At 72.7% G+C, this 112,387-nt stretch carries 105 protein-coding genes, 1 pseudogene and 1 riboswitch (1 of these 107 cut by a window edge); of the genes and pseudogenes, 43 read left to right on the top strand and 63 right to left on the bottom strand.

The features are described from left to right. From ABZ128_RS17820 to ABZ128_RS17810, 3 genes are all read right to left on the bottom strand, one after another. A protein-coding gene (locus ABZ128_RS17820) for a zinc-dependent alcohol dehydrogenase family protein (RefSeq protein ID WP_356849342.1) crosses the window boundary here: on the bottom strand, positions 1–405 show its 5' portion. The gene continues 639 nt to the left of window position 1, outside the view; only the first 405 of its 1,044 coding nucleotides appear in the window; its start codon is at positions 403–405; the stop codon falls past the left edge of the window. Between the two features lie 25 nt (positions 406–430). After that, complete coding sequence (locus ABZ128_RS17815; RefSeq protein ID WP_356849366.1) at positions 431–1,087, bottom strand: lysoplasmalogenase; 657 nt, start codon at positions 1,085–1,087, stop codon at positions 431–433. Positions 1,088–1,155: 68 nt separating this feature from the next. After that, positions 1,156–2,034: a sterol desaturase family protein gene (locus ABZ128_RS17810; RefSeq protein ID WP_356849341.1), complete on the bottom strand. Its 879-nt coding sequence runs from the start codon at positions 2,032–2,034 to the stop codon at positions 1,156–1,158. 91 nt (positions 2,035–2,125) lie between these two features. Here ABZ128_RS17810 and ABZ128_RS17805 point away from each other — a divergent pair, with 91 nt between their 5' ends. After that, entirely contained in the window at positions 2,126–5,200 is a 3,075-nt protein-coding gene (locus ABZ128_RS17805) for an NACHT domain-containing protein (protein WP_356849339.1), read from the top strand. A gap of 23 nt (positions 5,201–5,223) precedes the next feature. Here the strand turns inward: ABZ128_RS17805 and ABZ128_RS17800 are convergent, their stop codons facing one another. Genes ABZ128_RS17800 through ABZ128_RS17785 form a run of 4 tightly spaced genes read right to left on the bottom strand, consistent with a single transcriptional unit; the run spans position 5,224 to position 9,453 of the window. Beyond that, on the bottom strand, positions 5,224–6,444 hold the full coding sequence (locus ABZ128_RS17800) for an amidohydrolase family protein (RefSeq protein ID WP_356849338.1): 1,221 nt from the start codon (positions 6,442–6,444) through the stop codon (positions 5,224–5,226). After that, the gene (locus tag ABZ128_RS17795; RefSeq protein ID WP_356849336.1) at positions 6,441–7,757 is read right to left on the bottom strand and encodes an amidohydrolase family protein; all 1,317 of its coding nucleotides are present in this window, start codon (positions 7,755–7,757) and stop codon (positions 6,441–6,443) included. The genes ABZ128_RS17800 and ABZ128_RS17795 overlap by 4 nt, the downstream gene beginning before the upstream one ends. Before the next feature lie 12 nt (positions 7,758–7,769). Further along, a complete protein-coding gene (locus ABZ128_RS17790) occupies positions 7,770–8,654 on the bottom strand; it encodes an SDR family NAD(P)-dependent oxidoreductase (protein WP_356849335.1) in 885 nt (294 codons plus the stop codon). A gap of 1 nt (position 8,655) precedes the next feature. Further along, complete coding sequence (locus tag ABZ128_RS17785; RefSeq protein WP_356849334.1) at positions 8,656–9,453, bottom strand: acetoacetate decarboxylase family protein; 798 nt, start codon at positions 9,451–9,453, stop codon at positions 8,656–8,658. 114 nt (positions 9,454–9,567) lie between these two features. Here ABZ128_RS17785 and ABZ128_RS17780 point away from each other — a divergent pair, with 114 nt between their 5' ends. The 5 genes from ABZ128_RS17780 (at position 9,568) to ABZ128_RS17760 (ending at position 13,177) form a co-directional block, all read left to right on the top strand. Further along, complete coding sequence (locus ABZ128_RS17780) at positions 9,568–10,200, top strand: TetR family transcriptional regulator (RefSeq protein WP_356849333.1); 633 nt, start codon at positions 9,568–9,570, stop codon at positions 10,198–10,200. A 58-nt stretch (positions 10,201–10,258) separates the two neighbouring features. Continuing rightward, complete coding sequence (locus tag ABZ128_RS17775; RefSeq protein WP_356849332.1) at positions 10,259–11,236, top strand: DEDDh family exonuclease; 978 nt, start codon at positions 10,259–10,261, stop codon at positions 11,234–11,236. Positions 11,237–11,299: 63 nt separating this feature from the next. Next, positions 11,300–11,533 (top strand): hypothetical protein, encoded by a 234-nt coding sequence (locus tag ABZ128_RS17770; RefSeq protein ID WP_150210515.1) that lies wholly within the window; start codon positions 11,300–11,302, stop codon positions 11,531–11,533. Positions 11,534–11,617: 84 nt separating this feature from the next. Continuing rightward, the gene (locus tag ABZ128_RS17765; protein ID WP_356849330.1) at positions 11,618–12,412 is read left to right on the top strand and encodes an SURF1 family protein; all 795 of its coding nucleotides are present in this window, start codon (positions 11,618–11,620) and stop codon (positions 12,410–12,412) included. 9 nt (positions 12,413–12,421) lie between these two features. After that, complete coding sequence (locus tag ABZ128_RS17760; RefSeq protein ID WP_356849329.1) at positions 12,422–13,177, top strand: SDR family oxidoreductase; 756 nt, start codon at positions 12,422–12,424, stop codon at positions 13,175–13,177. Positions 13,178–13,213: 36 nt separating this feature from the next. Here ABZ128_RS17760 and amaP read toward each other — a convergent pair whose 3' ends face one another. From amaP to ABZ128_RS17720, 8 genes are all read right to left on the bottom strand, one after another. Then, positions 13,214–13,771: an alkaline shock response membrane anchor protein AmaP gene (gene amaP, locus ABZ128_RS17755; protein ID WP_356849328.1), complete on the bottom strand. Its 558-nt coding sequence runs from the start codon at positions 13,769–13,771 to the stop codon at positions 13,214–13,216. A gap of 4 nt (positions 13,772–13,775) precedes the next feature. Beyond that, positions 13,776–14,366, bottom strand: coding sequence for a DUF6286 domain-containing protein (locus ABZ128_RS17750; protein ID WP_356849327.1), 591 nt, complete (start codon positions 14,364–14,366; stop codon positions 13,776–13,778). Then, positions 14,363–14,755: a hypothetical protein gene (locus tag ABZ128_RS17745; RefSeq protein WP_356849325.1), complete on the bottom strand. Its 393-nt coding sequence runs from the start codon at positions 14,753–14,755 to the stop codon at positions 14,363–14,365. The genes ABZ128_RS17750 and ABZ128_RS17745 overlap by 4 nt, the downstream gene beginning before the upstream one ends. A 7-nt stretch (positions 14,756–14,762) precedes the next feature. Further along, a complete protein-coding gene (locus tag ABZ128_RS17740) occupies positions 14,763–14,945 on the bottom strand; it encodes a hypothetical protein (protein ID WP_356849324.1) in 183 nt (60 codons plus the stop codon). 11 nt (positions 14,946–14,956) lie between these two features. Continuing rightward, positions 14,957–15,388, bottom strand: coding sequence for an Asp23/Gls24 family envelope stress response protein (locus ABZ128_RS17735; protein ID WP_356849323.1), 432 nt, complete (start codon positions 15,386–15,388; stop codon positions 14,957–14,959). Positions 15,389–15,529: 141 nt separating this feature from the next. Further along, positions 15,530–16,309, bottom strand: a complete 780-nt coding sequence (locus tag ABZ128_RS17730; protein ID WP_356849321.1) for an enoyl-CoA hydratase/isomerase family protein — start codon at positions 16,307–16,309, stop codon at positions 15,530–15,532. 170 nt (positions 16,310–16,479) lie between these two features. Then, complete coding sequence (locus ABZ128_RS17725) at positions 16,480–16,701, bottom strand: helix-turn-helix domain-containing protein (protein ID WP_054222696.1); 222 nt, start codon at positions 16,699–16,701, stop codon at positions 16,480–16,482. A 364-nt stretch (positions 16,702–17,065) separates the two neighbouring features. Beyond that, positions 17,066–18,664 carry an ABC-F family ATP-binding cassette domain-containing protein gene (locus ABZ128_RS17720; RefSeq protein WP_356849319.1) on the bottom strand — a complete coding sequence of 533 codons (1,599 nt, stop codon included), beginning with the start codon at positions 18,662–18,664 and terminating at the stop codon, positions 17,066–17,068. A gap of 275 nt (positions 18,665–18,939) precedes the next feature. On the opposite strand from ABZ128_RS17720, the gene ABZ128_RS17715 reads away from it, so the two are divergent. Next, a complete protein-coding gene (locus ABZ128_RS17715) occupies positions 18,940–19,830 on the top strand; it encodes a neutral zinc metallopeptidase (protein WP_356849318.1) in 891 nt (296 codons plus the stop codon). A gap of 81 nt (positions 19,831–19,911) precedes the next feature. Further along, complete coding sequence (locus ABZ128_RS17710) at positions 19,912–20,307, top strand: VOC family protein (RefSeq protein WP_356849316.1); 396 nt, start codon at positions 19,912–19,914, stop codon at positions 20,305–20,307. 15 nt (positions 20,308–20,322) lie between these two features. Here ABZ128_RS17710 and ABZ128_RS17705 read toward each other — a convergent pair whose 3' ends face one another. Further along, complete coding sequence (locus ABZ128_RS17705; RefSeq protein WP_356849365.1) at positions 20,323–21,657, bottom strand: hypothetical protein; 1,335 nt, start codon at positions 21,655–21,657, stop codon at positions 20,323–20,325. Positions 21,658–21,864: 207 nt separating this feature from the next. Beyond that, positions 21,865–22,995 (bottom strand): alpha/beta fold hydrolase, encoded by a 1,131-nt coding sequence (locus ABZ128_RS17700; protein ID WP_356849315.1) that lies wholly within the window; start codon positions 22,993–22,995, stop codon positions 21,865–21,867. A 354-nt stretch (positions 22,996–23,349) separates the two neighbouring features. Here ABZ128_RS17700 and ABZ128_RS17695 point away from each other — a divergent pair, with 354 nt between their 5' ends. The 7 genes from ABZ128_RS17695 to ABZ128_RS17665 all read left to right on the top strand — a co-directional run bounded on the left by ABZ128_RS17695 (position 23,350) and on the right by ABZ128_RS17665 (position 32,085). Further along, complete coding sequence (locus tag ABZ128_RS17695; protein WP_356849313.1) at positions 23,350–24,618, top strand: inorganic phosphate transporter; 1,269 nt, start codon at positions 23,350–23,352, stop codon at positions 24,616–24,618. A gap of 28 nt (positions 24,619–24,646) precedes the next feature. Then, positions 24,647–24,868 (top strand): hypothetical protein, encoded by a 222-nt coding sequence (locus ABZ128_RS17690; RefSeq protein WP_356849312.1) that lies wholly within the window; start codon positions 24,647–24,649, stop codon positions 24,866–24,868. Positions 24,869–25,036: 168 nt separating this feature from the next. After that, positions 25,037–25,126, top strand: a riboswitch (cobalamin riboswitch). 58 nt (positions 25,127–25,184) lie between these two features. After that, positions 25,185–26,144, top strand: coding sequence for a cobalamin biosynthesis protein (locus tag ABZ128_RS17685; RefSeq protein ID WP_356849311.1), 960 nt, complete (start codon positions 25,185–25,187; stop codon positions 26,142–26,144). Continuing rightward, positions 26,141–27,661, top strand: coding sequence for a cobyric acid synthase (locus tag ABZ128_RS17680; protein WP_356849310.1), 1,521 nt, complete (start codon positions 26,141–26,143; stop codon positions 27,659–27,661). The genes ABZ128_RS17685 and ABZ128_RS17680 overlap by 4 nt, the downstream gene beginning before the upstream one ends. Positions 27,662–27,998: 337 nt before the next feature. Then, positions 27,999–30,092, top strand: coding sequence for a putative cobaltochelatase (locus tag ABZ128_RS17675; protein WP_356849309.1), 2,094 nt, complete (start codon positions 27,999–28,001; stop codon positions 30,090–30,092). Next, the gene (cobO, locus tag ABZ128_RS17670; protein ID WP_356849307.1) at positions 30,092–30,691 is read left to right on the top strand and encodes a cob(I)yrinic acid a,c-diamide adenosyltransferase; all 600 of its coding nucleotides are present in this window, start codon (positions 30,092–30,094) and stop codon (positions 30,689–30,691) included. Before ABZ128_RS17675 ends, cobO begins: the two co-directional genes overlap by 1 nt. Beyond that, entirely contained in the window at positions 30,688–32,085 is a 1,398-nt protein-coding gene (locus tag ABZ128_RS17665; RefSeq protein ID WP_356849305.1) for a cobyrinate a,c-diamide synthase, read from the top strand. Before cobO ends, ABZ128_RS17665 begins: the two co-directional genes overlap by 4 nt. A 2-nt stretch (positions 32,086–32,087) precedes the next feature. Here the strand turns inward: ABZ128_RS17665 and ABZ128_RS17660 are convergent, their stop codons facing one another. Beyond that, positions 32,088–32,831, bottom strand: coding sequence for a ZIP family metal transporter (locus tag ABZ128_RS17660; RefSeq protein ID WP_356849303.1), 744 nt, complete (start codon positions 32,829–32,831; stop codon positions 32,088–32,090). A gap of 95 nt (positions 32,832–32,926) precedes the next feature. On the opposite strand from ABZ128_RS17660, the gene cobC reads away from it, so the two are divergent. Further along, a complete protein-coding gene (cobC, locus tag ABZ128_RS17655) occupies positions 32,927–34,348 on the top strand; it encodes an Rv2231c family pyridoxal phosphate-dependent protein CobC (RefSeq protein ID WP_356849364.1) in 1,422 nt (473 codons plus the stop codon). Positions 34,349–34,826: 478 nt separating this feature from the next. Then, positions 34,827–36,047 (top strand): CapA family protein, encoded by a 1,221-nt coding sequence (locus ABZ128_RS17650; RefSeq protein WP_356849302.1) that lies wholly within the window; start codon positions 34,827–34,829, stop codon positions 36,045–36,047. 42 nt (positions 36,048–36,089) lie between these two features. On the opposite strand, the gene ABZ128_RS17645 is transcribed toward ABZ128_RS17650, so the two are convergent. Together ABZ128_RS17645 and ABZ128_RS17640 are read right to left on the bottom strand one after the other, a co-directional pair. Beyond that, positions 36,090–37,016, bottom strand: a complete 927-nt coding sequence (locus ABZ128_RS17645; protein WP_356849300.1) for an SCO1860 family LAETG-anchored protein — start codon at positions 37,014–37,016, stop codon at positions 36,090–36,092. Between the two features lie 308 nt (positions 37,017–37,324). Next, complete coding sequence (locus ABZ128_RS17640; protein ID WP_356849299.1) at positions 37,325–38,413, bottom strand: amidohydrolase family protein; 1,089 nt, start codon at positions 38,411–38,413, stop codon at positions 37,325–37,327. An 86-nt stretch (positions 38,414–38,499) separates the two neighbouring features. On the opposite strand from ABZ128_RS17640, the gene ABZ128_RS17635 reads away from it, so the two are divergent. Continuing rightward, positions 38,500–39,585 carry an aminotransferase class V-fold PLP-dependent enzyme gene (locus ABZ128_RS17635; protein WP_356849298.1) on the top strand — a complete coding sequence of 362 codons (1,086 nt, stop codon included), beginning with the start codon at positions 38,500–38,502 and terminating at the stop codon, positions 39,583–39,585. Positions 39,586–39,661: 76 nt separating this feature from the next. On the opposite strand, the gene ABZ128_RS17630 is transcribed toward ABZ128_RS17635, so the two are convergent. Continuing rightward, entirely contained in the window at positions 39,662–40,369 is a 708-nt protein-coding gene (locus ABZ128_RS17630; protein WP_356849297.1) for a DsbA family oxidoreductase, read from the bottom strand. Positions 40,370–40,529: 160 nt separating this feature from the next. Between ABZ128_RS17630 and ABZ128_RS17625 the strand changes: the two genes are divergently transcribed. Together ABZ128_RS17625 and ABZ128_RS17620 are read left to right on the top strand one after the other, a co-directional pair. Then, positions 40,530–40,949, top strand: a complete 420-nt coding sequence (locus ABZ128_RS17625) for a helix-turn-helix transcriptional regulator (RefSeq protein WP_356849296.1) — start codon at positions 40,530–40,532, stop codon at positions 40,947–40,949. A gap of 10 nt (positions 40,950–40,959) precedes the next feature. Then, positions 40,960–41,376 (top strand): VOC family protein, encoded by a 417-nt coding sequence (locus ABZ128_RS17620; protein WP_356849294.1) that lies wholly within the window; start codon positions 40,960–40,962, stop codon positions 41,374–41,376. On the opposite strand, the gene ABZ128_RS17615 is transcribed toward ABZ128_RS17620, so the two are convergent. From ABZ128_RS17615 to ABZ128_RS17590, 6 genes are all read right to left on the bottom strand, one after another. Beyond that, positions 41,354–41,866 (bottom strand): GNAT family N-acetyltransferase, encoded by a 513-nt coding sequence (locus ABZ128_RS17615; RefSeq protein ID WP_356849293.1) that lies wholly within the window; start codon positions 41,864–41,866, stop codon positions 41,354–41,356. The genes ABZ128_RS17620 and ABZ128_RS17615 overlap by 23 nt on opposite strands. A 63-nt stretch (positions 41,867–41,929) precedes the next feature. Then, positions 41,930–43,378: a penicillin-binding protein 2 gene (locus ABZ128_RS17610; RefSeq protein ID WP_356849292.1), complete on the bottom strand. Its 1,449-nt coding sequence runs from the start codon at positions 43,376–43,378 to the stop codon at positions 41,930–41,932. Between the two features lie 62 nt (positions 43,379–43,440). Further along, positions 43,441–44,115 (bottom strand): response regulator transcription factor, encoded by a 675-nt coding sequence (locus tag ABZ128_RS17605; RefSeq protein WP_356849291.1) that lies wholly within the window; start codon positions 44,113–44,115, stop codon positions 43,441–43,443. Beyond that, on the bottom strand, positions 44,112–45,434 hold the full coding sequence (locus tag ABZ128_RS17600; protein ID WP_356849290.1) for a histidine kinase: 1,323 nt from the start codon (positions 45,432–45,434) through the stop codon (positions 44,112–44,114). The genes ABZ128_RS17605 and ABZ128_RS17600 overlap by 4 nt, the downstream gene beginning before the upstream one ends. A 75-nt stretch (positions 45,435–45,509) precedes the next feature. Beyond that, positions 45,510–46,505 (bottom strand): hypothetical protein, encoded by a 996-nt coding sequence (locus tag ABZ128_RS17595; protein WP_356849289.1) that lies wholly within the window; start codon positions 46,503–46,505, stop codon positions 45,510–45,512. Between the two features lie 84 nt (positions 46,506–46,589). Then, complete coding sequence (locus ABZ128_RS17590; protein ID WP_356849363.1) at positions 46,590–47,375, bottom strand: IclR family transcriptional regulator; 786 nt, start codon at positions 47,373–47,375, stop codon at positions 46,590–46,592. A 195-nt stretch (positions 47,376–47,570) separates the two neighbouring features. Here ABZ128_RS17590 and ABZ128_RS17585 point away from each other — a divergent pair, with 195 nt between their 5' ends. The 4 genes from ABZ128_RS17585 to ABZ128_RS17570 all read left to right on the top strand — a co-directional run bounded on the left by ABZ128_RS17585 (position 47,571) and on the right by ABZ128_RS17570 (position 50,991). Continuing rightward, positions 47,571–49,094 (top strand): aldehyde dehydrogenase (NADP(+)), encoded by a 1,524-nt coding sequence (locus ABZ128_RS17585; RefSeq protein ID WP_356849287.1) that lies wholly within the window; start codon positions 47,571–47,573, stop codon positions 49,092–49,094. A 47-nt stretch (positions 49,095–49,141) separates the two neighbouring features. Further along, positions 49,142–49,363: a hypothetical protein gene (locus tag ABZ128_RS17580; protein ID WP_356849286.1), complete on the top strand. Its 222-nt coding sequence runs from the start codon at positions 49,142–49,144 to the stop codon at positions 49,361–49,363. Between the two features lie 96 nt (positions 49,364–49,459). After that, positions 49,460–50,692 (top strand): TerD family protein, encoded by a 1,233-nt coding sequence (locus ABZ128_RS17575; RefSeq protein ID WP_356849284.1) that lies wholly within the window; start codon positions 49,460–49,462, stop codon positions 50,690–50,692. Between the two features lie 113 nt (positions 50,693–50,805). Beyond that, positions 50,806–50,991 (top strand): hypothetical protein, encoded by a 186-nt coding sequence (locus ABZ128_RS17570; RefSeq protein ID WP_356849283.1) that lies wholly within the window; start codon positions 50,806–50,808, stop codon positions 50,989–50,991. Positions 50,992–51,018: 27 nt separating this feature from the next. Here ABZ128_RS17570 and ABZ128_RS17565 read toward each other — a convergent pair whose 3' ends face one another. Further along, complete coding sequence (locus ABZ128_RS17565; RefSeq protein WP_356849282.1) at positions 51,019–52,461, bottom strand: alkaline phosphatase PhoX; 1,443 nt, start codon at positions 52,459–52,461, stop codon at positions 51,019–51,021. Between the two features lie 276 nt (positions 52,462–52,737). Further along, positions 52,738–54,222 (bottom strand): hypothetical protein, encoded by a 1,485-nt coding sequence (locus tag ABZ128_RS17560; protein WP_356849280.1) that lies wholly within the window; start codon positions 54,220–54,222, stop codon positions 52,738–52,740. Between the two features lie 312 nt (positions 54,223–54,534). Between ABZ128_RS17560 and ABZ128_RS17555 the strand changes: the two genes are divergently transcribed. The 3 genes from ABZ128_RS17555 (at position 54,535) to ABZ128_RS17545 (ending at position 57,247) form a co-directional block, all read left to right on the top strand. After that, a complete protein-coding gene (locus ABZ128_RS17555; RefSeq protein WP_356849278.1) occupies positions 54,535–56,376 on the top strand; it encodes an endonuclease/exonuclease/phosphatase family protein in 1,842 nt (613 codons plus the stop codon). 68 nt (positions 56,377–56,444) lie between these two features. Next, a complete protein-coding gene (locus ABZ128_RS17550; RefSeq protein ID WP_356849277.1) occupies positions 56,445–56,876 on the top strand; it encodes a GNAT family N-acetyltransferase in 432 nt (143 codons plus the stop codon). 116 nt (positions 56,877–56,992) lie between these two features. Next, complete coding sequence (locus ABZ128_RS17545; RefSeq protein ID WP_356849275.1) at positions 56,993–57,247, top strand: hypothetical protein; 255 nt, start codon at positions 56,993–56,995, stop codon at positions 57,245–57,247. A 49-nt stretch (positions 57,248–57,296) separates the two neighbouring features. On the opposite strand, the gene dapD is transcribed toward ABZ128_RS17545, so the two are convergent. Both dapD and ABZ128_RS17535 read right to left on the bottom strand, forming a co-directional pair. Beyond that, entirely contained in the window at positions 57,297–58,277 is a 981-nt protein-coding gene (dapD, locus tag ABZ128_RS17540; protein WP_356849274.1) for a 2,3,4,5-tetrahydropyridine-2,6-dicarboxylate N-succinyltransferase, read from the bottom strand. A gap of 9 nt (positions 58,278–58,286) precedes the next feature. Then, a complete protein-coding gene (locus tag ABZ128_RS17535; RefSeq protein ID WP_356849362.1) occupies positions 58,287–59,516 on the bottom strand; it encodes an MFS transporter in 1,230 nt (409 codons plus the stop codon). Between the two features lie 83 nt (positions 59,517–59,599). Between ABZ128_RS17535 and ABZ128_RS17530 the strand changes: the two genes are divergently transcribed. After that, a complete protein-coding gene (locus ABZ128_RS17530; RefSeq protein WP_356849272.1) occupies positions 59,600–60,475 on the top strand; it encodes a winged helix-turn-helix transcriptional regulator in 876 nt (291 codons plus the stop codon). Between the two features lie 65 nt (positions 60,476–60,540). Here ABZ128_RS17530 and ABZ128_RS17525 read toward each other — a convergent pair whose 3' ends face one another. The 11 genes from ABZ128_RS17525 to ABZ128_RS17475 all read right to left on the bottom strand — a co-directional run bounded on the left by ABZ128_RS17525 (position 60,541) and on the right by ABZ128_RS17475 (position 69,584). Continuing rightward, positions 60,541–61,068 carry a TetR family transcriptional regulator gene (locus ABZ128_RS17525; protein ID WP_356849271.1) on the bottom strand — a complete coding sequence of 176 codons (528 nt, stop codon included), beginning with the start codon at positions 61,066–61,068 and terminating at the stop codon, positions 60,541–60,543. Further along, positions 61,068–61,388, bottom strand: coding sequence for a multidrug efflux SMR transporter (locus tag ABZ128_RS17520; RefSeq protein ID WP_356849270.1), 321 nt, complete (start codon positions 61,386–61,388; stop codon positions 61,068–61,070). Before ABZ128_RS17520 ends, ABZ128_RS17525 begins: the two co-directional genes overlap by 1 nt. Before the next feature lie 83 nt (positions 61,389–61,471). Beyond that, complete coding sequence (locus ABZ128_RS17515; RefSeq protein ID WP_356849269.1) at positions 61,472–62,836, bottom strand: hypothetical protein; 1,365 nt, start codon at positions 62,834–62,836, stop codon at positions 61,472–61,474. A 177-nt stretch (positions 62,837–63,013) separates the two neighbouring features. Further along, positions 63,014–63,358, bottom strand: coding sequence for a metal-sulfur cluster assembly factor (locus ABZ128_RS17510; protein WP_030388904.1), 345 nt, complete (start codon positions 63,356–63,358; stop codon positions 63,014–63,016). After that, positions 63,355–63,816: a Fe-S cluster assembly sulfur transfer protein SufU gene (sufU, locus tag ABZ128_RS17505; RefSeq protein WP_356849267.1), complete on the bottom strand. Its 462-nt coding sequence runs from the start codon at positions 63,814–63,816 to the stop codon at positions 63,355–63,357. The genes ABZ128_RS17510 and sufU overlap by 4 nt, the downstream gene beginning before the upstream one ends. Before the next feature lie 22 nt (positions 63,817–63,838). Next, complete coding sequence (locus tag ABZ128_RS17500; RefSeq protein WP_356849265.1) at positions 63,839–65,095, bottom strand: cysteine desulfurase; 1,257 nt, start codon at positions 65,093–65,095, stop codon at positions 63,839–63,841. Further along, entirely contained in the window at positions 65,092–65,856 is a 765-nt protein-coding gene (sufC, locus tag ABZ128_RS17495) for a Fe-S cluster assembly ATPase SufC (RefSeq protein ID WP_053785807.1), read from the bottom strand. The genes ABZ128_RS17500 and sufC overlap by 4 nt, the downstream gene beginning before the upstream one ends. 7 nt (positions 65,857–65,863) lie before the next feature. Next, positions 65,864–66,181: a bifunctional 3-phenylpropionate/cinnamic acid dioxygenase ferredoxin subunit gene (locus ABZ128_RS17490; protein ID WP_356849263.1), complete on the bottom strand. Its 318-nt coding sequence runs from the start codon at positions 66,179–66,181 to the stop codon at positions 65,864–65,866. Further along, positions 66,181–67,359: a Fe-S cluster assembly protein SufD gene (gene sufD / locus ABZ128_RS17485; RefSeq protein ID WP_356849261.1), complete on the bottom strand. Its 1,179-nt coding sequence runs from the start codon at positions 67,357–67,359 to the stop codon at positions 66,181–66,183. Before sufD ends, ABZ128_RS17490 begins: the two co-directional genes overlap by 1 nt. A gap of 72 nt (positions 67,360–67,431) precedes the next feature. After that, complete coding sequence (gene sufB / locus ABZ128_RS17480) at positions 67,432–68,847, bottom strand: Fe-S cluster assembly protein SufB (RefSeq protein ID WP_356849260.1); 1,416 nt, start codon at positions 68,845–68,847, stop codon at positions 67,432–67,434. Then, entirely contained in the window at positions 68,844–69,584 is a 741-nt protein-coding gene (locus ABZ128_RS17475; RefSeq protein WP_356849361.1) for an ArsR family transcriptional regulator, read from the bottom strand. Before ABZ128_RS17475 ends, sufB begins: the two co-directional genes overlap by 4 nt. A gap of 231 nt (positions 69,585–69,815) precedes the next feature. Between ABZ128_RS17475 and ABZ128_RS17470 the strand changes: the two genes are divergently transcribed. From ABZ128_RS17470 to ABZ128_RS17455, 4 genes are all read left to right on the top strand, one after another. Further along, positions 69,816–70,742 (top strand): ABC transporter ATP-binding protein, encoded by a 927-nt coding sequence (locus ABZ128_RS17470; protein WP_356849258.1) that lies wholly within the window; start codon positions 69,816–69,818, stop codon positions 70,740–70,742. Further along, positions 70,739–71,515 (top strand): ABC transporter permease, encoded by a 777-nt coding sequence (locus ABZ128_RS17465; protein WP_356849256.1) that lies wholly within the window; start codon positions 70,739–70,741, stop codon positions 71,513–71,515. The genes ABZ128_RS17470 and ABZ128_RS17465 overlap by 4 nt, the downstream gene beginning before the upstream one ends. 104 nt (positions 71,516–71,619) lie before the next feature. Continuing rightward, entirely contained in the window at positions 71,620–72,765 is a 1,146-nt protein-coding gene (locus tag ABZ128_RS17460; RefSeq protein ID WP_356849254.1) for a hypothetical protein, read from the top strand. A gap of 4 nt (positions 72,766–72,769) precedes the next feature. After that, entirely contained in the window at positions 72,770–73,759 is a 990-nt protein-coding gene (locus ABZ128_RS17455; protein ID WP_356849253.1) for a COX15/CtaA family protein, read from the top strand. Between the two features lie 75 nt (positions 73,760–73,834). On the opposite strand, the gene ABZ128_RS17450 is transcribed toward ABZ128_RS17455, so the two are convergent. The 3 genes from ABZ128_RS17450 to ABZ128_RS17440 all read right to left on the bottom strand — a co-directional run bounded on the left by ABZ128_RS17450 (position 73,835) and on the right by ABZ128_RS17440 (position 76,424). Beyond that, a complete protein-coding gene (locus tag ABZ128_RS17450) occupies positions 73,835–74,956 on the bottom strand; it encodes an amidohydrolase family protein (protein ID WP_356849251.1) in 1,122 nt (373 codons plus the stop codon). A 151-nt stretch (positions 74,957–75,107) separates the two neighbouring features. Beyond that, positions 75,108–75,461 carry a hypothetical protein gene (locus ABZ128_RS17445; protein ID WP_356849250.1) on the bottom strand — a complete coding sequence of 118 codons (354 nt, stop codon included), beginning with the start codon at positions 75,459–75,461 and terminating at the stop codon, positions 75,108–75,110. A gap of 15 nt (positions 75,462–75,476) precedes the next feature. Beyond that, a complete protein-coding gene (locus ABZ128_RS17440) occupies positions 75,477–76,424 on the bottom strand; it encodes a heme o synthase (protein WP_356849248.1) in 948 nt (315 codons plus the stop codon). A gap of 265 nt (positions 76,425–76,689) precedes the next feature. Here ABZ128_RS17440 and tkt point away from each other — a divergent pair, with 265 nt between their 5' ends. From tkt to pgl, 5 genes are all read left to right on the top strand, one after another. Then, the gene (gene tkt / locus ABZ128_RS17435) at positions 76,690–78,777 is read left to right on the top strand and encodes a transketolase (RefSeq protein WP_356849247.1); all 2,088 of its coding nucleotides are present in this window, start codon (positions 76,690–76,692) and stop codon (positions 78,775–78,777) included. Between the two features lie 30 nt (positions 78,778–78,807). Beyond that, positions 78,808–79,926: a transaldolase gene (gene tal / locus ABZ128_RS17430; RefSeq protein ID WP_356849245.1), complete on the top strand. Its 1,119-nt coding sequence runs from the start codon at positions 78,808–78,810 to the stop codon at positions 79,924–79,926. Between the two features lie 5 nt (positions 79,927–79,931). Beyond that, on the top strand, positions 79,932–81,458 hold the full coding sequence (zwf, locus tag ABZ128_RS17425) for a glucose-6-phosphate dehydrogenase (RefSeq protein WP_356849243.1): 1,527 nt from the start codon (positions 79,932–79,934) through the stop codon (positions 81,456–81,458). After that, on the top strand, positions 81,455–82,501 hold the full coding sequence (gene opcA, locus ABZ128_RS17420) for a glucose-6-phosphate dehydrogenase assembly protein OpcA (protein WP_356849242.1): 1,047 nt from the start codon (positions 81,455–81,457) through the stop codon (positions 82,499–82,501). Before zwf ends, opcA begins: the two co-directional genes overlap by 4 nt. Positions 82,502–82,613: 112 nt before the next feature. Next, positions 82,614–83,396, top strand: a complete 783-nt coding sequence (gene pgl / locus ABZ128_RS17415) for a 6-phosphogluconolactonase (RefSeq protein WP_356849240.1) — start codon at positions 82,614–82,616, stop codon at positions 83,394–83,396. A gap of 62 nt (positions 83,397–83,458) precedes the next feature. Here the strand turns inward: pgl and pgi are convergent, their stop codons facing one another. From pgi to ABZ128_RS17350, 13 genes are all read right to left on the bottom strand, one after another. Beyond that, a complete protein-coding gene (gene pgi / locus ABZ128_RS17410) occupies positions 83,459–85,114 on the bottom strand; it encodes a glucose-6-phosphate isomerase (protein WP_356849360.1) in 1,656 nt (551 codons plus the stop codon). Positions 85,115–85,253: 139 nt separating this feature from the next. Continuing rightward, positions 85,254–85,589: an RNA polymerase-binding protein RbpA gene (locus tag ABZ128_RS17405; RefSeq protein WP_007263454.1), complete on the bottom strand. Its 336-nt coding sequence runs from the start codon at positions 85,587–85,589 to the stop codon at positions 85,254–85,256. 187 nt (positions 85,590–85,776) lie between these two features. Next, on the bottom strand, positions 85,777–85,998 hold the full coding sequence (gene secG / locus ABZ128_RS17400) for a preprotein translocase subunit SecG (RefSeq protein WP_356849359.1): 222 nt from the start codon (positions 85,996–85,998) through the stop codon (positions 85,777–85,779). 161 nt (positions 85,999–86,159) lie between these two features. Then, positions 86,160–86,936, bottom strand: coding sequence for a triose-phosphate isomerase (gene tpiA / locus ABZ128_RS17395; protein ID WP_356849239.1), 777 nt, complete (start codon positions 86,934–86,936; stop codon positions 86,160–86,162). 6 nt (positions 86,937–86,942) lie between these two features. Further along, positions 86,943–88,154 carry a phosphoglycerate kinase gene (locus ABZ128_RS17390; RefSeq protein WP_356849237.1) on the bottom strand — a complete coding sequence of 404 codons (1,212 nt, stop codon included), beginning with the start codon at positions 88,152–88,154 and terminating at the stop codon, positions 86,943–86,945. A gap of 124 nt (positions 88,155–88,278) precedes the next feature. Then, on the bottom strand, positions 88,279–89,283 hold the full coding sequence (gap, locus tag ABZ128_RS17385) for a type I glyceraldehyde-3-phosphate dehydrogenase (RefSeq protein WP_030659979.1): 1,005 nt from the start codon (positions 89,281–89,283) through the stop codon (positions 88,279–88,281). Positions 89,284–89,513: 230 nt separating this feature from the next. After that, positions 89,514–92,474 carry a M14 family zinc carboxypeptidase gene (locus ABZ128_RS17380; protein WP_356849236.1) on the bottom strand — a complete coding sequence of 987 codons (2,961 nt, stop codon included), beginning with the start codon at positions 92,472–92,474 and terminating at the stop codon, positions 89,514–89,516. A 161-nt stretch (positions 92,475–92,635) separates the two neighbouring features. Then, on the bottom strand, positions 92,636–93,625 hold the full coding sequence (whiA, locus tag ABZ128_RS17375) for a DNA-binding protein WhiA (protein ID WP_356849235.1): 990 nt from the start codon (positions 93,623–93,625) through the stop codon (positions 92,636–92,638). Continuing rightward, positions 93,616–94,686, bottom strand: coding sequence for a uridine diphosphate-N-acetylglucosamine-binding protein YvcK (gene yvcK, locus ABZ128_RS17370; protein WP_356849234.1), 1,071 nt, complete (start codon positions 94,684–94,686; stop codon positions 93,616–93,618). Before yvcK ends, whiA begins: the two co-directional genes overlap by 10 nt. Then, positions 94,683–95,678 carry an RNase adapter RapZ gene (gene rapZ, locus ABZ128_RS17365; RefSeq protein WP_356849232.1) on the bottom strand — a complete coding sequence of 332 codons (996 nt, stop codon included), beginning with the start codon at positions 95,676–95,678 and terminating at the stop codon, positions 94,683–94,685. Before rapZ ends, yvcK begins: the two co-directional genes overlap by 4 nt. After that, entirely contained in the window at positions 95,675–97,711 is a 2,037-nt protein-coding gene (gene uvrC, locus ABZ128_RS17360; protein ID WP_356849231.1) for an excinuclease ABC subunit UvrC, read from the bottom strand. Before uvrC ends, rapZ begins: the two co-directional genes overlap by 4 nt. A 583-nt stretch (positions 97,712–98,294) precedes the next feature. Continuing rightward, positions 98,295–99,080 (bottom strand): hypothetical protein, encoded by a 786-nt coding sequence (locus tag ABZ128_RS17355; RefSeq protein WP_356849358.1) that lies wholly within the window; start codon positions 99,078–99,080, stop codon positions 98,295–98,297. Positions 99,081–99,085: 5 nt separating this feature from the next. Further along, positions 99,086–99,676 (bottom strand): papain-like cysteine protease family protein, encoded by a 591-nt coding sequence (locus ABZ128_RS17350; protein WP_356849229.1) that lies wholly within the window; start codon positions 99,674–99,676, stop codon positions 99,086–99,088. A gap of 228 nt (positions 99,677–99,904) precedes the next feature. Between ABZ128_RS17350 and ABZ128_RS17345 the strand changes: the two genes are divergently transcribed. After that, entirely contained in the window at positions 99,905–100,855 is a 951-nt protein-coding gene (locus ABZ128_RS17345) for a hypothetical protein (RefSeq protein WP_356849228.1), read from the top strand. Positions 100,856–100,875: 20 nt separating this feature from the next. Here ABZ128_RS17345 and ABZ128_RS17340 read toward each other — a convergent pair whose 3' ends face one another. Continuing rightward, the gene (locus ABZ128_RS17340) at positions 100,876–101,334 is read right to left on the bottom strand and encodes a Rieske (2Fe-2S) protein (RefSeq protein ID WP_356849226.1); all 459 of its coding nucleotides are present in this window, start codon (positions 101,332–101,334) and stop codon (positions 100,876–100,878) included. 91 nt (positions 101,335–101,425) lie between these two features. Here ABZ128_RS17340 and ABZ128_RS17335 point away from each other — a divergent pair, with 91 nt between their 5' ends. Further along, entirely contained in the window at positions 101,426–102,307 is an 882-nt protein-coding gene (locus ABZ128_RS17335) for a carbohydrate kinase (protein WP_356849224.1), read from the top strand. A 21-nt stretch (positions 102,308–102,328) separates the two neighbouring features. Here ABZ128_RS17335 and ABZ128_RS17330 read toward each other — a convergent pair whose 3' ends face one another. After that, on the bottom strand, positions 102,329–102,934 hold the full coding sequence (locus ABZ128_RS17330) for a helix-turn-helix domain-containing protein (protein WP_356849222.1): 606 nt from the start codon (positions 102,932–102,934) through the stop codon (positions 102,329–102,331). Between the two features lie 69 nt (positions 102,935–103,003). Between ABZ128_RS17330 and ABZ128_RS17325 the strand changes: the two genes are divergently transcribed. Further along, a complete protein-coding gene (locus tag ABZ128_RS17325) occupies positions 103,004–103,654 on the top strand; it encodes an NAD(P)H-binding protein (protein ID WP_356849220.1) in 651 nt (216 codons plus the stop codon). A 186-nt stretch (positions 103,655–103,840) separates the two neighbouring features. Here ABZ128_RS17325 and uvrA read toward each other — a convergent pair whose 3' ends face one another. Continuing rightward, on the bottom strand, positions 103,841–106,792 hold the full coding sequence (gene uvrA, locus ABZ128_RS17320; RefSeq protein ID WP_356849219.1) for an excinuclease ABC subunit UvrA: 2,952 nt from the start codon (positions 106,790–106,792) through the stop codon (positions 103,841–103,843). Between the two features lie 185 nt (positions 106,793–106,977). On the opposite strand from uvrA, the gene ABZ128_RS17315 reads away from it, so the two are divergent. The 3 genes from ABZ128_RS17315 to ABZ128_RS17305 all read left to right on the top strand — a co-directional run bounded on the left by ABZ128_RS17315 (position 106,978) and on the right by ABZ128_RS17305 (position 109,859). Further along, positions 106,978–107,667 (top strand): maleylpyruvate isomerase family mycothiol-dependent enzyme, encoded by a 690-nt coding sequence (locus ABZ128_RS17315; RefSeq protein ID WP_356849218.1) that lies wholly within the window; start codon positions 106,978–106,980, stop codon positions 107,665–107,667. 9 nt (positions 107,668–107,676) lie between these two features. After that, on the top strand, positions 107,677–108,333 hold the full coding sequence (locus ABZ128_RS17310) for an MBL fold metallo-hydrolase (RefSeq protein ID WP_356849216.1): 657 nt from the start codon (positions 107,677–107,679) through the stop codon (positions 108,331–108,333). 209 nt (positions 108,334–108,542) lie between these two features. Beyond that, positions 108,543–109,859, top strand: a complete 1,317-nt coding sequence (locus ABZ128_RS17305) for an MFS transporter (RefSeq protein WP_356849214.1) — start codon at positions 108,543–108,545, stop codon at positions 109,857–109,859. 26 nt (positions 109,860–109,885) lie between these two features. Here ABZ128_RS17305 and ABZ128_RS17300 read toward each other — a convergent pair whose 3' ends face one another. Together ABZ128_RS17300 and ABZ128_RS17295 are read right to left on the bottom strand one after the other, a co-directional pair. Continuing rightward, positions 109,886–110,869: a TerC/Alx family metal homeostasis membrane protein gene (locus ABZ128_RS17300; protein ID WP_356849212.1), complete on the bottom strand. Its 984-nt coding sequence runs from the start codon at positions 110,867–110,869 to the stop codon at positions 109,886–109,888. A 233-nt stretch (positions 110,870–111,102) separates the two neighbouring features. After that, a pseudogene (locus ABZ128_RS17295) lies at positions 111,103–112,387 on the bottom strand (export associated protein); the annotation flags it as partial.

The following is a 112,387-nucleotide window of genomic DNA, read 5'->3' as shown; positions in this document are numbered from 1 at the left end:
GGGCAGCTTCACGAGGGTGCCGTCGGCGTGCGGGACGCGGACGGCCTCGCCCTGGCCGCCGTCGTGGCCGACCGAGCCCCAGAAGCCGCCGTGCACGCAGGAGGTGTAGAGGCCCTCGGAGCAGTAGTCGCAGGTGCCGTCGGACCACATGAAGGGCGCGACGACCAGGTCGCCGGCGCGCAGCCCGGACACCGCGGAGCCGGTCTCCTCGACCACGCCGAGGAACTCGTGGCCGATGCGCTGGCCGGGCTGCCGCTCGGCCTCGCCGCGGTAGGCCCACAGGTCGCTGCCGCAGATGCAGGCACGCAGGACGCGGACGACGGCGTCCTCGGGTCGCTGGATCGCAGCGTCGGGCACCTCCTCCACGCGGATGTCGTGCGGGGCGTGGATGACGGTGGCGCGCATGGTGGTGCAGCCCTCCGGTAATGGTTCAGTCTTGTAGGACTGTCCTACCGTACGCCTGTCCGGAGGCCGGTCCGTACGCCTGCCCGGACGCCGGTGCTGCGGCCACCGCTCCCGTGGCCAGCAGGTACTGGGCCGCCGCATAGGTCGCCATGATCCAGAAGTCGGGCCGGGGCAGCTGCGGCCACTGCGCGACCCCGGTGGCGATGAGGGTGTCGGAGAGCAGGAACAGCGCCCCGCCAAGGCCCGCGCGCAGCCCGAGGGCGCTGGACCGGTAGGCCATGGCGGTCAGCAGCAGGCTGTAGCAGGCGACCGGGATGCGCAGGTCGGCCGGCAGGTCGCCCCAGAGCAGCCCGACCGTCCCGAGCAGGGCGACGGCGTACGCGCCCCCGAGCGCGGGATGCGTCCCGCGCCGGCCGAAGAGCACGAGGTAGCAGACGTGCCCCGCGGCGAAGGAACCCATGCCGACCAGGAAGGCGGCGTCGGCGTCGAAGAGCAGCGCCAGGTCCCCGCCCCAGCCGCACAGCAGGGCGGCGACGAGGAGGCGGGGGGCCCGCAGCGTGAGCACGTGGGCGATGAGCAGCGGCATCAGCAGCGGCTTCGCGAGGACGTGCCCGAGGTGCCAGTCGGCGAGCAGGGCGCCGAGGTCGGCGGCGGTGGCGAGCGCGAAGGCGCCGAGCAGGATCCGGCCGGCGGTCCCGCGGGCGGCGGGTGCGGGGTGCGCCCAGGAGGGCGTACGGGATCCGGCGGCGCTCACGCGGCCGGCTCCGGGGCCTTCTTCGCCTCGGGCTGCCCGGCCGGGGCGGCGGGCTGCCAGCCGGGGCCGCGGAAGACCCGCCCGGCGCGCTCGCGCCAGCTGCGGGCGGCGCGGAGGTCGCGCGCGATGGCGGCGTACTCGTGGGTCGCCACGCGCAGCGGGTTGTAGGTGTTGATGTTCTTGGTCAGTCCGAAGACGGGCTTCTCTTCCTCGCCCACCCAGGAGCCGAAGATCCGGTCCCAGATGATCAGGATCCCGCCGAAGTTGCGGTCCAGGTACCCGCCTTGGGAGGCGTGGTGGACGCGGTGGTGGGAGGGGGTGTTGAAGACGTACTCGACCGGGCGGGGCAGCTTGTCGATGCGCTCGGTGTGGATCCAGAACTGGTAGACGAGGTTGACCGAGTAGCAGAAGGCGATGGCGGCCGGGTGCACGCCGAGGGCGATCATCGGCAGGTAGAAGGGCCAGGAGGTGGCACTCGTCCACGGCTGGCGCAGCGCGGTGGTGAGGTTGAACTTCCGGCTGCTGTGGTGGACGACGTGGCAGGCCCACAGGATGCGGATGACGTGGTGCTCGCGGTGCTGCCAGTAGTAGCAGAAGTCCTGCGCGAGCAGCATGAGCGGGACGGTCCACCAGAGCACCGGCACCCGCAGCGGGGTCAGCTCGTAGACCGCGGTGTAGACCGCCACGATCGGGATCTTCCAGAGGAAGTCGAAGACCAGGCTGCCGAGTCCCATGCCGATACTGGTGACGGCGTCTTTGGTCTCGTACCCGGCGGCGTCCTCGTCGGGATGGATGCGGTAGCTCACCAACTCGACGACGGTGAGCAGAACGAAGGCAGGTATGGACCACAGCACGACATCGGGCAGGTTCGGCATGCCCGCACCATAGATGCGGCTTCCGAGCTGCGCCAGGGGTTGTTACCGATCGGTATCCGGCGAAGTTACCGCTGGTACAAGGGGAGGGTCAGTGACGGGGTTCGAGACGGTTCTCTTACGGGCGGCCGGCACGGCCGCGGCGGCGCTCGGGCGCTCGCGCCTGGGGCAGGTTCCCGGAGCCGGGCTCACGCAGAAGCCGGTGCGCCCGGCGGCGCGGTGGCGCCGCCCGGCGCGGCTGGGCGAGCCCGAGCTCCGCAGGCTGGCCGCGGGGCTGGCGGACCGGCTGGGCGAGGCCACGGCCCGGCTGCCGGAGCACGAGCGCCTGGCGGCGCTGGACGCGGTGGCCGACGCCTTCACCGCGCTGGGGGCGGCCGACGCCGACGCCCTGTTCGCGGCCGACCTGGACCCGGCGGCCCTGGCGGCCCGGCTGCCCGTCCCGCACGCCGCCGCCCTGAGCCCCCGGGCCGAGGCGGCCTGCCGGGACCTGATCCGGCTGTGCTGCGTCCACGCGGTGGAGTACCTGACCACCCTGCCCGCGTTCGGGGCCCGGGCCGATGTCGAACTGGTACGGCGCACGGGCGCGTTGCAGCGCTCGGTGGACCGGCTGGCGGACCGCGCCGACGGGGCGGCGTACGCCTTCGAGGAGCGCTACGCCCGCTACGTCGCCGAGACGCACGGCCGGCTCCAGCTGTTCGGGCTCACCCTCAGCCGCTTTCGCCGGGAATGGCCGCTGGACGTGGCGTACATCAGCCTCACGGTGAGCGGCGAGCAGCAGCCGGTGCCCGGCGAACCGGGCGTCCACCCGACCACCGTCAAGGCCGAACAGGCCCTCGGCGCGGCCGACCGGGTGCTGCTGCGCGGCCCGGCCGGCGCGGGCAAGAGCACGCTGGTGCAGTGGCTGGCGGTGAACGCCGCCCGGCAGGCCGAGGGTCCGTGGACCACGCGGGTGCCGTTCGTCCTGCGGCTGCGGGAGTTCACCTCGGCGCAGGGCCTGCCCCTGCCGGAGGAGTTCCTCCGCACCTCGGGCGTCCCGCTGGCGGCCCCGCCCGGCTGGACCGAGGAACTCATGACCTCGGGACGGGCGTTGGTCCTGGTGGACGGAGTGGACGAGGTCCCGCAGCGGCTGCGCAGCCGCACGGAGACCTGGCTGCGCTCGCTGGTCTCGGCCTTCCCGAAGGCGCGGTACGTGGTGACCACGCGCCCGTCGGCGGTCCCGGAGGACTGGCTCGCGGGCCTGGGCTTCGCGCCGCACTCGCTGCTGCCGATGGAGCGGGAGGACATCCGGTCCTTCATCGGCCACTGGCACGCGGCGGCCCGGGTGGAGGCCGACCCCTGCGGGGAGGACCTCGACGCGTACGAGGCCTCCCTGCTGGAGGCGGTGGCCTCGCGGCGTGACCTGGGCCGGCTGGCCACCAACCCCCTGATGTGCGCGCTGCTCTGCGCCCTGAACCGGGACCGCCGGATGCAGCTGCCCCGGGCCCGCAAGGAGCTGTACGACGCGGCACTGGAGATGCTGCTGGTCCGGCGGGACACGGAGCGGGAGATCAGCGGGGTCGAGGGGGTCCACCTGACCCGCGACGAACAGATCGCCCTGCTCCAGCGCTTCGCGTACTGGCTGATCAGGAACGGCCAGGTGCAGGCGGCCCGGGACGAGGCCGTCGAGATGGTGGACGAGTGGCTGGACGCCATGCCGCAGGTGCGCGAGCAGGGTGACGCCGAGCAGGTGTTCTCGCACCTGCTGATCCGCAGCGGACTGCTGCGCGAACCGGTGAAGGGCTCCGTGGACTTCGTCCACCGGACCTTCCAGGACTACCTGGGGGCCAAGGCGGCGGTGGAGTCCAGGGACTTCGGCGTGCTGGTGAAGAACGCCCAGGACGACACCTGGGACGACGTGGTCCGCATGGCGGTGGGCCACGCCCGGCCGGACGAGCGGACCCGGATCCTGCGGGGGCTGCTGAAGCGTGCGGACAAGGTCAAGACGGCCCGCAGCCGGCTGGTCCTGCTGGCCGCGGCCTGCCTGGAACACGCCCCTGAACTGGACCCGGCCCTCCGCCACGAGATCGCGTCCCGCACGGCCGGACTGCTGCCGCCGCGGACGCCCGAACAGGCGCAGGAGCTGGCGAAGGCCGGGGAGCTGGTGCTGGAGCTGCTGCCGGGGCCGGGGGCGCTGTCCGAGGCGGAGGCTGCGGCCACGATCCGCACGGCGGCCCTGGTGGGAGGGGAGCGGGCGCTGGCGGTGATCCGCCGGTTCCGCGAGGAGGACCGACCCAAGGCCGTCGTGGAACTCGACGAGGCATGGGGCCAGTTCGAAGCGGCCGAGTACGCCGAGGACGTACTCACCGGCGCCTCCCTCGGCAACGCGGTGCTGACGCTGCGGACACAGTCACAGCTGGACTGCCTGGCAGCACTCCCCCACTTCGACCGCCTGCGGCTGTACGGGGTGCGGCGGGTTCCGCCCGAGGTCGCCTCCCGGCGCGGCCTGCGGATGCTGTACGTACTCGATTCGCCCGATCTGACCGATCTCGGGCCGCTGGCCGGACATCGGGAGCTGGAGCACATCGGCCTGACCAACTGCACAGCGCTGTCGGACCTGGGCCCGCTGGGAGAGCTGCCGCTGAAGAATCTGTACACGGTCGGGAGCAGTCGAGTCCGCCTGGGAGTCCTGGAGCAGCTGTCGGGGCTCGTCTCGCTCGGCCTGGCCACCACGGGCGGCCACCGGTCGGTGGGCGAGCTGCCTGGACGGCAGCACCTCACCAGTCTGTGGCTCTACGAAGGGGCGGAGGGCCTGTCCCTGGACGGCCTGGAGCGCTGGCCCGACCTCTCGTCCCTGAGCCTGGTGGGGAGCCGGCAGGCCGAGGAGCTGCGTGCGATGGTCCGGCCCCCGGACCTCACCTCGTTCCAGCTCCTCCACCACCACGCCTACGACCCGGGAGATCTGCTGCGATTCCCCCGGATGGACAACCTCTTCTTCGCCGACTGCCGGTTCACCGGCGGCCTCGGGGCCCTGACGGAGCTGAAGAGGCTGACCACCCTCTCCTTCAGCGCGTGCGACACGGTGGACCTCACCCCCCTCGCCCAGCTGCCGGAGCTGACCGTCCACCTGTACCGGGACACGAACGTGCGCGGCGCCGAGCTGTTCCCGCCGGAGCGGCTCCTGGTCCACTGAACCACCCCGGCGGGAGCCGTACGTCACCAGACCCGGACCGCGCCCCCGCGGGCGAAGGCCGGGCTGGTGGCCTCCGGGGGGACCCGGGTCAGCGGTTCGGCGATCTCCGAGACCAGCGGGCCGTGCTTCGCCGCGAGGGCGTCCAGCCGGTCCAGGTCGAAGCCGTAGACCCGGGCCGCGTTGCCGCCGGCCATCGCCGCCACCTCCTCCCTCGGCAGGCCCGCGTACGCGATGCGCAGGCCCTCGCGGGAGAAGGGGGTGGTGCCCTCGTCGTGGGGGTAGTCGCTGCCCCACATGATCTTGTCCAGGCCGATCCGCTCCCGCAGCGGCACCTCGTGGGGGCGCATGAAGCTCGCTCCCACGAAGCAGTTGTCGCGCCAGACCTCGCTCGGGCCCTTGCCCATGGACTCGGCGAGGCCCGCGCCGAACTTGGACTCGGCCGTGGCCGAGGCCGCGACCAGGCGGCCGTGGTAGTAGTCCAGCATCTCCAGCACGCCCGGGATCCAGCCGGAGCCCTGCTCCGTCAGGACCAGCTTGAGCCCCGGGTGGCGGTGGAAGGCACCGCCGAAGATCAGGTGCCACAGTGCGCGGTGCGAGAACCACGTGGTCTCCACCATGAAGACGGCCCGGGCCGCCGGTTCGTCGCCGAGCGGCGGCGAGGCCGAGCCGCCGTGGTGGTTGACCGGGACGTCCAGCTCCTCGCACACCGCCCAGATCGGATCGTAAGCGGCCGAGTGGAGCTCGGGGACCGACGAGCCGGGCGGGACGCCCGGCAGCAGGATCCCGCCGGTCAGGCCTGCCTCCCGCGTGCGGCGGATCTCCCGTACCGCCTCGTCCACGTCGTTCAGCAGGATCTGCACCACGCCGGCCCGCCGGCCCGGGGCGTCCGCGCAGAAGTCGGCCAGCCAGCGGTTGTGGGCCTGGAGGCCGGCCCACCGCATCGCGTACTCCGCGGCCGTCGGGGGCTGGGCCATCAGGGAGGCCTTGGGGAAGAACGGCGGGATGGTGTTGGGGAAGACGACCTCGGCGACGATGCCGTCCGCCTCCAGCTCGGTGAGCCGCCGCCGGGAGTTCCAGTTGCGGTCCGCCGTGTCCGCGAGGAGGTCCTCGTACGGGTTCACGTACGTGGCGGCCCAGGCGTCGAAGTCCTCGTGGTACCGCTTCTCCAGGTACGGCTTGTAGTCGAGCAGGTCGGCGCCCGCGTGGCAGTCCGCCGAGATCACCGTGTAGCGGTCCCCCGTCATGACGAGACCCCCAGGACCGGGAAGTCGTTCTCCGTCAGCCAGTGCCGGCCCACCTCCCGCGAGCGCGCCCAGGAGGCCTCCACTGCCGCCTGGTCGGGGGACTGGCCGAGCTCCGCCGGCGTCGGCCCGATCCGGCGGGCGATCGGGGCCAGCCTGGCCGTGTCGAAGCCGAAGACCTCCGCCGCCGCCAGGCCCAGCATCCGCCGGGTCTCCGCGACCGGGATGTCGTGGAAGGTGGTGCGCAGCCAGGTGCGGGTGTCCGGCCAGGTGCCCTCGGGGTGCGGGAAGTCCGATCCCCACAGGATGTTGTCGACACCGATCTCGTAGCGCTGCGCCAGCTCGCGCCGCTTGGTGTTGGTGGCGCAGATGAAGACCTGGCGGTCCAGGTACTCGCTCGGCGGCCGCTTCAGCTCCGCGAACGGCGAGAGCTTCTTGCCGCCGTGCGCGCCCAGGTAAAGCCGGTCCATGAACCACAGCTGGTTCGGCAGCCACCAGCAGCCCGACTCGGCCACGCCGAACCTCAGCCCGGGATGCCGCTCGAAGACCCCGGACCACAGCAGGAACCACAGGGGGCGGGCCGGCCACCAGGTGACCTCGGAGACGTAGATGCCGAGGTGGTCCCCGTACTCGTGGCGGGGCGCGGCCCCGGAGTGGGTGACGACCGGCATCGCCGTCTCGGCCGCCGCCGCCCAGACGGGGTCGTAGCGGCGGTCGTGGTAGGGCGCCCGGTCCACCCACATGGACGGGATCATCAGCGCGCCCAGGCCGGACTCCTTCGCCCGGTGGATCTCGGCGACGACCTTCGCCGGTTCGCCGGTGATGGGCAGCAGCGCGACCCCGCAGTGGCGCTCGGGGTTCTGCGAGACGAACTCGGCGAGCCAGCGGTTGTGCGCCTGGGCGCCCGCCATGCCGAGTTCGGGGTCCTGGTCGCCGGAGAGGCCGAGGCCCACGCCGAAGGGGGCCGCGGTCTGGCTGTCGACGGCGTCCGCGTCGGGGAAGACGACCTCCGCGGCGACCCCGTCGCCGTCGAGTTCCTTGAGCCGCTGGGCCACGTCCCAGCCGCCCTTGAGGCCTTCCTCGTGGTCGTGGAACCACTTCTCGGCGAAGGCCTCGTTGCGGACGCCCAGGCGGGTGGCCTCCTCGCGGCGGGCATCGCGCTGACCGAGGAACTCGTCGAACTGCGGGTGGAACTTCCGCTCCAGGTAGGGGCGGTACTGCTCGGTCGGCAGGCCGGCGTGGCAGTCGGAGGAGATGATCAGGTACGGGTCTTCGTACCGGTCGTCGTGCGGGTCTTCGTGCGCGTCGTCGGACACGGCTGGGCCCCCTCAGTCGAGGATGAAGCTTTCCAGGTAGGCGGGGTTGGCCCGGTCGAGCATCGACTGCGACCGGGCGCGGATCTGCCGGTCACTGTGCTCGCTCGCCGGGAGCATCCAGAAACGGTCGGCGCGGATGCCGTCGACGACGTGCTCGGCGACCTCCTCGACCGGGGTGAACCGCACCTCCTGGCCGGCCTTGCGCATGGCGGCCTCGTACTGGTCCAGGGTGCGGTACGGGGTCCTGCGCGGCCGCTGCTTCGCGTACCGCTCGGGCCGGTTGCGGTGGGACTCCCACAGGCCGGTGCGCAGCATGTGCGGTCCGGGGAAGAGGACGGAGGCACCCACGGGGGCGCCCTCCGCCTTGAGGTGGGCGTACAGCGATTCGGTCATGGTGACCACGGCCGCCTTGGTGACGGCGTAGACGGAGGCGGTGGGCAGGGGCGCGATGCCGCCGTCACCGGAGGAGGTGTTGACGACGTGCCCCGGGCCGCCGCCGGCGATCATGCGGGGGACGAAGGCCTGGATGCCGTGGAAGACGCCCCACACGTTGACGGAGAAGGCCCATTTCCAGTCGTTGGGTTCGTGCTCCCACATCCGGCCTTCGGCGCCGGAGCCGACGCCCGCGTTGTTGCAGAGCACGTGGACGGCTCCGAAGGCCTCGTACGCGGCGTCGGCGAGCGCGCCCACGGAGTCGCGGTCGGAGACGTCCACGAGCCGGGCGAGGACGTCGGCGCCCTCCGCGGCGAGGTCGTCGGCGGCTTTGCGCAGGGCGCCCTCCTCCACGTCGGCGAGGACGACCTTGAGGCCCTCGGCGGCGAAGCGGCGGGCCATGGCGAGGCCGATCCCGCCGGCGGCCCCGGTGACGACGGCCACCTGTCCCGGTGCGAGCCGCATCTCAGGCACTCCCTTCCGGCGGACCGTCGAGGATCTGCATCGGGTCGTCGTAGCGCTGGTGGATGTACGGCAGCAGGGCCTGGGCACTGACCCGCTCGACGACCCGGCCCTTCTGGTCGGTGGTCTTCTCGCCGATGGTGATCTCCACGATCCGGCGTACGGGGAGGTCGGCCACGGGGTCGAACATCGACTCGCGGAGCACCACGTCACCGGTGATGTGCTCCAGCCTGCGCACCTTCTCGTTGCGGGTGCAGTGCACGAGGACCGGGTCGGCGTCGAAGCCCGAACCGTCGACGCCGGGAAGGAACTTGAAGTAGAAGTCGGTCCTGGTGGCGGGCTCGGGCAGCGGCAGCTCGCGGTCCACCGCGCCGCGCACCTCCACGAACGCGATGCCGTGCCGGGCGAGGGCGGCGCGTACGACGAGCCCCTCGCGCTCGACGGTGACCTCGCCCAGTTTCTTCGGCTCGCCGAACACCTCGCGGCCGCCGACCAGGGCGCGCTCGTGGGTCATCGGCATGACCAGCGGGTACCAGCCCTCGACCCCGCCGTGCCGGGCGGCGACCGCCACCGAGCCGGCGCCGAGCGGGTAGCCGGGGAGGTCGACGTTGCTGATGTTGGCCCGTACCAGGGGCCGCTCGGCGGGTTTCAGGGGCGGCGGCAGGACCGCCGCCACCACGTCCGGGTCGCTCTCCCACACCGCCACCACGCCGGTGGACCAGATGTCGGGGAGCCGGGAACTCTTCTCGCGCGACGCCGCGATCTCGGCCTCGGTGCGCGCTCCGTACCGTACGCGTGCCATCTCTCGCACCACCCTTCGGTCGGTTCTGTAACACAGTTACACCCCCGACGATGAAGGGTAAAGACCGCTGCACGGACCAGAACTGACGACTCGACAGATGGGCGGCCCCGGACGATGGCCAGAACCGCGCTGACCCGCGAGGAGGTCCTGGAGGCGGCCGCCTCCCTGGTCAAGCAGCACGGCCCGGCCGCCCTCACCATGCGCAAGCTCGCCGCCGAGCTGGGCACGGCGGTGACCTCCATCTACTGGCACGTCGGCAACCGCGAATCGCTCCTGGACGCACTCGTGGAACGGACCGTCGAGCAGATGGGCTCGATCCGGCCCGCCGGCCGCACCCCGGGCGAGCGGATCCTCTCCGTGGCGCGGACCCTGCGCCGCGAGCTGCGCACGCGCCCGCACCTGATCGCGATGGTCCACGAGCGCGGGCTCACCGAACGGATGTTCCTTCCGGCCCAGCAGGCGCTGGTGCACGAGGTGCACGCGGCGGGCTTGCGCGGCACCCGGGCCGCCGACGCGGTGCGCGCGATCCAGTTCCAGATCGTCGGCTTCGTCCTCGTCGAGCGCAACCGCGAGCGCTCCCCCGCGCAGTCCCCCGCCGAGGGCGACCTCTGGGACCCGGCCACCGCCCCCCACGATCCGCCGCTCGCCCGCGCCCTGGCCCGCCCGGCGGATCCGGAGCGGCTGTTCCTGCTGTCGACGCGGGCCCTCGTACGCTCCCTGCTGTCCCCGGACGCCCCGGTGCGCTGATGCGCCGTGAGCCGGCCACCGTCCCGGGCTCCGGTGTCAGTCGGGGCCGATATCCTCTGTGACCATGCTCGCCGACCGTACAACCGCAGAGACGTCGTGGCCGACCGCGTACCCGGAGGGGTACGCGGTCGTCGACGTGGAGACGACCGGGCTCGCTCGCGACGACCGGATCATCTCCGCCGCCGTCTACCGGCTCGACGCGCAGGGCAACGTGGAGGACCACTGGTACACCCTGGTCAACCCCCAGCGGGATCCGGGCCCGGTGTGGATCCACGGTCTGACCGGCGACATGCTCCAGGACGCACCGCTCTTCAAGGACATCGCCGAGGAGTTCTCGGGCCGCCTCGCGGACCGCGTGCTGGTCGCGCACAACGCCATCTTCGACTGGCAGATGATTGCCCGTGAGTACGCGCGGGCCGCCGAGACCGTGCCGGTGCGCCAGCGGCTGTGCACCATCGCCCTGTCGAAGGAGCTGAACCTCCCGCTGCCCAACCACAAGCTGGAGTCCCTCGCCGCCCACTTCGGCGTGGTCCAGCAGCGCGCCCACCACGCGCTCGACGACGCGCGCGTCCTCGCGGAGGCCTTCCGCCCTTCGCTGCACGCGGCGGCGCGGGACGGCGTACGGCTGCCCCTGCTGGAATGCCGGCCGCTGACGGAGTGGTCGGACTCCCCCGTCACCCCGCGGATCGGCTACCAGCCCTCGTACCGGGGCGGCAGTTGGCGGCCCTCGCGCAAGCGCCCGCCGTGCCCGCACCCGAATCCGGGCCGGTTCGAGGACGGCAAACCCCTCAAGCAGGGCATGCGGGTCGCCTTTTCGGGGGACACCTCGGTGGACCGGGAGCTGCTGGAGGACCGCGCGGTCGAGGCGGGCCTGCACATCGCGACGAGTGTGTCGCGGCTCACGAGCCTGCTCGTGACGAACGACCCCGACTCGGCGACCTCCAAGACGGTCAAGGCGAAGTCCTTCGGTACCCCGGTGGTCGACGAGGCGGCCTTCACCCAGCTGTTGCGGGACGTGGCTGCGGCAGACGGGTGAGCGTCGGGCGACTCGCCCGGCGCCCGCTTCTCCGGCCCGCTCCGCGGTCCCACCCTGTGGCGCATGGCACGTTGTGAGGTCTGCGGAAACGATTACGGAATGTCCTTCGAGGTGCACGCGCAGGGCGCGGTGCACGTCTTCGACTGCTTCTCGTGCGCCATCCACCGCATGGCGCCGATCTGCGAGCACTGCCGGGTGCAGATCATCGGGCAGGGAGTCGAGGTCGAGGGCCAGTGGTTCTGCGGGGCGCACTGCGCCCGCGCGGAAGGGAAGGTGGGCATCGTCGACCGCGTCTGAGGGGGCTCCCGCCCCCTCCGTCTCCCGACCCCGGACGGCCACCCGGCCGCCGGGGTCCGCGCGGCTGGGGGTACCGTCGTGGGCGTGTACCGCTTTGTGCTGACCCGGCAGTGGGTGTGCCTCACCCTCCTCGCCCTCGTCCTCATCCCCGTGATGGTCAGGCTGGGGTTCTGGCAGTACCACCGCCATGAGCACCGGGTCGCGCAGAACGAGCTGATCGCCTCGAACCTGACCGCGAAGCCGGTCCCGATGGCCCGGATGAGCTCCCCCGGCCACGTGGTGCCGCGCTCCGATTACTGGCGCGCCGTCACGGCCACCGGTACCTACGACTCCGCGCACGAGGTCGTCGTCCGGATGCGCACCTCCAACGACGACAAGGTCGGCTTCCAGGTCCTCACCCCGCTGGTGCTGGGCGACGGCCGGGTGGTGCTGGTCAACCGCGGCTGGGTGCCGGGCGGCGACGACCCCCGCGCCTACCCGCCGGTGCCGGCCGCGCCCACGGGCGAGGTGACGGTCACCGGCCGCCTGAAGGCCGACGAAACGAGCGGCGCCAGCGGCATCAAGGACCGCAAGGGCCTGCCGGAGCGCCAGGTGATGCTGATCAACAGCGCGCAGCAGGCGGAGTCCCTGGGCAAGCCCGTGCTCGGCGGCTACCTGGAACTGACCGCCCCCGTCCCGGCGGACGGGAAGCCCGAGCCGGTCGCCGAACCCGACCACGACTCGATCGGCCCGCACATGGCCTACGCCGTGCAGTGGTGGCTCTTCGCGTCGGCGGTTCCGCTCGGGTGGCTGGTCCTCGTACGGCGCGAGAAGCGCGACCGCGAGGCGGCGGCGGCCGCGGGCGGATCCCCCGAGCGGGAGCCGGCGGCGACGGCGTAGCGTGTCCGCATGGATCTTGGACTGAAGGACCGCGTCTACGTCGTCACCGGAGCCACCCGGGGCCTCGGCTTCGCCTCGGCGCGTGAGCTGGCGGCCGACGGCGCGAAGGTGATCGTCTCCGGCCGGGACGCGAAGCGCGCGCAGGACGCGGCGGCCGAGCTGGGCCCGAACGCGGTGGGCGTGGCCGCGGACAACTCCGACCCCGAAGCGGCGGCCCGGCTCATCGCCACGGCGAAGGAACGCTTCGGCCGCATCGACGGCATCCTCATCAGCGTGGGCGGGCCGGCGCCGGGCTGGGCCGCGGACAACACCGACGCCCAGTGGACCGCGGCGTTCGAGTCGGTCTTCCTGGGCGCGGTACGGCTGGCCCGGGCCGCTGCGGCCGAGCTGGGCGAGGGCGGGGTCATCGGCTTCGTCCTGTCGGGCTCGGTCCACGAGCCGATCCCCGGTCTGACCATCTCCAACGGCCTGCGGCCGGGCCTGGCCGGCTTCGCGAAGTCCCTGTCGGTGGAGCTGGGGCCGCGCGGGGTCCGGGTGATCGGGCTGCTGCCCGCCCGTATCGACACGGACCGGGTCCGGGAGCTCGACGCGCTGTCCGGAGACCCGGAGGGGACGCGGGCGGCCAACGAGGCCGGGATCCCGCTGAGGCGCTACGGCACTCCGGAGGAGTTCGGGCGCGCGGCGGCCTTCCTGCTCTCGCCGGCGGCCTCGTACCTGACCGGCATCATGCTCCCCGTCGACGGCGGCACCCGCCACGGCTTCTGAAGCGCCAACCCGGCCCCGGCGGTACGTGGCCCGACGTCACGTGACCCGGCGGGGCCGGTGGGCCCTGACCTCCAGGCGGGCCTCCGTCGGGAGCGCCGGGAGCGCGGCCGAGGTGCGGGCACGGGTCAGGACCGGGCCTTCGAGCGCGGCCAGCGCATCGGCCGGCACCGCGTACGGCTCCAGCTCCACCGCCACGCGCAGCGCCGGCGCCCCGCTCCTCCCCCGCAGCGCGACCCTGCACCGGGCCACCCCTTCCACCGCCCCCACCTCCGCGGCCACCGCCTCCTCCAGCGCCCGCCCCCGCAGCACCGCGAACGCCCCGTCGCCGGTGTCCACCAGCAGCGCCGCCGGCCGCGACCGCCGCAGCTGGGCGAGCAGCCACCACAGCGCGAGCAGGACGCACAGGACGAGCCCGGCCAGCTCGGCCCACCACCACCAGCCCTCGGCGTGCCAGTGGCTCCGCCGGGTGGCCTCCGCCAGCAGCGGCCGGTGCCGCCCGCCCAGCGGCCTCGACGCCGTCAGCACCACGACCCCGGCGGCCGCCAGCACCGCGCCCACCAGCCCGAGCAGAATCCGGTTCACCGTCCCCAGCACGCGTTCACCCCTTTCCCCCGACGGCGGCCCGGCTCACCCGGACCCGCATCGCCGGTGCGGCCTCGCCGGTCTCGGCCAGCCCCAGTTCCGCGATGCCGACGGCGAGCACCTCGTCCAGGTCGGCCCGTACGTCGTCCAGCTCGCGGAAGTGCGAAGCGGCGCGCACCGTGATGCGGGCGCGGCCGACCTTCACCCGCGCCGACCGCACCCCGGACACCTCCATCGCCCGGTCCCGCAGCACCTGCGCGGCGGCCTTGCGCCCGAGCCCCGCCCGTACGTCCGGACCGGAGACCCGCATGGGCAGGATGCCGCGCAGGCCCGGGGTCAGCGCCAGCACCATCAGCACCAGCCCGGCCGCCACCAGCACCCCGGCGCCCACCAGCACCCCGGTGTCCGCCGGGGTGTGCCGCGCCAGCCGGCCGACGAGCTCGCGCCGCCAGCGCATCCCCGGACGGTGGGCGCGTACCGCGGCGAGGTCGTACAGGAACAGCCCGGAGATCCCCAGCACCGCGAGTGCGGTCAGCGCTGCCGGAACGCGCCGGGCGGACCGGAACCGGCGGGGCCGGGCCCCGGGGGACCGCGTACCCGCCCTCACCGCAGCTTCCGGTCCCGTACGGCGGCGGAACGCGTCTGCACCGAGTGCAGGTGCTCGATGTCGATGTCGACCTCGGGCACCGCCATGCCAGCGCACTCCTCGATGCGGAGGGTGACGTTGCGGCGTACGGCCGCACACTGGGCGCCCAGGTCCGAGGGGTAGCCGAGCTCCAGGCTCACCCGCACCCGGGCGATGTCGTGGTGCACCGTCACCGTGGCGTGCGGCCCGGCCGCCCCCGCCCCGTCGGCCGGTCCGCCGGAAGGCTGCCCGGCCAGCGCCTCCCGCGCCGCCTGGGCCGCGATCTTGGCGACGACCCGGTCGGCGATACGGGTGGCTCCGCGGTCCGCGGGGGGTACCCGGGGCGGGGCCGCCCGCGGTGTGCTGCTCATCGAGGCCTCACCTGCCACGGTCGCGGGGACGGAAGAAGTCGCCGGGTTCCAGGTCCCCGTCCAGGAACCGGCCGACGACGAAGCCGATGGCACCGAGCGCCGCCACCAGCAGGAAGGCCCCGAAACCGCCGAAGTATCCGGCGAAGGCCAGCGCCATGCCGGCGAACATGCCGGCGACCGCCATCCTCATGGAGCCCTCCTCTACTGGAGCCGGGGCTCCGGCTCCTCGTCGGGCTCGTCGGGAAGCTTGACGTCGCTGACCGCGATGTTGACCTCGACGACCTCCAGGCCGGTCATCCGCTCGACCGCCGCGATGACGTTCAGCCGGACGGCCCGGGCCACGTCGCGGATCGCCACCCCGTAGTCGACGACGATCTCCAGGTCGAGGGCCGTCTGCACCTCGCCTACCTCTGCCTTCACGCCCCGGCTGACGTACGACTTCGCCCCGCCGGGGACGCGGTCGCGCACGGCGCCGAAGGTACGCGACAGCCCGCTGCCGCTGCCCATGGCGTGGACGCCGACCACCTCGCGGGCCGCGAGTCCGGCGATCTTCTCGACGACGCCGTCGGAGATGGTGGTGCGGCCGCGGTCGCCCGGGTCGCGTGCGGCGCCACCGGATACGGATTCGGTCATCGCGTGTCCCTTCGCGCGGATGGACTCACTCGCACCACGGTAAGCGCGGGGGCCCGGCAGCGCCCGGGACGACACCGGCGGCGCCGCCCTCCCGTGCGGTGACGGGGAGGGCGCCGCCCGGCCGGCAGCAGTCGGAAGGGGTCAGTCGGACAGGCCCGCGAGATCGCGCAGGCGGCGGGCCTGGGCGGCACGCTCGGCCGCGCGCTGGTCGTCGTAGGGGCGGGACAGGGCATCCCGGAGCAGGGCCTTCGTCTCAATCACCGCATCGCGCGCCGGGGCGAGCAGGGCGGGGGTGAGGTCCTGGACCGCGGCGTCGAGTTCACCGGCCGGGACCACCAGGTTCGCCAGTCCGACCCGCTCGGCCTCTTCGGCGTGCACGAAGCGGCCGGTGGCGCAGATCTCCAGCGCGCGGGCATAGCCGACGAGGGAGGTCAGCGGCTGCGTGCCCGCCAGGTCGGGCACGAGGCCGAGGCTGGTCTCGCGCATGGCGAACTGCACGTCGTCCGCCACCACACGGAGGTCGCACGCCAGCGCGAGCTGGAAGCCGGCGCCGATGGCGTGCCCCTGCACGGCGGCGATGGACACGATGTCGGGCCGCCGCCACCAGGTGAACGCCTCCTGGTACTCGGCGATGGTGGAGTCGAGCAGTTCCTCCGAACCGCGCGCCAGATCGAGGAAGGACGGCTCACCCTCGAAGCCCTCGGGGGTGAACGCCTGCCGGTCGAGTCCGGCGGAGAAGGACTTGCCCTCACCACGCAGCACCACGACCCGGACGGTGCCCGGCAGCGACCTTCCGGCCTCCGTCAACGCCCGCCAGAGCGCGGGGGACTGAGCGTTTCGCTTGGCCGGATTGGTCAGTGTCACCGTCGCGACCGTGTCGTCGACGGTGAGCCGTACGCCGTCCTTGTCGAGCAGAGCCATCTGGGTGCCTCCGGTGTGCAGTCGGGCCGCGATCTCGGCCTAAGTGACTGCACAGTAACCACCCGGGCGGCCGGATGGCCGACCGGGGGTCACCGAAGGAACCGCGGTGTGCGGTGTGGGCAGGCCAAAGTCATGCTCCCCGCACCCTGGCCTCGCGGCCGGGAGGCGGGTCAGGCCGTAGCCGCCTTCTTGCCGCGCGTCGCACCACCGCGACCACGCAGCACGACTCCGGACTCGCTGAGCATCCGGTGGACGAATCCGTAGGACCGGCCCGTTTCCTCGGCCAGCGCCCGGATACTCGCACCGGAGTCGTACTTCTTCTTCAGGTCTGCCGCGAGCTTGTCGCGCGCGGCGCCGGTCACCCGGCTGCCCTTCTTCAGAGTCTCGGCCACCCGTGCCTCCTCATGGGAAGTGCGCTCTGGACTTCTCATGATCACCCCTCCCCGGCTTCCTGGCCACCCATTCAGCAAGGTCGGTACGACGGCATTTCCCGAGGGGTGGACACCCGAGCAGAACGGAATCTCCCCCTCCGCTGCATGACGTCCGTCACACTTCCCGGCCCCCGCGGGAAACCACCAGGTCAGGGCGGGCGCCGCGGAGAGGCGGCAGCCCCGGGAACGCGCCGGGGCGGGCGCGGCCGGGGCCGTCGTACAGAGCGCAGCGGTACGAGACCGTCTCACTCAGATGATGGATCACGTCTGAGCCGAATGATCCATAAGGAACTGGATCAACCTCATCGGCGCGCGCGGGGCGACCTCAGGCGAGCGCGACGAGGTCCCGGTAGTCCGGGCCCCACAGGTCCTCGACGCCGTCCGGGAGCAGGATGATCCGCTCCGGCTCCAGCGCCTCGACGGCGCCCTCGTCGTGCGTGACGAGGATGACGGCGCCCTTGTACGTGCGCAGCGCGCCCAGGATCTCCTCGCGGCTGGCCGGGTCGAGGTTGTTGGTGGGCTCGTCCAGGAGCAGCACGTTCGCGGAGGAGACGACGAGCGTGGCCAGGGCCAGGCGGGTCTTCTCGCCACCGGAGAGGACTCCGGCCGGCTTGTCCACGTCGTCACCGGAGAACAGGAACGAGCCGAGCGTCTTGCGCACGCTGACCAGGTCGAGGTCCGGGGCGGAGGAGCGCATGTTCTCCAGGACGGTGCGCTCGGGGTCGAGGGTCTCGTGCTCCTGGGCGTAGTAGCCGAGCTTGAGGCCGTGGCCGGGGGTCACGGTGCCGGTGTCGGGCTTCTCCGTGCCGGACAGCAGGCGCAGCAGCGTGGTCTTGCCTGCGCCGTTGAGGCCGAGGATGACCACGCGGGAGCCCTTGTCGATGGCCAGGTCGACGTCGGTGAAGATCTCCAGGGAGCCGTACGACTTCGAGAGGCCCTCGGCGGTCAGCGGGGTCTTGCCGCAGGGCGCCGGGTCGGGGAAGCGCAGCTTGGCGACCTTGTCGGAGACGCGGACGGCCTCCAGGCCCGACAGCAGGCGCTCGGCGCGCTTGGCCATGTTCTGCGCGGCGACGGTCTTGGTCGCCTTCGCGCGCATCTTGTCGGCCTGCGAGTTCAGGGCCGCGGCCTTCTTCTCCGCGTTCTGGCGCTCGCGCTTGCGGCGCTTCTCGTCGGCCTCGCGCTGCTGCTGGTAGAGCTTCCAGCCCATGTTGTAGACGTCGATCTGGGACCGGTTGGCGTCCAGGTAGAACACCTTGTTCACGACGGTCTCGACCAGGTCGACGTCGTGGGAGATCACGATGAAGCCGCCGCGGTAGTTCTTCAGGTAGTCCCGCAGCCACACGATCGAGTCGGCGTCGAGGTGGTTGGTGGGCTCGTCGAGGAGCAGGGTGTCGGCGTCCGAGAACAGGATCCGGGCGAGCTCGACACGGCGGCGCTGACCGCCGGAGAGGGTGTGCAGCGGCTGGCCGAGCACCCGGTCGGGCAGGCCGAGGGCGGCCGAGATGGTGGCGGCCTCCGACTCGGCGGCGTAGCCGCCCTTGGTCAGGAACTCGGTCTCCTGGCGTTCGTACTGGCGCAGGGCCTTGTCCCGGGTGGCGCCGGAGCCGGTGGCGATGCGCTCCTCGTTCGCCCGCATCTTGCGCAGCAGGACGTCCAGACCGCGGGCCGAGAGGATCCGGTCGCGGGCCAGCACGTCGAGGTCGCCGGTACGGGGGTCCTGCGGGAGGTAGCCGACCTCGCCCGAACGGGTGATGGTGCCGGCGGCGGGCTGTCCCTCTCCCGCGAGGCACTTGGTCAGGGTGGTCTTACCCGCTCCGTTGCGGCCGACCAGGCCGATGCGGTCGCCCTTGGCGACGCGGAAGGAAGCGGACTCGATGAGGACGCGGGCGCCGGCGCGCAGCTCGATGCCGGTGGCGGTGATCACGGAAATACTCCAGGGCGGTGGGGACGGCGGAAGGGGGGCGGGACGCGAGCTTCGACGCCGCTAATCCGCGAGGAGATTTGCCATGCGATTCATTCTACCGGGGGTGCGCAACCACTTTCCGGGCACGCGGGCCGGGGGAGGGCGCGCCCGCGCCCGCCCGCACGGACCGGCCCGGCGGGCCGGGGCGCATATCGGCGCAGAGCAGGTGATACTCGCCGCAGAGGCGGCCGTGTGCGGGCCACGTGCAGAGCATGCGCAAGCGAGGGCGGTGCGGGATGCAGTTCGACGACGACGCCGATCTGGACACCTCCGAGGTCAGCGATCAGCGCGGCAGCCGCATCCCCGGCGGCCGGGCGACGATCGGCGGCGGCATCGCGGGGCTGATCGCGCTGGTCCTCGGGATCATCTTCGGTGTGAGCCCGGACCAGCTGGGGCTGTCCTCGGGCAACCCGGAGCCGCGGACCACCTCCTCCGGCCTCAGCGAGGTGCAGCAGTCCTGCCGGAAGGGGCGGGACGCGAACGCGCGGGAGGACTGCCGGCTGGTGGCGGTCGTCAACAGCACGCAGGACTTCTGGCGCCAGGAGTTCGCCCGCCGCGGCGGGACGTACACGCCGGCCTCCACGGTCTTCTTCACCGGCCGGGTGAACACCGCCTGCGGCGCGGCCACCTCGGCGGTCGGCCCGTTCTACTGCCCCTCCGACCGGAAGGTCTACCTGGACCTGGGCTTCTTCGAGCAGCTGCGGACGCAGTTCGGTGCGAGCGGCGGCCCCTTCGCCCAGGCGTACGTCGTCGCGCACGAGTACGGACACCACGTCCAGAACCTGACGGGCACGCTGCGCAGGGCCCAGGACGGTCAGCAGGGCGCGAACAGCAACGCCGTCAAGGTCGAGCTCCAGGCCGACTGCTACGCCGGGGTGTGGGCGCACAACGCGACGCGGACCCCGGACGAGTCCACGGGCAGGCCGCTGATCACCGCCCTCACCGACCAGGACATCCGGGACGGCCTGGACGCGGCCGCCGCGGTGGGCGACGACCGGATCCAGGAGAAGTTCCAGGGCCGGGTGACCCCCGAGTCCTGGACGCACGGGTCGGCCGCGCAGCGCCAGCAGTGGTTCTACCAGGGCTACCGCACCGGCGACATGACCCAGTGCAACACCTTCCGCTGACGGCCCTCCCCCGGGTCGTCGGCGGCGCCTGCCATGCTGTGACGTGGATCACATTCGCGAGCACGAGAAGGAGTGACCGTCATGGCAGGCGTTCCGTCCATCTTTCCGACCCTGCTCTACCGCGACGCCAAGTCCGCGATCCAGCAGCTGACGGAGGCGTTCGGATTCACCCAGGTCGCCGTCTACGAGGGAGAGGACGGCGCCGTGATGCACGCCGAGCTCTCGTACGGGAACGGCGCCGTCATGCTCGGCAGCAAGGGCCGCGGCGGCGTCTTCGACAAGGCCATGGAGGGCGCCGGCCCGGCCGGCGTCTACGTGGTGGTCGACGACGTGGACGCGCACCACCGCCGCGCCGCCGAGCACGGGGTGGAGATCCTCATGGAGCCGACCGACCAGGACTACGGCTCGCGGGACTACACGGCCCGCGACGCCGAGGGCAACATCTGGAGCTTCGGCACCTACGCACCGCAGGTCTGACCCGCCCGGCGGGGGCTACGCCCCGCCGGTGTGGACCTGGAAGGCAGCCCGGCGGACCGCCTTGGCCAGGGCCGGATCGGGGTGGGCGGCGGCCAGCGCGACCAGGACCTGCACGGTGCGCGGGTGGCCGACCGCCCGGACCTCGTCCAGCAGGCGGGGAACGGTGGTGCGGACGGCCGAGTCGAGGTGGCGCGCCAGCAGGTCCGCCTCGCCGTGGTCCGCGATGGCGGCGGCGGTGTCCACCCAGAGCCAGGTCGACTCCTCCGGGGTGAGCACGTCCTGGGCCTCGTCCGGATCCACCCCGTCGTGTTCGGCGAGCCAGAGCAGGGCGTACGGCCGCAGCGCGGGCTCGCGCACGGCGGCCCGCACGTCCGGCTCGGCCGGGGCGCCGACCACGCGCAGCGCCTCGAAGGCGAGGCCGCGCAGCAGGGCGTCCTCGCCGCGGGCGGCCTGTAGCAGCTCGCTGACGGCGTGTCCGACGGGCCGGGCGGCGAGCCACGCCTGGTACTCGGCGCGGGCCGGGCCCGGGGTGAGCCGGGCGCAGCCGTGCAGCATGGCGGCGGCGGACTGCTCGATGTTCCCGGCGGGGCTCTGGGCCGCCACGCAGATCTGCTCCAGCTTGACCCAGACCGCCCAACTCCCGAGCGGGGTCAGGGCGGCCTGCGCGGGCCCGAGGGTGACGGCGTCCACGGCGGCGAGCCCGCCGAGCGCCCAGCGCAGCAGCCGGGCGAGCGGGAAGGGAGCCGCGGGCCCCCCGGACGGCTCGGCCGCCGAGGCGTCGCGCGCGGGGGCGTCGTAGGGCACCTCGCACCGCTCGTCGCGCAGTTCGGTCACGCGCTGGCCGAGCAGGTCGAGCAGGTCGGGGACGGTCACGGGCCCGGCGGACAGCTGGAGCAGGGACAGCAGTTGCGGCATCGCCTCGACCACCTCGGCGACGGCCGCGGGGGCGATGTCGGCGGGGGCCGGGTGGACCAGCGACCAGGCGTCGAACAGGGCGACCCAGCCGCGCAGTACGGCGCTGTCGTCGCGGTCCCAGGCGCGCAGCCGCCAGCCGGGCCGGGCGTGGCCGCCGTGCACCTCGACGAGGCCGGCGAGCCGGGCACGGTCCCAGCCGGCCCTGATCTGTCCGTGCGTCAGGTGCAGTTCGGCCGCGGCGCGTTCGACGTCGGAGGCGGGCAGCGCTCCCGCCGGGGCGGGCCGGGCTCCGTCGCCGCCGCCGAGGTGGAGCTCGGCCCAGCGGGCGAGCCGTACGGCGTGGGTGAGCGAGGCCCGTGCCCGGTCGGCCAGTTCGGCCGTGGCGGGGGTGCCCGCCGGGGGCCGGGAGGCGGGCCGGGGGCGTCGGTCGGTCACCGCCTTGCGGGCCGTGGCGACGGACCGCGGGGAGACGAGTCGGAGTCTGGAGTCGCGAGCCAACTGCTCATCAGGCTTTCGGGACGTCACGGAAGCAGTCTCGCCCGTCACTGGCCGAAAGCCCAAACGGAACCGGCCGTTTTCACGAGCCCCCGGAGGGACAGACCGGGGCAAGGCACCCTCCCCGCCCCGTCCGGCACACGGCCTTCACATGAGAGGGGTGAGGAAGCGCCGCAAGGCTTCCTCGTACTGCGCCGGATCCGCGTTCCACATCGCCCCGTGCGGGGCCGCGCGGACGGTCTTCAGGGTGACGAGGTCGGGACGTGCGGCGGCCAGCCGGCGCGAGGGCTCCCAGGGGGCGAGCGTGTCGTCCGGGCCGTGGAAGACCAGCACGGGGACGCGCAGGGCGCGGGGGTCCGCCCCGGGACCGGTGCGGTCGGCGCGGAGCCCGGCGCGCCCCTCGGCGGCCCGCACCGTGAACGGCAGCAGCGCGGCCGGGGTGCGGCGCGCGGCGGCGAGGGCGCGCAGGGTGGTGTGCCAGTCGAGGACGGGCGAGTCCAGCACCAGGCCGCAGATCCGGTCGGCCAGGGCGGAGCGCTCGGCGGCGTGCAGGGCCATGGCCGCCCCCGTGGACCAGCCGTGCAGGACGACGCGCCGGGCGCCGTAGCGCAGGGCGTAGCGGATGGCGGCGTCCAGGTCCCGCCACTCCGATGCGCCGAGGTGGCCGAGGCCGTCCGGCGGGGCGGGGGCGCCGAGGTCCCCGCGGTAGGCGAGGTCGAGCACGGGCAGCCGGTGGCGGTGCAGGAAGGGCATGACCGTCATCGGGTGCTCGCGGGTGGTGCCGAGCCCGTGCACGGTGATCACCCAGGTGTCGCGGGCGGCGGGGACGAACCAGGCGGGCAGGGCGCCGAGCTCCCCGGGGACGTCCACGTCGGCGTGGTCGAGCCCGAGGGCGGTGCGCGGGTTGCCCACGTGGACCTGCGGGGTGAGGGTGACCCGGGTGCCGGGGTCGAGGGCGCCGTGGGTGACGGAGAGGAGCCGGCGCACGACGGTGTCGGGTTCGTGCGGGACCCCGTCGAGTACGGGCCCGACGACGGCGTGCACCCCGGGCGCGTCCAGCCCGTACGTGCCGGGGCGCAGGGAGGCCAGGGAGCGGGTCAGGGCGACGCGGCCGGCTGCGGTGGAGTGGACGCTGAGCCGGGGTCCGCCGGGCAGCGGCCGGCCGGGCCGGGGCCGCAGGGCGGCGTCGGCGGCGTACCGGCCGGCCGCGATCACGGCGGCGCCGGCGCCGAGGAGGGCGGTGGTGACGGCCCCGGCCGTCGCTGTGGCGGTACGCACCGCTCCAGTGTCGGGGCGGGAGCGCGGGCGGGCCACTGGAGCGGAAGGTTCCGGAAGCGGCCCGGAGAGGCTCCGCACCTGCTCCGAAAGCACCCGCGCCCGGCCTTCCGCCGGAGTGATCTAGATCTCTTCCGGGAGCCCCCGGGGCGGGTTCCGCGGGTCCGGGACACCTCCGGAAGGGTCCGTTCACCCGGCTTTGACGTGCATTAATGGCGATATCCACGACGGAAACCGGACGAACCAGGCCGTCCACGACCGGGCCGGTACACCACTCCGACCGTGTCAGTTCATCTTCCGTTCACTCAGGTTGCCTACGGTCGCCGAGCCACTGACGCCAAACAGAAGCCTGGGTAAATGGAGCACATAACGCTTCTCCTCGGGATCGTGATCATCACCGCTCTCGTGTTCGACTTCACGAACGGTTTCCACGACACAGCCAACGCGATGGCCACCACCATCTCGACCGGCGCCCTCAAGCCCAAGACGGCGGTGGCCATGTCCGCCGTGCTCAACCTCGTCGGCGCGTTCATGTCCGTGGAGGTCGCCAAGACGATCTCCAAGGGCCTGGTCAACGAGGAGGGCATCCAGCCCGAAGTGATCTTCGCCGCCCTGGTCGGCGCGATCCTCTGGAACCTCGTCACCTGGCTGGTCGGGCTCCCCTCCAGCTCCTCCCACGCCCTGATGGGCGGCCTGATCGGTGCCGCGGTCGCCTCTGCCGGCCTCGGCGCGGTCAACGGCAGCGTCGTGGTCACCAAGGTGCTCATCCCCGCCGTCGCCGCCCCGATCGTGGCCGGCGTGGCCGCGATGCTGGCCGCCAAGGTCACGTACAAGCTCGGCGGCAAGGTCGGCGGAAAGACCGCCACCAAGGGCTACCGCGCCGGACAGATCGCCTCGGCCGGCCTCGTCTCCCTCGCGCACGGCACCAACGACGCGCAGAAGACGATGGGCATCATCACGCTGGCCCTGGTGGCCGGCGGCGCCCTGGACTCCGGCGCGAACCCGCCGGTCTGGGTCATCGTCTCCGCCGGCATGGCCATCGCCCTGGGCACCTACCTGGGCGGCTGGCGCATCATCCGCACCATGGGCAGCGGCCTGACCGACCTCCAGCCGCAGCAGGGCTTCGCCGCCCAGACCTCGGCCGCGAGCGTCATCCTGGCCTCCTCCAACCTCGGCTTCTCCCTCTCCACCACCCACGCGTGCTCCGGCGCCGTCATGGGTGCGGGCCTGGGCCGCAAGGGCGGTGTGGTCCGCTGGTCCACCGCCACCCGCATGTTCATCGCCTGGGGCCTGACGCTCCCCGCCGCGGCCGTGGTCGCCTCCGGCGCCGAGTTCGTCATGCGGACCGGTGACATCGGCGTCGCCGCCGTCGCCGTCTTCCTGATCGGCGCCTGCGCCGGCATCTGGCTGATCTCGCGCCGCCAGGTCGTCGACCACCACAACGTCAACGAGACGCAGACGGCCGCCGCCGAGGAGCCGGGTGTCGTCACCACGGCCATGGCCGCGGTCACCGTCCCGCCGACCACGGCCGCCGCCACGGCTGCCGCCGTGACCGACGAGGACCTCAAGGCCACCATCCCGGCGGCCGCCCAGACGACCCCCGCGGCTCCGGCCGCCGCGGTCTGACCCCGAGAACGACAGAGGAATCAGCGGTATGAAGATCGACTGGGCAGCACTCGGCTCCGTCTTCGGGGTCAGCCTCTCGGCCACCGTCGCCCTCGTGGCCCTGTTCACCCTGGGCCTGGTGTGCCTGTCCAAGCACGAGACCGCCACCGAGCAGGGCGGCACCGCCACCCTGGCCCGCAGCGGTGCGTACGCCTGCTTCGCGCTCGTCGCGGCGGCCGTGGCGTACGGGATCTACCTGATCGTCTCCTAGGCGGGTCTGCCGGGCGCGTCCGGTGGACGCGTCCTTCACACGCATGGACAAGGCTCCCCCCGGGTTCGCCCGGGGGGAGCCTTGTGCCATGTGTCACCGCAGGTCAACGGCGAGTTGACGGGCGTTCGCGGTGCGTGGTGGACTGCGCGGGCCAATACGGCGGCATGGAGAGGAAGTCCGGTGCGAATCCGGCGCGGTCCCGCCACTGTCACCGGGGAGCGCACGCGCTGCGTGCGGCCTCCCGGGAGCCAGGAACTCTCGCCGCCGGACACGTCGAACCAGGGCGCGGACCCTGAGTGAGGACCTACCTGCCACCATGCGTGCCGATCGCGTCTTCGCGTACGGCGCCACGGCGGGCCTGATCGGCGACCGGATCCTCGGTGATCCGCGCCGCGGGCACCCCGTGGCCGCCTTCGGACGAGCAGCCGCCGCCGTCGAACGCGCCCTGTGGCGCGACGACCGCGCCCGGGGCCTGCTCCACACCCTCGTGTGCGCCGGGGGCGCGGCCGCCGTCGGGGCGCTGGGCGCCCGCGCCGTGCGCTCCCGGCCCGCGGCCGCCCGTATCGCCCTGACCGCCGCGGCCACCTGGGCCGTCGTGGGCGGCACCTCGCTGGGCCGGGAGGCCCGGGCCATCGGCGGTGCGCTCGCCGCCGGGGACGCCGAGGTGGCCCGCGAACGGCTGCCGCACCTGTGCGGGCGTGATCCCCAGGCCCTGGACGAGCAGCAGATGGCCCGTGCCGTCGTGGAGTCCGTCGCCGAGAACACCTCCGACGCGGTGGTCGGCGCCCTGGTGTGGGGGGCCGTCGCGGGCGTCCCCGGGCTGCTGGCCTTCCGCGCCGTGAACACCCTGGACGCGATGGTGGGCCACAAGTCCCCCCGCTACCTGCGCTACGGCTGGGCCTCGGCCCGGCTCGACGACCTGGCGGGCTGGCCGGGCGCCCGGCTCACCGCCCTGGCCGCCGTGGTGGCCGGACCCGACCGGCGGGGAGCCGTACGGGCCTGGCGCGCGGACGCCGCGAAGCACCCGAGCCCGAACGCCGGCCCCGTGGAGGCCTCGTTCGCCGGGGCGCTCGGCGTACGCCTGGGCGGCACCCTCGCGTACGGGGGACGGGTCGAGCACCGGGCCGTGCTCAACGGCGGGACGGGGCGGCCGGTGGAGGTCTCGGACATCGAGCGGGCCGTACGGCTGTCCCGGCAGGTGACCTGGCTGGCGCTGGGGGCATGTGTGGCACTGCGGTGTGCGGTGTCACGTCGGACTGGGAGGGGACGGGCATGAGCAGCGCGAAGGCGGGCGGGGGACTCCTCGTCGCGGGTACGACCTCGGACGCCGGCAAGAGCGTGGTCACGGCGGGCATCTGCCGCTGGCTGGTGCGCCAGGGCGTGAAGGTCGCCCCGTTCAAGGCGCAGAACATGTCGCTGAACTCGTTCGTGACCCGCGAGGGCGCCGAGATCGGACGCGCCCAGGCGATGCAGGCGCAGGCGGCCCGCGTGGAGCCGACCGCGCTGATGAACCCCGTGCTGCTCAAGCCGGGCAGCGACCGCAGCAGCCAGGTGGTGCTGCTGGGCAAGCCGGTGGGCGAGATGAGTGCGCGCGGCTACCACGGCGGCCGCCAGGAGCAGTTGCTCGGCGTCGTCACGGACTGCCTGGAGCAGCTGCGGGGCACGTATGACGCCGTGATCTGCGAGGGGGCGGGCAGTCCGGCCGAGATCAACCTGCGCCGGACCGACATCGTGAACATGGGCATCGCGCGGGCCGCGCGCTTCCCGGTGGTCGTGGTCGGCGACATCGACCGGGGCGGGGTCTTCGCGTCGTTCTTCGGTACGACGGCGCTCCTGTCGCCGCAGGACCAGTCGCTGATCGCCGGCTACCTGGTGAACAAGTTCCGCGGCGACGTCTCGCTGCTGGAGCCCGGCATGGAGATGCTGCGGGGGCTGACCGGCCGCGCGACGTACGGCGTGCTGCCCTACCGGCACGGGCTGGGCATCGACGAGGAGGACGGGCTGCGCGTCTCGCTGCGCGGGGCGGTCCGGGAGTCGGTGGTGGCCCCGCCGGCCGGCGAGGACGTCCTGCGGGTCGCGGTGTGCGCGGTGCCGCTGATGTCGAACTTCACGGACGTCGACGCGCTGGCGGCGGAGCCGGGCGTGGTGGTGCGGTTCGTGGACCGGGCCGAGGAACTGGCGGACGCCGACCTGGTCGTCGTCCCCGGTACGCGCGGCACGGTGAAGGCCCTGGAATGGCTGCGCGAGCGCGGGCTGGCCGACGCCCTGGCACGGCGGGCCGCCGAGGGGCGGCCGGTGCTGGGGATCTGCGGCGGCTTCCAGGTGCTGGGCGAACACATCGAGGACGAGGTGGAGTCCAAGGCGGGCTCGGTCGCGGGGCTCGGGCTGCTGCCGGTACGGGTGCGGTTCGCGCCGGAGAAGACCCTGGCCCGGCCCGTCGGCACGGCGCTGGGCGAGCCCGTCGAGGGGTACGAGATCCACCACGGGGTCGCCGAGGTGCTGGGCGGGGAGCCCTTCCTCGACGGGTGCCGGGTCGGTTCGGTGTGGGGCACCCACTGGCACGGCTCGCTGGAGTCGGACGGCTTCCGCCGGGCGTTCCTGCGGGAGGTGGCGGCGGCGGCCGGCCGCCGGTTCGTGCCGGCTCCGGACACGTCCTTCGGTGCGCTGCGGGAGGAACAGTTGGACCTGCTCGGCGACCTGATCGAGGAGCACGCGGACACCGGTGCCCTGCTGAAGCTGATCGAGGACGGCGCCCCGGCGGGCCTGCCGTTCCTCCCCCCGGGCGCGCCGTGAGCGGCCGCGCCCTGCGGGGCTCGTCCCCTACCCGCCCTTCCGCCGTTCCCCGGGGCTCCGCCCCGGACCCTGGTCCTCAACCGCCGGACGCGCTGGATCCAGCCCCACCGGGGGTCGAACTACCGCTGAGCGGATCCGTAGCTGTAGGCCGGGGCAGCATCGGGCGGCGGAGCCGGCGATCACCCCGCGCGAGCGGGGAGCACAGAAAGGGGCGCCGCATGAGGACGCCGTACCCGGGATCACCCCCGCGCGAGCGGGGAGCACACTGGAACTTTTGCACGATGGGACTGCGTCGGCGGCTGCGTCGGCACAAGCCACTCGAAGGAGTGATCGGTTCATGAGCGGCGCACCCTACCCGTTCACCGCAGTGGTCGGCCAGACCGACCTGCGGCTGGCGCTCCTGCTCAACGCCGTGAGCCCGGCGGTCGGCGGTGTGCTGGTGCGCGGCGAGAAGGGGACCGCCAAGTCCACCGCCGTCCGCGCGCTGTCCGCGCTGCTGCCGCAGGTGGACGTCGTCCCCGGCTGCCGGTTCTCGTGCGCGCCCGGCGCTCCCGACCCGACCTGCCCCGACGGCCCGCACGAGCCCGGGCCCGGCACCGCCCGCCCCGCCCGGATGGTCGAACTGCCCGTCGGTGCCTCCGAGGACCGGCTCGTCGGCGCTCTCGACATCGAGCGGGCGCTGGCCGAGGGCGTGAAGGCCTTCGAGCCGGGCCTGCTGGCCGACGCGCACCGCGGGATCCTCTACGTCGACGAAGTCAACCTCTTGCACGATCACCTCGTGGACGTACTCCTCGACGCCGCCGCCATGGGCGCCTCCTACGTGGAACGCGAGGGCGTCTCCGTACGCCACGCCGCCCGCTTCCTGCTCGTCGGCACCATGAACCCCGAGGAGGGCGAGCTCCGCCCGCAGCTGCTCGACCGGTTCGGGCTGACCGTCGAGGTCGCGGCCTCCCGCGAGCCCGCCCAGCGGGTCGAGGTGGTGCGGCGCCGGCTCGCGTACGAGGACGACCCGGCCGCCTTCGCGGCCCGCTGGGCCGGTGAGGAACAGGACGTACGGGCCAGGGTGGTGGCCGCCCGCGCCCTGCTTCCGCAGGTCCGCCTCGGCGACACCGCGCTCCTGCAGATCGCGGCGACCTGCGCCGGCTTCGAGGTCGACGGCATGCGCGCCGACATCGTGATGGCCCGGACGGCATCGGCGCTGGCCGCGTGGGCCGGGCGGACCGAGGTGCGCAAGGAGGACGTACGGCAGGCCGCGCTGCTGGCGCTCCCCCACCGGCGGCGCCGCAACCCGTTCGACGCGCCCGGGCTGGACGAGGACAAGCTCGACGAGATCCTGGACCGGTTCCCCGACGAGGAACCACAGGACGAGCCCGACCCGGAGCCGGACGGTCCGGACGACGGCGGTGACGGCCCCGACGACGGCGACGGCCCCGACGGCGGCGGCGTCCCCCCGCAGGGCGGCCCCGAGACCGGGCACGCGCCGGAGGAGACCGCGGCTCCCGAGGGCGAGGCCCCCGAGCCGCAGCCCTCCGCCCCCCAGGGCGGGGCCGACGGGGCCGAACAGGCCGCCGTACGGGCCGCCGAGCCGTTCCGGACCAAGATGCTCAGCGTGCCGGGCCTCGGCGAGGGCGCGGCCGGGCGGCGCTCCCGCGCCCGCACCGCGCACGGCCGCACCACCGGTGCCCAGCGCCCCCGCGGCCAGCTGACGAAGCTGCACCTGGCCGCGACCGTCCAGGCCGCCGCCCCGCACCAGAAGGCGCGCGGGCGCAGCGGCCGCGGGCTCGTCGTCCGCAAGGACGACTTGCGCCAGGCCACCCGGGAGGGCCGCGAGGGCAACCTCGTCCTGTTCGTCGTCGACGCCTCCGGCTCGATGGCCGCCCGGCAGCGCATGAGCGCGGTCAAGGGCGCGGTGCTCTCGCTGCTGCTGGACGCCTACCAGCGGCGGGACAAGGTCGGCCTGATCACCTTCCGCGGGGCCGGCGCCGAGCTGGCCCTGCCGCCCACCTCCTCCGTGGAGGCCGCGGCGGCGCGGCTGGAGCGGCTTCCGACCGGCGGCCGCACCCCGCTCGCCGCGGGCCTGCTCAAGGCCCACGAGGTGCTGCGGATCGAGCGGTTGCGGGATCCGAGCCGCCGGCCGCTGCTCGTGCTCGTCACCGACGGGCGGGCCACCTCGGCCGGCGCCCCCGGCGGGCGGCCGGGCGACACGCCGCGCGAGCTCTCGGCGCGCAGCGCCCGGCTGCTGGCGGCCGAGGGCACCGCCTCGGTGGTCGTGGACTGTGAGTCGGGGCCGGTCCGGCTGGGGCTGGCCGCGGCGCTCGCCGCCGACCTCGGCGGGCCCGCCGTCACCCTCGACGGGCTGCGGGCCGACTCGCTGGCCGGGCTCGTGAAGAACGTACGTACCGCATCAGAGACCCCCAGGAGGGCCGCGTAATGCCGCAGGGACAGCCGACCGTCGTTCCGGACGACGGTCTCACGACGCGTCAGCGCCGCAACCGCCCGCTCGTCTTCGTCCACACCGGACCGGGCAAGGGCAAGTCGACGGCGGCCTTCGGGCTGGCGCTGCGCGCCTGGAACCAGGGCTGGCCGATCGGGGTGTTCCAGTTCGTCAAGTCGGCGAAGTGGAAGGTCGGCGAGGAGAACGCGCTCAAGGTGCTCGGCGCCTCCGGCGAGGGCGGCTCGGTCGTCTGGCACAAGATGGGCGAGGGCTGGTCCTGGGTCCAGCGCGACGCGCAGCTCGACAACGAGCAGGCGGCCAAGGAGGGCTGGGAGCAGGTCAAGCGCGACCTGGCCGCCGAGACCCACCGGCTGTACGTGCTGGACGAGTTCGCGTACCCGATGCACTGGGGCTGGATCGACGTCGACGAGGTCATCGAGGTGCTGCGCAACCGGCCCGGCACCCAGCACGTGGTGATCACGGGCCGCAACGCGCCCGGGAAGCTGGTGGAGTTCGCGGACCTGGTCACGGAGATGACCAAGGTCAAGCACCCGATGGACGCCGGCCAGAAGGGCCAGAAGGGCATCGAGTGGTGAACCCGCAGCACCTCGCCGTCCCGCGCCTGGTCATCGCCGCGCCGTCCTCCGGCAGCGGCAAGACCACCGTCGCGACGGGCCTGATGGCGGCCTTCTCGGAACGCGGCCTCGCCGTGTCCCCGCACAAGGCCGGGCCCGACTACATCGACCCGGGCTACCACGCGCTGGCCACGGGCCGTCCGGGCCGCAACCTGGACGCCTTCATGTGCGGGCCGGACCTGGTCGCCCCGCTGTTCGCGCACGGGGCGGCCGGCTGCGACCTCGCGCTGGTCGAGGGCGTGATGGGGCTCTACGACGGGGCCGCGGGGCGGGGTGAGCTGGCGTCGACGGCGCAGGTGGCGAAGCTGCTGCGGGCGCCGGTGGTGCTGGTGGTCGACGCCTCGTCGCAGTCGCGGTCGGTGGCGGCGCTGGTGCACGGCTTCGCGTCCTTCGACCCGCAGGTGCGGCTGGGGGGCGTGATCCTGAACAAGGTCGGCTCCGACCGGCACGAGGCGATGCTCCGGGAGGCGCTGGAGGAGGCGGGCACCCCGGTGCTCGGTGTGCTGCGGCGCGCTCCACAGGTGGCTGCGCCGTCGCGGCACCTGGGGCTGGTGCCGGTGGCGGAGCGGCGGGCCGATGCGCTGGTCGCGGTGGCGGCCCTCGCCGAGCAGGTCCGGGCCGGCTGCGACCTGGACGGGCTGCTGGCCCTGGCCCGGTCGGCGCCCCCGCTGCACTGCGAGCCGTGGTCGCCGGGGGCCGCGCTCGGCCCGTCGGCGCAGCCCGGGTCCTCGCCGCTCGGCGCCGGCGAGCGGCCGGTGGTCGCCGTCGCCGGCGGGGCCGCGTTCACGTTCTCGTACGCCGAGCACGCGGAGCTGCTCACCGCGGCCGGGGCGGAGGTCGTCACCTTCGACCCCTTGCGGGACGAAACGCTCCCGCCCGGGACCGCGGGCCTGGTGATCGGCGGCGGGTTCCCGGAGGTGTACGCGCCGGAGCTGTCCGCCAACGAGCCGCTGCGCAAGGCGGTGGCGGACTTCGCCGCGGCGGGCGGGCCCGTGGCCGCCGAGTGCGCGGGCCTGCTGTACCTCGCCCGCTCGCTCGACGGGAAGCCGATGTGCGGGGTCCTCGACGCCGATGCGCGGATGTCGGAGCGGTTGACGCTGGGCTACCGGGAGGCCGTCGCGGTGTCGGACAGCTCCCTCGCCGCGGCCGGCACCCGGCTGCGCGGGCACGAGTTCCACCGGACGGTGATCGAGCCGGGCGCCGGGGCGGCGCCGGCGTGGGGGTTCACGCACCCCGAGCGGCGCGTCGAGGGCTTCGTCCGGCAGGGGGTGCACGCCAGCTACCTGCACACGCACTGGGCGGCGGAGCCCTCCGTGGCCGGGCGCTTCGTGGAATCCGCGGCAGCGCACCGGTGACGTCAGTCCGCGAGGCCCACCACGAGCCAGATCCCGGCCACCCCGCCCACCGTGCACATCAGCGTGGACAGGGCGGGGTGCCGGTGGTGCGCCTCGGGCAGGATCTCGGCGGCGGCCAGGTAGAGCAGGACCCCTCCGAAGAAGCCGAGGTACGCCCCGAGCGGTTCCTCCGGAAGGATGAACAGCAGGGTGGACGCCGCGCCCACGACCGGGGCCGCCGCGTCGGCGAAGAGCATCATCAGGGCCCGGCGGCGGGCGTTCCCGTACAGGCGGGTGAGTGTGTACGTGTTGAACCCGTCGGCGAAGTCGTGGGTGATCACCGCCAGTGCGACGGCCACGCCCATCCCGCCGCCGACCTGGAATGCCGCGCCCAGGGCGACCCCGTCGGCGACGCTGTGGCCGACCATGGCCGCGGCAGCCGTCAGCCCGACCTCGGGGACGCGGCCCCCGGCGCCGGTCGCGGTGCCGTTCTCGGCGCCGTGCGCGGCCTGGCGTACGGCCAGGAGCCGTTCCACGACGTGCGCGGTCAGGAATCCGGCGACGAACAGCAGCAGGGCGAGCGGCACTCCGAAGACCCGCTGCCCGGCGGCATTCATCGCCTCCGGCAGCAGGTCGAGGCCCACCACGCCGAGCATCAGCCCGCCGGCGAGGCCCAGCACGAGGTGGCGGCGGTCGGTGACGCGCTGCGCCGTCCACCCGCCCGCCAGGGTCATCAGGAACGCGCCCAACGCCACGATCACGGCCATGTGCCCCTGGATACCGACTCCTCGCCGCTCGCGCACGTCTGCGCGCGGGTGGCGGGCCACGAACGATTGACGACGACGGAGAGGGCGTGAACCCGATGGGCGAGAACGCGGCGCAGGTGGTGGTCGGGGTCGGCGGACGCGCGGGGGTGTCCGTGGCGGAGGTCTGCGCCCTGGTCGAGGAGACGCTGCGCGGGGCCGGGCTGGCCGCGGGCGCGGTGAAGGCGCTGGCCACGGTGGAGTCGAAGGCGGGCGAGGCGGGGATCGCGGGCGCGGCGAAACGTTTCGGCGTGCCGTTGCTCAGCTATCCGGCGGAGGACCTCGCGGCCGTCGAGGTGCCGCACCCCTCCGAAACCGTGCGCGGCGCGGCCGGCACCGCCTCGGTGGCGGAGGCCGCGGCGCTGGCGGGCGGCGGGGAACTCCTCGTGCCCAAGCGCCGGTCGGTGGCCGCGACCTGCGCCGTGGCCACGGCGCAGCCGCACGACCTGCGCCACCACGGGGACGCGGAGGTGCGCGGCGACGGCGGAACGCTGGTGGACCTCGCGGTCAACGTACGGGCGCAGACCCCGCCGGAGTGGCTCAAGCAGCGGATCGCGGCTTCGCTCGACGTGCTCGCCGCATACCCCGACGGGCGGGCGGCGCGCGCGGCGGTGGCGGAACGGCACGGGCTTCCGGCCGACCGGGTGCTGTTGACGGCCGGGGCGGCGGAGGCCTTCGTGCTGATCGCGCGGGCGCTGGGCGCGCAGCGGCCGGTGGTGGTGCACCCGCAGTTCACGGAGCCCGAGGCGGCCCTGCGGGACGCGGGGCACCGGGTGGAGCGGGTGGTGCTGCGGGCCGCGGACGGGTTCCGGCTGGACCCGGCGGCGGTGCCGCAGGAGGCGGACCTGGTGGTGGTCGGCAATCCGACGAATCCGACGTCCGTCCTGCACCCGGCGGCGACCCTGGCCGCGCTGGCCCGGCCCGGCCGGATCCTGGTGGTGGACGAGGCGTTCATGGACGCGGTCCCGGGTGAGCGCGAGGCGCTGGCCGGGCGGACCGACGTGCCGGGACTGGTGGTGCTGCGGAGCCTGACCAAGACGTGGGGGCTGGCGGGGCTGCGGATCGGCTACGTGCTGGCGGAGCCGGAGGTGATCGCCAAGCTGGCTGCGGCCCAGCCGCTGTGGCCGGTCTCGACGCCGGCGCTGGTGGCGGCCGAGGCCTGCGTGTCCCCGGCGGCACTCGCGGAGGCGGAGGCCGCGGCCCGGCAGATCGCGGTGGACCGGGCGCATCTGCTCGCGGGGCTCGCGGAGTTCGAGGAGATCGGCGTGGCGGGCGTGGCGGAGGGGCCGTTCGTGCTCATCCAGGTGGCCGGGGCGGCGGAGATCCGCACCCGCCTGCGCGCCCTGGGCTTCGCCGTCCGCCGCGGGGACACCTTCCCCGGCCTGGACCACTCCTGGCTCCGCCTGGCGGTCCGCGACCGGGCGACGACGGGCCGCCTCCTCCAGGCCATGGACCACGCCCTGACCCTGACCACCCCCTGACTCACGCCCACCCGCGCCCCACCCGCGCCCCGGACCAGGCTCCCCGAAGCGGGCCTGGGCCCGGGCCCATCCGAACTCCGGGAGGGAGCACGCCCCATGGCCGCGGCGCGAGGCTCCCCGGAGGAGGGCGCGCCCGAACCGCGCCCAGGCTCCGGGCGGTGGACGCGCCAAGGCGGCCGGCCAGGCTCCCCACAGCGAACGACGGGCCAACGCCGTGGGCGAGACTCCGGGAGGGATCGCGGGTCGGGACACAGCCGAGCCCCGGGCGGGGGCACGGTCCGCAGCCGCGGCTCCGGGACTTGGCACGGCGAGAGCCGGAAGGCCGCCGACCGGGAGCCAGGCAGATACCGCGGGCGGTATCGGGTTTTGGGTGGCTGACCTGCGGCGAGACCGATGCGGACCGGGTGCTTCCCGTGGCGGACACCGGCGGCTTGGGCGATGATCAGCACATCAGCCGGGTGGTTTCGGGGGGCCGGAAATGAAGACAACAGCCAAAACGGGGGCGGTCGTGGCCGCGGTGGCGGTCGTGGCCGGCGGGATCATCGCCCTGCCGAGCCTGCTCGACCACGGCTCGGGCGCGGGCACGGAGCAGCGGCTCCAGAGCAGGCCCGGCCAGGGCAAGGCCACCCCCGCCGCCGACGCCAAGCCGTTCACCCTGGTCGCGACCGGCGACATCATCCCGTACCCGTCGATCGTCCAGCGCGCCGCGGACGACGCCCAGGGCAGCGGCGCCGGCCATGACTTCCGGAAGATACTCGCGGGGGTCAAGCCCCTGGTGGCCGCCGCGGACCTGGCGATATGCCACCACGAGATACCGTACGGCCGGCCCGGCGGCCCCTACACCGGATATCCCGCCTTCAAGGCCCCGCACCAGCTGGCCGACGCCCTGAAGGACGCCGGGTACGACAGCTGCTCGACCGGCTCGAACCACACCCTGGACGACGGGTACGACGGCCTCGTCCGCACCCTCGACCACCTCGACCGCGTCGGCATCAAGCACGTCGGCTCGGCCCGCAGCGCCGACGAGGCCAAGGCCCCGGCCCTGCTCTCGGCGGGCGGCGCGAAGGTCGCCCAGCTGGACTACACGTACGGCACGAACGGCATCCCGCTCCCGGCCGGCAAGCCCTGGGCCGTCAACCTGATCGACCAGAACCGGATCATCGCCGACGCCCGCGCGGCCCGTGCGGCGGGTGCGAACGTCGTCGTCCTCAGCGTCCACTGGGGCACCGAGTGGCAGACGGCCCCGGACCGGCAGCAACTCGACCTGGCCCAGGCGCTGACCGCCTCGCGCGGCCCCGACGGGCTGCCCGACATCGACCTGATCCTCGGCACCCACAACCACGTGCCGCAGCCGTACGAGAAGATCAACGGCACGTGGGTGGTCTTCGGCATGGGCGACCAGGTCGCCAGCTTCTACGAGGCGGACAAGGCCCGGGGGAACATGTCCTCGATCCCCCGGTTCACCTTCGCCCCGGCGGCCGCGCACACCGGCCGCTGGGAGGTGGTCAAGGCCGAGTACCTGACGCAGTTCTCCGACATGGGCCCGCCGTTCCGCGTCGTGTGCGCCTCGTGCGCCGCCTCCGACGGCGCACTGGGCCCCGCGAAGCAGGCCGCGTACGCCGCCGTGGACCAGCAGGTGAGCGCGGCCGTGCTGGCGCGCGGCGCCGACCGGCAGGGCCTGGAGCGCGCGACCCGCTAGCGGGCCCGGCGCGCAGCGGCGGGATGCGGCCGGCCGGGCCGCCTACGAGGCGCGGCCCCGCCGGGTCACGACCAGGGCCCCCGCTCCGATGCCGAGCAGCACGAGCGCGCCGCCGGCCACGTACGGGGTCAGGGAACCGCCCCCGGTCTCGGCCAGGCCCGCCTCGTTGGTGAGGGCGGCGCCGGTCCCGGACGCGCCGGTCTGCGGCTTGACGTCGGGCTGCGTCGAGGCGGGCGGGGGGACGGACCCGGCCGGGGAGGTGCAGCGGGCCTCCGCGAGCACGACCTCGCCTTCGACCTGTGCCACGTTCAGGTCCAGCGGGTTGACCGACACCTTCAGGCGGAGCGCGGCCGCGGCGGCCGTGGTGGAGGTGGTCTCGGTACCGGACAGCTCCAGGCTGACGAGGCCCACCTTCGGGATCTCGACCTTGGTCGGGCCGCCCGCCGAGAGGGTGACCTTCTTGCCGAGGACGGTGACCGTCCCGAGGGCGTTCGCGGTGGCCACGGGCTTCTTGCCCGCCTCGCACACCGCCCTGGAGGTGACCTTCTCGGCCTCGACGAGGGAGAGCAGCGGCAGTCCGGGCACGTGCACCCGGGCGTGGACCAGGTCGGCCGCCGCCTCGGCGCGCCTCCCGTCCGCGGTGGCCTTGGCGGTGGCCGCGTCGGCGCGCAGGACCTGCACCGGCTGCCCGCCCTCGACCCCGTCCAGGGTGACGCTGAGGGCGGTCTTGTCGGCCGCCGCCGGGGCGCTGACCTCGTTGAGGGTGGTCTTCAGCGGCAGGTGGACGGTCTTGTTGAGCAGACCCACGTCCAGTCCGGTGCGCAGGACGACGGCGCCGGCCGTGCCGGTGCCGGCGGCGGGCCCGGTGGCGCCGCCGCCCGTGGCGAAGGCGGGCGGGGCGGTGAGCAGGGCGACCGCTCCCGTGGCGAGCAGGGCGGCCGCGGGCATGCGGAAGGTGTTGCGGTTCACGGTGGTGGGACTCCCGGAGAGTGGGGAGCCGTCGCGGCGCCCATGGGGGACATTGGCGCGCGCCGACGGCCTCGACCCTCGGAATCCTTACGCACGGAGAGTGAACGGGCGGCAACCTCGGGTGAGTTCACACCAACGGGTGGTTTTCACCCGCGTATTCGATTAACCGTGCCTCACGAGGAACGGCAGTTCTCTTCCGCCACACCACGAGCGGCGTCCGTCGAACGCCGGGGCCCCGTCCGGCCGTTTACAACGACCGCCGGGGCCCGTACGTCACGCCTCGTCAATCCCGCTCCCCGGGAAGGCCCTCAGGCGCGCACGGCGCCGTTCACCACCACCCGCAGCGGCTGCGCCAGCGCCCGTACGTCGGCCCGCGGGTCGGTGCCGTAGACCACCAGATCGGCGGGCGCCCCCTCGGTCAGGCCCGGCCTGCCGAGCCACTCGCGGGCCGCCCAGGCCGTCGCCGAGAGGGCGTCCAGGGCCGGGATTCCGGCCTTCACCAGCTCGGCGACCTCGGCGGCGACCAGGCCGTGCGGCAGGGAGCCCCCCGCGTCGGTGCCGACGTACACCGCGATGCCGGCGTCGTAGGCGGCCCGGACCGTGTCGTAGCGCCGCTCGTGCAGCCGCCTCATGTGGGAGGACCACTGCGGGAACTTCGCCTCGCCGCCCGCCGCCAGCTTCGGGAAGGTCGCGATGTTCACCAGCGTCGGGACGATCGCCACCCCGCGCTCCGCGAACAGCGGGATGGTGCCCTCGGTGAGCCCGGTGGCGTGCTCGATGCAGTCGATGCCCGCCTCGACCAGATCGCGCAGCGAGTCCTCGGCGAAGCAGTGCGCGGTGACGCGGGCGCCCAGCCGGTGGGCCTCCGCGATGGCCGCCTCGACCTCGGCGCGCGGCCAGCAGGCCGTCAGGTCCCCGGCCTCGCGGTCTATCCAGTCCCCCACCAGCTTCACCCAGCCGTCGCCGCGCCGCGCCTCGCGGCCCACGTACGCGACGAGGTCGGCGGGCTCGATCTCGTGGGCGTAGTTGCGGATGTAGCGGCGGGTGCGCGCGATGTGCCGGCCGGCCCGGATGATCTTCGGGAGGTCCTCGCGGTCGTCGATCCACCGGGTGTCGGAGGGTGATCCGGCATCACGGATGAGCAGGGTCCCGGCGTCGCGGTCGGTGAGGGCCTGGCGTTCGGCGGTCTCCGCGTCGACCGGACCGTGGGCGTCCAGACCCACGTGGCAGTGGGCGTCGACCAGTCCGGGCAGGGCCCAGCCGGACACGGTGGTGGTCCCACGGGCTCCGCGCGGGCGCTCGTAGGTGATCCGGCCGCCGACCACCCAGAGTTCGTCGCGCACGTCGTCGGGCCCGACGAGCACACGCCCCTTCACATGCAGCACGTCATCGGTCATGCCCGCACTGTACGTGCGTCCTCGGTAGGCTCTTCCGACAGCCCCGGAGCCGGAGCCCCGGAGCCCCGGACGAAGAGAGCACCGCCGTGAACCACCCCTTCCTGGACCTTCCGCCGCTCACCGCGGAGCGCTTCGGGTCGATCGAGCAGCGGGTCGCGGAGCTCCTCGACACGCGCCAGGACGTGGTGATCACCCAGGGCGAGGCGCTGCTGCCGCTGGAGGCCTGCATCCGCTCGGCGGCCCGGCCCGGCTCGACGGCGCTGAACATCGTCACCGGCCCGTACGGGACCACCTTCGGCCATTGGCTGCGCGACTGCGGGGCGGCCGTCGTGGACCTGGCGGTGCCCTTCGACACGGCGGTGGGCGCCGGTGCGGTGGCGCAGGCGCTGGCCGAGCGGCCGGAGATCGACTTCGTCTCGCTGGTGCACGCCGAGGCGGCGACCGGCAACACCAACCCGGTCGCGGAGATCGGCGAGGTCGTGCGCGCCCACGGTGCGCTGTTCATGCTGGACGCGGTGGCGTCGGTCGCTGCGGAGCCGCTGCTGCCCGACGCGTGGGGCGTGGACCTGTGCGTGATCGGGGCGCAGAAGGCGATGGGCGGCCCGGCGGGGGTGTCGGCGGTGTCCGTCTCGGAGCGGGCGTGGGCCCGGTTCGCGCAGAATCCGGCGGCGCCGCGCCGTTCCTACCTCTCGCTCCTGGACTGGAAGGAACGCTGGATCGACGGGGGCCGCCAGGCGCTGCTGCACGCCCCCGCGCAGCTGGAGATGCTGGCGCTGGAAGCCTGCCTGGACCGGATCGCGGACGAGGGGCTCATCCGGGTGACGGCCCGCCACGCCGCCGCCTCGGCGGCGACCCGCGCGGGCGCCGTGGCGCTCGGCATCGCCCCGTACGTGCCGGTGGCCGCGCAGGCGGCGCCGGTCGCCACCACCTTGCGGGTCGCGGACGACGCCTCGCTGGTGGTGGCGCGGGCGCTGGCCGCGGACCCGGCGGCTCCGCTGGCGGCGGGCGGCGGGGCGCTGGGCCGGGAGATGGTCCGGGTCAACCACTACGGCGCGGACGCCGCGCTCCCGGTGGTACGGGCGTGCCTGGCGGCTCTGGCCGAGGCGCTGGCGGCGGACCCGTCCGAGGCGCTGGCCTCGGCGGAAGCCGCCTGGGCAGCCGCCCTGCACTGAGGCCGGTGCTCCCCGGGACGGGTCCCGGCCCGGGGAGGGCGTTCAGGGGAGGGCGTTCAGGCCTGCGGGACGGCGTTCAGGCCTGCGGTACGGCGCAGGCTCCGTCGGGCTCGCAGGCGTCGGCCGCGGGGGCGGGTCCGGTGACGGCCCGGCCCGCCCAGGCCTCTTCCAGAGCCCGGGTGAACACCTCGGCGGGCTGCCCGCCGGAGATGCCGTAGCGGCGGTCGAGGACGAAGAACGGCACGGCGTTGGCGCCGAGTTCGGCCGCCTCGCGCTCGTCCGCCCGTACCTCGGCGGCGTAGGCGGAGTCGTCGGCGAGGACGGCGCGGGCCTCGGCCTCGTCGAGTCCGGCCTCGACCGCGAGGGCGAGCAGCACCTGGGGGTCGAAGACGGAGCGCTCCTCGGCGAAGTTCGCCCGGAAGGCGAGGTCGAGCAGTTCCTCCTGGCGGCCGCGGGCGGCGGCCAGGTGCAGCAGGCGGTGGATGTCGAAGGTGTTGCCGTGGTCGCGGCCGTCGGTGCGGTAGTCCAGGCCCTCGGACCGGGCGCTCGCGGCGACGTGCTCCTCCATGGCGCGCGCCTCGTCGAGGGTGCGGCCGTACTTCCTGGCCAGCATCTCCAGGACGGGCGCGGTGGTGCCCCTGGGGCCGTTCGGATCGAGCTCGAAGGACCGGTGGACGACCTCCACCTCGTCACGGTGCGCGAACCCGGCCAGGCCCCGGGTGAAGCGGGCCTTGCCGATGTAGCACCAGGGGCAGGCGATGTCGCTCCAGATCTCGACGCGCATGATCCTTCTTTCTCTCGGGTCGGCGGATTCGCCGGGCCGGCGGGTCCGCCGGGGTTGTCGGGGTCCCGCCGGGGGGGGACGGTTCCGCCTTCAACCAACCGCGGGGCGGACCGTCTCATTCCCCGGACGGCCCTCCGGGACCCTGTGGGATGCTGGTCGGGTGACCTTGGAGGACCTCGTCCGGCTGCGCCGGGCCCGTGACCGGATGGACCGCGAGTACGCCGAGCCGCTCGACGTCGAGGCGCTGGCGCGCACCGCCCTCATGTCGGCGGGCCATTTCTCCCGCAGCTTCCGCGCCGCCTTCGGGGAGACGCCGTACAGCTACCTGATGACGCGCCGGATCGAGCGGGCCAAGGCGCTGCTGCGGCGGGGCGACCTCACGGTGACGGAGGTCTGCTTCGCGGTCGGGTGTACCTCGCTGGGCTCGTTCAGCTCTCGGTTCACCGAGCTGGTCGGCGAGACCCCGAGCGCCTACCGGGCCCGCCCCCATGACGAGGGCGCCGCCGTCCCGGCCTGCGTCGCGAAGATCCACACGCGACCGGTCAGGAACGGAGGAGCGAAGGCCGCCCCCCGCCCTTAGCGTGAAACGCATGGACATCAGGCTTTCGCAGTGCTTCATCGCCGTCGACGACCACGACAAGGCCCTGGCCTTCTACCGGGACGTCCTCGGCCTGGAGGTCCGCAACGACGTCGGGTTCGAGGGGATGCGCTGGGTGACCGTCGGCGCGCCGTCGCAACCGGGTGTGAACATCGTCCTCGAACCGCCGCTGGCCGACCCGAACGCCTCGCCCGCCGACAAGCAGGCCATGGCCGAGCTGCTGGCGAAGGGGCTGCTGCGCGGGGTCATCTTCGACACCGAGGACTGCGACGCCACCTTCGAACGCATCCGCGCCGCGGGCGGCGAGGTGGTGCAGGAGCCGGTCGACCAGCCCTACGGAGTCCGCGACTGCGCCTTCCGCGACCCTTCCGGCAACCTGCTGCGCTTCACCCAGCCCCGGGGGCGGTGAGGTCCGGCCCCGGCCGTCCGACGGCGAGCCAGAGCGTGAGGTGCGAGCCGGTCCGCGGGGCCGCCGGGTCGGGCCGCCAGCCGTGGCGGGCGTAGAAGGCCTGGGCCCGCAGGTTGTGCTCGAACACCTCCAGCCGGGCCCGGGCTATGCCTGACCGCCGCCAGGCGTCGAGGCAGGCGGCGTGCAGGGCGGCTCCGGTGCCGCGGCGCCAGTGGTCCGGGTCGACGTGGAGCTGGGTGAGGGTGGTCTCGCCGGCCGTGGTGCGGAAGGCCGCGACTCCCGTGAGCTCTCCGTCCTGCTCGGCGCAGAACACCCTGCCCTCGGCGTCACTGCGGGCCACGGCCCGGGACCAGGCCTCCCGGCTCCGCGCCAGTTCGGCCGGGCCCGCGTAGGCCTCCTCCGGGATGCGGCCGCGGTAGTAGGTGGCACGCGCCCGGGTGTGGAGGGCAGCGATGGCATCGAGGTCTGCGGGGTACGCGTTCCTGATCATGGGAGGGGAAACGCGCCGGGAACCGTGTCGGTTCCCGGCGCGTGGTCCCGGCACCGTGCGCGGCTACTTCTTCAGCCACGCCGCCATCATCTTCTGGGCGATGGGAGCGGCCAGCTTCCCGCCGCCGATCTCGGAGCGGTCGGTGTCCGAGTTCTCGATCATCACGGCGACCGCGATCTGCTTGCCGCCCAGCTTGCCGTACGAGGTGAACCAGGCCAGCGGCGGCAGGCTGTTCTTCACGCCCCGCTGGGCGGTACCCGTCTTGCCGCCCACCTCGGCCCCCGCCACCTGGGCGGGCTTGCCGCCGCCCTCGGTGGCGACGGTCCGCATGGCGTCCTGCAGCATCGAGGCCGTCCTGGCACTCATCACCTGCTCGGACTTCGGGTTCTTGAAGCTTTCCAGCACGTCCCCGCCGGCGTCGGTGACCTCGGAGACCGTGTGCGGGGCGACGAGCTTGCCGCCGTTCTCGACGGCGGCCGTCACCATCGCCATCTGGAGCGGGGTGGCCTGCACGTCGAACTGGCCGATACCCGTCAGGGCGACCTGGTCGACCGACATCTTCGCCGTCGGGTACTTGCTCGGCACGCGGGTGGTGACCGGGGTCAGCACGTTCACGTTGAAGCCGAGCTTCTCGGCCATCGCGCGCATCTTGTCCTGGCCCAGCTTGGAGGCCAGTTCCGCGAAGACGTTGTTGCAGGACAGCCGCAGCGCCGTGCGCGGGGAGGCGTTGTTGCAGGCCGCCGATCCCGCCTCGCTGGGCAGTTGGGTCCGCGTCCCGGGGATCGTGTACGGGTCGGGGGTGCCCGTGGGCGTGTCGAGGCTGGTGACCAGCCCGTTCTCGATGGCCGCAGCCAGGGTGACCAGCTTGAAGGTGGAGCCGGGCGCCTGCGGCTTGCGCAGTGCCACGTTCTCCATCGCCTTGCCCTGGTCGGCGGACAGCTCCTTCCAGGCCGCCTCGTCGTTGGCGCCGCTGATGCGGCCCGGGTCGAACGACGGGTTGTTCACCATGGCGAGGATCTCACCGGTCGCGGGGTCGATCGCCACGGCCGAACCCTGCTTGCCCTGGAGCGCGTCGTACGCCGCTTTCTGCACGTCCTTGTCGATGGTGGTCAGGACGTTGCCGGGGGCCGCCCGCTTGTTGGTGAGCAGGTCCATCACGGTCTTCAGCCGGCTGTCGGAGCCGTTGAGGACGTTCTTGTAGACGCCCTCCAGCATGCTCGTGCCGAAGGCCTGGGAACTGAAGCCGGTGATCGGCGCGTAGAGCGGGCCGTCGACGTACGTGCGCTTGTAGCCGAAGTCCTTGCCCCCGGTCCGCACCGATCCGGTGATCGCCTCCCCGCCCACGATGATGTTGCCCAACGGGTTCTCGTACTGCCCGATGAGGTTCCGCCGGTTGTTCTCGTTGTCTGCGAGGGCCTGGCCTTGGTAGGCCTGCACCCAGGTGACCCGCAGCAACAGGGCCAGCACCAGGAGCAGACAGAAGACCGACGCACGCCTGATCGTCTTGTTCATCCCCCAGAAGGACGTTCGAACGCGCCGAGCCGTTCCGCTCTGCCCCGGTTGTGGCCGGGTTCTCAGCTTTTCCTCATGATGAAGCCTCCCTCGTAGGCGGCGATGACGGCCTGGGTGCGGTCCCTGGAGCCCGTCTTGGAGAGCACCGCGGCCACATGTGTCTTGACCGTCTGGGGGCCCACGCCCAGCTGCCGGCTCATCTCGTGGTTGGACAGTCCCGTGGCCATCAGGCGCAGGACGTCGGCCTCCCGGTCGGTGAGCCGGGCCACCCAGGGCGCGGGGGCGGCGGGCGCACCGGGCGCGTGGCCGACGGCCAGGGCACGGACGGCCGCGGGGAAGAGCAGCGAGTCGCCGCGGGCCACGAGACGGACCGCGCCGACCAGCTCGTCCGGATCGGCACGCTTCAGGAGGAAGCCGGCGGCTCCTGCGCGCAGCGCCTCGTAGACGTACGCGTCATTCTCGAAGGTGGTGACGACCACGATGCGGGGCGGGTCGGCCATCGTGGCCGTGATCTGCTCGGTGGCGCGGATGCCGTCGATCTCGGGCATCCGTACGTCCATGAGCACCACGTCGGGGGCCAGTGAGCGGATCAGCGGGACCGCCTCGGCTCCGGACGCCGCCTCGCCGACGACCTCCAGGTCGGGCTCGGCCTCCAGGATGACCCGCAGGGCGGTGCGGACCATCTGCTCGTCGTCGGCGAGCACGATCCGCACCGGCGGGCGCGGCGCCGCGCTCATCGGGCCTGCCCGCCGAGCGGGAGGACCGCCCGCAGCCGCCACAGCCCCTGGTCGGGGCCGGCCTCGACGTGACCGCCGAGCAGTCTGGCGCGCTCGGTGGCACCGTGCAGCCCGCGGCCCCCGGTGGTGCGTGGCTCGCGCTCCCTGCCGGTTCCCGGCGGATTGGTCATGACGATCTCCAGTTCACGGTGTCTGCTTGCCTTCCCTGGCCGCTCCTGCACGGCGAGCCGCAGGGCCACCGGGCCCGCCCCGTGGCGCAGGGCGTTGCTCAGCCCCTCCTGCACGATCCGGTACGCCTCGCGGGAGGCGATCGCCGGGAGCTGGCCCCAGTCCCCGACGGGTCCCGGGTCCTGCTCGGCGGTGACGGGCGTGCCGGCGGCCCGGGTGCGGGCCAGCAGTCCGTCGAGGTCGGCGGCGAGGGTCGGCGCGGGCGCGGCGTCCGGCCGGGCCGCGTCCCCGTCCCGCAGCAGGCCCAGTACGGTGTCCAGCTCCCCCACTGTCCGCCGGGTGGTGTCCTCGATCGCGGCGAGCGCCTCCCGTACGAACTCCGGATCCCGGTCCAGCACCCGCCGGGCGGCGGCGGCCTGGAGGCTGACGGCGCTCAGGGCGTGCCCGACCGCGTCGTGCAGCTCCCGGGCCAGCCGGTTGCGCACCGCCAGGTCGGCGGCCCGCTCCTCGGCTGCGGCCAGCCGGTCCGCGGCCGTCGGCCCGAGCAGTACGGGCGCCAGCCGGGCCAGCAGCGCCCCGCCCCCGGCGCTGCACAGGCTGAGCCCGGCCAGCAGCCCGGCCCCGAGCAGGGGAGCCGCGTACGGGTCGGCGCCGGTGCTGAACCAGCCGATCCCGAGCGGGGTTTCCCGCAGGCTGCTCACGAGCGGCAGGCAGATCAGCACCACGGCCATGGGCGGCACCGCGAGGCTCATCCCGCTGATCAGCGCGCCGACCCCCAGGTGCAGCGTCCACCAGGCGGAGGTCCGCCCCCGGGCGGCCCAGGACCGGGCGGGCCCCTCGGCCAGCCGCTCCCCGGGCACCCCGCACATGGCCCGTACGGCAGCCACCGCCATCGGCCGCACCAGCCCGAACACCCCGGTCACGGCCACCAGCGGCAGCGCCGCCGCATATGCGGCGAGGCTCAGCGGCAAGGAGGCGAGGGCGTTGACCCCGCCGGCGAGGATGCCGACCGCCACCTGGGTCAGCAGGAAGTACGGCATCAGCAGCGCTCCGCCGAGTACGAGGTGGACCCACCGCAGCCGAGCCCGCGACCCCGCCAGCAGCCCCGCCCCGCGCCGTATCGCCCGGCCTGCCGCTTTCAGCCCTTTCACACCGGCCCCCTTTCGCCCCGGCCCGCGGGTCGCCCCCTCCCCGGCCCCGCCCGTACCCGCGGGGCCGCCACCGCCTCAGCTCGCGCGACGGCCGGTGAGGAACCGTGCGACCACCGCGGCGCCCAGCAGTCCGGTGATCATCTGGCCAGCGTAGATCAGTGCGGTGGCGGTGGTGGGCTGTTCTTCCGGGCCGAAGTCGCTGCTCAGCAAGGCGGTCATCAGCCACATCCCCCACCACAGCGCCGCGGCCGAGCCGATCCACGCGCCCGCCAGCGGCCACACCGCCCGCCGGTCCCCGCCCCGGGCCAGCAGCACCGCCCCCACCGCGCCGGCGAGTGCGCATATCGCGTTGACGACGTGGACCACGACCCGGTCCGAGGAGTACTCGGCCACCTGCGCTGCGTTCTGCCCGGCCGTGCCGCCGAAGGCCCAGTACAGGTACCCGGCGGCCACCGCCGAGGCCGTCACCGCCGCGGCTCCCGCCACCACCCCCGTGGATGACGGAAGCCGCCCGCCCAGGACGCCCTGCCACGGCCCGCCCCAGCGCTCTCTCGCGTAGCCCGTGAACAGGCCGGCCAGGGCCACCGCCTGCACGATGAAGCCGGGATACACGACATCGAACACCCAGGGTTCCAGGAACGGTCTGCCCCCCGCCGGCAGGGTTTCCTCCGGCCCGAGCCCCACGGCCCGCACCAGGAGTTGGCCCGGGAAGCCGAGGACGATCGGGGTCAGCAGGCCGGTGGCGGTGAAGACCGGGAGGACGAGCAGCCAGGACGGCACCCGCAGGCCCCACGGGCGGGTGAGCACGAGGGCCAGCAGGACCACGCTCAAGTCCATGAGCACGGTCAGGGCGTTGAGCGATATGAAGAAGGCGGTGCCCGGCTCCCGCAGCACGCTCCCCTCCGGTATGCCGAGGTGGCTCCCCGCCAGCCAGGAGATCTTCAGCGACAGATAGGGCACGGTGGCGGCGATCGCCACCGCGCGCAGGGTCCGGCGCCAGGCCCCCGGCGCGGGGGACGGCGGCTGCTGCGGATACGCCGGCCGCGGCGTGTGAACGGCTCGTGTGGTCATGGCTCAACGGTCCCGCCCCCGCCGTCCCGCCACCTCCCCCGTGAAGGGGAACCGCCTCCCCCGTCCGGGGGAGACCGCCCCCGCTCACATCCGCCGCGTCGCCACCGACAGCCGGTCCCGGGCCTCGAACAGCGCCGCCTTGATGGTCTGTTCGTGGTCGGATGTGAGCCGCGCCACCGGCACCGAGCAGCTCACCGCGTCCCGCGCCGGAGTCCGGTAGGGCACCGCCACCCCGAAGCAGCGCAGCCCCAGCGTGTTCTCCTCGCGGTCCACCGCGTAGCCCTGCTCGCGCACCAGCGCGAGTTCCTCGATGAGCCGCTCGCGGTCGGTGATGGTGTGCTCGGTGACCGCTTCCAGCCGCTGCGGAAGCAGCGCCCGTACCTCGGCGTCGGAGTGGGTGGCCAGGAGCGCCTTGCCCAGCGCCGTCGAGTGCACGGGCAGCCGCCGGCCGACGCGGGTGAAGGGCCGCAGGTAGTGCTGGGACTGCCGGGTGGCGAGGTAGACCACGCTCGTACCGTCCATCCGGGCCAGGTGGATGGTCTCGGTGGTGTCGTCGGAGAGCCGGTCCAGGGCGGGCCGGGCCGCGGCGACCACCTCGTCCCCGTCGATGTACGAACTGCCGACGAGCAGGGCCCGTACGCCGATCCCGTACCGCGTACCGGTCGCGTCCGTTTCCACCCAGCCCAGGTTCACCAGCGTGCGCAGCAGCATGTAGAGGCTGGACTTGGGCAGTGCGAGGTCCTGTTGGATGTCGGCGAGGCTGTGCAGTCCGGGCCGCGCCGCGAAGTGCTCCAGCAACACGACGGTGCGGACGGCCGATTTGACGGCTGCGGGCGCCGTCGCCGGGCCTCCCGGTCCCGCGACGGACATGACGGACGCGTCGGACTCACCGGACGCGCCGGGCTCCCCTGTGGTCATTCGCCTTCTTGCCCCTCTTGTCTCTTGTCAACGCGGAAGACGCGCAAATAGAGTCCGGGACGGATGTGATCATTCATCCATCGGGACGGCGTTCAGAATACTGAACGGGACCGCGCGGGTCAGCGGAGATCCAGGAGGCAGTTCGCCATGGCAGCAGCACCAGTCTGGAGTGTGGACCCCCGCACCGGGAAGCAGCGCGAGCAGGTTGCGGTGGAGGCCACGTCCCAGGAGGTGGACGCGGCCGTACGCGCGGCCCACGCGGCCCGCGGCGCGCTCGCCGACCGCGCCGTCCGCGCCGCCTTCCTGCGCGCCGCCGCCGACCTGCTCGACGGGGCCGCGGCCCGCGTGGTCGAGGCGGCGGACGCGGAGACCGCCCTCGGTCCGGGCCGCCTCACCGGTGAACTCGCCCGCACCACCGGCCAGCTCCGGGCCTTCGCCGACATCGTGGACGAGGGCTCCTACCTCGACGTCCGGATCGACCGGGCCGACCCCTCGCTCAGCCCGCCGCGGCCCGAACTGCGCCGCTACAAGGTGCCGCTCGGGGTCGTCGCGGTCTACGCCGCCTCCAACTTCCCGCTGGCCTTCTCCGTCCCCGGCGGGGACACCGCGAGCGCGCTCGCCGCCGGCTGCCCGGTGGTCGTCAAGGCCCATCCGGACCATCCGGCCACCTCCGAACTGTGCGCCTCGCTGCTGCGCCGGGCGGCGGTGACGGCCGGCCTGCCGGCCGATGTGGTCGCCGTGGTCCACGGCTTCGACGCGGGCCTGGAGCTGATCCGCCACCCCCTCGTCACCGCGGCCGGCTTCACCGGTTCCATCCGGGGCGGGCGGGCCCTGTTCGACGCGGCCGCCGCCCGGCCCGTGCCGATCCCCTTCCACGGCGAACTCGGCTCCCTCAACCCGGTCGTGGTCACCCCCGCGGCCGCCGCCGAGCGGGCCGAGGAGATCGGCACGGGGCTGGCCGGCTCGGTCACCCTCGGCGTCGGCCAGTTCTGCGTCAAGCCCGGCCTGGTCCTGGTCCCCGAGGGCGCGGACGGCGACCGGCTCACCGGCGCGCTCGCCAAGGCGCTCGGCGAGACCGGGCCCGGGGTGCTGCTCGACCACCGGATGCGCGAGAACTTCGTCACCGGCGTACGCGAGCGGGCCGCGCTGCCCGGCGTCACGGCGCCCGTCACCCCGGGCCCCGCTGGGGAGCACACCGTCGGCGCGGGCTACCTGAGCGTGCCCGCCGCGCTCCTGCTGGAGGGCGGGGCCCACGAACTGCTGACCGAGGAGTGCTTCGGTCCGGTGACGGTGGTGGTCCGGTACGCAGACCAGGAGGAGGCCGGCGCGGTGCTGCGCGGGCTTCCGGGGAACCTGAGCGCGACGCTCCAGCTGTCCTCGGCCGAGACCGACGGCGGCCCGGGCCCGGCAGCGGAGCTGCTCGCGCAGGTCACGGCGCTGGCCGGCCGGATCGTGGTGAACGGCTGGCCGACCGGGGTGGCGGTGGCCCCGGCGCAGCACCACGGCGGCCCGTACCCGGCGGCGACCTCCCACTCCACCTCGGTCGGGGGGACCGCGATCGAGCGCTGGCTGCGGCCGGTGGCCTACCAGTCGGTGCCGGACCCGCTGCTCCCGCCGGAACTGCGCGAGGCGAACCCGCTGGGACTGCCGCGGCGGGTCACCGGCGGCTGAGCAAAACCCGTTGCCCGCCCCGCCCCGGGCGGGGCAGGCTGCCGGGCATGCCGAGACCCCATGGATTCACCTACGAGCAGCGCGGCGACCACAGCGTGGTCATCACCCACCAGGGACGAGCCGCCGGCACCCTGCGGGGCGGGCGCGCGGAGAAGTTCCTCGCCGAGGTGGAGGCGGGCGACGCCCAGCTGGTGATGGCCCGCTGGACCGGCGCCTACAAGTTCGGCAACGAGCGGATGGCGAAGAACCACCCCCGCAACCGGCGCTGACCCGGGCCGCGGCGCGCTGCGGCAGGCGGGGGCGGTAACCGGAAATCTCCCGCGACGGTAAGGGAACGGCAAAGCGGCTCCGGTCGTTCTCCGTGCATGACCGCTATGACCCCTGGTTCCAACCTGCCGCTCAACGCCGTCCGGGTGACGGTGGACGTGGCTGCCCCGGTGCGGCTCGACGTGTCGGGTCTGCTCCTCGCGGGCGACGGCAAGGTGCGTTCCGACGCCGACTTCATCTTCTACAACCAGCCGTCCGGGCCCGGTGTCGCCTACCGGTCGGGCGGCGGCGCGGCGCCCGACTCGATCACCGTGGACACCGGCGCGCTGCCGCCCGGCATCGAGCGCATCGTGGTCACCGCGAGCCCCGACGCCGCTGGCCAGACCTTCCAGGGCATCGAGCCCACGGCCACCGTGCGCCACGCGGACACCGGCGCGGTGATCGCCACCTTCACCCCGCCGCAGCTGGGCACCGAGACGGCTCTCGTGGTGGTCGAGGTCTACCAGCGCGGCGGCGTCTGGAAGGTACGCGCGGTCGGCCAGGGCTATGCGAACGGCCTCGCCGGGATCGCCACCGACTTCGGGGTCTCCGTGGACGAGGAGCCCGCCGCGGCGCCCGCCCCCGCCCCGCAGGCTCCGGCCCCCGCCCCGCAGGCCCCGTCGGCTCCCGCCTGGGGAAGCACCCCGGCGGCCCCCGCGGCCCCGCCGGCCCCGCCCGCGCCGCCCGCCGCCCCGGCTCCCGCCGCCGGCTCCGGGAAGGTCAATCTGGACAAGGGGCGCGTGAGCCTGCAGAAGAACCAGACCGTCTCCCTGGTCAAGAACGGCCGCCCCCTGCTTTCCCAGGTGAAGATGGGCCTGGGCTGGGAGCCCGCGTTCGGCGGCCGGGACATCGACCTCGACGCCTCCGTCATCGCGTACGGCCCGCAGCGCAACCACATCGACAGCTGCTACTTCGGCAAGCTGTCGATCCTCGGCGGCGCCGTCAAGCACTCGGGCGACAACCTCACCGGCGAGGGAGCCGGGGACGACGAGGTGATCATGGTGGACCTCGGCCGGCTCCCCGCCGAGGCCACCGGACTGATCTTCACGGTGAACTCCTTCTCCGGCCAGAAGTTCACCGAGGTCGCCAAGGCCTACTGCCGCCTGATCGACGCGGCGACCGAGGAGGAGCTGGTCCGCTTCGACCTGACGGGCGCCGAACCGCAGACCGGCGTGATGATGGCCAAACTGATTCGCCAGTTCTCGGGCGAATGGGAGATGACGGCCATGGGCGAGTTTGTGAAGTCGCGCACAGTGCGCGGCATGGTCAAGCCCGGCTCCCAGGCACTCTGAGCAGGTGGAGCGGGCACATCGAGCTACGGTGACCCACCTCACGGTGACCGAGGTGATGGATTGCACCCTTAAAGCAGGGGTGGCCGTCAGTGCCCGCCCGTAGCCTTGAACCCATGTACAAGACACTCCGGCCCGCGGGTCCCGCCCGCCCGTCCGCCGCAGAGGCGAACGAGGCGATACGGCGCCTCGTCGAGACGCGGGTGGATGACGAGTGGCCCTCCGAGGCGTACGAGTTCCTGCTGGAGGAATGGGCCGCAGCCAGCCGCGCCGAGATGACCGAGGTCGCCGCCGCCCCCTGACAGGGCGGCGGCGCAGCCGTCCGGCCGTCAGCGCGTGACGCGCCGCCACGGACCGGTGATGGCCAGCATGATGCCCGGCTCCTGGATGTTGGCGAACAGGGTGCGCCCGTCCGGTGAGAAGCAGACCCCCGTGAACTCCGAGTACTCCGGCTCCTGCTCGGTCCCGATGTTCAGCTCGTTGCGCGCCAGCGGATAGGTGCGGCCCGACTCGGTGGCGCCGAAGAGGTGCTGCAGACCGCTGCCGTCCTCCGCGATGACCAGGCCGCCGTACGGGGAGACGGTGATGTTGTCGGGCCCGTCGAGGGCTCCGTCCTTGGAGGTGTCCGCGTTCACCCCGAGGAGCACCATCAGCCGGACGGTGCGCCGCTTGGGGTCGTAGAACCACACCTGGCCGTCGTGGGCCGCGCCCGGGCTCTCCTCGCGGGCGTAGGAGGAGACGAAGTAGGCGCCCCCGTCGGCCCACCACATGCCCTCCAGCTTGCGCGAGCGGGTCACCGCGCCCTCCCCGAACTGCTTGCGCACCGACACCGTCCTCGCGTCGCGGTCCGGCACCTCCACCCAGTCGACCCCGTACACGGTGCCGATCTTCGTCGCGCGCGAGAGGTCGTCGACGAACCGGCCCCCGCTGTCGAAGCACTTGGCGGCGGCCAGCACCCCGGCGTCGGCCGCGAGCGTACGCAGCCTGCCGCGGCCGTGGCGGAACCCGCTCGGCGGGGTCCAGCGGTAGAGCAGCCCGTTGGGGCCGGAGGCGTCCTCGGTCAGGTAGGCGTGGCCCTGGTGCGGGTCGATCACGACGGCCTCGTGGGCGTACCGCCCGAAGGCCTTGACCGGCTGCGGCCCGCGGTTGGCGCGCCGGTCGTGCGGGTCGACCTCGAAGACGTACCCGTGGTCCTTGGTCATGCCGTTCTTTCCGGCGAGGTCCTCGGTCTCCTCGCAGGTCAGCCAGGTCCCCCAGGGGGTGGCCCCGCCGGCGCAGTTGGTCGACGTACCGGCGATGCCCACCCATTCGGCGACCTCGCCGCCACGGCGGACCTCGACGACGGTGCAGCCGCCGGCGGCGGCCGGGTCGTAGACGAGGCCCTCGGTGAGCGGGACGGGGTGGGCCCAGGAGGTGCGCGGGCCCTTCAGCTCGTGATTGTTGACGAGGAGGGTGACTCCGCGGTGGCCCTCGAAGGCAGCCGTGCCGTCGTGGTTGGACGGGGTGGACTCCCCGGTCTCCAGGGTGGTGACACCGCTGCGGGTGATGACGCGGTAGCTGAAGCCCGCGGGGAGGGCAAGGATCCCGGCGGGGTCCGGGACCAGCGGGCCGTAGCCGGGCGCGCAGGGCCGGCCCTGCTCGTCGCGCCGGGTGCTGTCGTCGGCCGCCAGCGCCCCCGGGGCGGTGGCCAGGGCGCCGACCGTCCCGGTGAGCGCGACTCCTGCTCCGGCGATGACGGTTCGGGCGGTGAAGTCTCTGCGGCTGAGCGCCATCGGTTCTCCAGGGGTGAGGAGGTGGGGTGCGCCTGTGGTGCGGGCGTCGGCGCACACGCTCCCGCCCGCACGTGAACGGCGGCTGAACTACCCGCGACGGCAGGCCGACCCCTTGCCCGCTCCCGGAATGGCCAAGTCCGGTGCAGGAACGGCTCGTTCCGTCCCGGCGGTCGCCGGCGGATCCGGATCCCGGCCCCGGATCCGGTCCGCACGCCGGTCCTCCCGCTCCCCGCCCCCTCCCCGCACTGCTCCCCTCGCCGCCTGCTCCGCGCTCCGTCAGAGCCGGCGCGAGCGGGCCTTGAAGGCGGCCTTACGGGCTTCCTTGGCGACCTTCCTGTCCGGGTGGAGCCGGCCCATGGCCTCCAGTACGTGGGCGGTCGCCGGGTGGGGGGACCGCCAGGCCTGGTCGAAGAAGCCCGCATGGTGGGCGGTCAGGGACTCCATCAGCAGCGGGAGTTCCGCCGTCTCCCCGTCCGCGGCCAGCTGCGCGGCGATCGTGTCGATGGTCAGCCAGAACACCATCGCCCCGTCCGGCGCCGGTACGTCGGCCACCCCGCGCTCCGCGAGCCACACCCGGGCGAGCCCGCCCAGCTCCGGGTCGTCCAGCACCGCGCGGACGGCCGGCTCGACCTCCGGCCCGGCCGGAGCGAGGGCCTGCTGGCAGCGCAGCCGGCGCAGCGGGCCGCCCTCGTCGGAGCCCCGGGCGGCGGCAAGCAGTTCGGCGGCGGCGACGGACGGCTCGCGGCCCTTGAGCCACTGCTCCATCTCGGCCTGGGCCGCTCCCTCCGGGTAGTCGCAGACCGCGTCGAGCAGCGCGTCCGCGCCCTTGTCGGCCAGTTCGCCGACGGCGGGGGCGCGGACTCCGGCCTCCATCATGCGGGCGCGGATCCCGTACAGGCCGAGCGGGGTGAGCCGGACCATCCCGTAGCGGGACACGTCCTCGTCGTCGAGGTCCCCGGCGGCCGGTCCGGCCACCGGGCCGGTGGCGAGCTCCTCGTCGTCCGCCTCCCGCATCAGCGCCTCGTCGACGGGCCGGAACTCGACCAGGCCGATGGGCTCCAGCTGCCTGAACTGGTCGTCGAGCCGCATCATCGCGTCGGAGACCTGCTCCAGGACGGCGTCGGTCGGCTCGCCCATGTCCTCGGGGATGACCATCGAGGCGGCTAGCACGGGCAGCGGAACCGGACCGCCGGAGGCCTCGTGTCCGGCGGCGGTGAGCAGGTAGAGGTTGGCGAGGACGCCGTCGAGGAAGTCGGCCTCGCGCTGCGGGTTCCAGTCGAGCTGGTCGAAGTCCACCTCGCCGCCCGCGTCCAGGGCGTCGACGAGGCCCTCCAGGTCGGGCACCGCCGCATCGGCGAGCACGGTGTCGAGCGCGGCCAGCCACAGGTCGAGCACCTCGCCGGGCGCGCCCCCGGCCACCAGGGCCAGGTCCTCCCCGGGCGCGGCGGTACCGCTCTCCTCCCCGCCGTCCTCCTCCGGCTCGGTGACGTCGACCAGGCCGGTGTCCACGGCCACCCGCCATGCCTGGCTCGCGAGCGCCGGGCCGTCCTCGTCGGCGGGGTCGAGGCCGAGCGCGGCGGCCGCCTCGGGCAGCTGGGCGGCGACCAGTTCGCCGCCGATGTCCACGCGGGTGCCGGGCCCGGCCCAGCGGGCCAGCCGTACGGCCCGGGCGAAGAGCGGGGCGACGAGGGCGTCGCGGGCCAGTTCCGCATCGGAGGGCAGCCGTACCGGCGGCAGCGTGGCGTGCGGCTCTGGTGACATGGGGCGGGTCTCCTCGCGGACGTCGGAGTCGGGAGTCTGGAGTCGGGGGCCGGCCAACGGTCCGGCTGCGGACGGCAGGACGGCCGTCCGGCGCACCAGCGTAGACGCAATTCGGGCACGTCCGGCGGGCCATCACCTTTGGTTCATCCCACAGTCAGCTGCCGTATTCCCTGGAGGCCTTGACAACTTCGCTGGTCACCCAGGAAATTGACGCGCGTAGATCTATCGGGTCGTTTTCCGGACCCGTGGGTCACGTCGCACGCAGGTACCACCCCCCTCGCTTTCCGCCTCCACACACCGGAGTTCCCGCCCATGCGCTCCTCGCATCCCCGTTCCGCCGCCGTCGCGGCCCTCGTCGCCACCGCCCTGGCCACCGGCCTGCTCGCGGGCACCGCCGACGCGGCCGAAGGCGCCGTGTCCGCCGATTCGATACGCATCCACGACATCCAGGGCACCACCCGGATATCCCCGCTCAACGGCAAGCAGGTCACCGGCGTCGAAGGCATCGTCACGGGCGTGCGCACGTACGGCTCGCGCGGCTTCTGGATCCAGGACCCCGACGCCGATGACAACGCCGCCACCAGCGAAGGCATCTTCGTCTTCACGAGCTCGGCCCCCACCGTGGCCGTCGGCGACGCGGTGAAGGTCTCCGGCCTGGTCGGCGAGTACGTCCCCGGCGGGGCGGGCTCCGGCAACCAGTCGGTCACGCAGATCTCCAAGCCGTCCGTGACCGTGGTCTCCTCCGGCAACGCGCTGCCCGAGGCCACCGCGATCAACGAGTACAGCGTGCCCGCCGAGTACGCCCCGGCGGGCGACCCGGCCGCCGGCGGCAGCATCAACGGCCTGGCCCTCGACCCCTCGCGCTACGCCCTGGACTTCTACGAGTCCCTGGAGGGCATGAACGTCGCGATCGGCACCTCGCGCGTGGTCGGCGCCACCGACCCGTACGCGGAGCTGTGGGTCACGGTCAAGGGCTGGGAGCACACCGCCAAGCGGGGCGGCACGCTGTACGGCTCGTACGAGTCCCAGAACACCGGCCGCCTGCAGATCCAGCAGCTCGCGCCGCTCGCGCAGCAGCCCTTCCCGGTGGCCAACGTCGGCGACAAGCTGACCGGCCCCACCGAGGGCCCGCTGGACTTCAACCAGTTCGGCGGCTACACGCTGGTGGCCCGCACGCTGGGCACCGTCACCCCCGGCACCCTCGCCCCCGAGAAGACCAAGGCGCAGGCCCCGGGTGAGCTCGCGGTGGCCACGTACAACGTCGAGAACCTCGACCCGTCCGACCCGCAGGAGAAGTTCGACAACCTCGCGAAGGCGGTCGTCGAGAACCTCGCCTCCCCCGACATCGTGGCCCTGGAGGAGATCCAGGACGACAACGGTGCCAAGAACGACGGCACGGTGTCCGCCGAGCAGACGCTGACGAAGTTCACGGCGGCGATCGCGGCCGCGGGCGGCCCGGCGTACCAGTGGCGGACCGTCAACCCGGAGAACAACAAGGACGGCGGCGAGCCCGGCGGCAACATCCGCCAGGTGTTCCTGTTCAACCCGGCCCGCGTCTCCTTCACCGACCGTGCGGCGGGCGACTCGACGACCGCGACCGGCGTGACGACGGAGCAGGGCCACGCGGCCCTCACCCACTCCCCCGGCCGGATCGACCCGGCGAACCCGGCCTGGCAGGACAGCCGCAAGCCGCTGGCCGGCGAGTTCGTCTTCCGTGGCCGTACGGTCTTCGTGATCGCCAACCACTTCAGCTCGAAGGGCGGCGACGAGGGCCTGACCTCCCACCACCAGCCGCCGGTGCGCTCGTCGGAGGCGAAGCGGCTGCTGCAGGCCCAGGCCGTGAACGGCTTCGTCAAGAACCTGCTGGCCACCGAGAAGAACGCGAACGTCCTGGTCCTCGGTGACATCAACGACTTCGAGTTCTCGGCGACGGCGCAGGCGCTGGAGGACGGCGGCGCCCTGTACTCGGCGATCAAGTCGCTGCCGAAGGCGGAACGTTACTCCTACGTGTACCAGGGCAACGCGCAGGTGCTGGACCAGATCCTGACCAGCCCGGCGATCAAGTCGTTCACGTACGACAGCGTGCACATCAACGCTGAGTTCTCGGCCCAGAACAGCGACCACGACCCGCAGGTGCTGCGCTTCCGCCCGTAGCAGGCGGCCGTCTGACCGCAGGGGCCCCGGCCGCCGTCCCGGCCGGGGCCCCTGCCACACTCAGGACCGTGATCTTCCGCACCGCGACCCGTGAGGACCTGCCCGCCGTACTCGCCCTGCTGGCGGACGGCGGACCGTCCCCCGTGACCGCGGCCCACGAGCGGGCCTTCGACGCGATCGAGGCGGACGCCCGCAACGAGCTGCTGGTCCTGGCCGACGGGGCGGACGTGCTCGGCTGCCTCCAGCTCACCTACGTCCCGGGCCTGGGCCAGGGCGGCCGGGAGCGGGCGCTCGTGGAGGCGGTACGAGTGCGCGCCGACCGGCGGGGCGCCGGGCTGGGGGCGGAGCTGATGCGGCGCGCGACGGAGCGGGCGCGCGAGCGCGGCTGCGGTCTGATGCAGCTGACCAGCAACAAGCGGCGGACGGACGCCCACCGCTTCTACGAGCGGCTGGGCTGGGCGCGCACCCACGAGGGCTTCAAGCTGAGGCTGGCGGACTGACGGAGGGGGTTTTCGCCCCTGACGTGACGCTCGCCACATACCGGCCCGTTCGACCCGGGTCGTGGTGTTGAGTGTCCCCACGCTCGACCGTGCCCGCCGTACTTCCGGAGGCCCGCATGTCCCCCTCCATCGTCCCCGCCCGGGAAATCGGCCTGGCGATCCTGCTGGTGGCCGCACTCGTCGGCGTGGTGGGCCTGCGCCACCTGCTCAGGCACAGGCGCTTCGAGCGCGCGGAGCCGGGCGCCCGCGAGCGCCTCACGTTCATCCCGGCGCAGCGCGGGGCCGCCGCGCACCCGATGGAGTCGGTCGAACTGACGGAGGCCGAGGAACAGGCCTTCGCCGGACTGGTCCGCAGCCTGCCCCTGCACTGACTCCGCGGGCCCTCCCCCGCTCGGGGAGGGAGGGCCCGCGGAGTGCGGCTCAGTTGTGGCTGTGCAGGATCTCGTTCAGGCCGCCCCAGACCGCGTTGTTCGGGCGGGCCTCGACGGCTCCGGTGACCGAGTTGCGGCGGAAGAGGATGTTGCTGGCGCCGGAGAGCTCCAGGGCCTTGACGATCTGGCCGTCCGGGAGGGTGACGCGGGTGCCCGCGGTCACGTACAGGCCGGCCTCGACGATGCACTCGTCGCCCAGCGCGATGCCGACGCCCGCCTCGGCGCCGATCAGGCAGCGCTCGCCGATCGAGATGATCTGCTTGCCGCCGCCCGAGAGGGTGCCCATCGTGGACGCGCCGCCGCCGATGTCCGATCCGTTGCCGATCACGACACCGGCCGAGATGCGGCCCTCGACCATCGAGGTGCCCAGGGTGCCCGCGTTGAAGTTGACGAAGCCCTCGTGCATGACGGTGGTGCCCTCGGCGAGGTGCGCACCGAGGCGGACCCGGTCGGCGTCGGCGACGCGCACGCCCTTGGGGAGCACGTAGTCCGTCATCCGCGGGAACTTGTCGATCGAGGTGACCTGCAGGTGCAGCCCCTCGGCGCGCGCGTTGAGGCGGACGGTCTCGATCTGGTCCACCGCGACCGGGCCCAGCGAGGTCCAGGCCACGTTGGCGAGCAGTCCGAAGACGCCGTCCAGGTTCTGGCCGTGGGGCTTGACCAGGCGGTGGCTGAGCAGGTGCAGGCGCAGGTACGCGTCGTGCGCGTCGAGCGGCTTGTCCTCCAGGGAGGAGATCACGGTGCGGACGGCTACGACCTCGACACCGCGGCGCGCGTCCGGCCCGAGGGCCTTGGGCGCGGCCTCGCCGAGCAGTTCCACGGCCTGTTCGGCGGTCAGGCGCTCGGTGCCGGCCGGGCCGGGCTCGGCGACCAGCTCGGGGGCGGGGAACCAGGTGTCGAGGACGGTGCCGTCGGCGGCGATGGTGGCAAGTCCGGCGGCGACGGCGCCGGTGGTACGCGTAGCAGTCATATCCGAAACCTAACCGGCGACGGCCCGAGGGTGCGAACCGGTCTCATGTGACGGTCGCGCCGCGTGGCGCACGGCGCGCCGGGAGGCCCAGAAGACGGCCGCGCCCGCTCCCGCTGCGAGCCCGGCGCACAAGGGCCACAGCAGCCCGGGCGCCGCGGCGTACAGGGCTCCGCCGAGCGGCGGGCCGAGGACGACGCCGCTGACGGAGATCCCCGCGTACAGGCTCTGGAACCGCCCGATCGCATGCTCGGGGGCCTGGTCGGCGACGTAGGCGGTGGCGGTGGTCTTGTACAGGATCTCGCCGAGGCTCAGCAGCAGGATCATGGCGGTGGCGCTCGCGATCCCGGCCCCGGTCAGCAGGGCCGCGTACCCGGCCCCGACCAGCAGCAGTCCGGTCGCGATGACCGGCAGGGGAGGCCGGTGGCGCAGTGCGACGGCGGCCGGGAGCTCCAGCAGCAGGATGACGCCGCCGTTGAGGGCGATCACGAGGCCGAAGGCCCGGGTGTCCAGGCCGTGGTCGGCCAGGAAGACGGGGAAGGTGCCGTACTGCTGGCGGTAGACGAGGTCGGTCGGCAGGATCGCGGCGAGCAGGACCAGTACGGCGGGCCGGGCCCGCAGCTCCTGCCACACGCCGCGGCCCCGACCCCCGTCCGGGGCCGCGGCGGGGGTCCGGGAAGCACCGCGGGCGGGGACGACGCGCGCGGTCCACAGGGCGAAGAAGAGGGTGCCGAGGCCGTCCGCGACGAAGAGCCAGTCGTACGAGAGGCCCGTCGCGACCAGCGCGCCCAGCGGCGGGCCGAGGGTGAAACCGCCGTTCGAGACGCAGCGCACGACGGCGAAGGCCTGCCGCCGGGCCCCTTCGGGGACGGCGACGGCGACCAGGGCGGAGTTCGCGGCCCGGATCACCCCGGAGGCGTACTGGGCCAGCGGAAGGGCGGCGTACAGCAGCGGGGCCGACAGGAGCGGGAAGGCCATGAGGGTGAGGCCGCCGAGGGTGGCGGCGGCGAGCAGCACCCGGCGGTGGCCGAAGCGGTCCCCGTACCAGCCGCCGGTGAAGTTCCCCGCGACGAGGCCGACGCCCCCGGCCCCGGTGACCAGGCCGGCCTCCGCGGCGCCCAGTCCGCGCGGCCCGGTCAGGTACAGGAAGACGAAAACGAAGGTGAAGCTGACGACGGCGTTGACGAACACCCCTGCCGCCAGCAGCCACACCACTCTGGGCACGTCCTTGAACCCCTGCAGCACTCCGCCACCCCCGAGTCAGTTCCTTTTGGGAACGGACTATGTCAGCATGACAGCCTTGGGTCAACGGACAAAGGAGTGCCATGGCCCAGCGCACACACCTCGGCGACGCGGACTGCTCCATCGCCCAGGCCCTCGACGTCGTGGGGGACTGGTGGACGCTTCTGATCGTCCGCGACGCCGCGCGCGGGCTGCACCGCTTCGAGGAGTTCCAGCGCGAGCTGGGCGTGTCCCGGAAAGTGCTGGCCGAGCGGCTGAAACTGCTGGTCGACGCCGGGGTGCTGACGCGCGAGCCGTACCAGGAACGTCCGGTGCGGCACGAGTACCGGCTGACCCCGCGCGGGCGGGGACTGCTGCCCGTCCTGGTCGCCCTCCAGGACTGGGGAGACACCTGGGTCCTGGGAGAGGGAGAGATGACGGCGACGACGCACGAGGCCTCGAAGGAGGCGGTACGGGTCCACGCGCTGCGCGGCACCCGGCTGCCGGAGCTGCTCCTGCCGGACCGCTTCGGCGAGCTCCGCGACCCGGTGGCGGACACCCCGTTCACCGTCCTGTACTGCTTCCCCGGCGCGTACGCCCGGGCCGAGTCCTATCCGCCCGGCTGGGCGGGGATCCCCGGCGCCAAGGGCTGCACCTTCGAATCGTGCACCTACCGGGACCAGCTCGCGGAGTTCACGGCGGCGGGGGCGACCGTGCACGGCGTCTCGACGCAGCGCCCCGACGAGCAGCGGGAGTTCGCGGAGTCGGAGAAGCTCCGCTTCCCGCTCCTCTCGGATGCGGACCTCACCCTGACGGCCGCCCTCCGCCTGCCGACGTTCCGCGCGGCGGGGATGAGCCGGCTGAAGCGCCTGACGCTGGTGCTCGACCGGGAGCGCACGGTGCGGGAAGTGCTCTACCCCGTCCAGGACATCGAAGCCGGCGTCGCGACGGCACTGGCCACGGTCCGCGCAGGAGCCTGACGCGCGGCCGGGCCGGCGCCCGGCCGAATCCCCCGGAGCGGGCCCGGATCCGACGGTCGCGGCGGCTACGGCCGGGCGAGCACCCGCGTCAGGACCTCGCACGCATGGCGCTCGTCGTACGGGGTGTCCGTCAGGAGCACCTGCAGGCTGATCCCGTCCAGTACCGCCACCACCGCCCGCGCCGTCGCCGGGTCGACACGGTCCGCCAGGGCCGCCGTCACCGACTCCGCCCACGCCGCGGCCACCGGCCGCAGCGCCGGCCTGCGCAGCGCTGCCAGGTAGAGCTCGTACTCCAGCTCCGCCCGGCCCCGGTCCGCCGTCAGGAACTCCCCCAGCAGGCGGGCCAGCTCCGCCGCCAGCTCCGCTCCGCAGACCGCCTCCGGCACCGGCGCGAAGCCGGCGTTCGCCTGCCGCAGCGCCGCCACGAGCAGGTCGTCCAGCGTTTCGAAGTGGTAGGTGGTCGAACCCAGCGGCACGTCCGCCTCCGCCGCCACGCTGCGATGGCTCAGCCCGGCGATGCCCTTCGCGCCCACCACCCGGATCGCCGCGTCGATGATCCGCTGGCGCCGGTCGGGATCGTACCGGCGGCCCATCAGTGCGCTCCGCCCAGGTTCAACAGCACCACCCCGGCGATGATCAGCGCGATTCCGGCGATCTTGGCGGCGGTGGCCGCCTCACCCAGGAACACCATCCCGATGGCGGCGATCGCGGCCGTGCCGACCCCGGCCCAGATCGCGTACGCCGTACCCACCGACATCGACTTCAGCGTCTGCGCGAGCAGGGTGAAGGCGATGGCGTACCCCACGAGGGTGCCCAGCGACGGCCACAGCTTCGTGAAACCCTGGCTGAACTTCATGGAGGTGGTGCCGGCCACCTCGGCGGCGATGGCCGCGGCGAGCAGTACGAAAGGCATGTGTACGACAGTACACATCGCCCCGCACCGGTTCAGTCCGGTCCGGTCCGGTTCAGTTTCAGTTCAGTTCAGTTCAGTTCAGTTCAGTTCAGCGTGAACCAGGCCGCCCGGGCCTTCTTCCACTCCGGGTGCGTCAGGTCCTTCGCCTCGACCCCGTCCCCGTACAGGTCCGCGGACCCGCTGTCCGTGACCACCTGCACGCGCGCGCCCGCCACCGACAGGTCCGGCACGTCCACCAGGGCCTCCCAGCCGCCCGGGTCGGTGGTCGGCAGGTCGGCGCGCTGGACCGGGGCGTGGCCCGGGACACCGTCCCACTGGTAGAGGGCGTACGGGTCGGAGTTGTCGTCCGCGGCCCAGGAACCGGCCAGGATCAGGTACTGGCCCGCAGCGTTCCTGCGCAGGTCGCGGACGGACAGCCCGCCGAGGTCGAGTTCGATGCCCGCCCCGAAGGCCGCCTTGGCGCCGCTCGACAGCACCTTGTCGAAGTTCACCACCGGCACGATCAGCGCCCGGCCGCCCGGGACCGCGGGGGCCAGCGGGGCCCGGAAGCCGAGGTACGCCGTCGTGGTGGATCCCGGCGCGAACTCCAGCCCCTCCACGTTGAAGCCGTCGATCTGCTTCGGTGCCTGGCCTGCCGCCGTCCCGGCCGCGAAGCCGTAGCGGTTGCCGTTCGCCGTGTCCCAGTCCACCAGGTCCTCGCGCAGCCGCTGGTACGAGCGCCCGTACGCGAGCTGCGTGGCCGCGCCGGAGCCGCTCACCGCGGTGGTGAAGACGGTGTTGCGGGGCGCCTTGTACTCGCCGTCCTTGTTGTTGCCGAGCGAGCCCGTCCAGTAGACGGTGTCGCCGATGCGGGTGGCCCCCTCGATGTCCACCTCCTTGCTGACACCGAGCTGCGTGCTGAAGTCCCAGGTCCTGACCGGCGCACCGGAACGGGAACGGTCGTACAGCCGCAGGACGTTGTTCTCGTCGTCGGCTACCACGGTGTAACCGCCGCCCACGTCCACCGCGGCGGAGGAGTCGGAGGCCCCCGTGAAGTACCGGGCGTCGGCCGGGTTCTGCACGGCCGCCGAAGCCGCGTAGGACAGCGTCTTGGTGGCGCTCTTGCCGCCCAGCCCGGTCACCTTGACGGTGAGGCTGGTGTAACCGCGCCCGCGCGCGGTGACGGCCAGCTGCCGTACGGCTCCCGCGCCGGTGACCGTCACGTCACCCGTCCCGGCGACCGAGGCCCGGGTCGACGCGGACGCACTGACCGTCAAGGCGGCCGGGTCCGCACCGAGCTGACCGACGGTCACGTTCACCGAGGGGTCCCCGACCGCGCCCACGGCCCCCGTCAGGTACGACGCCGACAGCGCGATGGTCGGCGTCCCGTACGTGACCGCCTGCGCGGGCACGCCGGCCGCGACGACCAGCAGCGCCGCGATCCCGGTGATGGACAACTGCTTCTTCATCGCGGGTCCTCCCTCCCTGCCAGGCCGCCGCTCGTGACGGCCGTCGAGAAGGTTCGGCCACGGCGGCCAACTCCCGGTGCACGGTGCCCGTCGTCCGGAAGAACGCAAAGGGCCCCCGGCACCGTGGTGCCGGGGGCCCTCACACAGCGAGCGGTCGAAGGACCGGTCGAGGACTGGTCAGACGTTGAAGCCGAGCGCGCGCAGCTGCTCACGACCGTCGTCCGTGATCTTGTCCGGGCCCCACGGGGGCATCCAGACCCAGTTGATGCGCAGCTCGTTGACGATCCCGTCGGTCGCCGACTTCGCCTGGTCCTCGATGACGTCCGTCAGCGGGCAGGCCGCCGAGGTCAGCGTCATGTCGAGAGTGGCGATGTTCGCGTCGTCGATGTGGATGCCGTAGATCAAACCCAGATTGACGACGTCGATGCCCAGCTCGGGGTCGACCACGTCGTAGAGGGCCTCGCGGACCTCCTCCTCGGTGGCCGGCTTGATCGACGCCTCGGGCGTCGCGTTCTCGGTCATGCCGTCTTCCTCTCCGCGTCGCCCAGAACCTGGGCGGTCGCGTCCTTCCAGGCCATCCAGCTCAGGAGAGCACACTTCACGCGCGCCGGATACTTGGAGACACCGGCGAACGCGACGGCGTCCTCCAGCACCTCCTCCATCTCCTCGTCCGGCTCGATCTTGCCCTTGGACTGCATCAGCTCCAGGAACACGTCCTGGATCCGCTGCGCCTCGGACACCTTCTTGCCGACGAGCAGCTCGTTCAGCACGGAGGCGCTGGCCTGGCTGATGGAGCAGCCCTGGCCCTCGTAGGAGACGTCGGTGAGCGTCTCTCCGTCGTACTTCACGCGCAGCGTGATCTCGTCGCCGCACGTCGGGTTGACGTGGTGCACCTCGGCGTCACCGTCGCGCAGGCCGCGCCCGTGCGGGTGCTTGTAGTGGTCCAGGATCAGTTCCTGGTACATCGAATCCAGCTTCACTGGTCCTCGTCGCCCTCGTCCGTCAGCCGAAGAAGTTCCGTACGTGCTCCAGCCCGTCGATCAGCGCGTCCACGTCCGCCGGAGAGGAGTACAGATAGAAAGACGCTCGCGTGGTCGCGGGAATTCCGTACCGCAGGCAGACGGGGCGCGCGCAGTGGTGTCCCACGCGGACCGCGATGCCCTGCTCGTCCAGCACCTGGCCGACGTCGTGCGGGTGGATGTCCCCGAGCACGAAGGAGATCGCGGCGCCGCGGTCCTCGGCCGTGGTGGGGCCGATGATCCGCAGGTCGGGCACCTCGGCGAGGCGCTTGACCGCGTACTCCGTGATCGCGTGCTCGTGCGCGGCGATGTTCTCCATGCCGATCGAGGTGAGGTAGTCCACGGCCGCGCCGAGGCCGACGGCCTGGGCGATCGGGGGCGTGCCCGCCTCGAACTTGTGGGGTGCCGGGGCGTACGTCGAGGCGTGCATGGACACGGTCTCGATCATCTCGCCGCCGCCGAGGAACGGGGGCAGGTCCTCCAGGAGCTCCTGGCGGCCCCACAGGACGCCGATGCCGGTCGGGCCGCACATCTTGTGGCCGGTGAAGGCCACGAAGTCGGCGCCGAGCGCCTGCACGTCCAGCGGCAGGTGCGGAGCGGCCTGCGAGGCGTCGATCAGCACCAGCGCGCCGACCTCCTGGGCGCGGCGGACGATCGCCTCGACCGGGTTGATCGTGCCCATGATGTTGGAGACCAGCGTGAAGGAGACGATCTTCGTCTTCTCCGTGATGACCTCTTCGATGGAGGAGAGGTCGAGCCGGCCGTCGTCGGTGAGGCCGAACCACTTCAGCTTCGCGCCGGTGCGCTGCGAGAGCAGCTGCCACGGCACGATGTTGGAGTGGTGCTCCATCTCCGTGATGACGATCTCGGTCTCGCGGTCGACCCGGTAGGGCTCGTCCGCCCAGCCGAGCATGTTGGCGACCAGGTTGAGCGACTCCGAGGCGTTCTTGGTGAAGATCACCTCGTCGCGGCTCGGGGCGTTGATGAAGGCGGCGACCTTGTCGCGGGCGCCCTCGTACAGCGCCGTGGCCTCCTCGGCGAGCACGTGCACGCCGCGGTGGACGTTGGCGTTGTGCCGCTCGTAGTACTCGTTCAGCGCGTCGAGCACCTGGCGAGGCTTCTGCGAGGTCGCCGCGTTGTCCAGGTAAACGATCTTCTTCCCGTCGTGGACCACACGATCCAGCAGGGGGAAGTCCTTGCGGATCGCCTCGATGTCGAGGAGGCCAGGCAGCTGCGTCACGCGGTAGCGCCACCCTTCACGTACTTGTCGTAGCCCTCGGCCTCAAGCTGGTCGGCCAGCTCGGCGCCACCGGACTCGGCGATCCGGCCGTTCGCGAACACGTGCACGAAGTCCGGCTTGATGTACCGCAGGATGCGCGTGTAGTGGGTGATCAGCAGGGTGCCGACCTCACCGGTCTCGCGGACGCGGTTGACGCCCTCGGAGACGATGCGCAGCGCGTCGACGTCGAGGCCGGAGTCGGTCTCGTCGAGGATCGCGATCTTCGGCTTGAGGAGCTCCAGCTGGAGGATCTCGTGGCGCTTCTTCTCACCGCCGGAGAAGCCCTCGTTGACGTTGCGCTCGGCGAAGGCCGGGTCCATCTGGAGCTGCTCCATCGCGGACTTGACCTCCTTCACCCAGGTACGCAGCTTCGGCGCCTCGCCGCGGATGGCGGTGGCCGAGGTGCGCAGGAAGTTGGAGACCGAGACGCCGGGGACCTCGACCGGGTACTGCATGGCGAGGAAGACGCCGGCGCGGGCGCGCTCGTCGACGGACATCTCCAGGACGTCTTCACCGTCGAGGGTCACGGTGCCACCGGTGATGGTGTACTTCGGGTGACCGGCGAGCGAGTACGCCAGGGTGGACTTGCCGGAGCCGTTGGGGCCCATGATGGCGTGCGTCTCACCCTGCTTGACGGTGAGGTCGACACCCTTGAGGATCTCGCGGGCGCCGTTTTCGGCCTCGACGGAGACGTGCAGGTCGTGGATTTCAAGCGTTGCCATGGGTGCCTCAGGACTCCTGGGTGAGGGAGACGAGCACGTCGTCCCCTTCGATCTTTACGGGGTATACGGGAACGGGGCGCGTTGCGGGCAGACCCGAGGGCTTGCCGGTGCGCAGGTCGAAGGACGACCCGTGCAGCCAGCACTCGATCATGCAGTCCTCGACCTCGCCCTCCGAGAGCGAGACGTTCGCGTGCGAGCAGATGTCGTTGATCGCGAACACCTCCCCCTCGGTGGAGACGATGGACAGCGGCGTCCCGTCGAGTTCCACCCGCTTGGGGGTGTTCTCCTCAAGCTCACTCAGCGAGCAGGCCTTCATGTAGGTCATCAGACGGACGCCTCAAGCTCGGTCTCGATCTTGGCGAGCAGGCGCTCCTCGATGTCCGGGACACCGATCTGCTGGACGAGCTCGGCGAAGAAGCCGCGCACGACCAGACGGCGGGCCTCGTCGGCCGGGATGCCGCGGGCCTGCAGGTAGAAGAGCTGCTCGTCGTCGAAGCGGCCGGTCGCGGAGGCGTGGCCGGCGCCGACGATCTCGCCGGTCTCGATCTCCAGGTTCGGCACCGAGTCGACCCGGGCGCCGTCCGTGAGGACGAGGTTGCGGTTCATCTCGTAGGTGTCGGTGCCCTCGGCGCTCTTCTCGATGAGCACGTCGCCGATCCAGACGGCGTGGGCGTCCTGGCCCTGGAGCGCACCCTTGTAGACCACGTGGGACTTGCAGTGCGGGGCGTCGTGGGTGACCAGGAGGCGGTGCTCCTGGTGCTGGCCGGCGTCGGTGAAGTAGAGGCCGAGGAGCTCGGCCTCGCCGCCGGTGCCGGCGTAGCTGACCCGCGGGTGCAGGCGGACGAGGTCGCCACCGAAGGTGACGACGACCGACTTGAAGCTCGCGTCACGGCCGACCAGCGCGTTGTGCTGGGAGCAGTGGACGGCGGTGTCGTCCCAGTCCTGGATGGAGACGACGGTCACCTTGGCGCCGTCGCCGATCAGGAAGTCCACGTTGGCGGCGCGGACGCCGTCACCGGTGTGGTCGATGACGATGACGGCCTCGGCGAAGGCCTGCACGTCGAAGACGGTGTGGCCGAAGGTCGTCCCGCCCTCGCCGTGCAGCGAGACGCGCACGGGCTCGGTCAGGACGGCCTCCTTGGGCACGGTGACGACCGTGGCCTTGGCGAAGGAGGAGAACGCCTGGGCGGCGACCCGGTCCACCGGGGTGCCGGCCTTGCCGATGCGGGCGTCGTCGCGCTCCACCGACTCGACCGTGACGCCCTCGGGCGCGTCGATCTGGGCCTTCATGCTGCCGTTGGCGGTCGCGGTGCCGTCGTGCAGGCCCTTGAGGCGGGCGAGCGGCGTGAAGCGCCACTCCTCCTCGCGGCCGTGCGGAACCGGGAAGTCCGCCACGTCGAAGGACGGCGGTGCGCTCATCCGGGTGGCGACGGTGGACTCGGCGGCCACCGCGATCGCGCCGGCGGTGGTCGAACCCGCCGGAATGTTCTGAGCCTCAGCCATGGCTGTCGTCTTGCTCACTCTCTTGTACGGACACTGCCTGCGTCGTGGGGTGGAGCCGGTGGGGCGGTCGGGTCAGCCGACCGAGCCCTCCATCTGCAGCTCGATCAGCCGGTTCAGCTCCAGGGCGTACTCCATCGGCAGCTCCTTGGCGATCGGCTCGACGAAGCCGCGCACGATCATCGCCATGGCCTCGAACTCGGTCATGCCGCGGCTCATCAGGTAGAAGAGCTGGTCCTCGGAGACCTTGGAGACGGTCGCCTCGTGGCCCATGGAGACGTCGTCCTCGCGGACGTCCACGTACGGGTACGTGTCGGAGCGGGAGATCGTGTCGACCAGGAGCGCGTCGCAGAGCACGTTCGACTTGGAGCCGCTGGCGCCCTCGCCGATCTCGACCAGGCCGCGGTACGAGGTGCGGCCGCCGCCTCGCGCCACCGACTTGGAGACGATGTTGGAGGAGGTGTTCGGCGCCATGTGGACCATCTTGGAGCCGGCGTCCTGGTGCTGGCCCTCGCCCGCGAAGGCGATGGACAGGGTCTCGCCCTTGGCGTGCTCGCCCATCAGGTAGACGGCCGGGTACTTCATCGTGACCTTGGAGCCGATGTTGCCGTCGATCCACTCCATGGTCGCGCCCTCGTACGCCACGGCGCGCTTGGTGACCAGGTTGTAGACGTTGTTCGACCAGTTCTGGATGGTCGTGTAGCGGCAGCGGCCGCCCTTCTTCACGATGATCTCGACCACGGCGCTGTGCAGCGAGTCCGAGGAGTAGATCGGGGCGGTGCAGCCCTCGACGTAGTGGACGTAGGCGTCCTCGTCGACGATGATCAGCGTCCGCTCGAACTGGCCCATGTTCTCCGTGTTGATGCGGAAGTAGGCCTGGAGCGGGATGTCCACGTGGACACCCTTGGGGACGTAGATGAAGGAGCCGCCGGACCACACCGCGGTGTTCAGCGAGGCGAACTTGTTGTCGCCGACCGGGATGACCGTGCCGAAGTACTCCTGGAAGAGCTCCGGGTGCTCCTTGAGCGCGGTGTCCGTGTCGAGGAAGATGACGCCCTGCTGCTCCAGGTCCTCGCGGATCTGGTGGTAGACGACCTCGGACTCGTACTGGGCCGCGACGCCCGCGACGAGGCGCTGCTTCTCCGCCTCCGGGATGCCGAGCTTGTCGTACGTGTTCTTGATGTCCTCGGGCAGGTCCTCCCAGGACTCCGCCTGCTTCTCCGTGGACCGGACGAAGTACTTGATGTTGTCGAAGTCGATGCCCGACAGGTCGGAGCCCCAGGTGGGCATGGGCTTCTTGTCGAAGAGCTTCAGGCCCTTGAGGCGGAGCTTCAGCATCCACTCGGGCTCGTTCTTCTTCGCCGAGATGTCCCGGACGACGTCCTCGGACAGACCCCGCTTGGCAGCCGCGCCGGCCGCGTCGGAGTCGGCCCAGCCGTATTCGTAGGTGCCCAGGCCATCGAGCTCAGGGTGAGCAGTCTCCGTGGTCATGCGGGGTTCCTCCCGGCCGTGCTTGCAGATGCTGATGTGTCGGTCTGTGTGGCGCCCGCGCCTCGTGGGATGAACGTGGTGCACACCCCGTCGCCGTGGGCGATCGTGGCGAGGCGCTGCACGTGCGTCCCGAGCAGGCGGGAGAAGACCTCGGTCTCCGCCTCGCAGAGCTGCGGGAACTGCTCGGCGACGTGGGCGACCGGGCAGTGGTGCTGGCAGAGCTGTTCACCGCTGTGCGGACCGGGAGCGCTCTTCGCCGTAGCAGCGTACCCGTCCGCGGTCAACGCCTTGGCCAGGGCCTCGGCGCGGTCCGCGGGGGCGGCCGCCTCGACCGCCTCCCGGTAGGTCTCGGCCTGCGCGTCCATGCGGGCCCGGGCGAAGGCGGCCACGGCCGCCTCTCCCTGCTCGCCGCCGCCGGCGGACTGCGCGATCCAGCGCAGGGCGTCCGTGGCGAGCGAGTCGTAGGACTGGTCGAAGGCGTCACGGCCGCAGTCGGTCAGCGCGAAGACCTTGGCGGGCCGGCCCCGGGTGCGCGCACCGTACACGCGCTGCTCACGGGGTGCGACCACGTCGTCGGCGACGAGCGTGTCGAGGTGGCGGCGGACGGCGGCCTGGGTGAGGCCGAGACGCGCGGCGAGATCGGCGACGGTCGACGGACCGTGGTCCAGGATGGAGCGCGCGACCCGGTTGCGGGTTGACCGCTCCCCGGTAGCGAGTTCCCCGTGCGGGGTCTCCATCAGCCGTTCGCCGTATTTCACAACGCCATTGTTGCGTAATTACTTGAGCCCCGACAAGCCGTGACGGACGCCACTCCTGGTGTCCTCCATCACTAAGGGTTACCTAATGCGCCCACGCAGAGTGAAGTGATCACGGCCCTCACCTGCACGGAAACACCGTCCGGCCGCAGCGGTCCAGGCGGCCTCCCCCGGCGCCCGGGGCCCCCTTTCGGGCTCCGTAGACTCACCCGCATGAGCAACGACCCCGCCGTGGAGATCCGCGGACTGGTGAAGCGGTACGGCCCCAAGACCGCGGTGGACGGCCTGGACCTCACCGTCCGCAGAGCCTCCGTCACCGCGGTCCTCGGTCCCAACGGCGCGGGCAAGACGACCACCGTGGAGACCTGCGAGGGCTACCGGCGCCCCGACGCCGGCACCGTCCGCGTCCTCGGCCTCGACCCGGTCGCCCAGGCCGGGGCGCTGCGCCCCCGGATCGGCGTGATGCTCCAGTCGGGCGGGGTCTACTCCGGCGCCCGCGCCGTCGAGATGCTGCGCCACGTGGCCGCGCTGTACGCCGACCCGCTCGACGTGGACGCCCTGGCCGAGCGGCTGGGGCTGGGCGGCTGCGGCCGCACCCCCTACCGCCGGCTCTCCGGCGGACAGCAGCAGCGCCTGGCCCTGGCCATGGCCGTGGTGGGCCGCCCCGAGCTGGTCTTCCTCGACGAGCCGACCGCGGGCCTGGACCCGCAGGCCCGCCGCGCGACCTGGGACCTGGTACGGGAACTGCGCGCCGACGGGGTCACCGTCATCCTCACCACCCACCACATGGACGAGGCCGAGCAGCTGGCCGACGAGGTCGCGATCGTCGACGCGGGCCGGGTCATCGCCCACGGCAGCCCCGAGCAGCTGTGCCGCGGCGGCGCCGAGAACACCCTGCGCTTCACCGGCCGCCCCTCCCTCGACCTCGCGTCGCTGCTGAAGGCGCTGCCCGACGGCACCCGGGCCGCCGAGCTCACGCCGGGCGCCTACCGGGTCGTCGGCGAGGTCGACCCGCAGATGCTGGCCACCGTCGCCTCCTGGTGCGCGCAGCACGGCGTGATGCCGAGCAGCCTGTCGGTGGAGCGGCACACGCTCGAAGACGTCTTCCTGGAGCTCACCGGTAAGGAGCTGCGCGCATGAGCGCCGGTACGTTCACGCCCCGCCCGGGGGCCGCGCCCGTGTCCCGCATGATCCTCGCCCAGACGGCGCTGGAGACCCGGATGCTGCTGCGCAACGGGGAGCAGCTGCTGCTGACGGTGATCATCCCGGCCCTGCTGCTGGTGCTGTTCTCCTCCGTGGACATCATCACCGTGCCCGTGGGGGGCGCCCAGCGGTCCGTGGACTTCCTCGCGCCCGGGATCCTGGCCCTGGCGGTGCTGTCCACCGCCTTCACCGGCCAGGCCATCGCCACCGGGTTCGACCGCCGGTACGGGGTGCTCAAGCGGCTCGGCGCCTCGCCGCTGCCGCGGTGGGCGCTGATGGCCGCCAAGACCCTGTCCGTGCTGGTCACCGAGGTGCTCCAGATCGCTCTGCTGACGGTGATCGCCTTCGCGCTGGGCTGGTCCCCGCACGGGAACCCGGCGGCGGTGGCCGCGCTGGTGCTGCTGGGGACCGCCGCCTTCTCGGGGCTCGGGCTGCTGATGGCGGGCACGCTCAAGGCCGAGGTGACCCTGGCCGCCGCCAACCTGGTGTTCCTGCTGCTGCTGGTCGGCGGCGGGGTGATCGTCCCGATGGACAGGTTCCCGGGCGCGGTGCAGGACGTACTGGGGCTGCTGCCGGTCTCGGCGCTGTCCCACGGGCTGCGCGAGGTGCTGCAGAACGGGGCCGGGCTGCCCTGGGCCGACGCGGCCGTGCTGGGCGCGTGGGCGGTGCTGGGGCTGGGCGCCGCCGCGAAGTTCTTCCGCTGGGAGTAGACCCGCGGGAGCGAATCGCCTCCCCCGCGCGTTGGCCTGACAGGAGGACGACCACCTCCGCACATCAGCGACAGCGACGCGGACCACGAAGCCGGGGGGCGGGTATGGCGCAGCGGGAGGCCGTTCTACGGCTGGACGAGCAGTGGGCACGGATCCGGTCGGGGCCGGCGCAGGCGGAGCCGGCGGAGGCCGGCCGGCTGCTGGCGGAGTTGATCGGGGCGCTGCGCGAGCCGGCCCTGACCGATCCGGAGTGCGCGGCGCGACTGGGGCTGCGCCTGGGCGACCTGGCGGCCCGGCGGTTCGCCGCCGGAGACCGGGCCGGGGCCCTGGCGGCCATCGAGGAGGGCCTGAATTACGGCAGGCAGGCCGCCCCGCACGCCCCGGAGTACGCCCGGTGGTACGCCCGGGGCCTGATCAACCAGGGGGTCTGGCTGTCCTGGCCGCTGAGCGACGAGGACCGGCTGCCCCGGTACCCGCTCGGCGCGGCGGCGGAGAGCGGGCCGAGCGCCATGGAGCGGGCGGCCGGCGAGCGCGCCCGGGACGTGACCCGGGCCGCCGTCGGGGTCTGGGCGGATCTGGACCAGCAGGACCCGGTCAACCGGCGCGGCCTCGCCCAGGCCGGGGTCTTCCTCGGGGACCGCCTCGCGGAGCTGGGGCTCGCCGAGGAGGCGGTGGCCTGGGCGGTGGACGCGGAGGGCGGTTTTCGCCGGCTGCTCCTGGCGGATCCCGGCCCGGAGGCCGCCCAGGAGGCGGAGGAGGCCCTCGACCACATCGGCCGCCAGCTGGAACTGCGGCTGCGCCTGCTGTCCTTCGACTCACTGGTACGGCTGCGCGAGCGGGGACTGCTGCCCGAGCGGCTGCTGCCCCTGGCCGTGGTGGGCGCCCGGATCCGCTCGGTGCCCGAGGAGGAGATCGCGGCCCGGCTGCGCCTGGAGGCCGACCAGGTGGGCACCATGCTGGAGGTGACGCCCTGGCGCGCGGTGTGGCGCTTCGAGGTGCGCGGCCCCGACGGGCTGTGGACCGCGCAGGGCCGTCCCTGGCGCGGCGGTGCAGAGGTGAGGAACAGGACAGCGGAGGACATAGGCGCCGAATTGGTGCGCGGCTTCAGGGAGTCGGCGGACTGCCCCGGCGAGGGCGGCTCTTGGCGGGTCCGCCTCTGGTGGCACGAGGAAGGCGACCCCGCGGGTGCCCTGTTCCGGCTGCTCGTGGGCCCGGGCCCGGTGGCGGGCGGCGGCGGCACCCCCTCGTGAAAGTTTGCACAAGGCGCCGCGTACGATAAGGGCCGTGTTGACCCCTCTTGCTTACGTCGCCAGCCGCTGGACTCCGTCACCCCGGACCGTCCGGCGGGCCGCGCTCATCGCGCTCGTCATGAGCGTGGTCATCGTCGTGACCGGCGGTGCGGTACGGCTGACCGGATCCGGTCTCGGCTGCGACACCTGGCCCAAGTGCACCGACGAGAGCCTGATCGTGACCCGGGAACAGGGCTTCCACGGCGCCATCGAGTTCGGCAACCGCATGCTGACGTACGTCCTGTGCGCGGCCGTCGGCTGGGCCATCGTCACGGCGCGCTCGGCCAAGCCCTGGCGCCGGTCGCTGACGCGGCTCGGGTGGCTCCAGTTCGCCATCGTGATGGGCAATGCGGTCCTCGGCGGGATCACCGTGCTGACCGGGCTCAACCCCTACAGCGTGGCCGGGCACTTCCTGCTCGCCACCTCGCTGGTCACGGTGACGACGATCACCTGGCAGCGCACGGGCGAGGGCGACGCCAGGCCGCGGCCGCGCGTGCCGGGCCCGGTGCGCAAGCTCTCGTGGGCCCTGCTCACCACCACGCTGGTGCTGATCGCGGCGGGCACGGTGGTCACCGGCTCCGGCCCGCACGCCGGCGACAGGAGCGAGATCAAGCGGATGCCGTTCGACTGGTCGGCCACCGCCCACCTCCACGCGGTCTCCGCCTGGGTCGTGTGCGCGCTCGCCGTGGCCATGTGGCTGGTGCTGCGCGTGGTCGACGCCCCCACGGACACCCGGGCACGCGCCCGCGACCTGCTGATCGTGCTGCTGGCCCAGGGCGGCATCGGTTACGTCCAGTACTTCACGCACGTGCCCGAGGCCCTCGTCGCCGCCCACATGCTGGGCTCCTGCCTCGTGTGGATCTCCGTGGTCCGGCTGGCCCTGAGCCTGCGCGAGCGGCCCGCCTCGCAGGCGGACATCCCGGCGCAGGCCGACCCCCAGCTCTCGGCCGCCTGAGCCGCCCGTCCCCGCGACGCCGCCTGAGCCGCCCGCCCCCGCGAGCGGCCTGAGCCGTCCGCCCGGGGGCGCGGCTCAGCCGCGTTCGTCCAGCCGGTAGACGCGGCGGGCATTGCCCGCCGCGATCATGGCCGCCACCCGGTCCGCGTCCCGCCAGGACCAGGCCCCCTCGCCGGCCCAGCCGCCCAGCACCCGGCCCAGCGCCTCCCGGAACACCAAGGCACCCACCGCGTGCAGTTCGGGCAGCCGCCGGCCACCGCTGGAGAACAGCAGCTTGCCGAAGGGGGCCAGCTCCAGCAGCTCGGCCAGCACCGCCGCGGCGCGCGCGCCGCTCCTCCCCAGGGCCGCGCCGAGATCGGCGTGCACGTGCGGGAACGCGGCCGCGAGCCGGGCGGCGCCCCGGTGGTGGGGGTATCCGCCGCACAGCACCAGCTGCGTCCCCAGGCCCGCGGTGGCCCGCAGGAACTCCGCGAGCCGGGCGGGATCGCCCTGCTCCGGCCGCTCCCCGGGTTCCCCCGCGCCCGTGTGCAGCTGGAGCGGCAGACCGTACGCCACCGCGCTCCACAGCAGGTGCCGCAGGAGGACGGGGTCCCGTACGGCCACCCCCTTGGAGCGCCCCGCGAGCCACCGCCCGACCGCCCCCCGTACCGCGCCCGGATCGGGGGGCCCGGGCGCGTCGGCGAGGGCGGCCAGGTACCCGGCGTCCGCGCGGCAGGTGAAGGCCACGGCCCCGGCGGCGGCGTGGTGGACGGCCTCGGCGAGGTTGGCCAGGAAGGCGGCGACCGTGCCGGAGGTGTCGGCGGTCTGCTCGGCCAGCAGCTCCAGCCGGACCAGCTCGAAGGCCTCGGCGTCGCCCGCGAGCGCCAGCTCCTTGGGCCCGGCGAGGTCCCCGGGCACCCCCGTGTCCACGAGGTAGGAGGCGATTCCCGAGCCGCGCAGCAGCCTGCGGCGTGACTCGACGACGCCCAGCTCGCGCCGCCGGGCCAGATAGCGGGCCGGGGGGCAGTGCGGCTCCAGCCCGAGCAGCGGCGGGCACCAGCGGCGCACGGCGAAGCCGGTCTGGGTGTCGAAGAAGGTGGTGCCGGCTGCGGGCGGGCCGGCCGAGGGGAACAGCTGGGCCTCGAAGGTGGCGAGGCCCAGCTCCGTACGGAGCACTCCGTGGCAGTACTGGTCCACCAGGGGCGGCGTTTCGATCATCCGGGCATCCCGTTGCGGACGTGAGGAAGGGTCTTCCACACGTCCTAACGGGTGAGCGGGGCGCGAGGTGTTGCTCGCGCTGTTGACCGAGCGGCCACCGGGGACGTCGGCCGGGCGGCCACCTGGGCCGGCCGGCGGCCGGGGGCCCCGCTCAGGCGGCCGGCTGCGCCGCGCCGCCGAGCTGGATCCCGGCCATCCGGGCCCACTCGTACGGGCCGGTCCTGACCCGGGCGGCGAACTCGCCGTCGAACTCCTCGTGGAGGGTCAGCGCGGCCTTCTCGGCGGCCAGCCGGGCCACCTGCCAGTTCGGGGCCACCAGGTCGCCCCAGGCTCCGTCCGCGCCCACGAGCACGATCCGGGTGCCGGCCTGGCCGATGTGCGCGAGCTGGCCCTCGGCGCCGCCGTGCTGCCGGCCGAACGCGCCGATCTGCTTGGCCAGCCTCGCGGCCTTCCGGTCCTGCTTCTTGGTGTCTGCGTCTGCGGTGGTGTCTGCCATGACAGGCATGCTACCGGCGAGTAATCAGCGGAGGAAGGGATCCACGGCCACCGCGACGAAGAGGAGCGACACATAGGTGATCGACCAGTGGAACAGCCGCATCTCCTTGAGCTTCGCCCCCGTCACGCCCGCCTTGGCCCGTGCGTGCAGCGCGTGCGCCTCCCACAGCCACCAGCCGCCCGCGACCAGCGCCACCGACGTGTAGAACCAGCCGGTGTACCCCAGCGGGGTGAGCAGCAGCGAGACCGCGACCATCACCCAGCTGTAGAGCACGATCTGACGCGCCACGGCCTTGTTGCCCGCCACCACCGGCAGCATGGGCACGCCGACACGCGCGTAGTCGTCCTTCACCTTCATGGACAGCGGCCAGTAGTGCGGCGGCGTCCAGAAGAAGATGACGAGGAAGAGGACGACCGCCGCCCAGGAGACCTCGTTCTTGACCGAGGACCAGCCGATGAGCACCGGCATGCAGCCCGCGATGCCGCCCCAGACGATGTTCTGCGCGGTGCGCCGCTTCAGCAGCATCGTGTAGATGACGACGTAGAAGAGGAGCGCGCCGAGCGAGAGCGCCGCGGACAGCCAGTTCACCAGCAGACCGAAGAACAGGGTCGAGACGACCCCGAGGGTGATGCCGAAGACCAGGCACTCGCGCGGGCTGACCATGCCGGTCACCAGCGGCCGCTGGGCCGTACGGTCCATCAGCGCGTCGATGTCGCGGTCGATGTACATGTTCAGCGCGTTGGCGCCGCCCGCGGACAGGTAGCCGCCGAAACAGGTCGCGAGGACCAGCCACAGCGAGGGCACGCCCCGCTGGGCGAGGAACATGACCGGCACTGTGGTGATCAGCAGAAGTTCGATGATCCGCGGCTTGGTCAATGCCACGAAAGCCATGGCCCGGGCCCCGAACGGCCGATGACCGGGAGGGGTCCCGAGCACCCCCGCTGGACGGGATTCGACGGCCGTCACGCACACCCCTGAGAGAGAATCCAGCAAGCTCCGACCCGGGCTCTCCCTAGGAAGCACCGGTAAAGGCTTGCGCGTACCACGCCACTCTAGACGTTGCACTTACGTCGCCCTGCGCGGGGGTCGTCCCGTGTTGGTCCGATCGGCGCCGCGACGTTGTGACGGACTGCGGGCACTCGAATAGCTGCATGCCGTCACGGGGGTAGGCTCGGAATCGCGCCGGTGCACCGTTCGTCACCGGGAACAGACATGTGGAGAGGAGCCCTGACCCACGGTGAGCACCAAGCCGACGACCACAGAGCTCGAATGGACCGAACTGGACCAGCGGGCCGTCGACACCGCCCGCATCCTGGCCGCCGACGCGGTCCAGAAGGTCGGTAACGGCCACCCCGGTACGGCGATGAGCCTGGCCCCCGCCGCGTACACCCTTTTCCAGAAGGTCATGCGGCACGACCCGGCCGACCCCGAGTGGGTCGGCCGCGACCGTTTCGTGCTTTCCGCGGGTCACTCGTCCCTGACTCTCTACACGCAGCTCTACCTGGCCGGCTTCGGCCTGGAGCTGGACGACCTCAAGGCGTTCCGCACCTGGGGCTCCAAGACCCCCGGCCACCCGGAGTACGGCCACACGGCCGGCGTCGAGACCACCACCGGCCCGCTGGGCCAGGGCGTCGCCAACGCGGTGGGCATGGCCATGGCCGCCCGCTACGAGCGCGGCCTGTTCGACCCGGAGGCCGCCCCGGGCACCTCCCCGTTCGACCACATGGTCTACGCGATCGCCGGTGACGGCTGCCTCCAGGAGGGCATCTCCGCCGAGGCCTCCTCCCTCGCGGGCCACCAGAAGCTCGGCAACCTCGTCCTGCTGTGGGACGACAACCACATCTCCATCGAGGGCGACACCGAGACGGCCGTCTCCGAGGACACCCTCAAGCGTTACGAGGCGTACGGCTGGCACGTCCAGCGCGTGGCCCAGCAGGAGAACGGCGACCTCGACCCGAAGGCGCTGTACGAGGCCCTCCAGGCCGCCAAGGCCGAGACCGGACGCCCGTCGTTCATCGCGATGCGCTCGATCATCGCCTGGCCGGCCCCGCACGCCCAGGGCACCGAGGCCGCGCACGGCTCCGCTCTCGGCGACGACGAGGTGGCCGCCACCAAGCGCGTCCTCGGCTTCGACCCGGAGCAGACCTTCGAGGTCGCCGACGAGGTCATCGCCCACACCCGCAAGGCCCAGGACCGCGGCCGCGACGCCAAGGCCGCCTGGGAGAAGGACTTCTCGGCCTGGCGCACCGCCAACCCGGAGCGCGCCGCCGAGTTCGACCGGATCAACGCCAACGAGCTGCCCGCGGGCTGGGAGGACAAGCTCCCCGTCTTCGAGCCGGGCAAGGGCATCGCCACCCGCGCGGCCTCCGGCAAGGTGCTTGAGGCGCTCGGCGGGATCATCCCGGAGCTGTGGGGCGGCTCGGCCGACCTCGCCGGCTCCAACAACACCACCATCGACAAGACCTCCTCCTTCCTGCCGAAGGGCAACCCGCTGCCGGAGGCCGACCCGTACGGCCGCACCATCCACTTCGGCATCCGCGAGCACGCGATGGCCGCGTCGATGAACGGCATCGCGCTGCACGGCCACACCCGCATCTACGGCGGCACCTTCCTGGTGTTCTCCGACTACATGCGCAACGCCGTCCGCCTGTCCGCCCTGATGCACCTGCCGGTGACGTACGTGTGGACGCACGACTCCATCGGTCTGGGCGAGGACGGCCCGACCCACCAGCCCGTGGAGCACCTCGCCTCGCTGCGCGCCATCCCGGGCCTGAACGTGGTCCGCCCGGCCGACGCGAACGAGACGGCCATCGCCTGGCGCGAGATCCTGCGCCGCCACACCAAGGTGTTCGGCAAGGGCGCCCCGCACGGTCTGGCGCTGACCCGCCAGGGCGTGCCGACCTACGAGCCCAACGAGGACGCCGCCAAGGGCGGGTACGTCCTCTTCGAGGCCGAGGGCGGGCAGCCCGAGGTCCTCCTCATCGGCACCGGCTCCGAGGTGCACGTGGCCGTCGAGGCCCGCGAGCAGCTCCAGGCCGCGGGCATCCCCACCCGCGTGGTCTCGATGCCGTCCGTCGAGTGGTTCGAGGAGCAGGACCAGGACTACAAGGACAGCGTCCTGCCGCCGTCGGTGAAGGCGCGCGTCGCGGTCGAGGCGGGCATCGGCCTGACCTGGCACCGCTACGTGGGCGACGCGGGCCGGATCGTGTCGCTGGAGCACTTCGGCGCCTCGGCCGACGCCAAGGTGCTGTTCCGCGAGTTCGGCTTCACCCCCGAGGCCGTTGCCGCCGCCGCCAGGGAATCGATCGCCGCCGCCGCGCGCTGACGCCGGCACCAGAGTAGGAGTTGTAATCCCATGACAGACGCACTCAAGCGCCTCTCCGACGAGGGCGTGGCGATCTGGCTGGACGACCTGTCCCGCAAGCGCATCACGTCCGGCAACCTGGCCGAGCTCATCGACCAGTCGCACGTGGTCGGCGTGACCACCAACCCGTCGATCTTCCAGAAGGCGATCAGCAGCGGTGACGGCTACGAGCAGCAGCTCGCGGACCTCGCCGCCCGCAAGGTCACCGTCGAGGAGGCCATCAGGATGATCACGACGGCGGACGTCCGCGACGCCGCCGACATCCTGCGCCCGGTCTTCGACGCCACCGACGGCCAGGACGGCCGGGTCTCGATCGAGGTCGACCCGCGCCTGGCCCACAACACCCGGGCCACCGTCGCCGAGGCCAAGCAGCTGGCCTGGCTGGTGGACCGCCCGAACACCCTCATCAAGATCCCGGCGACCCGGGCCGGCCTGCCGGCGATCACCGAGGTGATCGGGCGGGGCATCAGCGTCAACGTCACGCTGATCTTCTCGCTGGAGCGCTACCGCGAGGTCATGGACGCGTACCTGGCGGGTCTGGAGAAGGCGAAGGCCGCCGGCCTGGACCTGTCCCTGATCCACTCGGTCGCCTCCTTCTTCGTGTCCCGCGTGGACACCGAGATCGACAAGCGCCTGGACTCCGTCGGCACGGACGAGGCGAAGGCCCTGAAGGGCAAGGCGGCCCTCGCCAACGCCCGTCTGGCCTACGAGGCCTACGAGGAGGTCTTCTCCTCCGACCGGTGGAACGCCCTGGAGCGGGTAGGCGCCAACAAGCAGCGTCCGCTGTGGGCCTCGACGGGCGTCAAGGACCCCGCGTACAAGGACACCCTGTACGTGGACGACCTGGTCGCCCCGAACACGGTGAACACCATGCCGGAGGCCACCCTGGAGGCCGCCGCCGACCACGGTGAGATCACGGGCGACACCGTGCGCGCCACGTACGCGCAGTCGCGCGCCGAGCTCGACGCGGTCGCGAAGCTGGGCATCTCGTACGACGATGTGGTGCAGCTGCTTGAGGACGAGGGCGTCGAGAAGTTCGAGGCGTCCTGGAACGACCTGCTGAAGTCGACCGAGGCGGAGCTTGAGCGCCTCGCCCCCACGGAGGCCTGAGCACTTTGTCTGTAAACGGAGCGAACCCGCTTCGTGACGCACAGGACCGGCGGCTCCCGCGCATCGCGGGGCCGTCCGGCCTGGTCATTTTCGGCGTTACGGGTGACCTGTCGCGCAAGAAGCTGATGCCTGCCGTCTACGACCTGGCCAACAGAGGGCTGCTCCCGCCGGGCTTCTCGCTGATCGGCTTCGCCCGCCGCGAGTGGGAGCACGAGGACTTCGCCCAGGAGGTGTACGAGGCCGTCAAGCAGCACTCGCGCACGCCGTTCCGGGAAGAGGTCTGGCAGCAGCTGGTGCAGGGCTGCCGGTTCGTGCAGGGCGACTTCGACGACGACCAGGCGTTCGAGACGCTGAAGGCGACGATCGAGGAGCTCGACAAGCAGCAGGGCACGGGCGGCAACTTCGCCTTCTACCTGTCGGTGCCGCCGAAGTTCTTCCCCAAGGTGGTCCAGCAGCTCAAGGACCACGGCCTGGCCCAGAAGGCGGGCTCCTGGCGGCGCGCGGTCATCGAGAAGCCCTTCGGGCACGACCTGAAGAGCGCCGAGGAGCTCAACAAGGTCGTCCACGAGGTCTTCCCGCGGGACGAGGTCTTCCGGATCGACCACTACCTCGGCAAGGAGACGGTCCAGAACATCCTGGCGCTCCGCTTCGCCAACACGATGTTCGAGCCGATCTGGAACCGGTCGTACGTCGACCACGTGCAGATCACCATGGCGGAGGACATCGGCATCGGCGGCCGGGCCGGCTACTACGACGGCATCGGCGCGGCCCGTGACGTCATCCAGAACCACCTGCTCCAGCTGCTCGCGCTGACCGCGATGGAGGAGCCGGGCACCTTCCACCCGAAGGCGCTGGTGGCGGAGAAGCTCAAGGTCCTCACGGCCGTCGAGCTCCCGGAGGACCTGGGCAAGCACACGGTGCGGGGCCAGTACTCGGCGGCGTGGCAGGGCGGCGAGAAGGTCGTGGGGTACCTCGAAGAGGACGGCATCGACCCCAAGTCGAAGACCGACACCTACGCGGCCATCCGCCTGGAGATCAACAACCGCCGCTGGGCGGGCGTCCCGTTCTACCTGCGGACCGGCAAGCGCCTGGGCCGCCGCGTGACCGAGATCGCCGTCGTCTTCAAGCGGGCCCCGTACCTGCCGTTCGAGTCGGGCGCGACCGAGGAGCTGGGGCAGAACGCCCTGGTCATCCGGGTCCAGCCGGACGAGGGCGTGACGGTGCGCTTCGGTTCCAAGGTTCCGGGCACCTCCATGGAGGTCCGGGACGTCACGATGGACTTCGCCTACGGCGAGTCCTTCACGGAGTCCAGCCCCGAGGCGTACGAGCGTCTGATCCTCGACGTCCTGCTCGGTGACGCGAACCTCTTCCCGCGCCACCAGGAGGTCGAGCTGTCCTGGAACATCCTCGACCCGATCGAGGAGTACTGGGACAAGCACGGCAAGCCCGCGCAGTACCCGGCGGGCACCTGGGGGCCGGTCGAGGCGGACGAGATGCTCGCACGAGACGGACGGAGCTGGCGCCGGCCATGAAGATCGACCTCACGGAGACCAACTCCAGCAAGATCAACGCCGCGTTGGTGCAGGCGCGCCGGGACATCGGCACGCCGGCCATCGGCATGGTCCTCACGCTGGTGATCGTGACCGACGAGGAGAACGCGTACGACGCGCTCAAGTCGGCGAACGACGCGTCCCACGAGCACCCCTCGCGGATCCTCGTCGTCATCAAGCGGGTCAGCCGCTCGCCGCGCAGCCGCCGTGACGCCCGTCTCGACGCGGAAGTCCGCGTCGGGGCGGACGCCGGCAGTGGCGAGACGGTCGTACTGCGCCTGCACGGCGAGCTGGTCGACCACGCCCAGTCGGTGGTCCTCCCCCTGCTCCTGCCGGACGCCCCGGTGGTGGTGTGGTGGCCGGAGGGTGCTCCGACGGACCTGGCGGGCGATCCGCTGGGTGCCCTGGGGCAGCGCCGGATCACGGACACGTACTCCTGCGAGGATCCGGTCGAGGCGCTCGCCGGGCGTGCCGCGTCGTACGCACCCGGGGACACGGACCTGTCCTGGACCCGGATCACCCCGTGGCGTTCGATGCTGGCGGCGGCGCTGGACCAGCAGAACGTGACGGTCGTGTCGGCCCACGTCGAGGGCGAGGACGACAACCCGAGCTGCGAGCTGCTGGCCATGTGGCTCGGGGACCGCCTGGAGGTCCCCGTCAAGCGGACCGTCTCCGCGGGCCCCGGGCTGACGTCGGTCCGGCTGACGACCAAGGAGGGCGAGATCCTCCTGGGCCGTGCGGACGGCTCGCTGGCCACGCTGTGCATGCCGGGGCAGCCCGACCGGGCGGTGGCGCTGAAACGCCGCGACACGGCGGAGCTGCTCGCGGAGGAGCTGCGGCGGCTGGACCCGGACAACACCTACGAGTCCGCGCTGAAGTTCGGCGTGGCGACGCTGGAGGCGGAGCAGCCGTCCGCGGCGGCGGCCCCGGCCGAGACCCCGGCGGCGCAGTCGCAGCCGGCTGCCAAGCCGGCCGCGAAGCCCGCGGCCAAGGCGGCTGCGAAGAAGGCTCCGGCCAAGCAGTGACGTACGACGGCCGCCGGCCGGGTCCTGCCCCTCCGGGGGCACGGGCCGGGCCGGCGGCCGAGCCATTTCCCGACCGAGAAGTCGCGACCAAGAAGGCGGCAAGAACATGGGTATGACGACTCCCCAGGTCGTCGTCCACCGGGACAAGGAGCTGATGGCCCAGGCCGCGGCGGCCCGGCTCATCACGAAGATCGTGGACGCGCAGGCGGCCCGCGGCAGCGCTTCGGTGGTCCTGACGGGCGGCCGCAACGGCAACGGCCTGCTCACGGCGCTGGCCGCCGCCCCGGCCCGGGACGCCGTCGACTGGGCCCGGCTGGACCTGTGGTGGGGCGACGAGCGGTACGTCCCGGCGGACGACCCCGAGCGCAACCACACCCAGGCCCGTGAGGCCCTGCTGGACGCCGTCCCGGTGGACCCGGCCCGGGTCCACGTCATGCCGGCCTCGGACGGCCCGTACGGGGACGACGTGGACGCCGCGGCGGCCGCCTATGCGGCGGAGTTGCGCCGGGCGGCGGGCCCCGAGGACCACGGGCCGGTGCCGCGCTTCGACGTGCTGATGCTGGGCGTCGGCCCGGACACGCACGTGGCGTCGCTGTTCCCGGAGCACCCCGCGGCGCGCGAGGCCGAGCGCACGGTGGTCGGCGTCCACGGCGCGCCGAAGCCGCCGCCCACCCGGGTCTCGCTGACGCTCCCGGCGATCCGGGCGGCCAGGGAGGTGTGGCTGCTGGCGGCCGGCGAGGACAAGGCGGGCGCGGTGGCGATCGCGCTCGGCGGGGCCGGCGAGCTCCAGGCCCCTGCGGCGGGCGCGTACGGGCGCTCCCGGACGCTGTGGCTCCTGGACCGCGCGGCCGCGGCGAAGCTCCCGCCGGGCATGTACCCGCCGGCCTCGGCCTGACCCCGTACGGCCGAAGGGCCCGCACCCCCCGGGTGCGGGCCCTTCGTTCCACCGCGGGCCGGTCAGGAGCGGCCGCGCAGCCTGCGGTAGGCGGAGACGAGGGCCTTCGTCGAGGCATCGAGGCCCGGTACGTCGGCGCCCTGCGACAGGGCCGGCTCCACTCGCTTGGCCAGCACCTTGCCGAGCTCCACGCCCCACTGGTCGAAGGAGTCGATGTTCCACACCGCGCCCTGTACGAACACCTTGTGCTCGTACAGCGCGATCAGCTGCCCCAGGACGGAGGGGCTCAGCTCCGTGGCGAGGATCGTGGTCGTCGGGTGGTTGCCGCGGAAGGTCTTGTGCGGGACCAGGGACTCCTCGACCCCTTCGGCCCGGACCTCGTCGGCCGTCTTGCCGAAGGCCAGTGCCTGCGTCTGGGCGAGGAAGTTGGCCATCAGCAGGTCGTGCTGGGCGGCCAGCCGCGGCTCCAGTTCCGCCACCGGCCGGGCGAAGCCGATGAAGTCCGCAGGGATGAGCTTGGTCCCCTGGTGGATCAACTGGTAGTACGCGTGCTGCCCGTTGGTGCCGGGCGTGCCCCACACGACCGGTCCCGTCTGCCAGTCCACCGGGTTGCCGTCGCGGTCGACGGACTTGCCGTTGGACTCCATGTCCAGCTGCTGGAGGTAGGCCGGGAACCGGGACAGGTAGTGGCTGTACGGGAGGACCGCGTGCGACTGGGCGTCGAAGAAGGCGCCGTACCAGATCCCGAGCAGGCCGAGCAGCAGCGGGGCGTTCTCCTGCGGGGGCGCCGTGCGGAAGTGCTCGTCCATCGTCCGGAAGCCGGCGAGCAGTTCACGGAAGGCGTCCGGGCCGATCGCGATCATCAGCGACAGGCCGATGGCCGAGTCGAAGGAGTAGCGCCCGCCGACCCAGTCCCAGAACTCGAACATGTTGGCCGGATCGATGCCGAAGGCGGTCACCTTCTCGGCGTTGGTCGACAGCGCCACGAAGTGCCGTGCGACGGCCGCTTGGTCGCCGCCCAGCCCGGAGAGCAGCCAGTCCCGCGCCGACTCGGCGTTGGTGATGGTCTCGATCGTGGTGAAGGTCTTGGACGCGATGATGAACAGCGTCTCTTCCGGGTCCAGGTCCCGTACGGCCTCGTGCAGGTCGGCGCCGTCCACGTTGGACACGAACCGCACCGTCAGGCCGCGGTCGGTGAAGGGGCGCAGCGCGTCGTAGGCCATGGCCGGGCCCAGGTCGGAGCCACCGATGCCGACGTTGACGACGTTGGTGATGCGCCGTCCGGTGAAGCCGGTCCACTGCCCGGAGCGGATCTGCTCGGAGAAGGCCGCCATCTTGTCGAGTACGGCGTGCACGCCGGGGACGACGTTCTCGCCGTCCACTTCGACGACGGCGTCCGCGGGTGCGCGCAGGGCCGTGTGCAGGACCGCGCGGTCCTCGGTGGTGTTGATCTTCTCGCCGCGGAACATGGCCTCCCGGAGCTCGGCCACGCCGGTGGCGGCGGCGAGTTCGCGCAGCAGTTCCAGCGTCTCGTCGGTCACGAGGTGCTTCGAGTAGTCGATGTGCAGGTCGCCGACCTGCAGGGTGTAGCCCGTACCCCGGTTCGGGTCGGCCTCGAACAGCTCGCGCAGATGCGTGTGTCCCAGCGCCTCCCGGTGCTTGCCGAGTGCCAGCCACTCGGGCGTCCGGTTGAGCCTCGTACGCCTGCCTGCATTCATCTCGGACATCAACCCGTTTCTTCCGTCCTGTCGTGCCCCGCCGATCACCAACTTAAAGGATCAGAAGCGGCGCAACACACGCGAAGGGCCCGCCCCGCTGGAGTGTTCTCCAGCGGGGCGGGCCCGTTCACCACATGTCTCAGATCTCGCCGCGCAGCTTGGCGAGCGCCTCGGCGAGGATCGCCTCGCCGTCGGCGTCCGTGCGCCGCTCGCGCACGTACGCCAGGTGCGTCTTGTACGGCTCGGTGCGGGGCGGCGCCGGGGGGTTGTCCCGGTCCTGGCCGGCCGGGAACCCGCAGCGCGGGCAGTCCCAGGTGTCCGGCACCTGCGCGTCGCTGGCGAAGCTCGGCTGCGTCTCGTGCCCGTTCGAGCACCAGAAGGAGATGCGCAGGCGGGGCGCGGACTCGCCGCGCTCGGCCTCACCCATCGGCCCCGCTCCGACCCGACTGCCACGGATCGCGTTGCCACTTGCCACGGTCGTAACTCCCTGCGTGATGGTGCCGCGAAGCGTGAGTGGATTCCGCCGCGGGCGCCCCAGTCTACGTAAGGCCCAACGGACGTCCATCACATGGAGTTACTCACTCCGGGCTGTGGACGCCGGTCTCATGATAGGCGGGGTGCGGCCGGCCGGGCTGCCGGATTGGCGAGAACCGTGGGCGGCCCTACTTCATCAGGACGCCGAGAGCCATGATGCATGCGAACCACAGCAGACCGACCACGACGGTGATGCGGTCCAGGTTGCGCTCAGCGACAGAGGAGCCGCCGACGGACGACTGCATGCCGCCGCCGAACATGTCGGAGAGGCCGCCGCCCTTGCCCTTGTGCATCAGCACGAGCAGCATCAGCAGGGCGCTGAAGACGATCAGGGCGATCGAGAACCCCATAATCACGGCTGATTCCTATCTGTCTGGCCTACTGGCTTTCCGGCATCCCGGTGTGCTGCCGGATGCGCGCGGGGGCCGGCGGCTGATGGTTCAGCCTCCCGGCCCCCGCAAGGGTACGACGGATCCGCCCTACCGCATACTCACTGCGACGATCACAGTGCCTACTGGTCGCGGAAGCGGACGATCTTGACGAATTCGTCCGCGTCCAGGGCCGCGCCGCCGACCAGGGCTCCGTCGACGTCGGGCTGGGCCATGATCGCCGCGATGTTGCCGGACTTCACCGAGCCGCCGTACTGGATGCGGACCTTGTCGGCCAGCTCCTGGGAGTACAGCTCGGCCAGGCGGCCGCGGATCGCCCCGCAGACCTCCTGGGCGTCCTCGGGCGTCGCGACCTCTCCGGTCCCGATCGCCCAGACCGGCTCGTACGCGATCACGATGGACTCGACCTGCTCGGCCGGGACGTCCTTGAGGCCGCCGTCGACCTGGTTCAGCGTGTGCGGGACCTGCTGCCCGGCCTTGCGGACGTCCAGGCCCTCGCCGACGCACAGGATCGGGGTGATGCCGTGCCGGTAGGCGGCCTTGACCTTGGCGTTGCAGAGCTCGTCGCTCTCGCCGTGGTACTGGCGGCGCTCGCTGTGGCCGACGGCCACGTACGTGCACTTCAGCTTGGCGAGCATGGAGCCGGAGATCTCGCCGGTGTAGGCACCGGAGTCATGCGCCGAGAGGTCCTGGGCGCCGTACTTGATCTTCAGCTTGTCGCCGTCGACCAGCGTCTGGACCGAGCGCAGGTCGACGAAGGGCGCCAGCACCGCCACCTCGACGGCGTCGTAGTCCTTGTCGGCGAGGGCGAAGGCGAGCTTCTGGACGTGTGCGATGGCCTCAAGGTGGTTGAGGTTCATCTTCCAGTTGCCCGCCATCAGCGGGGTACGCGTGCTCATCGAGGGTCAGACCTCCAGTGCGGCGAGGCCGGGGAGCGTCTTGCCCTCAAGGTATTCGAGGGAGGCGCCGCCACCGGTCGAGATGTGTCCGAAAGCGTTCTCGTCGAAGCCGAGCGTGCGCACGGCCGCGGCGGAGTCGCCGCCGCCGACCACGGTGAACGCGCTGCTGTCGACGAGGGCCTGCGCGATGGCGCGGGTGCCTCCGGCGTAGTCGGGGTGTTCGAAGACGCCTACGGGACCGTTCCAGAAGACGGTCTCGGCGTCGGCGATCTTCGAGGCGTACAGCTCACGGGTCTTGGGACCGATGTCCAGACCCTCCTTGTCGGCGGGGATCTTGTCCGCGTCGACGGTGGTGTACTCGGCCGGGGTCTTGCCCTTGAGGTCGGGGAAGTCCGCGGAGGCGAGGATGTCGATCGGCAGGACCAGCTCGACGCCGTTCTTCTCGGCGCGCTCCATGTACTCCGTGACGACCGGGATCTGGTCTTCCTGGAGGAGGGAGATGCCGACCTCGTGGCCCTTGGCCTTGAGGAAGGTGTAGGCCATGCCGCCGCCGATCAGGAGGCGGTCGGCCTTGCCGAGCAGCTCGTCGATGACGGCGAGCTTGTCGGAGACCTTGGCGCCGCCGAGGATGACCACGTAGGGACGCTTGACGTCGGCGGTCAGCTTCTTCAGGACGCCGACCTCGGTGGCGATGAGGTGACCGGCGGCGTGCGGCAGGCGCGCGGGCAGGTCGTAGACCGAGGCGTGCTTGCGGTGGACGGCGCCGAAGCCGTCGCCGACGTAGATGTCGGCGAGCTCGGCGAGCTGGTCCGCGAAGGCGCCGCGCTCGGCGTCGTCCTTGGAGGTCTCACCGGCGTTGAAGCGCAGGTTCTCGATGACGGCGACCTGGCCGTCGGCGAGCTTCGCGACGGTCTCCCGGGCGGAGGCGCCGACCGTGTCGGTGGCGAACGCGACCTCGGCGCCCAGCAGTTCGCCGAGCCGCTTGGCGGCGGGGGCGAGCGAGAAGGCCGGGTCCGGGGCGCCCTTGGGGCGGCCCAGGTGGGAGGCGACGACCACGCGGGCGCCGGCCTCGGCGAGCTTCGCGATGGTCGGCTGCACGGCGCGGATGCGGCCGTCGTCGGTGATGGTGTCGCCGGCGAGCGGCACGTTCAGGTCGGCGCGGACGAAGACCCGCTTGCCGGAGACGCCCTCGGCGAGGAGTTCGTCGATCGTCTTCATGTGTTTCTGACTCCTTAGGCGCCCATGTCGGGGCGAAGAACGACAGGCAAACTACAGGGTCCGGCCGGCGCGTCGTCGCGCCGCCCGGACCCTGAGCTTCACATCGTGGTTGCCGCTCCGGAAATCAGAGCTGGCCGCCGACGAAGACGGTGAGGTCGACGAGGCGGTTGGAGTAGCCCCACTCGTTGTCGTACCAGCCGACGACCTTGACCTGCTTGCCCTGCACCATCGTCAGGGAGGAGTCGAAGGTGCAGGAGGCCGGCCAGTTCACGATGTCGGAGGAGACGATCGCGTCCTCGGTGTAGTCGAGGATGCCCTTCAGCTGGCCCTCGGAGGCCTTCTGGAAGGCCGCGTTGATCTCGTCCTTGGTGACCTCGCGGTCGAGCTCCAGGACGAGGTCGGTGACCGAGCCGGTCGGGACCGGGACGCGCATGGCGATGCCGTCCAGCTTGCCCTTGAGCTGCGGCAGGACGAGCGCGGTGGCCTTCGCGGCACCGGTGGAGGTCGGGATGATGTTCTCGGCGGCGGCGCGGGCCCGGCGCAGGTCCGAGTGCGGGAAGTCCAGGATCCGCTGGTCGTTCGTGTAGGCGTGGACCGTCGTCATCATGCCCTTGACGATGCCGAAGTTCTCGTCGAGGACCTTGGCCATCGGCGCCACGCAGTTGGTGGTGCAGGAGGCGTTGGAGATGACGTGGTGGTTGGCGGCGTCGTACTTGTCCTGGTTGACGCCCATCACGATGGTGATGTCCTCGTCCTTGGCCGGAGCCGAGATGAGGACCTTCTTCGCGCCCGCGGCGATGTGCTTGGCGGCGTCGGCCTTCTTCGTGAAGATGCCGGTCGACTCGATGACGATGTCCGCGCCCAGCTCGCCCCAGGGCAGGTTCGCGGGGTCGCGCTCGGCGAACGTCTTGAAGGTGTTGCCGCCGACGGTGATGGTGTCGTCGGTGTGGGAGACCTCGGCCTTGAGGCGGCCCAGAATGGTGTCGTACTTGAGCAGGTGGACCAGGGTGGCGTTGTCAGTCAGGTCGTTGACACCGACGATCTCGATGTCCGCTCCCTGCTCCAGGAGCGCGCGGAAGTAGTTGCGGCCAATGCGGCCAAAACCGTTGATGCCTACGCGGATCGTCACGAACCGATCTCCTCGTTGGTGCGCCGGTCTGTCAGCCGGCGAGCTGTATGGGATGTCCCCGACCGCTTACGACCCTACCTCTCTGTGAGCTTTCCGGTGACATCGGCCGGGGCCTGACACTCCCCCTCCTGCAGGGGGGATTCGCACGGCGCCCCGTACCGCGGGCCTGGGTACGGGGCGCCGGGACTCCGAGCCGCGTCACTCAGAGTGAGCGACGCGGGCTCCGTCGATCACCGGTTCAGGGAACGCAGCGCTCTACCGACGAGTACCGCTCGATCCGCTGCCGTAGGCAGGTGTTCCAGGCCGAATCCGAGGAGCACCGTGTTACGCGTAGTGACCGAGGCGTAGGACTTGTACAGCTCCCCGGAACGGGCCCAGTCGCCGGGGACTTGGGGGCTTCCGGCCGGGGCCCCCTGCGCGGTCCAGGCCCCCAGCGAGGTCTCGAAGCCCTCCACGGCCTGGTCGGCGCCGCCGACGGAGACGCGCGCCTCGTCGGCGAAGACGCCGCGGCCGCCGGAGCCCGGGTCGGTGACGTACGAGAGCGACACCTCGACGCTCCTGCCCGCGTACGCGCTCAGGTCGAAGGAGACCTGCTTCCAGCCGCCGGAGGACCCGGTGAAGCTGTTCCAGGAGCCGCTGGTGCCCTGCGGGGTGCACCCGCCGGACGCCACGGTGAGGTAGTGGCGCAGGAACGGGTGGCCGTTCACGAAGAACCCGCCCTCGCACTCCTCGGGCACGGCGTTGCCGGTCAGTCCGCCCGCCTCGGGGAGGGTGGTCCAGTCCTCCCCGCCGACCGTGTGCGCCTCCAGGACGGCGTGGTCGTAGCCCGGCTCGGTGTTCCAGTTCAGGGCCATCTTGAGCTGGGGCCGGTCGGCCGCGGCGACCCCGGTCAGGTCGATGGTGCGGGTCAGCCGCTTCCAGTCGTTGTCCTCGTGGGTGGCCGCGGCCATCCCGGCGCCGGCGTAGGGGGCGTACGGGTTCACGACCCCGGCGTACTGGCCCGCCTGCGCGCTCTTGAACTGCGGGAACTGCGCGGGCGGCAGGGCCTCGGAGGTCACCGCGTAGGAGCCGGGGGCGTTCAGCGGGTTGCCGGCTGCGTCGGCGAGGGGGCCCTTGGCCCCGGCGAGGGTGCCCGTGCCGGTGAATCCGGTGGCGCCGCTGACCGTCGTACGGTCGTAGGCGCCGAGCCAGTACTGGCTGAAGTCGTCCGTGACGGCCCGCCCGACCTGGGCGTTGCCGCCCGCCAGCTCGCCGGCCTCGATCAGCTTGCCGCCCTCGTTCAGGAAGTCGCGCACCGCCAGCTGGGTCGGCCCGCCGGGGCTCTTGGCGCCGGTGTAGTGGACGGCCGTGCGGAAGTGGGAGAGCACGCCGAGGTGGTGCGGGGCGCCCTGTGCCGCCACGTCCCAGACCGTCGCGGACTTGCCGTTGGCGCGCAGCGCGTCGACGTACTCCTGCGCGTGCTGCGCCGTGGCGCCCTCCTCGGCGATCACCAGCACGTCGGCGGGCGGCCGCTGCGCGACCGTGTACGTGAAGTGCTCGCTGGTCGCCTTCCGCCCGGAGCGGTCGCGGCCGGTGAACCAGACCTCGACCTTGTCGCCGGGCTTCGCGCCGTCGACCGTGGCCCGGTACTCGTCGAACCAGTTGTTGTCGTCGCCGCCGTAGACCTGGCCGCCCTTCCACGGCTTCAGGCCGTCGTCGTGCGTGCGGCCGCCGTTGATCCGGAAGTTGAGCCGCTTGTCCTTCAGCGCCTTGCGGGCCGTGACGGAGACCGTCTGGTCCTCGCCCTTGGCCACGTAGGAGGTGGTGAAGGGGTCGAGGGTGAAGTCCGCGGCGCTCAGGCCGACGGAGGACTTCGGCTGGTCGGGGTGGGCGGCGGACTCGCCGACGGCCAGTGCGAAGGGGACGTTCTTGGCGAACTCGGCCTGGATCAGCTTCTCGTCGTCCGGGAAGTTGAAGCCGGACTGGCAGTCCTCGGGCTTCCACCGGTCGTCCGGGTCGCTCGCGGAGGCCGTCTGGCAGGTGGTCATCTCCGGCGTGAACATCATGATGCCGTTGACGTTGCCCGCGTGACCGTCGGCCTCGCCGTTGGTGGTGTAGAGCTCGGAGGACAGCTGCGGGTAGTAGCCGGGGACGGCCGGGTTCTCCGGGGTGCCGGCGAGCGCCTTGTAGGCCACGTCGTCGGGGGTCGGGGTGGCCACCTGCCAGCCCACTCCGTAGAGCAGCAGCTCGGACGCGGAGTGGTAGTTGATGGCGTACCGGAAGCCGATGCGCTTCTCGAACCGGTCGAGGGCGACGGTCTCGGGCTCGGAGGAGGCCTTCGGGCCGCGGTAGGTCTCGCTCGACGTGCTCGGCGAGGAGCCCTCGTTGTCGTAGCCCCACTTGTAGGCGAAGTTGCGGTTGAGGTCGACGCCGTCGCCCGCGGTGATCTTTCCGTCGCCGTTGTTGTCGCGCAGGTTCTTGCGCCAGAGCCGGTTGCCGTCGGGGGCGTGGGTGTAGTCGTACCCGTCGGGGTTGGCGGACAGCAGGAACCACAGCTCGGTGGAGTCCACCAGCTTGGTGATCCGCTGGTCCTTGCCGTAGTTGTCGAGGGTGTGGTGCATCAGCCGCCGGGTCATCTCGGGGGTGATCCACTCACGGGCGTGCTGGTTGGACATGTACAGCACGGACGGTTTGTCGCCGTCCCTGGTCGTCCGGGCGTTCTTGGTGACCTTGAGGGCCAGGATGTCCTTGCCCTGGACGGTCTTGCCGATGGAGACGACCTTGGTGAGGGCGGGGTTGGCCTGCGCGGTCTTCAGGATCTCCTCCTGGAGTCCGCCCTTGCCGCCGTACGGGCGGAAGACCCCGTCGCCGGCGGCCCTGGAGCGCTCCGCCGCCTTGGCGGGGACCTTGTGCTCGGCGAGCTTCACGCCCTTCGCGGCGAGCTCCTTCGCCTGGGCGCCGGTGAGGAAGAGCTCGACCTGGGCGGTGCCGGTCTGCGGGGCGCGTTCGGCGAGCTCGTGGGCGTCCTGGCCGGCCGCGAGGACCAGCGGGACCTGCTCCCGGGTGAGGCCGGCGTCGTAGACGCGGACCTCGTCGGCGCCGGAGGCCGCGTCTGCCGCGGGCCGGGCGTGCGCGGCCACCGGTAAGGCGGCCAGTGTGGTTCCGAGGACTAGTGTGCCGGCGGCGAGGATCGATCTCGCGCGGTGCCTCATGTGCCCCCCTGGGCGTCGTGTGCCACGAAAGCGTTCGCCCGCCAGGCTCACGACCGGCCCATGCTCATGTCAATGGGGCGTGGCCGAAAGGGGCCCGCACGTGTGACGTGCGGGCCCCATGAGGCGTACGGCCCTCTGCGGGGAGGCGGCGGACGGGCCGGCTAGCCGGCCATGTTGTCGGCCAGCTCCTCGCTGAGGTTGGACTCGGTGCCGGGGATGCCGAGGTCCTGGGCCCGCTTGTCGGCCATCGCCAGCAGACGGCGGATCCGGCCGGCGACCGCGTCCTTGGTCAGCGGCGGGTCGGCGAGCGCGCCCAGCTCCTCCAGGGAGGCCTGCTTGTGCTCCATGCGCAGCCGGCCGGCCGCGGCCAGGTGCTCGGGGACCTCCTCGCCGAGGATCTCCAGGGCGCGCTGCACGCGGGCCCCGGCGGCCACCGCGGCCCGCGCCGAGCGGCGCAGGTTGGCGTCGTCGAAGTTGGCCAGGCGGTTGGCGGTGGCGCGCACCTCGCGCCGCATCCGCCGCTCCTCCCACGCCAGCACCGACTCGTGGGCCCCGAGCCGGGTCAGCAGGGCGCCGATGGCGTCGCCGTCGCGGACCACCACGCGGTCGACCCCGCGCACCTCGCGGGCCTTCGCGGCGATGGAGAGCCGACGGGCGGCGCCCACCAGGGCCAGGGCGGCTTCCGGACCGGGGCAGGTGACCTCCAGCGAGGAGGACCGGCCCGGCTCGGTGAGCGAGCCGTGGGCCAGGAAGGCGCCGCGCCAGGCCGCCTCGGCGTCACAGGTGGCCCCGGAGACCACCTGCGGGGGAAGACCCCGGATCGGGCGGCCCCGGCCGTCCACGAGGCCGGTCTGGCGGGCCAGCTGGTCGCCCCCGGCCACGACCCGGACGACGTAGCGGCTGCCGCGGCGCAGTCCGCCGGGGGCCATGACCACGAGGTCCGAGGAATGGCCGAAGATCTCCAGGATGTCCTTGCGCAGGCGCCGGGCAGCGATCCCGGTGTCCAGCTCCGCCTCGATGACGATCCGCCCGCTCACCAGGTGCAGCCCGCCCGCGAACCGAAGAATCGCCGAGACCTCCGCCTTCCTGCAGCAGGTCCGGGTGACGGGGAGCCGGGAGATCTCATCCTTCACCGCTGGCGTCATCGCCATGGGCCGATCCTTCCATGCATCCGAAAAATACGGTCGTACGCGGCGGCGAGCAGCTCCGGGTCATGCTTCGGAGAGCCGTCCTGCCTGGCCACGGGGGCCAGCTCGACTGCGGCGCCGAAGCGCTGTGCGGCATCGGCGAGGGACTCGCGGTCGGGCACGGCGGCCTGGTCGGCCAGCACCACGTCCAGGGCGAGTTTAGGGGCGTGTCGGGCCAAAACCTCCAAATGACGCTGCGGAGAGAAGCCCTCTGTTTCGCCGGGCTGCGGCGCGAGGTTCAACGACAGGACCCGGCGGGCCTTGGTCTCCATCAGCGCGTCGAGCAGTTCCGGGACCAGCAGGTGCGGGATCACCGAGGAGAACCACGACCCGGGACCCAGCACCACCCAGTCCGCGTCCAGCACCGCGGCGACGGCCTCCGGCACGGCGGGCGGGTCCGAGGGCACGACGTGAACGGAGAGCACCTCGCCGGGAGTGGTGGCCACCGTGGCCTGTCCCCGGACGGTGTCCACGTCCTGCGGGCGGGCCGGGTCGTGGCCCCTGACCAGTGCCTGGAGCTCCAGGGGCACCGCCGACATGGGCAGGACCCGGCCCTGGGCGCCGAGGAGCCTGCCCACCAGGTCCAGGGCCTGGACCGGGTCGCCCAGCTGCTCCCAGAGGGCGACGATCAGCAGGTTGCCGACGGCGTGCTCGTGCAGGGCGCCGGCGGACTGGAAGCGGTGCTGGATGACGCGGGCCCAGGTCTGGCCCCAGTCGTCGTCCCCGCACAGCGCGGCCAGCGCCTTGCGCAGGTCACCGGGCGGCAGCACGCCGAGCTCCTCGCGCAGCCGGCCGCTGGAGCCGCCGTCGTCGGCGACGGTGACCACGGCCGTGAGCTCGCCGGTGATCCGGCGCAGGGCCGCCAGGGAGGCCGACAGCCCCATGCCGCCGCCGAGGGCGACGACCTTGGGTGCGGCCACCTTCGGGGCTGCGCCGCCGCGCAGCCCGGTGCGGCGGGCACCGTCCTCGTCCCGTCCCGAGGTGAGACGGCGCAGGCGGCGCAGCCGCAGGGTGCGTCCGGTCACTCGCGCCCCATGTCCCGGTGGACCACGACGGTCTCGACTCCCTCGGAGGCGAGGCGGGCGGCGAGCTTCTCCGACATGGCCACGCTGCGGTGCTTGCCGCCGGTGCAGCCGACCGCGATGGTCACGTACCGCTTGCCCTCGCGGCGGTAGCCGGTGGCGATGAGCTGGAGCAGCTCCGTGTAGCGGTCGAGGAACTCCTTGGCGCCGGGCTGGCTGAAGACGTAGCCCGACACCTCCGGGTTCAGACCGGTGAAGGGGCGCAGCTCCGGCACCCAGTGCGGGTTCGGGATGAAACGGCAGTCGACGACGAGGTCGGCGTCGACGGGGAGGCCGTACTTGTAGCCGAAGGACATGACCGTGGCCCGCAGCTCGGGCTCCTCGTCGCCGGCGAACTGCGCGTCCATCTTGGCGCGCAGCTCGTGCACGTTGAGGCTGGAGGTATCGATCACCAGGTCGGCGTCGCCGCGCAGCTCGCGCAGCAGGTCGCGCTCGGCGGCGATGCCGTCGACGATGCGGCCGTCGCCCTGGAGGGGGTGCGGGCGGCGGACCGACTCGAAGCGGCGGACCAGCGCGTCGTCGGAGGACTCCAGGAAGACGATGCGCCGGGTGACCCCGCGCAGCTCCAGGTCGGCGAGGGACTCGCGCAGGGCGTCGAAGAACTGGCGGCCGCGGACGTCGACGACGACGGCGATCCGCGCCACGTTGCCCTGCGAGCGGGCGCCGAGCTCCACCATGGTGGGGATCAGGGCGGGCGGGAGGTTGTCGACGACGAACCAGCCGAGGTCCTCCAGACACTTGGCCGCCGTGCTGCGGCCGGCCCCTGACATGCCGGAGATGATCACCAGTTCGGGGATGGCCGCCTCGGCGGTATCTCCGGGCTCCACTGTCGTGCCCGTAGTCACCTGTGCTCCGTCTCGGTCGTGCTCGGTCGTGTGCTGGGTGGTGTGCGCGGTCTCGTGCTCGGTCTGGTGCTCGGACGCGTGCTCGGTCATTGCTCGGTCCCCCGTTCGGACGATGTCCCCCGGCTGCTGCCGGAGGTGCCCCCGCCCACCGGGGCGGGATGGTCATCCTCAATGATCTCTCCTGTCGCCATGTTGACGGCAGGACCGGCGGGGACCGCCCGGGCGAGCGCCGCGGCCACGGTCTCGGCCGTCTTGCGGCCTATGCCCGGGACCTCGCAGATCTGGTCGATTGTCGCCTGTCTCAGCTTCTTCACCGAACCGAAGTGCTTGACCAGGGCCTGCTTGCGGCTCTCGCCCAGCCCCGGGACCTCGTCCAGGGGGCCCGACCGGATCCGCTTGCCGCGCTTGTTGCGCTGGTACTGGATGGCGAACCGGTGCGCTTCGTCACGGACCCGCTGGAGCAGGTACAGGCCCTCGCTGGTGCGCGGCAGCACGACCGGGTCGTCCTCGCCGGGCAGCCACACCTCCTCCAGCCGCTTGGCCAGCCCGCACACCGCCACGTCGTCGATCCCGAGCTCGTCCAGGGCCCGCTGCGCGGCGGCCACCTGCGGCTGCCCGCCGTCGACCACGACGAGCTGGGGCGGGTACGCGAAGCGCCTGGGCCTGCCGTCGTCCTCGGCCGGCTGCTGGTCGCCGTCCTCCGGGGACCACTCGCCGGTCTTCAGCTTCTCCTGGAGGTAGCGGCGGAACCGCCGGGAGACCACCTCGTGCATCGAGCGGACGTCGTCCTGCCCCGGATGCGACTTGATCTGGAAGCGCCGGTACTCGCTCTTGCGGGCGAGGCCGTCCTCGAAGACGACCATGGAGGCCACCACGTCCTCGCCCTGCAGGTGCGAGATGTCGAAGCACTCGATGCGCAGCGGGGCGCTGTCCAGCTCCAGGGCCCCGGCGATCTCCTCCAGGGCCCGGGAACGGGTGGTGAGGTCGCTGGCCCGCTTGGTCTTGTGCAGGGCGAGGGACTGCTGCGCGTTGCGGTGCACGGTCTCCATGAGCGACTTCTTGTCCCCGCGCTGCGGCACGCGCAGGCTGACGCCGGCGCCGCGCCGCCCGGCGAGCCACTGGCTCAGCGCCGGGGCGTCGTCGGGGAGCACCGGGACCAGCACCTCCTTGGGGACGGTCTCGCCCTTCTCCTCCCCGTACAGCTGCTGCAGGGCGTGCTCGACGAGGCCCGCGGTGTCGACCGCCTCGACCTTGTCGGTGACCCAGCCGCGCTGGCCGCGGACCCGGCCGCCGCGGACGTGGAAGATCTGGACGGCGGCTTCGAGCTCGTCCTCGGCGACCGCGATGAGGTCGGCGTCGGTGGCGTCGGCGAGCACGACGGCGTTCTTCTCCATGGCCCGGCGCAGCGCCCCTATGTCGTCGCGCAGCCGGGCGGCCTTCTCGTACTCCATCTCCTCGGCGGCCTCGTGCATCTGCTTCTCAAGGCGGGAGAGGTAGGTGCCGGTGCGGCCGGCCATGAAGTCGCAGAAGTCCTCGGCCAGTTCCCGGTGCTCCTCGGGGGTGACCCGGCCGACGCAGGGCGCGGAGCACTTGCCGATGTAGCCGAGCAGGCAGGGGCGGCCGATCTGGGCGGAACGCTTGAACACCCCGGCGGAGCAGGTGCGGACGGGGAAGACCCGCAGCATCAGGTCGACGGTCTCGCGGATCGCCCAGGCGTGGGCGTACGGCCCGAAATAGCGCACGCCCTTTTTCTTGGGGCCGCGCATGACCTGGACCCGCGGGTACTGCTCGTTCATGGTGACGGCGAGGGAGGGGTAGCTCTTGTCGTCCCGGTACTTCACGTTGAACCGGGGGTCGAACTCCTTGATCCAGGAGTATTCGAGCTGGAGCGCCTCGACCTCGGTCGAGACGACGGTCCACTCGACGGAGGCGGCCGTGGTCACCATCGTGGCGGTACGGGGGTGCAGGCCGGCGACGTCCTGGAAGTAGTTGGCCAGGCGTTGGCGCAGGCTCTTGGCCTTCCCGACGTAGATCACCCGGCGGTGCTCGTCGCGGAACCTGTAGACCCCCGGGGAGTCGGGCACCTGTCCCGGCTCGGGGCGGTAACTGGAAGGGTCGGCCATGCCAACACCCTACTTGCGGGAACCGACAACCCGGCAGCACCGCCTCGTGCGGGCCTGAGCCGGGCCGGGCGGGGCGCGGGGGCGCGAGGCGGCTTCGCCGGGTGTGGTGTCGTTGCGCGGGAGCGTGGGGTGGCGGGGTGGTGCCACTCCGGAAGTTCGTCTCGGCTCGCGGATCCTGGCCGAGTCACGGCCTGACCCGGCGGTGACCGCTCATCCTCGACTCACCACCGCAGTGTCCCCACCCCGCCCGCACATCTCCCGGCCCAGAGCCCCGGTATCCGAGACACAGGCCCGGCACATCCCGCCAAATCCAGCCCCGTCGGCGATTGAGGCGCGGGGGTCCGGGGGCCGGCCCCCGGCAACGGCGCCGCACAGGCAACCGGACCTGCTCACCCCAGCCATGAACCTGCCCCCAACCTCGCGGCACGGGCCCGCCAAATCCAGCCTCGCCGGCGTTTGAGGCGCGGGGGTCCGGGGGCTGGCCCCCGGCAACGGCGCCGCACCGGCAACCGGACCCCCCGCCCCAACCCCGGCACCGGCCGGCCGGAAGGGCGATTGAGGCGCGGGGGTCCGGGCCCGGGCGTCAGGTCAGGGCTCGGCGGGATCTGCGGAGGGCGAGCGCGCCCAGCGCCCCGGCCGCGAGCGCACCGGCCGCGGCCCCGGCCGTCACCGGGAGGCCGCCCCGCGCCTCCGCGGCCTGCGGGTCCGCGTAGCCGCCGGCCTTGCCGGCCTCGGCGTAGGCGGAGCCGGGGAGCTTGTCCCCGTACGCCTTCACCACGCGGGAGCGGTACGCCGCGAGGGTGGTCCCGCCGTCGCCCACCGCCCGTACCGCGTCCTCGTCCAGCGGGAGGACCCGGCTGTCCCGGGCGACGTACCAGGCGTCGGTCTGCGGCTCCCGGAACACCGTGCCGCCCGGCAGTTTCGCGGCGCCGAGCTGCGCGTAGCGGAATTCGTCGTCGCCGGTGGCGATGTTCACCACCTGCCAGCCCGCCCCGGTCCTGGCGGTCCACAGCGAGGCCTGCTGCCCGTCGGAGGAGACCGCCTTGGTGGCGAGGAATTCCAGCCGGGCCACGGACGCGCCCGGCTTGCCCGCGACGAAGTCCGGGGAGAGGTAGTGGACCGGGACCGCCTCACCTTCGGTGTGCGGCCGGGCCGCGGTGACCGCGACCTTGCCCTCCCGGGCGAAGAACCGGGAGAGGGTGGCCAGGGTGTCGGGGGCGGCGGCCGCGCGGCCCGCCTCGGCCCGGGCCTCGGCGGTGACGGACTGGGGCTGCGGCACGGGTGCGGCGGAGGCCTGCGGGGTCAGGCCGAGGGCCAGGCCGGCGGTCGCGGCGAGCACGGCCGCGGCGGTGCGTACGGTCGCGGTCATGGCGCTCACGCCCCGATCCGGTAGAGCGAGTGGGTCCAGGAGAAGGTGCTGTTGTCCACGTACCAGGCGTGCGAGGCCCAGTTGTAGCGGTCGCTGGACGGCCACGGGTCGCCCCAGTAGACCCAGCTGTTCGCGGTGTCGTAGCCGTAGATCACGTGCATGTGGCCGCCGCCGTTGGACCACTGGATCCGGGTCTCGACCGGGCGGTTCGCCTCGATCTCGGTCTGGACGGTGCTGTAGCGCAGCCAGCCGTTCACGTACGAGCCGGGGCTGATCCCGGCCCAGTTCAGGGCGGTCTGGACGTTGCCCAGGGTGGCCTGGTTGTTGGGGCAGTCGTAGCCCTGCTGGCGGTTGAAGGCGGCGTTGCAGAACTGGTTCTGGGTGTAGTTGCGGCCGAACCACGTGGCGATCGTGTTGCCGCCGGCGGCCCAGCACCAGTTGGTCTTCTGCTGCGCCTGCATGGTGATGTCCAGGCGCTTGGCGGACAGGGCGGAGTCGGTACCGGCACCGGCGGCGGTGGCGGTGGCGGTGGGCAGGGCGAAGAGCACGGCGGTGAGGACGGCGGCCAGGGACAGCCGCCGGTTTCGGTTGCGCATCGCGTTCCTCCCGTGGGGGGAGTGGGGATGGAGGAGCGCGTCCGGACGCTGAGGAGGAGCATCAAGGTGTTGTCGCGATCAGGTCAACACGCTTCAATACGCGGTGACATTGCAGTGTGAATGGTGGGACCGCCGTGTGAACGGCTGCCGTCCTTTCACCTGGACCCCCGACGCCCTCGGCAGACCCTCGCGTCCCACCGCGCGTGAACGTTCACAGAAGGAGCCGTGATGCGGTCGACGGGGCAGAGCGCGGCGAACACCGAGGACATCGCGCACCTGCTGCGCACCGGGCCCTTCCATCTGGCGCTGCGCGCCGCGCTCACCGCTCGCGGGCTGCCGCTGCACCGCGTCCAGCACCGGCTCGCCGCCCGCGGCATCAAGGTCGGGGTGACCAGCCTCAGTTACTGGCAGCAGGGCGCCCGCCGCCCGCGCCGCCCCGAGTCCCTGCGGGCCGTCCGGGCCCTGGAGCAGATCCTCGAACTGCCCACGGGCACGCTGCTGCGGCTGCTGACCGCACCCGCGGCCGGCGCAGGTCCGGAGGCGGTACGGCCGCCGTCCCGCTCGTACCGGGCGCTGATCAGCGTGGGGGCGGCCGTGGAGGAGCTGCTGGCCGGCATGGATCTGCCCGCCGACGGCGGCCTGCACACCGTCGGCCACCACGAGCGGGTGCGCATCGGCGGCGCCGGCGAGCTGCTGGGCCGCGAGTCGCAGCACGTCGTACGGGCCCACCGCGACGGGGTCGACCGCTACCTGGCCGTGCACCACGGCGACCCGGGGTGCGACCCGGCCCGGGTGCGGGTCCGGGCGCACGAGAACTGCCGCACCGGCCGGGTGCGCTGGCACCGCGAGGCGGAGGTCCTCGTCGCCGAGCTGCTCTTCGACGCCCGGCTGCGCGCCGGGGACACCTACCTCTTCGGGTACGGCTTCGAGGACGGCACGGGCGGCCGCAGCACCGAGTACGTCCGCGGGTTCAGCTACACCGGCGGGCAGTACGTGCTCCAGGTCCGCTTCGACGAGGCGGCACTGCCGGTGCGCTGCCGGCGCTTCAGCCGCTCCGGGCCGGGGGCGCCGCCCAGAGGCATCGCCGACCTGACACCGAGCGGGCGCCACCGGGCGGTGCACCTGGTGGAGCCGACGGTGAGGCGGGGGATCCTGGGCATCGCCTGGGACTGGGCCTAGCCGACAGACCGCGGCGGGGGTCAGCCGGCGATGAGCCTGCCGTTCTCGGCCTTCACGGGAACGGCGGGCAGCGGGTCGGCGGCCGGGCCGCGCAGGACCTTGCCGGTCGCCACGTCGAAGCGGCTGCCGTGGCACGGGCAGTTGCCCTCCCCCTCGACGATCTTGTCCAGGACGCAGCCGGCGTGGGTGCACTGGGCGCTGAACGCCTTGTACTGGCCTTCGGCGGGGCAGCTGACGACCAGCTTCCGCTCGCGGAACAGCTTCGAGCCGCCGACCGGCACCTCCGATGCGGCCCCGAGCTCGACCGGGGCGGTGGGGACCGCCGGGGAGCCGGATCCGCTGTTGCCCTCGGGGGAGCAGGCCGCGAGCGCCGCTCCCGCGCCGGCCGTCCCGACGAGGGCGGCGGCGCCCTTGAGGACGGTACGGCGGGCCGGGGGTATCTCCCGGTGGGGCGAGGGGGAGGACGGCGACGCGGACATGCGGTGCTCCTGGTTCGGGCTGCGGCAGCCGGCTCGTGTTCGGCCGGGCCCACCCGACGATACCGGCGGCCGATGGGATAGCTTCCCCCGCGTGATCGTCGTCGGCGGAGAAGCCCTGATCGACCTGGTGCCCGTGGCGCAGCCACCGGGCGCGCTGCTGCCGCGGCCGGGCGGGGGGCCGTACAACACCGCGCTGGCGCTCGGCAGGCTCGGCGCGGACGTCGCCTTCTGCTCCAGGGTCTCGACGGACGGCTTCGGGGAAAGCCTGCTGGCCGGGCTTCGGGCGGCCGGGGTCGACCTGTCGCTGGTCCAGCGCGGTCCGGAGCCCACCACCCTCGCCGTGCCCTCGCTGGCCCCGGACGGCTCGGCGGCGTACGGCTTCTACGTGGAGGGGACGGCGGACCGGCTGTTCACCCTGCCCGACGCGCTCCCCGCGAGCGCCCGCGCCCTGGCCCTCGGCACCTGCTCGCTCGCGCTGGAACCGGGCGCGAGCGCGTACGAGGCCCTGCTGCGCCGGGAGTCGCGGCGCGGGCTGCTGACCCTGCTCGACCCCAACATCCGGCCCGGGCTGATCCCCGACCCGGAGGCCTACCGGGCCCGGTTCCGCGGCTGGCTGCCGTACGTGTCCGTCCTCAAGCTGTCGCAGGAGGACGCCCGGTGGCTGGGCGGCCGGGTGGAGGACTGGCTGGCGGCGGGGCCGTCGGCGGTGGTGCTCACCCGGGGCGGCGAGGGGCTGACGGTCCGGACACGGGAGGGCGCGGAGCACACGGCGGCCGCCCGCCCTGTCGCGGTGGTCGACACGATCGGCGCGGGCGACACGGTCAACGCGGCGCTGCTGCACCGGCTGGCCGCCCCCGGCCGCTCGGGCCCGGTGGACTGGCCCGGCGTCCTGGCCCATGCCGCCCACGCGGCAGCCCTGACCTGCACGCGGGCGGGCGCCGAGCCGCCGTACGCGCGGGAGCTCGGCGCCTAGGAGTACGGCCCGGCAGGCCGCTCAGCGGAGGGCGGCCCACAGGGTGCGGGCCACGGCGGGCGCGAACTCCTCGACGGGCTGGACCACTTCCTCACCGGAGAAGTGCAGGAAGAAGGCCCGCTGGAAGCAGGCGCCGAGCAGCAGCGCGGCGGCGGCCGCGGGGGCGGCGTCCGGGCGGAGCCTTCCGCGGTCCTGCTCCCGGCGCAGGTGCGCGGTCAGGGCGTCGCGTACGACGTGCGGCCCGGTGCCGATCTGCTGGACGCCCTCGCGGTGCCGGGTCAGCAGCGCGGGCTCGGCGAAGAGCGAGGCCGCCATGGGCATGGCGTCCGCGTAGAACAGGGAGGCGTGGCGGGCGATGGCGGTGAGGCCGTCCTCGACGGAGCGCTCCGCGTGGTCCCCGACGAGCTCGGCCATGAGCGGTCCGGCGTTGGGCGTGCGTTCCATGAGCACCCGTACGAACAGCTCTTCCTTGTTCGCGTAGTACTTGTAGAGCGCGGCCTCCGAGCAGCCCGCCTCGCGGGCGATGGCCTTGGTGGTGGTGTTGGCCAGGCCGATGGTGCGCATGAGCCTCTCGGCGGCGTCGAGCAGCCGCTCAGGCGTGGGACGGCTTGACTTCGAGGTGAGCATTCACTCACTCTAGGGCCAAGCGATGGTGAGTAAATACTCACCCACCTTCGGGGAGGCGGGAGCCCAGCCATGGAACTCACGGTGTTCGGAGCCTCGGGCGGCGTAGGCCGCGAGGTCGTCCGCCAGGCGCTCGACGCAGGTCACGAGGTGACGGCGGTGGTCCGGGACCCCGCCCGGCTGGGAGTGGCGGCACACGACCGGCTCCGGGTGGCGGTCGTCGCCGACCTCACGGACGAGGACGCCCTGCTCCCCGTCCTCTCGGGCCGGTCGGCGGTGATCTCGGCGCTGGGAGCGCCGAGCAACAAGCAGGCACGGCTGGCTCCGGTCACCGGGCCGGCGGTACGGGCCATCGTGAGCGCCATGGACCGGGCCGGCGTGAGCCGCCTCGCGGCGGTCAGCGCGGCGCCGGTGGGGCCGGACGTGGCGGACGACGGGTGGTTCAGCCGGAAGGTCTTCCTTCCGCTGCTGCGCAGGGCCCTGCGGGACCTGTACGCGGATCTGGCGGTGATGGAGGCGGCGATCCGGGCGAGCGGCACCCAGTGGACGGTGATCCGGCCGCCGCGCCTGCTGAACCGGCCGGGCACCGGCCGCTACCGCAGGGTGGTCGGGGCGAACGTGCCGGGCGGCCGGGTCATCGCCCGAGCGGACGTCGCGGACGCCCTCCTGAAGTCCCTGACGGACCCCTCGACCCTCCACCACGCGGTGGGCGTAGCCGCCTGACGCGCGCGGCCCGCGGCGGAGCCCGCCGCCGCCCGGCCGACTGCGCCTGCGGGACTGGTCGGGGGACAGCCCCGCAGGACGCCGCCCGCCGGGTTCCGGCGGGCGGCGCCTCGCTGCGCGGTCACGCCCCGCTGCAGCGGTCGGGCCCTGCGCGTCAGGCCTTGCGGTCGCCAGGCCCTGCGGGCGTCAGGCCTTGCGGGCCCGCGCCGTCGCCTTCTTGGCCGGGGCGGCCGCGGCCTTCTTGGCCGTGGTCCGCTTCCGGGCCGCCGGAACCACCGGGGCCGCGTCCGAGATCCGGTCCGCGCCCAGGATGTCCCGCAGGAACTTGCCCGTGTGGCTGGCGCCCACCGCCGCGACCTGCTCCGGCGTACCCTCGGCCACCACGAGACCGCCGCCGTAGCCGCCCTCGGGACCCATGTCGATGACCCAGTCCGCCGTCTTGATGACGTCGAGGTTGTGCTCGATGACGATCACCGAGTTCCCCTTGTCCACCAGCCCGGACAGCACCTTGATCAGCTTCGAGATGTCCTCGAAGTGCAGACCGGTCGTCGGCTCGTCCAGGACGTACACCGTCCGCCCCGTCGACCGCTTCTGGAGCTCCGAGGCCAGCTTCACGCGCTGCGCCTCACCACCGGACAGTGTCGGCGCCGACTGGCCGAGCCGCACGTACCCCAGGCCCACCTCGTTCAGGGTCCGCAGGTGCCGCGCGATCGTCGGCACGGCCTCGAAGAAGTCCAGCGCCTCCTCGATCGGCATGTTCAGCACTTCCGCGATGGACTTGCCCTTGTAGTGGACCTCCAGCGTCTCCCGGTTGTACCGGTCGCCGTGGCACACCTCGCAGGGGACGTACACGTCCGGCAGGAAGTTCATCTCGATCTTGATCGTGCCGTCGCCGGAGCAGTTCTCGCACCGGCCGCCCTTCACGTTGAAGGAGAAGCGGCCCGGCAGGTAGCCGCGCACCTTCGCCTCCATCGTCTCGGCGAAGAGCTTGCGCACGTGGTCGAAGACACCGGTGTACGTCGCCGGGTTCGATCGCGGCGTGCGTCCGATCGGCGACTGGTCGACGTGCACGACCTTGTCGACCAGGTCGTCCCCGTCCACCCGGGTGTGCCGCCCCGGCACCGACCGGGCGCCGTTCAGCTCGCGCGCCAGGTGCGTGTAGAGGATGTCGTTGACCAGCGTGGACTTGCCGGAGCCGGACACGCCGGTGACCGCCGTGAGCACGCCCAGCGGGAAGGACACGTCGATGTCCCGCAGGTTGTTCTCCTTGGCGCCGTGGACGGTGAGCCTGCGGTCCCCGTTCACCGGACGGCGTACGTCCGGGACCGCGATGGACCGCTTGCCGGACAGGTACTGCCCGGTCATCGACTCGCCGTTCTTCAGCAGCTCCTTCAGCGAGCCGCTGTGCACGACCTTGCCGCCGTGCTCGCCCGCGCCCGGACCGATGTCCACGACCCAGTCGGCCACCTTGATGGTGTCCTCGTCGTGCTCGACCACGATCAGGGTGTTGCCCATGTCGCGCAGCCGCACCAGCGTCTCGATCAGCCGGTGGTTGTCCCGCTGGTGCAGGCCGATGGAGGGCTCGTCGAGCACGTACAGCACGCCCACCAGGCCCGAGCCGATCTGCGTGGCCAGCCGGATGCGCTGGGCCTCGCCGCCCGACAGGGTCCCCGCGGCGCGGTTCAGCGAGAGGTAGTCCAGGCCGACGTCCACGAGGAAGCGCAGCCGCTCGTTGACCTCCTTGAGGACCCGCTCGGCGATCTTCTTGTCCCGGGCGTCGAGCCGCAGCTGTCCCAGGAACTCCGCGCACTCGCTGATCGACATCGCGGCGACCTCGGCGATGGACTTCTCCATCACCGTCACCGCGAGCACGATCGGCTTGAGCCGGGTGCCCTCACAGGTCGGACACGGCACCTCGCGCATGTAGCCCTCGAAGCGCTCGCGGCTCGCGTCGCTCTCGGACTCCGCGTGCCGCCGCTTGACGAACGGCACGGCGCCCTCGAAGGCCGTGGTGTAGGCCCGCTCCCGCCCGTACCGGTTGCGGTAGCGGACCTCGATCTGCGTCCGGTGCCCGTACAGCAGTGCCTTCTTCGCGCGCGCCGGCAGCCCGGCCCACGGGATGTCCGTACGGAAGCCCAGCTCGCCGGCGAGCGCGCCGATCAGCCGCTGGAAGTAGTCCTTGGTGTGCCCGAGCGACCACGGGGAGACCGCGCCCTCGTCGAGGGACTTCTCCTCGTCCGGGACGATCAGCTCCGGGTCCACCTCCATGCGCGTACCGATACCCGTGCACTCGGGGCAGGCACCGAAGGGCGAGTTGAAGGAGAAGGAGCGCGGCTCCAGCTCCTCGAAGGAGAGGTCGTCGTACGGGCAGTAGAGGTGCTCGGAGTACATCCGCTCACGCTCGGGGTCGTCCTCGGCGAGGTCGACGAAGTCCAGGATCACCATGCCGCCGGAGAGGCCGAGGGCGGTCTCCACCGAGTCGGTGAGCCGGCGCTTGGCGCTCTCCTTGACCGTGAGGCGGTCGACGACCACCTCGATGGTGTGCTTCTCCTGCTTCTTCAGCGTGGGCGGCTCGGACAGCTGGATCGTCTCGCCGTCCACCCGCGCCCGGCTGTAGCCCTTGGTCTGGAGGTCGGAGAAGAGGTCGACGAACTCGCCCTTGCGCTCGCGCACCAGCGGCGAGAGCACCTGGAAGCGGCTGCCCTCCGGGAGCGCGAGCACCTTGTCGACGATCGCCTGCGGCGACTGCCGCGAGATCGGGCGGCGGCACTCGGGGCAGTGGGGCTTGCCGATGCGCGCGAAGAGCAGGCGGAGGTAGTCGTAGACCTCGGTGATGGTGCCGACGGTCGAGCGCGGGTTGCGCGAGGTCGACTTCTGGTCGATCGAGACGGCCGGGGAGAGGCCCTCGATGAAGTCGACGTCGGGCTTGTCCATCTGCCCCAGGAACTGGCGGGCGTACGACGAGAGCGACTCGACGTAGCGGCGCTGGCCCTCGGCGAAGATCGTGTCGAAGGCCAGGGAGGACTTGCCCGACCCGGAGAGTCCGGTGAAGACGATGAGGGAGTCGCGGGGCAGGTCGAGCGAGACGTTCTTGAGGTTGTGCTCGCGAGCGCCACGAACGATGAGACGGTCGGTCACGCCGGTCCGCACCTTTCTTGAGAGAGCGGGGGGCACGGGCCCCCGTCCCAGGGTATGGGGGGCGCCTCTGCGGTGGGGTGGTGCTTGACTTACGAGCGTATAGCACGCGCATTCGATTTACGGCACGCCCGGGACGGCTTCACCCGATCGGGTGGCCGGCGCCCCGGGCCCACTAGGCTCGTCCCATGACTGATCATGTGCACGACCTGCGATCTGTACGTGAAGCCACGGACCGGCTGCTGACCGCGGCCGCGAAACTGGACAACGCCGCCCTGGCCGGGGAGTCACACCTGCCCGGCTGGACCCGCGGCCACATCCTGGCCCACCTCGCACGCAACGCGGACGCCCTCGTCAATGTCCTGGAGGGCCGACCGATGTACGAGAGCGGTGAGGCCCGCGACGCGGACATCGAGCGCGATGCCGGCCGGACTCTGGTGGAACAGCTGGAGGACGTACGGAATTCCGCGGACGGCTTCCAGGCCGTCGCGGACGCCCCCCAGGACTGGTCGCGGACCGTCGAGCTCCGCAACGGTGTGACCGACCTCGCCTCCAACGTGCCGTTCCGCCGGCTCGTGGAGGTGGAGCTGCACCACGTCGACCTGGACATCGGCTACGGGCTCGACGACCTGCCGGAGGAGTTCACCGCGCGCGAGATCGCCTTTCTCGCCGACCGCTGGGCCGGGCGCCCCGAGGTCCCCGCCACCGCCCTGACCGCGACGGACGGCCGCACCTGGCGGACCGGCGCCGCCGGGGACCCCGTCGTCACCGTCTCCGGCCCGGCGGCCGGGCTGCTGGCCTGGCTGGCCGGCCGCGGTGACAAGGGCGCCTCGCTGACCACCGCGGGCGGAGCCCTGCCCGCCCTCCCGGCGCTCTAGGATCACGACATGACGTACAGCGGAGCGGTCAAGGTCGGCGGTCCGGCCGACGTGCATGAACTCTCGGACCTGATGATTTCCAAGGTCGCGGTGGGCTCGATGAACAACAACGCCTACCTGCTGCGCTGCCGGGCCACCGGCGAACAGCTGCTGATCGACGCAGCCGCCGAGGCGCACACGCTGCTGCAGCTGATCGGGGACGACGGCATCGCCTCGGTGGTCACCACCCACCGCCACGGCGACCACTGGGGCGCGCTCCGGGAGGTGGTCGACGCGACCGGCGCCCGGACGTACGCCGGCGCCTTCGACGCCGAGGGCATCCCGGTGCCCACCGACGTGCCGGTGGCGGACGGCGACACGATCACGGTGGGGCGGGTCACCCTGACCGCCCGCCACCTGGTCGGACACACCCCGGGCTCGATCGCGCTGGTCTACGACGACCCGCACGGGCACCCGCACGTCTTCACCGGGGACTGCCTCTTCCCGGGCGGCGTCGGCAACACGTGGGGGGACCCGGAGGCCTTCGCGAGCCTCATCGACGACGTGCAGCACAAGCTGTTCGAGCAGCTGCCGGACGAGACGTGGGTGTACCCGGGGCACGGCAACGACACCACCCTCGGCGCCGAGCGCCCGCACCTGGCCGAGTGGCGCGAGCGGGGCTGGTAGTCCCGGTCCGGCCGAGCGCCGGACGGTCCCCGGCCGGTCGCCCTCCGGTCAACTCCGCGGAGGAGTGCACTCCTTCCGGTCGAAGATGACCGAACGCACGTCCCTCGGGTGTGGGGCGGGGTAGTTGCTGCACCATGCACCACGACCCCGCCCCTGCCCCGGCGCCGTCATCGCAGCCGCCACCGCCATCGCCGCCCCCGTCCCCGTCGATGGCCCGGCTGGCCCTGGCCTCGCTCGCCGGAACGGCCATCGAGTTCTACGACTTCTTCGTCTACGGCACGGCCGCCGCCCTCGTGCTCGGCCCGCTCTTCTTCCCCTCGTTCTCCCCGCTGGCCGGGACCCTCGCCGCCTTCGGCACCTTCGGCATCGGCTTCCTCGCCCGCCCGCTGGGCTCCGCGCTCTTCGGACACGTCGGCGACCGCTACGGCCGCCGCCCGGTCCTGCTCGTCTCCCTGCTGCTGACCGGCCTCGCCACCGTGGGGGTCGGCTGCGTGCCGACGTACTCCTCGATCGGGGCGGCCGCGCCCCTCCTGCTGCTCCTGCTCCGCTTCCTGCAGGGACTCGGCCTCGGCGGCGAGTGGGGCGGGGCCGTGCTGCTGACGGCCGAGCACGCCCCCGAGCACCGGCGCGGGCTCTGGGCGAGCTTCCCCCAGATCGGGCCACCCGTGGGCTTCATGCTGGCCAACGGCATGATCCTGGCGCTGTCCGCGGCCCTCACCGACGGGCAGTTCACCTCTTGGGGCTGGCGGGTGCCGTTCTGGGCCGCCGGGCTGCTGGCCCTGGCCGGGCTGTGGCTGCGCCGCTCGGTGGAGGAGACCCCGCAGTTCCGCGCGCTCGCGGAGACCGGGCGGCGCGCCGACGCCCCGCTGTCCGAGGTGGTCCGCGGACACTGGCGGCTGCTCCTGCTGACCGGTGGGGCCCTCGCCTCCGGGTACGCCGTCTTCTACGCGGTCACCACCTGGTCCCTCGCGTACGCCACCGAACACCTTGAGGTGGACCGCACCGTGATGCTGGCCTGCATCATGGCCGCCGTCGTGCTCAAGGCCACGGTGACCCCGCTCGCGGCCGTGCTGGGCGACCGGTACGGGCGCAAGCCGCTGTGCCTGGCCGGCTGCGCGATGTGCGCGGTGTGGATGTTCCCCTTCGTCGCGCTGCTGCGCACCACGGATCCGCTGCTGATGACGATGGGCTTCCTGGGCGGCCTGCTGGGCATGGTGACCACCTTCGCCGTGGTGGGTGCGTACCTGCCGGAGCTGTACGCCCCGCGGATCCGCTGTACGGGCGCGGCCGTCGGCTACAACCTGGGCGGGGTGCTGGGCGGGGCGCTGACCCCGATCGTGGCGACGGCGCTGGCGGACGGTTCGGGTCCGCCGTGGGGCGTGGCCCTGTACCTGAGCGGCCTGTCCGTGCTGAGCCTGGGCTGCTTCGCGCTCCTGCCGGAGACCAACCCCGCGGTCGTCCGGCCGCGCAGGGGTCCGGGGGCGGGGACGGAAGCGGGGGCGGCCGAAGCGGCCGCCCCCGTGTAGCGCACGGCCCTCGGGCCGTGTGCGGATCAGGCGCCGATGCTCTCCGAGCGGGCGGCGGCCTCGGCGGCCGCCTGCTTCCTGGAGGCCCGCAGACTGGTGAGGGTGGTGATCACCAGGACGCCGCAGATGACGCCGAGGGAGACCGGGATGGAGATCTGCGGTACGTGGACGCCCGACTCGTGCAGGGCGTGCAGCACCAGCTTGACGCCGATGAAGCCGAGGATGACGGACAGGCCGTAGCTGAGGTGGACCAGCTTCTGGAGCAGGCCGCCGATGAGGAAGTACAGCTGGCGCAGGCCCATCAGGGCGAAGGCGTTGGCGGTGAAGACGATGTACGGGTCCTGGGTGAGGCCGAAGATCGCGGGGATCGAGTCCAGGGCGAACAGCACGTCGGTGGTGCCGATGGCCAGCATGACCACCATCAGCGGGGTCAGGATGCGCTTGCCGTTGTTCCGGATGAAGAGCCTGGTCCCGTGGTAGCGGTCCGCGACGCCGAACTTCTTCTCGATGGACTTGAGGAGGCGGTTCTCCTCGAATTCCTCTTCCTCCTCGCCCTTGCGGGCCTCCTGGATGAGCTTCCAGGCGGTGTAGATCAGGAAGGCGCCGAAGAGGTAGAACACCCAGGAGAAGGTGGTGATGATCGCGGCTCCGGCGGCGATGAAGATCGCGCGCAGGACGAGGGCGATCAGCACGCCCACGAGCAGCACCCGCTGCTGGAGCTGGGAGGGCACCGAGAACTTCGCCATGATCAGGACGAAGACGAAGAGGTTGTCCACGCTCAGGGACTTCTCGGTGATGAAGCCCGCGAAGAACTCCTGGGAGGCCTGGCCGTTGCCGAAGAACAGCAGGCCGAGACCGAAGAGGGCGGCGAGGACGATCCAGACGACCGTCCAGGTGCCCGCTTCCTTGATCGATACGTCGTGCGGTTTGCGGCCGATGAAGAAATCGGCGCCGATCAGGATGCCCAGACCGAGAATGGTCAGCACCCAGAGGTTCAACGAAACGTCCACTTTTCACGCCTCCGGCGGATGGCTCGGCACACAGGTCAGCGTCATCGCTGCCGGAGGTCTCTTCCACCCGGGCCGCTGGGGCCGCGGGCCGACGCCCCGGGACCGACTGCGGTGCATGTGACCGAGTGGTCCGTATTGACGGGCGCGCCGTGCAGGAAAGCAGGAATACTCCCCTCCGCACGGCCAGGGTACCCGTCAGAGGCGGAAAAGGTAAAGGGAACGCCAAGGAATGGTCATGGGCGGGCCTGGCGGCGGGCCGCTGCGATCCTCTCCAGCGTCTGCTCCAGGACCTGGCTGCCCTGCGGCGGCAGGTCCGGTTCGAAGGTCCAGGCATGACCGACCCACGGGTCGGCGAGGTGGTTGTCCGGGACCGGCGACAGCCGCATCAGGGAGCGCCACAGCGGGTCGAGCAGCGGGCCGTACGCCGAGGCCTCGTCCCGGTCCGCGACCATCAGCAGGTGTACGCCGACGGCCGGACCCTCGTCGGCCAGGTACCGCAGCTGTGTGACGGCCCGGTCGTCGAAGCCGTGCGGGAAGTCGTGCACGATCAGGAGCTGTTCGGCCGTGTCCACGTCCGGCGGCAGGTCCTCGGGGGCTCCGGCCCGCAGCGCCATCTGTACGAGGTCCACCCGCCGGGTCAGCTGCGCGAGGGTCTGCGTGACCGCCGCGGCGCCGGAGGCGGGCGGCCCGGCCAGCACCCCGGCGCGTACGAGCGGAGCCAGTGAGGCGGCCCCGGCCCCGGCCGCGTCGATGACGTGGACCGCGTACCGGTCGCCGGGGTGGACGGCGAGCAGCCGGACCGCGTGCGCGACGGCCATGTCCATGGCCGTCCGGCGCAGCCGGTCGGTGTCCATGGCCATCGCGGCCTCCGAGCCGGTGCGGCCGTTGTCGATCCAGAGACCGCGCTCCAGCGGGAGGCGCACCAGCATGGGGATGCGCAGCGCGGGCCGCTCCGGCAGGTGCAGGTCCCCCAGGCGCAGGGCCAGCGGCTCCTCCTGGGGCACTCCCCGGCCGTGCCAGACGGGATTGGCCCAGCGGGCGTACGCGGTCGGCAGCGCGGGCTCGACCACCTCGGACTCGGCGGCCAGTTGGGCGAGGTCCCGGTCGAGCACGGCCTGCGCCCGGGCGACGAGCTCGTCACGGCGGGCCCGGGCCTCGTCGCGGGCGGCGTTGCCGGAGCCCGCGAGGCGGTGGCGGGGGTCGGACAGGACCTCGTCCAGCTCCCGGTCCATCCGGGAGTCGGCGAAGTCGCAGGCGCTCCGGTAGGCGGCGACCGTCCGGGCCAGGTCCTCGAACATGCCCCAGACCTGGTTGTAGAGCCGCTCCTCCATGGACCAGCCGCTGGCGTCACCGGCGACGGGGCGCGGTGCCTCGCCGGGCCCGGGGGCTTCGGGGGCCCGGGGCGCGGGCTCCGGCGCCTCCGCGGTGGTCCGGCGGCGGCGGGGGTGCACGTAGTCGAGGGTGGGCGGGCTCGGCGTCGGCGGCCCGTCGGCGGCGGCCGACGGGTCGGGGCCGGAC

This window comes from Streptomyces sp. NPDC006326 (assembly GCF_040612915.1).
GTDB lineage: Bacteria > Actinomycetota > Actinomycetes > Streptomycetales > Streptomycetaceae > Streptomyces.
The sequence above is the reverse complement of the archived record's forward strand: the minus strand, read 5'-3'. Positions and strand labels throughout refer to the sequence as shown.

Excerpts from the sequence above, each read along its gene's own strand:
- ABZ128_RS17810 (WP_356849341.1), bottom strand. The coding sequence starts at position 2,034 with ATGCCGAACCTGCCCGATGTCGTGCTGTGGTCCATACCTGCCTTCGTT.
- ABZ128_RS17800 (WP_356849338.1), bottom strand. The coding sequence starts at position 6,444 with ATGACGGGGGACCGCTACACGGTGATCTCGGCGGACTGCCACGCGGGC.
- ABZ128_RS17790 (WP_356849335.1), bottom strand. The coding sequence starts at position 8,654 with ATGCGGCTCGCACCGGGACAGGTGGCCGTCGTCACCGGGGCCGCCGGC.
- ABZ128_RS17785 (WP_356849334.1), bottom strand. The coding sequence starts at position 9,453 with ATGGCACGCGTACGGTACGGAGCGCGCACCGAGGCCGAGATCGCGGCG.
- ABZ128_RS17780 (WP_356849333.1), top strand. The coding sequence starts at position 9,568 with ATGGCCAGAACCGCGCTGACCCGCGAGGAGGTCCTGGAGGCGGCCGCC.
- ABZ128_RS17770 (WP_150210515.1), top strand. The coding sequence starts at position 11,300 with ATGGCACGTTGTGAGGTCTGCGGAAACGATTACGGAATGTCCTTCGAG.
- ABZ128_RS17760 (WP_356849329.1), top strand. The coding sequence starts at position 12,422 with ATGGATCTTGGACTGAAGGACCGCGTCTACGTCGTCACCGGAGCCACC.
- ABZ128_RS17745 (WP_356849325.1), bottom strand. The coding sequence starts at position 14,755 with ATGAGCAGCACACCGCGGGCGGCCCCGCCCCGGGTACCCCCCGCGGAC.
- ABZ128_RS17740 (WP_356849324.1), bottom strand. The coding sequence starts at position 14,945 with ATGAGGATGGCGGTCGCCGGCATGTTCGCCGGCATGGCGCTGGCCTTC.
- ABZ128_RS17735 (WP_356849323.1), bottom strand. The coding sequence starts at position 15,388 with ATGACCGAATCCGTATCCGGTGGCGCCGCACGCGACCCGGGCGACCGC.
- ABZ128_RS17730 (WP_356849321.1), bottom strand. The coding sequence starts at position 16,309 with ATGGCTCTGCTCGACAAGGACGGCGTACGGCTCACCGTCGACGACACG.
- ABZ128_RS17715 (WP_356849318.1), top strand. The coding sequence starts at position 18,940 with ATGCAGTTCGACGACGACGCCGATCTGGACACCTCCGAGGTCAGCGAT.
- ABZ128_RS17710 (WP_356849316.1), top strand. The coding sequence starts at position 19,912 with ATGGCAGGCGTTCCGTCCATCTTTCCGACCCTGCTCTACCGCGACGCC.
- ABZ128_RS17695 (WP_356849313.1), top strand. The coding sequence starts at position 23,350 with ATGGAGCACATAACGCTTCTCCTCGGGATCGTGATCATCACCGCTCTC.
- ABZ128_RS17690 (WP_356849312.1), top strand. The coding sequence starts at position 24,647 with ATGAAGATCGACTGGGCAGCACTCGGCTCCGTCTTCGGGGTCAGCCTC.
- ABZ128_RS17685 (WP_356849311.1), top strand. The coding sequence starts at position 25,185 with ATGCGTGCCGATCGCGTCTTCGCGTACGGCGCCACGGCGGGCCTGATC.
- ABZ128_RS17680 (WP_356849310.1), top strand. The coding sequence starts at position 26,141 with ATGAGCAGCGCGAAGGCGGGCGGGGGACTCCTCGTCGCGGGTACGACC.
- ABZ128_RS17675 (WP_356849309.1), top strand. The coding sequence starts at position 27,999 with ATGAGCGGCGCACCCTACCCGTTCACCGCAGTGGTCGGCCAGACCGAC.
- cobO (WP_356849307.1), top strand. The coding sequence starts at position 30,092 with ATGCCGCAGGGACAGCCGACCGTCGTTCCGGACGACGGTCTCACGACG.
- ABZ128_RS17660 (WP_356849303.1), bottom strand. The coding sequence starts at position 32,831 with ATGGCCGTGATCGTGGCGTTGGGCGCGTTCCTGATGACCCTGGCGGGC.
- cobC (WP_356849364.1), top strand. The coding sequence starts at position 32,927 with ATGGGCGAGAACGCGGCGCAGGTGGTGGTCGGGGTCGGCGGACGCGCG.
- ABZ128_RS17650 (WP_356849302.1), top strand. The coding sequence starts at position 34,827 with ATGAAGACAACAGCCAAAACGGGGGCGGTCGTGGCCGCGGTGGCGGTC.
- ABZ128_RS17640 (WP_356849299.1), bottom strand. The coding sequence starts at position 38,413 with ATGACCGATGACGTGCTGCATGTGAAGGGGCGTGTGCTCGTCGGGCCC.
- ABZ128_RS17630 (WP_356849297.1), bottom strand. The coding sequence starts at position 40,369 with ATGCGCGTCGAGATCTGGAGCGACATCGCCTGCCCCTGGTGCTACATC.
- ABZ128_RS17620 (WP_356849294.1), top strand. The coding sequence starts at position 40,960 with ATGGACATCAGGCTTTCGCAGTGCTTCATCGCCGTCGACGACCACGAC.
- ABZ128_RS17615 (WP_356849293.1), bottom strand. The coding sequence starts at position 41,866 with ATGATCAGGAACGCGTACCCCGCAGACCTCGATGCCATCGCTGCCCTC.
- ABZ128_RS17610 (WP_356849292.1), bottom strand. The coding sequence starts at position 43,378 with ATGAACAAGACGATCAGGCGTGCGTCGGTCTTCTGTCTGCTCCTGGTG.
- ABZ128_RS17605 (WP_356849291.1), bottom strand. The coding sequence starts at position 44,115 with ATGAGCGCGGCGCCGCGCCCGCCGGTGCGGATCGTGCTCGCCGACGAC.
- ABZ128_RS17595 (WP_356849289.1), bottom strand. The coding sequence starts at position 46,505 with ATGACCACACGAGCCGTTCACACGCCGCGGCCGGCGTATCCGCAGCAG.
- ABZ128_RS17590 (WP_356849363.1), bottom strand. The coding sequence starts at position 47,375 with ATGTCCGTCGCGGGACCGGGAGGCCCGGCGACGGCGCCCGCAGCCGTC.
- ABZ128_RS17585 (WP_356849287.1), top strand. The coding sequence starts at position 47,571 with ATGGCAGCAGCACCAGTCTGGAGTGTGGACCCCCGCACCGGGAAGCAG.
- ABZ128_RS17580 (WP_356849286.1), top strand. The coding sequence starts at position 49,142 with ATGCCGAGACCCCATGGATTCACCTACGAGCAGCGCGGCGACCACAGC.
- ABZ128_RS17575 (WP_356849284.1), top strand. The coding sequence starts at position 49,460 with ATGACCGCTATGACCCCTGGTTCCAACCTGCCGCTCAACGCCGTCCGG.
- ABZ128_RS17570 (WP_356849283.1), top strand. The coding sequence starts at position 50,806 with ATGTACAAGACACTCCGGCCCGCGGGTCCCGCCCGCCCGTCCGCCGCA.
- ABZ128_RS17565 (WP_356849282.1), bottom strand. The coding sequence starts at position 52,461 with ATGGCGCTCAGCCGCAGAGACTTCACCGCCCGAACCGTCATCGCCGGA.
- ABZ128_RS17560 (WP_356849280.1), bottom strand. The coding sequence starts at position 54,222 with ATGTCACCAGAGCCGCACGCCACGCTGCCGCCGGTACGGCTGCCCTCC.
- ABZ128_RS17555 (WP_356849278.1), top strand. The coding sequence starts at position 54,535 with ATGCGCTCCTCGCATCCCCGTTCCGCCGCCGTCGCGGCCCTCGTCGCC.
- ABZ128_RS17545 (WP_356849275.1), top strand. The coding sequence starts at position 56,993 with ATGTCCCCCTCCATCGTCCCCGCCCGGGAAATCGGCCTGGCGATCCTG.
- dapD (WP_356849274.1), bottom strand. The coding sequence starts at position 58,277 with ATGACTGCTACGCGTACCACCGGCGCCGTCGCCGCCGGACTTGCCACC.
- ABZ128_RS17530 (WP_356849272.1), top strand. The coding sequence starts at position 59,600 with ATGGCCCAGCGCACACACCTCGGCGACGCGGACTGCTCCATCGCCCAG.
- ABZ128_RS17525 (WP_356849271.1), bottom strand. The coding sequence starts at position 61,068 with ATGGGCCGCCGGTACGATCCCGACCGGCGCCAGCGGATCATCGACGCG.
- ABZ128_RS17520 (WP_356849270.1), bottom strand. The coding sequence starts at position 61,388 with ATGCCTTTCGTACTGCTCGCCGCGGCCATCGCCGCCGAGGTGGCCGGC.
- ABZ128_RS17515 (WP_356849269.1), bottom strand. The coding sequence starts at position 62,836 with ATGAAGAAGCAGTTGTCCATCACCGGGATCGCGGCGCTGCTGGTCGTC.
- ABZ128_RS17510 (WP_030388904.1), bottom strand. The coding sequence starts at position 63,358 with ATGACCGAGAACGCGACGCCCGAGGCGTCGATCAAGCCGGCCACCGAG.
- sufC (WP_053785807.1), bottom strand. The coding sequence starts at position 65,856 with ATGGCAACGCTTGAAATCCACGACCTGCACGTCTCCGTCGAGGCCGAA.
- ABZ128_RS17490 (WP_356849263.1), bottom strand. The coding sequence starts at position 66,181 with ATGACCTACATGAAGGCCTGCTCGCTGAGTGAGCTTGAGGAGAACACC.
- sufD (WP_356849261.1), bottom strand. The coding sequence starts at position 67,359 with ATGGCTGAGGCTCAGAACATTCCGGCGGGTTCGACCACCGCCGGCGCG.
- sufB (WP_356849260.1), bottom strand. The coding sequence starts at position 68,847 with ATGACCACGGAGACTGCTCACCCTGAGCTCGATGGCCTGGGCACCTAC.
- ABZ128_RS17475 (WP_356849361.1), bottom strand. The coding sequence starts at position 69,584 with ATGGAGACCCCGCACGGGGAACTCGCTACCGGGGAGCGGTCAACCCGC.
- ABZ128_RS17470 (WP_356849258.1), top strand. The coding sequence starts at position 69,816 with ATGAGCAACGACCCCGCCGTGGAGATCCGCGGACTGGTGAAGCGGTAC.
- ABZ128_RS17465 (WP_356849256.1), top strand. The coding sequence starts at position 70,739 with ATGAGCGCCGGTACGTTCACGCCCCGCCCGGGGGCCGCGCCCGTGTCC.
- ABZ128_RS17460 (WP_356849254.1), top strand. The coding sequence starts at position 71,620 with ATGGCGCAGCGGGAGGCCGTTCTACGGCTGGACGAGCAGTGGGCACGG.
- ABZ128_RS17450 (WP_356849251.1), bottom strand. The coding sequence starts at position 74,956 with ATGATCGAAACGCCGCCCCTGGTGGACCAGTACTGCCACGGAGTGCTC.
- ABZ128_RS17445 (WP_356849250.1), bottom strand. The coding sequence starts at position 75,461 with ATGCCTGTCATGGCAGACACCACCGCAGACGCAGACACCAAGAAGCAG.
- tal (WP_356849245.1), top strand. The coding sequence starts at position 78,808 with ATGACAGACGCACTCAAGCGCCTCTCCGACGAGGGCGTGGCGATCTGG.
- opcA (WP_356849242.1), top strand. The coding sequence starts at position 81,455 with ATGAAGATCGACCTCACGGAGACCAACTCCAGCAAGATCAACGCCGCG.
- pgl (WP_356849240.1), top strand. The coding sequence starts at position 82,614 with ATGACGACTCCCCAGGTCGTCGTCCACCGGGACAAGGAGCTGATGGCC.
- pgi (WP_356849360.1), bottom strand. The coding sequence starts at position 85,114 with ATGAATGCAGGCAGGCGTACGAGGCTCAACCGGACGCCCGAGTGGCTG.
- secG (WP_356849359.1), bottom strand. The coding sequence starts at position 85,998 with ATGGGGTTCTCGATCGCCCTGATCGTCTTCAGCGCCCTGCTGATGCTG.
- tpiA (WP_356849239.1), bottom strand. The coding sequence starts at position 86,936 with ATGAGCACGCGTACCCCGCTGATGGCGGGCAACTGGAAGATGAACCTC.
- ABZ128_RS17390 (WP_356849237.1), bottom strand. The coding sequence starts at position 88,154 with ATGAAGACGATCGACGAACTCCTCGCCGAGGGCGTCTCCGGCAAGCGG.
- ABZ128_RS17380 (WP_356849236.1), bottom strand. The coding sequence starts at position 92,474 with ATGAGGCACCGCGCGAGATCGATCCTCGCCGCCGGCACACTAGTCCTC.
- whiA (WP_356849235.1), bottom strand. The coding sequence starts at position 93,625 with ATGGCGATGACGCCAGCGGTGAAGGATGAGATCTCCCGGCTCCCCGTC.
- rapZ (WP_356849232.1), bottom strand. The coding sequence starts at position 95,678 with ATGACCGAGCACGCGTCCGAGCACCAGACCGAGCACGAGACCGCGCAC.
- uvrC (WP_356849231.1), bottom strand. The coding sequence starts at position 97,711 with ATGGCCGACCCTTCCAGTTACCGCCCCGAGCCGGGACAGGTGCCCGAC.
- ABZ128_RS17355 (WP_356849358.1), bottom strand. The coding sequence starts at position 99,080 with ATGACCGCGACCGTACGCACCGCCGCGGCCGTGCTCGCCGCGACCGCC.
- ABZ128_RS17350 (WP_356849229.1), bottom strand. The coding sequence starts at position 99,676 with ATGCGCAACCGAAACCGGCGGCTGTCCCTGGCCGCCGTCCTCACCGCC.
- ABZ128_RS17345 (WP_356849228.1), top strand. The coding sequence starts at position 99,905 with ATGCGGTCGACGGGGCAGAGCGCGGCGAACACCGAGGACATCGCGCAC.
- ABZ128_RS17340 (WP_356849226.1), bottom strand. The coding sequence starts at position 101,334 with ATGTCCGCGTCGCCGTCCTCCCCCTCGCCCCACCGGGAGATACCCCCG.
- ABZ128_RS17330 (WP_356849222.1), bottom strand. The coding sequence starts at position 102,934 with ATGCTCACCTCGAAGTCAAGCCGTCCCACGCCTGAGCGGCTGCTCGAC.
- ABZ128_RS17325 (WP_356849220.1), top strand. The coding sequence starts at position 103,004 with ATGGAACTCACGGTGTTCGGAGCCTCGGGCGGCGTAGGCCGCGAGGTC.
- ABZ128_RS17315 (WP_356849218.1), top strand. The coding sequence starts at position 106,978 with ATGACTGATCATGTGCACGACCTGCGATCTGTACGTGAAGCCACGGAC.
- ABZ128_RS17310 (WP_356849216.1), top strand. The coding sequence starts at position 107,677 with ATGACGTACAGCGGAGCGGTCAAGGTCGGCGGTCCGGCCGACGTGCAT.
- ABZ128_RS17305 (WP_356849214.1), top strand. The coding sequence starts at position 108,543 with ATGGCCCGGCTGGCCCTGGCCTCGCTCGCCGGAACGGCCATCGAGTTC.